Source organism: Burkholderia sp. R-40, from assembly GCF_049942845.1.
In the GTDB taxonomy this organism is placed as follows: domain Bacteria; phylum Pseudomonadota; class Gammaproteobacteria; order Burkholderiales; family Burkholderiaceae; genus Burkholderia; species Burkholderia ambifaria.
In genome coordinates this window covers 3,307,391-3,418,811 of sequence record NZ_CP187967.1, presented here as the reverse complement: position 1 = coordinate 3,418,811, position 111,421 = coordinate 3,307,391, and the positions used below count along the sequence as shown (strand labels likewise).

General features: G+C 68.4%; 108 protein-coding genes and 2 pseudogenes (2 of these 110 cut by a window edge). 53 read left to right on the top strand and 57 right to left on the bottom strand.

The window, feature by feature from the left end:
• The 4 genes from xerC to ACP26O_RS15800 all read right to left on the bottom strand — a co-directional run.
• Positions 1–399, bottom strand: the beginning of a protein-coding gene (gene xerC / locus ACP26O_RS15815; protein WP_012364947.1) for a tyrosine recombinase XerC. It extends 522 nt beyond the left edge of the window; the window shows 399 of its 921 coding nt (coding positions 1–399); its start codon is at positions 397–399; the stop codon falls past the left edge of the window.
• Positions 400–412: 13 nt separating this feature from the next.
• On the bottom strand, positions 413–1,138 hold the full coding sequence (locus ACP26O_RS15810) for a DUF484 family protein (protein ID WP_175665916.1): 726 nt from the start codon (positions 1,136–1,138) through the stop codon (positions 413–415).
• A gap of 37 nt (positions 1,139–1,175) precedes the next feature.
• Complete coding sequence (dapF, locus tag ACP26O_RS15805) at positions 1,176–2,045, bottom strand: diaminopimelate epimerase (RefSeq protein WP_175665917.1); 870 nt, start codon at positions 2,043–2,045, stop codon at positions 1,176–1,178.
• Between the two features lie 232 nt (positions 2,046–2,277).
• Positions 2,278–3,162, bottom strand: coding sequence for a lipid A biosynthesis lauroyl acyltransferase (locus tag ACP26O_RS15800; RefSeq protein ID WP_012364944.1), 885 nt, complete (start codon positions 3,160–3,162; stop codon positions 2,278–2,280).
• Between the two features lie 265 nt (positions 3,163–3,427).
• On the opposite strand from ACP26O_RS15800, the gene metK reads away from it, so the two are divergent.
• On the top strand, positions 3,428–4,615 hold the full coding sequence (gene metK, locus ACP26O_RS15795; protein WP_006753004.1) for a methionine adenosyltransferase: 1,188 nt from the start codon (positions 3,428–3,430) through the stop codon (positions 4,613–4,615).
• 111 nt (positions 4,616–4,726) lie between these two features.
• On the opposite strand, the gene ACP26O_RS15790 is transcribed toward metK, so the two are convergent.
• Positions 4,727–5,068, bottom strand: a complete 342-nt coding sequence (locus tag ACP26O_RS15790; RefSeq protein ID WP_006753005.1) for a hypothetical protein — start codon at positions 5,066–5,068, stop codon at positions 4,727–4,729.
• Positions 5,069–5,421: 353 nt separating this feature from the next.
• Here ACP26O_RS15790 and ACP26O_RS15785 point away from each other — a divergent pair, with 353 nt between their 5' ends.
• Positions 5,422–6,195: a phytanoyl-CoA dioxygenase family protein gene (locus ACP26O_RS15785; RefSeq protein ID WP_175665918.1), complete on the top strand. Its 774-nt coding sequence runs from the start codon at positions 5,422–5,424 to the stop codon at positions 6,193–6,195.
• 202 nt (positions 6,196–6,397) lie between these two features.
• Here ACP26O_RS15785 and ACP26O_RS15780 read toward each other — a convergent pair whose 3' ends face one another.
• A complete protein-coding gene (locus ACP26O_RS15780; RefSeq protein ID WP_006753007.1) occupies positions 6,398–6,604 on the bottom strand; it encodes a DUF3185 family protein in 207 nt (68 codons plus the stop codon).
• 184 nt (positions 6,605–6,788) lie between these two features.
• Between ACP26O_RS15780 and mgrA the strand changes: the two genes are divergently transcribed.
• A complete protein-coding gene (mgrA, locus tag ACP26O_RS15775) occupies positions 6,789–7,832 on the top strand; it encodes an L-glyceraldehyde 3-phosphate reductase (RefSeq protein WP_011658188.1) in 1,044 nt (347 codons plus the stop codon).
• A gap of 117 nt (positions 7,833–7,949) precedes the next feature.
• Here mgrA and ACP26O_RS15770 read toward each other — a convergent pair whose 3' ends face one another.
• Complete coding sequence (locus tag ACP26O_RS15770; protein ID WP_011658187.1) at positions 7,950–8,135, bottom strand: hypothetical protein; 186 nt, start codon at positions 8,133–8,135, stop codon at positions 7,950–7,952.
• 298 nt (positions 8,136–8,433) lie between these two features.
• A complete protein-coding gene (locus tag ACP26O_RS15765; protein ID WP_175665919.1) occupies positions 8,434–9,315 on the bottom strand; it encodes a DMT family transporter in 882 nt (293 codons plus the stop codon).
• A gap of 893 nt (positions 9,316–10,208) precedes the next feature.
• Here ACP26O_RS15765 and ACP26O_RS15760 point away from each other — a divergent pair.
• Both ACP26O_RS15760 and ACP26O_RS15755 read left to right on the top strand, forming a co-directional pair.
• Positions 10,209–10,421: a hypothetical protein gene (locus tag ACP26O_RS15760; RefSeq protein ID WP_006753011.1), complete on the top strand. Its 213-nt coding sequence runs from the start codon at positions 10,209–10,211 to the stop codon at positions 10,419–10,421.
• 58 nt (positions 10,422–10,479) lie between these two features.
• Complete coding sequence (locus ACP26O_RS15755) at positions 10,480–11,502, top strand: serine/threonine protein kinase (RefSeq protein WP_175665920.1); 1,023 nt, start codon at positions 10,480–10,482, stop codon at positions 11,500–11,502.
• Between the two features lie 73 nt (positions 11,503–11,575).
• Here ACP26O_RS15755 and ACP26O_RS15750 read toward each other — a convergent pair whose 3' ends face one another.
• A complete protein-coding gene (locus ACP26O_RS15750) occupies positions 11,576–13,018 on the bottom strand; it encodes a coniferyl aldehyde dehydrogenase (RefSeq protein WP_175665921.1) in 1,443 nt (480 codons plus the stop codon).
• Between the two features lie 720 nt (positions 13,019–13,738).
• On the opposite strand from ACP26O_RS15750, the gene ACP26O_RS15745 reads away from it, so the two are divergent.
• Positions 13,739–15,379 (top strand): GMC family oxidoreductase, encoded by a 1,641-nt coding sequence (locus ACP26O_RS15745; RefSeq protein WP_175665922.1) that lies wholly within the window; start codon positions 13,739–13,741, stop codon positions 15,377–15,379.
• Positions 15,380–15,412: 33 nt separating this feature from the next.
• On the opposite strand, the gene ACP26O_RS15740 is transcribed toward ACP26O_RS15745, so the two are convergent.
• From ACP26O_RS15740 to fliF, 6 genes are read right to left on the bottom strand one after another with little or no spacing between them, the layout of a single operon-like run.
• Positions 15,413–16,780 carry a flagellar hook-length control protein FliK gene (locus tag ACP26O_RS15740; protein WP_175665923.1) on the bottom strand — a complete coding sequence of 456 codons (1,368 nt, stop codon included), beginning with the start codon at positions 16,778–16,780 and terminating at the stop codon, positions 15,413–15,415.
• A gap of 31 nt (positions 16,781–16,811) precedes the next feature.
• Positions 16,812–17,270 (bottom strand): flagellar export protein FliJ, encoded by a 459-nt coding sequence (gene fliJ, locus ACP26O_RS15735; protein ID WP_175665924.1) that lies wholly within the window; start codon positions 17,268–17,270, stop codon positions 16,812–16,814.
• A gap of 5 nt (positions 17,271–17,275) precedes the next feature.
• On the bottom strand, positions 17,276–18,817 hold the full coding sequence (gene fliI, locus ACP26O_RS15730; protein WP_175662008.1) for a flagellar protein export ATPase FliI: 1,542 nt from the start codon (positions 18,815–18,817) through the stop codon (positions 17,276–17,278).
• Entirely contained in the window at positions 18,811–19,494 is a 684-nt protein-coding gene (gene fliH, locus ACP26O_RS15725) for a flagellar assembly protein FliH (protein WP_006761727.1), read from the bottom strand. The genes fliI and fliH overlap by 7 nt, the downstream gene beginning before the upstream one ends.
• The gene (gene fliG / locus ACP26O_RS15720; protein ID WP_006753019.1) at positions 19,487–20,482 is read right to left on the bottom strand and encodes a flagellar motor switch protein FliG; all 996 of its coding nucleotides are present in this window, start codon (positions 20,480–20,482) and stop codon (positions 19,487–19,489) included. The genes fliH and fliG overlap by 8 nt, the downstream gene beginning before the upstream one ends.
• Entirely contained in the window at positions 20,472–22,235 is a 1,764-nt protein-coding gene (gene fliF / locus ACP26O_RS15715) for a flagellar basal-body MS-ring/collar protein FliF (protein ID WP_175665925.1), read from the bottom strand. Before fliF ends, fliG begins: the two co-directional genes overlap by 11 nt.
• Positions 22,236–22,484: 249 nt before the next feature.
• Here fliF and fliE point away from each other — a divergent pair, with 249 nt between their 5' ends.
• The 6 genes from fliE (at position 22,485) to ACP26O_RS15685 (ending at position 26,507) form a co-directional block, all read left to right on the top strand.
• Positions 22,485–22,829: a flagellar hook-basal body complex protein FliE gene (fliE, locus tag ACP26O_RS15710; protein ID WP_175665926.1), complete on the top strand. Its 345-nt coding sequence runs from the start codon at positions 22,485–22,487 to the stop codon at positions 22,827–22,829.
• 148 nt (positions 22,830–22,977) lie between these two features.
• Positions 22,978–23,412 (top strand): flagellar export chaperone FliS, encoded by a 435-nt coding sequence (gene fliS, locus ACP26O_RS15705; protein ID WP_105831985.1) that lies wholly within the window; start codon positions 22,978–22,980, stop codon positions 23,410–23,412.
• Positions 23,409–23,741: a flagellar protein FliT gene (locus ACP26O_RS15700; protein ID WP_105831984.1), complete on the top strand. Its 333-nt coding sequence runs from the start codon at positions 23,409–23,411 to the stop codon at positions 23,739–23,741. The genes fliS and ACP26O_RS15700 overlap by 4 nt, the downstream gene beginning before the upstream one ends.
• Before the next feature lie 75 nt (positions 23,742–23,816).
• Entirely contained in the window at positions 23,817–25,190 is a 1,374-nt protein-coding gene (locus ACP26O_RS15695; protein ID WP_175665927.1) for a flagellar hook-length control protein FliK, read from the top strand.
• Positions 25,187–25,507, top strand: a complete 321-nt coding sequence (locus tag ACP26O_RS15690; protein WP_175665928.1) for an EscU/YscU/HrcU family type III secretion system export apparatus switch protein — start codon at positions 25,187–25,189, stop codon at positions 25,505–25,507. Before ACP26O_RS15695 ends, ACP26O_RS15690 begins: the two co-directional genes overlap by 4 nt.
• A 265-nt stretch (positions 25,508–25,772) precedes the next feature.
• On the top strand, positions 25,773–26,507 hold the full coding sequence (locus ACP26O_RS15685) for a PepSY-associated TM helix domain-containing protein (RefSeq protein ID WP_175665929.1): 735 nt from the start codon (positions 25,773–25,775) through the stop codon (positions 26,505–26,507).
• A gap of 104 nt (positions 26,508–26,611) precedes the next feature.
• On the opposite strand, the gene ACP26O_RS15680 is transcribed toward ACP26O_RS15685, so the two are convergent.
• From ACP26O_RS15680 to ACP26O_RS15645, 8 genes are all read right to left on the bottom strand, one after another.
• Entirely contained in the window at positions 26,612–27,637 is a 1,026-nt protein-coding gene (locus tag ACP26O_RS15680; RefSeq protein ID WP_011658171.1) for an XdhC family protein, read from the bottom strand.
• 288 nt (positions 27,638–27,925) lie between these two features.
• Positions 27,926–29,326 (bottom strand): amino acid permease, encoded by a 1,401-nt coding sequence (locus ACP26O_RS15675; protein WP_011658170.1) that lies wholly within the window; start codon positions 29,324–29,326, stop codon positions 27,926–27,928.
• 220 nt (positions 29,327–29,546) lie between these two features.
• A complete protein-coding gene (gene rqpR / locus ACP26O_RS15670; protein WP_006751915.1) occupies positions 29,547–30,203 on the bottom strand; it encodes a response regulator transcription factor RqpR in 657 nt (218 codons plus the stop codon).
• 7 nt (positions 30,204–30,210) lie between these two features.
• Positions 30,211–31,026, bottom strand: coding sequence for a quorum system sensor histidine kinase RqpS (rqpS, locus tag ACP26O_RS15665; protein WP_175665930.1), 816 nt, complete (start codon positions 31,024–31,026; stop codon positions 30,211–30,213).
• 416 nt (positions 31,027–31,442) lie between these two features.
• Positions 31,443–32,213: a ferredoxin--NADP reductase gene (locus ACP26O_RS15660; protein ID WP_006757819.1), complete on the bottom strand. Its 771-nt coding sequence runs from the start codon at positions 32,211–32,213 to the stop codon at positions 31,443–31,445.
• A gap of 227 nt (positions 32,214–32,440) precedes the next feature.
• Positions 32,441–33,088, bottom strand: a complete 648-nt coding sequence (locus ACP26O_RS15655; protein WP_175665931.1) for a LysE family translocator — start codon at positions 33,086–33,088, stop codon at positions 32,441–32,443.
• A gap of 107 nt (positions 33,089–33,195) precedes the next feature.
• The gene (locus ACP26O_RS15650; protein ID WP_126228691.1) at positions 33,196–34,011 is read right to left on the bottom strand and encodes an endonuclease/exonuclease/phosphatase family protein; all 816 of its coding nucleotides are present in this window, start codon (positions 34,009–34,011) and stop codon (positions 33,196–33,198) included.
• Between the two features lie 5 nt (positions 34,012–34,016).
• Entirely contained in the window at positions 34,017–34,505 is a 489-nt protein-coding gene (locus tag ACP26O_RS15645) for a hypothetical protein (protein ID WP_105831978.1), read from the bottom strand.
• Positions 34,506–34,922: 417 nt separating this feature from the next.
• Here ACP26O_RS15645 and ACP26O_RS15640 point away from each other — a divergent pair, with 417 nt between their 5' ends.
• The 10 genes and pseudogenes from ACP26O_RS15640 to ACP26O_RS15595 all read left to right on the top strand — a co-directional run bounded on the left by ACP26O_RS15640 (position 34,923) and on the right by ACP26O_RS15595 (position 46,549).
• Positions 34,923–35,903 (top strand): AAA family ATPase, encoded by a 981-nt coding sequence (locus tag ACP26O_RS15640; protein WP_175665932.1) that lies wholly within the window; start codon positions 34,923–34,925, stop codon positions 35,901–35,903.
• 126 nt (positions 35,904–36,029) lie between these two features.
• A pseudogene (locus ACP26O_RS15635) lies at positions 36,030–37,138 on the top strand (NAD(P)/FAD-dependent oxidoreductase).
• A 456-nt stretch (positions 37,139–37,594) separates the two neighbouring features.
• Entirely contained in the window at positions 37,595–37,906 is a 312-nt protein-coding gene (locus ACP26O_RS15630) for a high-potential iron-sulfur protein (RefSeq protein ID WP_006751923.1), read from the top strand.
• 191 nt (positions 37,907–38,097) lie between these two features.
• Positions 38,098–39,405, top strand: a complete 1,308-nt coding sequence (locus ACP26O_RS15625; protein WP_105831975.1) for an MFS transporter — start codon at positions 38,098–38,100, stop codon at positions 39,403–39,405.
• Positions 39,406–39,718: 313 nt separating this feature from the next.
• A complete protein-coding gene (locus tag ACP26O_RS15620) occupies positions 39,719–41,347 on the top strand; it encodes an ABC transporter substrate-binding protein (protein ID WP_175657080.1) in 1,629 nt (542 codons plus the stop codon).
• A 117-nt stretch (positions 41,348–41,464) separates the two neighbouring features.
• Positions 41,465–42,475, top strand: coding sequence for an ABC transporter permease subunit (locus ACP26O_RS15615; RefSeq protein ID WP_011658160.1), 1,011 nt, complete (start codon positions 41,465–41,467; stop codon positions 42,473–42,475).
• Between the two features lie 4 nt (positions 42,476–42,479).
• Positions 42,480–43,397, top strand: a complete 918-nt coding sequence (locus ACP26O_RS15610; RefSeq protein WP_105831972.1) for an ABC transporter permease subunit — start codon at positions 42,480–42,482, stop codon at positions 43,395–43,397.
• 2 nt (positions 43,398–43,399) lie between these two features.
• The gene (locus ACP26O_RS15605; protein ID WP_105831971.1) at positions 43,400–44,398 is read left to right on the top strand and encodes an ABC transporter ATP-binding protein; all 999 of its coding nucleotides are present in this window, start codon (positions 43,400–43,402) and stop codon (positions 44,396–44,398) included.
• Entirely contained in the window at positions 44,395–45,411 is a 1,017-nt protein-coding gene (locus ACP26O_RS15600; protein WP_011658157.1) for a peptide ABC transporter ATP-binding protein, read from the top strand. The genes ACP26O_RS15605 and ACP26O_RS15600 overlap by 4 nt, the downstream gene beginning before the upstream one ends.
• Positions 45,404–46,549 (top strand): TraB/GumN family protein, encoded by a 1,146-nt coding sequence (locus ACP26O_RS15595; protein ID WP_011658156.1) that lies wholly within the window; start codon positions 45,404–45,406, stop codon positions 46,547–46,549. Before ACP26O_RS15600 ends, ACP26O_RS15595 begins: the two co-directional genes overlap by 8 nt.
• 557 nt (positions 46,550–47,106) lie before the next feature.
• Here the strand turns inward: ACP26O_RS15595 and pxpA are convergent.
• Genes pxpA through pxpB form a run of 3 tightly spaced genes read right to left on the bottom strand, consistent with a single transcriptional unit; the run spans position 47,107 to position 49,650 of the window.
• A complete protein-coding gene (gene pxpA / locus ACP26O_RS15590; RefSeq protein WP_175665933.1) occupies positions 47,107–47,871 on the bottom strand; it encodes a 5-oxoprolinase subunit PxpA in 765 nt (254 codons plus the stop codon).
• Between the two features lie 55 nt (positions 47,872–47,926).
• Positions 47,927–48,997: a biotin-dependent carboxyltransferase family protein gene (locus ACP26O_RS15585; RefSeq protein WP_175665934.1), complete on the bottom strand. Its 1,071-nt coding sequence runs from the start codon at positions 48,995–48,997 to the stop codon at positions 47,927–47,929.
• Positions 48,994–49,650: a 5-oxoprolinase subunit PxpB gene (gene pxpB / locus ACP26O_RS15580; protein ID WP_175665935.1), complete on the bottom strand. Its 657-nt coding sequence runs from the start codon at positions 49,648–49,650 to the stop codon at positions 48,994–48,996. The genes ACP26O_RS15585 and pxpB overlap by 4 nt, the downstream gene beginning before the upstream one ends.
• Positions 49,651–49,798: 148 nt before the next feature.
• On the opposite strand from pxpB, the gene ACP26O_RS15575 reads away from it, so the two are divergent.
• A complete protein-coding gene (locus ACP26O_RS15575) occupies positions 49,799–50,311 on the top strand; it encodes a winged helix DNA-binding protein (RefSeq protein ID WP_006751934.1) in 513 nt (170 codons plus the stop codon).
• Between the two features lie 68 nt (positions 50,312–50,379).
• Here ACP26O_RS15575 and ACP26O_RS15570 read toward each other — a convergent pair whose 3' ends face one another.
• Positions 50,380–50,988 carry a 5-formyltetrahydrofolate cyclo-ligase gene (locus tag ACP26O_RS15570; protein ID WP_105831967.1) on the bottom strand — a complete coding sequence of 203 codons (609 nt, stop codon included), beginning with the start codon at positions 50,986–50,988 and terminating at the stop codon, positions 50,380–50,382.
• Positions 50,989–50,996: 8 nt separating this feature from the next.
• On the opposite strand from ACP26O_RS15570, the gene ACP26O_RS15565 reads away from it, so the two are divergent.
• The 4 genes from ACP26O_RS15565 (at position 50,997) to ACP26O_RS15550 (ending at position 56,119) form a co-directional block, all read left to right on the top strand.
• A complete protein-coding gene (locus ACP26O_RS15565) occupies positions 50,997–52,949 on the top strand; it encodes a lytic transglycosylase domain-containing protein (RefSeq protein ID WP_175665936.1) in 1,953 nt (650 codons plus the stop codon).
• 269 nt (positions 52,950–53,218) lie between these two features.
• Positions 53,219–54,178: a complex I NDUFA9 subunit family protein gene (locus ACP26O_RS15560; protein ID WP_175665937.1), complete on the top strand. Its 960-nt coding sequence runs from the start codon at positions 53,219–53,221 to the stop codon at positions 54,176–54,178.
• Between the two features lie 55 nt (positions 54,179–54,233).
• Positions 54,234–54,881, top strand: coding sequence for a glutathione S-transferase family protein (locus ACP26O_RS15555; protein WP_012364913.1), 648 nt, complete (start codon positions 54,234–54,236; stop codon positions 54,879–54,881).
• Positions 54,878–56,119, top strand: a complete 1,242-nt coding sequence (locus ACP26O_RS15550) for a multifunctional CCA addition/repair protein (protein ID WP_175665938.1) — start codon at positions 54,878–54,880, stop codon at positions 56,117–56,119. The genes ACP26O_RS15555 and ACP26O_RS15550 overlap by 4 nt, the downstream gene beginning before the upstream one ends.
• A 45-nt stretch (positions 56,120–56,164) precedes the next feature.
• On the opposite strand, the gene ACP26O_RS15545 is transcribed toward ACP26O_RS15550, so the two are convergent.
• Positions 56,165–57,004, bottom strand: a complete 840-nt coding sequence (locus ACP26O_RS15545; protein WP_175665939.1) for a helix-turn-helix domain-containing protein — start codon at positions 57,002–57,004, stop codon at positions 56,165–56,167.
• Positions 57,005–57,473: 469 nt separating this feature from the next.
• Between ACP26O_RS15545 and ACP26O_RS15540 the strand changes: the two genes are divergently transcribed.
• Entirely contained in the window at positions 57,474–59,324 is a 1,851-nt protein-coding gene (locus ACP26O_RS15540) for a M24 family metallopeptidase (protein WP_175665940.1), read from the top strand.
• Positions 59,325–59,485: 161 nt separating this feature from the next.
• On the opposite strand, the gene ACP26O_RS15535 is transcribed toward ACP26O_RS15540, so the two are convergent.
• The 3 genes from ACP26O_RS15535 to flgA all read right to left on the bottom strand — a co-directional run bounded on the left by ACP26O_RS15535 (position 59,486) and on the right by flgA (position 61,716).
• Entirely contained in the window at positions 59,486–59,926 is a 441-nt protein-coding gene (locus tag ACP26O_RS15535) for a flagella synthesis protein FlgN (RefSeq protein ID WP_006755733.1), read from the bottom strand.
• Positions 59,927–60,011: 85 nt separating this feature from the next.
• Entirely contained in the window at positions 60,012–60,341 is a 330-nt protein-coding gene (flgM, locus tag ACP26O_RS15530) for a flagellar biosynthesis anti-sigma factor FlgM (protein WP_126228679.1), read from the bottom strand.
• Between the two features lie 118 nt (positions 60,342–60,459).
• The gene (gene flgA, locus ACP26O_RS15525; RefSeq protein ID WP_175665941.1) at positions 60,460–61,716 is read right to left on the bottom strand and encodes a flagellar basal body P-ring formation chaperone FlgA; all 1,257 of its coding nucleotides are present in this window, start codon (positions 61,714–61,716) and stop codon (positions 60,460–60,462) included.
• 205 nt (positions 61,717–61,921) lie between these two features.
• Between flgA and flgB the strand changes: the two genes are divergently transcribed.
• The 13 genes from flgB to ACP26O_RS15460 all read left to right on the top strand — a co-directional run bounded on the left by flgB (position 61,922) and on the right by ACP26O_RS15460 (position 75,465).
• A complete protein-coding gene (flgB, locus tag ACP26O_RS15520; protein WP_006755136.1) occupies positions 61,922–62,410 on the top strand; it encodes a flagellar basal body rod protein FlgB in 489 nt (162 codons plus the stop codon).
• A 36-nt stretch (positions 62,411–62,446) separates the two neighbouring features.
• On the top strand, positions 62,447–62,872 hold the full coding sequence (gene flgC / locus ACP26O_RS15515; RefSeq protein WP_006755137.1) for a flagellar basal body rod protein FlgC: 426 nt from the start codon (positions 62,447–62,449) through the stop codon (positions 62,870–62,872).
• Between the two features lie 65 nt (positions 62,873–62,937).
• Positions 62,938–63,684, top strand: coding sequence for a flagellar hook assembly protein FlgD (locus ACP26O_RS15510; RefSeq protein WP_011658142.1), 747 nt, complete (start codon positions 62,938–62,940; stop codon positions 63,682–63,684).
• A gap of 28 nt (positions 63,685–63,712) precedes the next feature.
• Complete coding sequence (gene flgE / locus ACP26O_RS15505; protein ID WP_175665942.1) at positions 63,713–64,954, top strand: flagellar hook protein FlgE; 1,242 nt, start codon at positions 63,713–63,715, stop codon at positions 64,952–64,954.
• Between the two features lie 20 nt (positions 64,955–64,974).
• On the top strand, positions 64,975–65,733 hold the full coding sequence (gene flgF / locus ACP26O_RS15500) for a flagellar basal-body rod protein FlgF (RefSeq protein ID WP_126228676.1): 759 nt from the start codon (positions 64,975–64,977) through the stop codon (positions 65,731–65,733).
• Between the two features lie 35 nt (positions 65,734–65,768).
• The gene (flgG, locus tag ACP26O_RS15495) at positions 65,769–66,557 is read left to right on the top strand and encodes a flagellar basal-body rod protein FlgG (RefSeq protein ID WP_006755141.1); all 789 of its coding nucleotides are present in this window, start codon (positions 65,769–65,771) and stop codon (positions 66,555–66,557) included.
• A 21-nt stretch (positions 66,558–66,578) separates the two neighbouring features.
• Complete coding sequence (gene flgH / locus ACP26O_RS15490; protein WP_126228675.1) at positions 66,579–67,268, top strand: flagellar basal body L-ring protein FlgH; 690 nt, start codon at positions 66,579–66,581, stop codon at positions 67,266–67,268.
• A gap of 5 nt (positions 67,269–67,273) precedes the next feature.
• Positions 67,274–68,452 (top strand): flagellar basal body P-ring protein FlgI, encoded by a 1,179-nt coding sequence (locus ACP26O_RS15485; protein WP_244099052.1) that lies wholly within the window; start codon positions 67,274–67,276, stop codon positions 68,450–68,452.
• Positions 68,453–69,445: a flagellar assembly peptidoglycan hydrolase FlgJ gene (flgJ, locus tag ACP26O_RS15480; RefSeq protein ID WP_175662031.1), complete on the top strand. Its 993-nt coding sequence runs from the start codon at positions 68,453–68,455 to the stop codon at positions 69,443–69,445.
• A gap of 209 nt (positions 69,446–69,654) precedes the next feature.
• The gene (locus tag ACP26O_RS15475) at positions 69,655–70,410 is read left to right on the top strand and encodes a flagellar brake protein (protein WP_105831955.1); all 756 of its coding nucleotides are present in this window, start codon (positions 69,655–69,657) and stop codon (positions 70,408–70,410) included.
• Positions 70,411–70,602: 192 nt separating this feature from the next.
• Positions 70,603–72,600: a flagellar hook-associated protein FlgK gene (flgK, locus tag ACP26O_RS15470; protein ID WP_165752159.1), complete on the top strand. Its 1,998-nt coding sequence runs from the start codon at positions 70,603–70,605 to the stop codon at positions 72,598–72,600.
• A 22-nt stretch (positions 72,601–72,622) separates the two neighbouring features.
• A complete protein-coding gene (gene flgL / locus ACP26O_RS15465; RefSeq protein ID WP_011658135.1) occupies positions 72,623–73,864 on the top strand; it encodes a flagellar hook-associated protein FlgL in 1,242 nt (413 codons plus the stop codon).
• A gap of 296 nt (positions 73,865–74,160) precedes the next feature.
• Positions 74,161–75,465, top strand: a complete 1,305-nt coding sequence (locus ACP26O_RS15460; protein ID WP_175665943.1) for a solute carrier family 23 protein — start codon at positions 74,161–74,163, stop codon at positions 75,463–75,465.
• A gap of 45 nt (positions 75,466–75,510) precedes the next feature.
• Here the strand turns inward: ACP26O_RS15460 and ACP26O_RS15455 are convergent, their stop codons facing one another.
• A complete protein-coding gene (locus tag ACP26O_RS15455; protein ID WP_012364896.1) occupies positions 75,511–76,395 on the bottom strand; it encodes a transcriptional regulator GcvA in 885 nt (294 codons plus the stop codon).
• A gap of 95 nt (positions 76,396–76,490) precedes the next feature.
• Between ACP26O_RS15455 and ACP26O_RS15450 the strand changes: the two genes are divergently transcribed.
• Entirely contained in the window at positions 76,491–77,105 is a 615-nt protein-coding gene (locus ACP26O_RS15450) for a chromate transporter (protein WP_175665944.1), read from the top strand.
• Positions 77,102–77,629: a chromate transporter gene (locus tag ACP26O_RS15445; protein ID WP_006760173.1), complete on the top strand. Its 528-nt coding sequence runs from the start codon at positions 77,102–77,104 to the stop codon at positions 77,627–77,629. The genes ACP26O_RS15450 and ACP26O_RS15445 overlap by 4 nt, the downstream gene beginning before the upstream one ends.
• Before the next feature lie 48 nt (positions 77,630–77,677).
• Here ACP26O_RS15445 and ACP26O_RS15440 read toward each other — a convergent pair whose 3' ends face one another.
• Positions 77,678–78,019 (bottom strand): hypothetical protein, encoded by a 342-nt coding sequence (locus ACP26O_RS15440; protein WP_175665945.1) that lies wholly within the window; start codon positions 78,017–78,019, stop codon positions 77,678–77,680.
• A gap of 279 nt (positions 78,020–78,298) precedes the next feature.
• Between ACP26O_RS15440 and ACP26O_RS15435 the strand changes: the two are divergent.
• The 4 genes and pseudogenes from ACP26O_RS15435 to gor form a co-directional block, all read left to right on the top strand.
• Positions 78,299–79,009 (top strand): annotated as a pseudogene (locus ACP26O_RS15435) (YoaK family protein); the annotation flags it as partial.
• Between the two features lie 438 nt (positions 79,010–79,447).
• The gene (locus ACP26O_RS15430) at positions 79,448–80,569 is read left to right on the top strand and encodes a porin (protein WP_041491407.1); all 1,122 of its coding nucleotides are present in this window, start codon (positions 79,448–79,450) and stop codon (positions 80,567–80,569) included.
• Between the two features lie 377 nt (positions 80,570–80,946).
• Positions 80,947–81,171, top strand: coding sequence for a hypothetical protein (locus tag ACP26O_RS15425; protein WP_011658130.1), 225 nt, complete (start codon positions 80,947–80,949; stop codon positions 81,169–81,171).
• A 249-nt stretch (positions 81,172–81,420) separates the two neighbouring features.
• On the top strand, positions 81,421–82,776 hold the full coding sequence (gene gor, locus ACP26O_RS15420) for a glutathione-disulfide reductase (protein WP_175665946.1): 1,356 nt from the start codon (positions 81,421–81,423) through the stop codon (positions 82,774–82,776).
• 266 nt (positions 82,777–83,042) lie between these two features.
• On the opposite strand, the gene ACP26O_RS15415 is transcribed toward gor, so the two are convergent.
• The 11 genes from ACP26O_RS15415 to ACP26O_RS15365 form a co-directional block, all read right to left on the bottom strand.
• A complete protein-coding gene (locus ACP26O_RS15415; protein ID WP_175665947.1) occupies positions 83,043–84,344 on the bottom strand; it encodes an NAD(P)/FAD-dependent oxidoreductase in 1,302 nt (433 codons plus the stop codon).
• Positions 84,345–84,369: 25 nt separating this feature from the next.
• On the bottom strand, positions 84,370–85,674 hold the full coding sequence (locus tag ACP26O_RS15410; RefSeq protein WP_175665948.1) for an NAD(P)/FAD-dependent oxidoreductase: 1,305 nt from the start codon (positions 85,672–85,674) through the stop codon (positions 84,370–84,372).
• A 112-nt stretch (positions 85,675–85,786) separates the two neighbouring features.
• Positions 85,787–87,361, bottom strand: coding sequence for a DUF3138 family protein (locus ACP26O_RS15405; protein WP_175665949.1), 1,575 nt, complete (start codon positions 87,359–87,361; stop codon positions 85,787–85,789).
• A 101-nt stretch (positions 87,362–87,462) separates the two neighbouring features.
• Complete coding sequence (locus ACP26O_RS15400) at positions 87,463–88,302, bottom strand: ABC transporter permease subunit (RefSeq protein WP_105786537.1); 840 nt, start codon at positions 88,300–88,302, stop codon at positions 87,463–87,465.
• Entirely contained in the window at positions 88,299–89,291 is a 993-nt protein-coding gene (locus ACP26O_RS15395) for an ABC transporter permease subunit (RefSeq protein ID WP_175665957.1), read from the bottom strand. Before ACP26O_RS15395 ends, ACP26O_RS15400 begins: the two co-directional genes overlap by 4 nt.
• 10 nt (positions 89,292–89,301) lie before the next feature.
• On the bottom strand, positions 89,302–90,456 hold the full coding sequence (locus tag ACP26O_RS15390) for an ABC transporter ATP-binding protein (RefSeq protein WP_011658123.1): 1,155 nt from the start codon (positions 90,454–90,456) through the stop codon (positions 89,302–89,304).
• 190 nt (positions 90,457–90,646) lie between these two features.
• Positions 90,647–91,762 carry a polyamine ABC transporter substrate-binding protein gene (locus tag ACP26O_RS15385; RefSeq protein WP_426356253.1) on the bottom strand — a complete coding sequence of 372 codons (1,116 nt, stop codon included), beginning with the start codon at positions 91,760–91,762 and terminating at the stop codon, positions 90,647–90,649.
• A gap of 62 nt (positions 91,763–91,824) precedes the next feature.
• Positions 91,825–93,258: an aspartate aminotransferase family protein gene (locus tag ACP26O_RS15380; protein WP_175701396.1), complete on the bottom strand. Its 1,434-nt coding sequence runs from the start codon at positions 93,256–93,258 to the stop codon at positions 91,825–91,827.
• 37 nt (positions 93,259–93,295) lie between these two features.
• Complete coding sequence (locus ACP26O_RS15375) at positions 93,296–94,633, bottom strand: glutamine synthetase family protein (RefSeq protein WP_012364877.1); 1,338 nt, start codon at positions 94,631–94,633, stop codon at positions 93,296–93,298.
• A 29-nt stretch (positions 94,634–94,662) separates the two neighbouring features.
• Positions 94,663–95,448 (bottom strand): gamma-glutamyl-gamma-aminobutyrate hydrolase family protein, encoded by a 786-nt coding sequence (locus tag ACP26O_RS15370; protein WP_175665696.1) that lies wholly within the window; start codon positions 95,446–95,448, stop codon positions 94,663–94,665.
• Positions 95,449–95,732: 284 nt separating this feature from the next.
• A complete protein-coding gene (locus ACP26O_RS15365) occupies positions 95,733–95,915 on the bottom strand; it encodes a hypothetical protein (protein WP_006402789.1) in 183 nt (60 codons plus the stop codon).
• Between the two features lie 458 nt (positions 95,916–96,373).
• Here ACP26O_RS15365 and ACP26O_RS15360 point away from each other — a divergent pair, with 458 nt between their 5' ends.
• Together ACP26O_RS15360 and ACP26O_RS15355 are read left to right on the top strand one after the other, a co-directional pair.
• Positions 96,374–96,925, top strand: coding sequence for a cupin domain-containing protein (locus ACP26O_RS15360; RefSeq protein ID WP_126228658.1), 552 nt, complete (start codon positions 96,374–96,376; stop codon positions 96,923–96,925).
• An 85-nt stretch (positions 96,926–97,010) separates the two neighbouring features.
• The gene (locus ACP26O_RS15355) at positions 97,011–98,501 is read left to right on the top strand and encodes an aldehyde dehydrogenase (protein WP_175665695.1); all 1,491 of its coding nucleotides are present in this window, start codon (positions 97,011–97,013) and stop codon (positions 98,499–98,501) included.
• Between the two features lie 60 nt (positions 98,502–98,561).
• On the opposite strand, the gene ACP26O_RS15350 is transcribed toward ACP26O_RS15355, so the two are convergent.
• Complete coding sequence (locus ACP26O_RS15350; RefSeq protein ID WP_105834735.1) at positions 98,562–98,762, bottom strand: heavy-metal-associated domain-containing protein; 201 nt, start codon at positions 98,760–98,762, stop codon at positions 98,562–98,564.
• A gap of 330 nt (positions 98,763–99,092) precedes the next feature.
• Between ACP26O_RS15350 and ACP26O_RS15345 the strand changes: the two genes are divergently transcribed.
• Both ACP26O_RS15345 and ACP26O_RS15340 read left to right on the top strand, forming a co-directional pair.
• Positions 99,093–99,425, top strand: coding sequence for a cupredoxin domain-containing protein (locus ACP26O_RS15345; RefSeq protein WP_006488047.1), 333 nt, complete (start codon positions 99,093–99,095; stop codon positions 99,423–99,425).
• A gap of 12 nt (positions 99,426–99,437) precedes the next feature.
• The gene (locus ACP26O_RS15340) at positions 99,438–100,274 is read left to right on the top strand and encodes an FTR1 family iron permease (protein ID WP_105834736.1); all 837 of its coding nucleotides are present in this window, start codon (positions 99,438–99,440) and stop codon (positions 100,272–100,274) included.
• 91 nt (positions 100,275–100,365) lie between these two features.
• Here the strand turns inward: ACP26O_RS15340 and ACP26O_RS15335 are convergent, their stop codons facing one another.
• From ACP26O_RS15335 to ACP26O_RS15295, 9 genes are all read right to left on the bottom strand, one after another.
• Entirely contained in the window at positions 100,366–100,584 is a 219-nt protein-coding gene (locus tag ACP26O_RS15335) for a hypothetical protein (protein WP_006754617.1), read from the bottom strand.
• A complete protein-coding gene (locus ACP26O_RS15330) occupies positions 100,584–101,069 on the bottom strand; it encodes a hypothetical protein (RefSeq protein WP_175665694.1) in 486 nt (161 codons plus the stop codon). Before ACP26O_RS15330 ends, ACP26O_RS15335 begins: the two co-directional genes overlap by 1 nt.
• 83 nt (positions 101,070–101,152) lie before the next feature.
• Positions 101,153–101,473 carry a helix-turn-helix domain-containing protein gene (locus ACP26O_RS15325; RefSeq protein ID WP_006760978.1) on the bottom strand — a complete coding sequence of 107 codons (321 nt, stop codon included), beginning with the start codon at positions 101,471–101,473 and terminating at the stop codon, positions 101,153–101,155.
• Positions 101,466–101,831, bottom strand: a complete 366-nt coding sequence (locus ACP26O_RS15320) for a type II toxin-antitoxin system RelE/ParE family toxin (RefSeq protein WP_011658114.1) — start codon at positions 101,829–101,831, stop codon at positions 101,466–101,468. The genes ACP26O_RS15325 and ACP26O_RS15320 overlap by 8 nt, the downstream gene beginning before the upstream one ends.
• Before the next feature lie 151 nt (positions 101,832–101,982).
• Positions 101,983–103,800, bottom strand: a complete 1,818-nt coding sequence (glmS, locus tag ACP26O_RS15315; RefSeq protein ID WP_426356252.1) for a glutamine--fructose-6-phosphate transaminase (isomerizing) — start codon at positions 103,798–103,800, stop codon at positions 101,983–101,985.
• A 50-nt stretch (positions 103,801–103,850) separates the two neighbouring features.
• Entirely contained in the window at positions 103,851–105,212 is a 1,362-nt protein-coding gene (gene glmU / locus ACP26O_RS15310; RefSeq protein ID WP_175665692.1) for a bifunctional UDP-N-acetylglucosamine diphosphorylase/glucosamine-1-phosphate N-acetyltransferase GlmU, read from the bottom strand.
• A 134-nt stretch (positions 105,213–105,346) separates the two neighbouring features.
• Complete coding sequence (ttcA, locus tag ACP26O_RS15305; RefSeq protein WP_175665691.1) at positions 105,347–106,351, bottom strand: tRNA 2-thiocytidine(32) synthetase TtcA; 1,005 nt, start codon at positions 106,349–106,351, stop codon at positions 105,347–105,349.
• A complete protein-coding gene (locus tag ACP26O_RS15300; RefSeq protein WP_011658110.1) occupies positions 106,348–106,752 on the bottom strand; it encodes a dihydroneopterin aldolase in 405 nt (134 codons plus the stop codon). The genes ttcA and ACP26O_RS15300 overlap by 4 nt, the downstream gene beginning before the upstream one ends.
• A gap of 78 nt (positions 106,753–106,830) precedes the next feature.
• A complete protein-coding gene (locus ACP26O_RS15295) occupies positions 106,831–107,574 on the bottom strand; it encodes an SDR family oxidoreductase (protein ID WP_175665690.1) in 744 nt (247 codons plus the stop codon).
• A 13-nt stretch (positions 107,575–107,587) separates the two neighbouring features.
• On the opposite strand from ACP26O_RS15295, the gene ACP26O_RS15290 reads away from it, so the two are divergent.
• Entirely contained in the window at positions 107,588–108,778 is a 1,191-nt protein-coding gene (locus ACP26O_RS15290) for a class I SAM-dependent methyltransferase (RefSeq protein WP_175665689.1), read from the top strand.
• Between the two features lie 12 nt (positions 108,779–108,790).
• On the top strand, positions 108,791–108,985 hold the full coding sequence (locus tag ACP26O_RS15285; RefSeq protein ID WP_006754113.1) for a DUF2905 domain-containing protein: 195 nt from the start codon (positions 108,791–108,793) through the stop codon (positions 108,983–108,985).
• A 63-nt stretch (positions 108,986–109,048) separates the two neighbouring features.
• On the opposite strand, the gene ACP26O_RS15280 is transcribed toward ACP26O_RS15285, so the two are convergent.
• From ACP26O_RS15280 to ACP26O_RS15270, 3 genes are all read right to left on the bottom strand, one after another.
• Positions 109,049–109,270, bottom strand: coding sequence for a hypothetical protein (locus tag ACP26O_RS15280; RefSeq protein WP_011658106.1), 222 nt, complete (start codon positions 109,268–109,270; stop codon positions 109,049–109,051).
• Positions 109,271–109,377: 107 nt separating this feature from the next.
• Entirely contained in the window at positions 109,378–110,286 is a 909-nt protein-coding gene (locus tag ACP26O_RS15275) for a carbohydrate kinase family protein (protein ID WP_126228649.1), read from the bottom strand.
• On the bottom strand, positions 110,283–111,421 hold the 3' portion of the coding sequence (locus ACP26O_RS15270) for an AGE family epimerase/isomerase (protein WP_126228648.1). Its footprint extends 142 nt past the window's final position; the window shows 1,139 of its 1,281 coding nt (coding positions 143–1,281); its start codon lies off the right edge, out of view; the stop codon is at positions 110,283–110,285. The genes ACP26O_RS15275 and ACP26O_RS15270 overlap by 4 nt, the downstream gene beginning before the upstream one ends.

Below are 111,421 nucleotides of genomic sequence, written 5' to 3'. Positions count from 1 at the left end.
CGCGTGATCGCGGATGCCTTCGGTCGTGCCGGCGAGCGGCGCGTCCATCAGCGCCGAGGCGTCGTCGACCGACAGCGCTTTCGGCAAGGTTTTCGGGCGCTTCGGCGCACGCACCGCGGCGACCGGGTTCGCGGGCATCTCGATGTGCTGCGCGAGCCAGCGGTAGAACGCGCGCCAGGCGGACAGCCGGTGCGAGATCGAGCGCGCCGACAGTCCGCCCGCATGCGCGCGCGCGACCGCGCCGCGCATGTCGACGGCCGTCAGCGTGTCGAGCGGGCGACCGGCGGCGAGTTTCTTCAGTTCGTCGAGTTCGTGCGTGTACGCACGCAGCGTGTGTTCCGACAGCTGCCTGACGTGCTTCAGGTTCGACAGGTAGGCGGCGATCGGATCGTCGGTCATCGCAGGCGCGACATCAGTGCGGCAGCAGGCGCGTGAGCGCGGCGCTCGCAAGCGTCGCGATCTGCGCGAGGAAGTCGGTCGCCATCCCGTCGTGGAAGCGGCGCGGATCGGGCGAGCCGAGCACGAGCAGGCCGAACGCGGGCGCATCGGTGCCGGCGAGCGGCGCGCGCAGCGCGAGCAGCGCGATCGACGTGGCCGCGCCGTCGCCGGCCGGCGCGGCTTCGGCGCCTTCCGCCGCGTTCGCGGCCGGTGCCGCGAGCGCGGGCGCGAGCCACTGGGCAGCCTCGAAACCGGTGTTCGCGCCGCAGTACGGCGTCGACAGCCCGTTCGTGAACAGGCGCACTTCCTCGCCGACCTGGCGCGCGAAATCGGCCTGCGCGTAGGTGTCGGCGACGTCCCACACGCGCAGCGCGGTTTGCGGCACGTCGAACACGTCGGCGATGCCGTCGGCGATCGTGCGCGGCAGCGCGTACGGGTCGCGTTCCGCGATCACGCGCGCGGTCCAGCGGCTGAACTTCGCGGACAGGCTGTCGTTCTCGTGGCCGTAGCGCACGAGCTCGGCGAGCCGGCGCTCGAGATGCTTGTTCTTGTCGCGCAACATCTCCATCTGCCGCTCCTGCAGCGAGATCGCAGCCTTGCCGTGCGGGTTCGCGAGGCGGATCGTCGCGAGCAGTTCGGCGTGCTGCGCGAAGAATTCGGGATTGGCGAGCAGGTAGTCGGCGACTTCGCGATCGTTCATGTGGCTGGAGCGTTCAGTTATCAAGGACGTTGCAGGGTCAGGCGGTGAGGTCGATCTCGCCTTCGAACACGGTCGCGGCGGGCCCGGCCATCATCAGTGCGGCAGCTTCGTCGCGCGCGCCGTCCCAGCCGATCGTCAGCGTGCCGCCGTGCGTATGGACGGTCACGGGCGAATCGAGCAGGCCGCGCCGGATGCCGGCCGCGACCGCCGCGCACGCGCCCGTGCCGCACGCGAGCGTCTCGCCCGCGCCACGTTCGTACACGCGCAGCTTCACTTCGTGGCGCGACACGATCTGCATGAAGCCGGCGTTCACGCGCTGCGGGAAGCGTGCATGGCGCTCGATCAGCGGGCCTTCTTCCAGCACCGGATACGCTTCGACGTCGTCGACGACCTGCACCGCATGCGGATTGCCCATCGACACCGCCGAAATCCAGCGCGTCGCGCCGCCGACGTCCAGCGGCCACAGGGTGTCGCGGCCTTCTGCGCGGCCGTCGAGGCCAGACTCATCAAACGGCACCTGCGCCGGCGCGAACACGGGCGCGCCCATGTCGACGACGACTTCGCCGTTGTCCTGCAGCGTCAGCGTGATCAGGCCCTTCATGACCTGCACGCGCACGCTGCGCTTGTCGGTCAGGCCGCGGTCGCTGACGAACTTCACGAAGCAGCGTGCGCCGTTGCCGCAGTGTTCGACTTCGCCGCCGTCGCAATTGAAGATCCGGTACTTGAAATCCGCGCCGTCGACAGTCGGCTTTTCGACGAGCAGCAACTGGTCGGCGCCGATGCCGAAGTGCCGGTTGGCGAGCGCGCGCACCTGCGCTTCGGTGAGCGGCGGCAACGCACGCGAATAGCCGTCGAGCACGACGAAGTCGTTGCCCGCGCCGTGCATCTTGGTGAACGAGAGTTTCACTGGGTCCGGAATTCCATGACGAACAAGGCGGCCAGCACGACGCGAACGGCCGGCTGCGGTGCCGGGCGGCGTCGTTCGTCGTGCTGATCTCAGCCGCAAATGATACATGCAGCGGACAGGGGCGTCCTGCACGGCCATGCCGGCATCCCGCCGGAAATGGCGCTGCGTCGCGAAGCGGGGCTTGGCGAGGCCGGCGAGCGCATGACGGCACGCTCGCGGTCGCCCTGCGGGGTCAGTACAGGCTCGGCTCGCCGGGCGGGCGCGTCTTGAAGCGCTTGTGCACCCAGTAGTACTGCTCCGGCATCAGCGGGATCTGTTCCTCGAGGAATTCGTTCATCCGCCGCGCGTCGAGATCGTCGTCGCCGGTCGGGTAGTGATCCCACGGCTTGAACACCTTCAGCCGGTAGCCCTTGTAGTTCGGCAGCACCTCGCCGATGAACGGCACGACCTGCGCGCGGCCCGTCTTCGCGAGCCGGCCGACGGCCGTCAGCGTGCAGGCGGGCACGCCGAAGAAGGGCACGAACGTCGAGTTGCGCAGCCCGTAGTCCATGTCGGCGCCGAGCATCACGGGCTTGCGGTCGCGCAGCCAGCGCAGCACGATGCGCGCGCTGTCCGCGCGGCCCGCCAGTTCCGCGCCGAAGCGGCTGCGGCCGGCTTTGGCCGCGGCGTCGATTTCGGGATTCTTCATCGGCGTGTAGAGCGAGCCGCACGGACGGTCGAGCGCGAGATTGAGCGCCATCGAGCCGGCCTCGATGCCGACGAAATGGAGACCGAGCAGGAGCGTGGGCGGCATGTCCGGATCGCTCAGGTCGATCTCGCTGTCGATCGTGAACAACTTGCGGTAGGCCTCTTCCGACGCGAACCACTGATAGCTGCGCTCGACGTAGCTGCGGATCGCATGGCGGAAATGCTGGCCGGCCACTTCCTCGCGCCGTTCGTCGCTCCAGTCGGGGAAGCAGAGTTTCAGATTGGTATGTACGATGCGCTTTCGCCGGCTGGGAATCTGGTACAGCAGCCAGCCGAGGCCATCGCCGAAGCGCGCGGTCACACCGTACGGCAGCAGGGCGAGCAGCTTCAGAAAGCCGATGGCGAGATGCGTGCCGAGGCGGCCTAGCATGCGGAATCTCCGTGGGGCCGGCTGGCCGGCATGTTGCGAACAGGGGGGTAGGACAGCGGGCGATACAGCACGGGCGGCGCTCTGTGACAATTCACGAAAGTCGCTATAATACGGGCTTCGCCGAGTTAACTGACAACTTGCGGGGCGAAGCCGGCTGGCGCGAAGCGCGCTGCCCGGTCCTGGTAATCCGCTAAAGCGTCGCCGCTTCAGGCCCAACGAAGCTGGCTACGTGAAACCAACCGTAACCACACAGGAGCCTGAAAAAGTGGCAAACGATTATCTCTTCACGTCCGAATCCGTCTCTGAAGGCCATCCGGACAAAGTCGCGGACCAGATCTCGGACGCGATTCTCGACGCCATCCTCGAGCAGGACAAATATTCCCGCGTTGCGGCCGAAACGCTGTGCAACACGGGTCTCGTCGTCCTGGCCGGTGAAATCACCACGACGGCCAACATCGATTACATCCAGATCGCGCGCGACACGATCAAGCGCATCGGCTACGACAACACCGACTACGGCATCGACTACAAGGGTTGCGCGGTGCTCGTCGCGTACGACAAGCAGTCGCCCGACATCGCGCAAGGCGTCGATCGCGCGCATGACGACAACCTCGATCAAGGCGCGGGCGACCAGGGCCTGATGTTCGGTTACGCATGCGACGAAACGCCGGAACTGATGCCGCTGCCGATCTACCTGTCGCACCGCCTCGTCGAGCGCCAGGCCAGCCTGCGCCGCGACGGCCGCCTGCCGTGGCTGCGTCCGGACGCGAAGTCGCAGGTGACGGTTCGCTACGTCGACGGCCGCCCGGATTCGATCGACACCGTCGTGCTGTCGACGCAGCACGCACCGGACATCGAACTGCCGGCGCTGCGCGAAGCCGTGATCGAGGAAATCATCAAGCCGACGCTGCCGGCCGACCTGATCAAGGGCGACATCAAGTTCCTGGTGAACCCGACCGGCCGGTTCGTGATCGGCGGCCCGCAGGGCGACTGCGGCCTGACGGGCCGCAAGATCATCGTCGACACGTACGGCGGTGCCGCACCGCACGGCGGCGGCGCGTTCTCGGGCAAGGATCCGTCGAAGGTCGACCGCTCGGCAGCGTATGCCGGCCGCTACGTCGCGAAGAACATCGTCGCGGCAGGCCTCGCGTCGCGCGCGCTGATCCAGGTGTCGTACGCGATCGGCGTCGCCGAGCCGACCTCGGTGATGGTCAACACGTTCGGCACGGGCCGCGTGTCGGATGCGGTGATCACGAAGCTCGTGCGCGAGCATTTCGACCTGCGTCCGAAGGGCATCATCAAGATGCTCGACCTGCTGCGCCCGATCTACGAGAAGACGGCAGCTTACGGCCACTTCGGCCGCGAAGAGCCGGAATTCTCGTGGGAAGCAACCGACAAGGCACTCGTGCTGGCCGAAGCGGCCGGCGTGGAGCCGACGGCACGCGTCGCGTAAGCGGCGTCGCGCCTGAAACGAAAAACCCCGGCATGCCGGGGTTTTTTTATGCGTGTCGAGCGCCGGCGAAATGACGGCGATCGGTGGCGGGTACGGCCCGCCGGCGCGGTGTCAGCGTGCGCTGAACCCGAACCACCCATTGCTGGCCGCGAGGCGGCGCGGGCGGTTGATGCGGCGCTGCGGGCCGAGCGTGCGGCGCAGCGCGAGCGCGCGCAGCGACGACGGTTTCTGCAGCAGCGAACGCAGGCCGGCGCGGCGTGCGAACGCCTGCGCGCTCATCATCGAGAAGAATGCGTGGAACCACGCACGGATGCCGTCCAGCCGGCTGTGCGCGTGCGTGTGCCTGGCGAGTGCCTGCGTGCGGGCGCGGTGATGGCGCAGCGAGCGGGCGGGAGCGGACGGCACGACGCGCTTCGCAGCGCGGTTGAAACGGGAAGTCAGACGGAATGGCATGTGAACGATGCTTCGCTTGTATGGATGGCGCCCTTGAAGAGCGCACTGGTATGAACGGCCTCGGATGACGCAACGGATCTTACCGAAAGTCGTTGCGCGCCGCGCCCGCCAGAATTGACAGGCCGCGACAGGCTACAAGGGTTTCGTGACGTGCAAAAGTCGCGATAAACCCTTGTGCCGCAAGCGAGTCGCCGCATACCGCCTGTCGCTGAGGCTCCCGCCGCGCCGTACAGTTCCCTTGATCGCGATCAAATCCGCGATTGGCATGCCCCTGCGCACGACAATGGCGCTGTTCGCGGTATCCGGCGCCGATTTACAATCGTCAAATTCACACAATAAACGTCTGGCATCCCATGTCGTCTTCATTGCAGTCGGAATCGATCCGCGCGCAAGTCGCGGAATTGCGCGAACGTGGTTTCGTCGTCGCGCGCGGCCTCGTCGGCGAAGCGCAGTGCGCGGCGCTCAAGCGCATCGCGCAGCGCCAGTTGCAGGAAGCGGCGGAGCCGATCGAGTTCGAGGCGGATTTGCGCTACCCGGGCGCGCCCGAGTCGAAGCATGCGCCGGGCGGGCATACGGTGCGGCGGCTGCTGGACGCCTATGGGCGCGATCCGGCGTTCGCCGAGCGCGCGATCGCGCCCGAAATCGGCGCGTGGATGCGCGAGTACTTCGGCGAGCAGCCGGTGCTGTCGCGCACGCATCACAACTGCATGATGACGAAGCACCCCGCGTACGGGAGCCTGACGGGCTGGCATCGCGACTTCCGCTACTGGTCGTTCGAACGCGCGGACATGGTGTCGGTGTGGCTCGCCCTCGGGCCGGAAACGAACGAAAACGGCGCGCTCTGGCTGGTGCCCGGGTCGCACACGGCCGAATTCGGGCCGGAAGCGTTCGACGACGCGAAGTTCTTCCGCAGCGACCTGCCGGAGAACCGCAAGATGATCGATGCGGCCACCTGCCCGCCGCTCCAGACGGGCGACGTCGTGTTCTTCCACTGCAACACGCTGCATTCGGCGGGGCAGAACCGCTCCGACCAGGTGAAGTTCTCGCTCGTCTACACATATCACGGGGTGAGCAACCGGCCGGTGCCGGGCACGCGTTCGGCGACGAAGCCGGAAGTGCAGTTCTAGCAGCGGTTCGGACGGCGACGCAGCCGTGCCGGTCGCCCGAAGCCGGTCGCCCGCAGCCGGTCGCCCGCAGCCGGTCGCCCGCTGCGGCGCTGGGCCGCGCGGGCGGATGAAGAAACGGGCGGCCTGGGCCGCCCGTTGCGTTTTGAACCGCTCGCTCGCGCGCCGCGCACCGCGAGTCGTCGCGAGCCGCGCGGCTGCGCGATCAGCGCTTGTTGCCCGGCATCGCGAGGCCGATCAGGCCGATCAGCGAGGCGACGGCGCCGCCCGCGATCAGCAGGATCGTCTTCGTGGCGGGCGAGCCGGTGAAGAAGCGCGACATGTTGTCGTTGATCGAATGGAACGACTGGCCGCCGAAATACAGCAGCACGACGCCGCCGACGAGCAGTGCAACCGAGATGACCCGGGACATACCAACCTCGCTGTAACGGTGATTCGAGACGCCGCAGTGTAGGCGACGCGCGCGGTCGCGTCCATTGCCGTGCAGGCTCGCGCCGCGTTCGCTACCATAGCCGTCGTTGTTTCCTTCGCCGCCGGCGCGCGATGCTCGCGTGCGGCGCGCGTCCCTTCCCCCGACGTCCTGACGGAACCGACCCATGGCCTATGAAGCAGCTTCCGAACGTTATGCCGACATGCAATACCGCACCTGCGGCAAATCCGGGCTCAAACTGCCCGCGCTGTCGCTCGGTCTGTGGCACAACTTCGGCGACTCGACGCCGATCGACACGCAGCGCGACATCCTGCGCACCGCGTTCGATCTCGGCATCAATCACTTCGACCTGGCGAACAACTACGGGCCGCCGTACGGCAGCGCCGAAACCAATTTCGGCCGGCTGCTGAAGGAAGATTTCCGGCCGTACCGCGACGAGCTGCTGATCTCGACGAAGGCCGGCTGGGACATGTGGCCGGGGCCGTACGGCAGCGGCGGCGGGTCGCGCAAGTACGTGCTCGCGAGCCTCGACCAGAGCCTGCAGCGGATGGGCCTCGACTACGTCGACATCTTCTATTCGCATCGCTTCGACGCGCACACGCCGCTCGAGGAAACGGCCGGCGCGCTCGCGTCGGCCGTGCGGCAGGGCAAGGCGCTGTATATCGGCATCTCGTCGTACTCGGCCGCGAAGACGCGCGAGATGGCCGAACTGCTCGCGCAATACCAGGTGCCGCTGCTGATCCACCAGCCTTCGTACAACATGCTGAACCGCTGGATCGAGCAGGATCTGCTCGGGACGCTCGACGAGATCGGCACGGGCAGCATCGCGTTCACGCCGCTCGCGCAGGGGTTGCTGACGTCGAAATACCTGAACGGCGTGCCGGCCGATGCGCGGGTGAACAAGCCGGGCGGCGGTTCGCTGAAACAGGATCACCTGAGCGCGGACAACCTCGAGCACGTGCGCAAGCTCAACGGCATCGCGCAGCGGCGCGGGCAAAGCCTCGCGCAGATGGCGCTCGCGTGGGTGTTGCGCAATGGTCGCGTGACGTCGGCGCTGATCGGCGCGAGCCGCGCGGAGCAGGTGCGTGAAAACGTCGGCGCGCTGAAGAACCTCGAGTTCTCGGCCGACGAACTCGCGGAGATCGATCGTCATGCGACCGAAGGCGGCATCAATCTGTGGGAAAAGCCGTCAACCGATCAGGCGATCTGACCGGTAGCGAGGACAGTCGATACGGAATGCGAACGATCGCATCCCGTATCGCGGCGCACGCAAGCAAGCCGTCACGTCGCTGCGGTGCAGCGATGTGACCGGCGCGCGAACGCGTCGCTACAGCAGTGCGGGAAGGCCTTCGACGAGCAACACCGCAACGCCGACGCCAAGCATCACGCCGAGCACGCGCAGCAGGTTGTGGCGGAATTGGGTCGCGCAGGGCACCGCGCCGAGAAATAGCGCGCCGGCCAGCGCCATCGGAATCAACAGGATGAAGTCGCCGATCGTGAAATAGGTCGTCATGCGTGTCTCCATAGTCGGCCGGCGCAGGCGCACGCGCCTGTACCCGCCCCATGCCGGGCATTTCTAATATGTGCCGGACCGATTGCGAGTGGGGCCGGCAGTTCGAGTATAGGCAACCGCGCAGCGTTTTTCGCTATCCGAACCATTAAAAGTATGCGGAAACCCCGGGAATTCTGCATTTCCCCGTGGAATCAGACGAATGCCTTGCGCATGGCTTTCCGGCTCCTTTCCGTTTGCGCCCAAACGTCGTACGTGTTCGATGCGGGCCGCCGCACTCGCGGGTGCGGCGGCCGTCCGCTTACGCGCGCTCGGGTTGCGCGCGAGCGGCCGGTGTGCGGAATACGAGCACGAGCCCCGCGACGATCGCCGCCAGGCCGGCGAGCGCGAGCGGCGCCGGCCGGTTGCCGAGCCAGACCGCATCCATCAGCGTGGTGACGACGGGCACGAGATAGAACAGGCTCGTCACGTTGACGAGATCGCCGCGCTGCATCAAGCGGTAGAACAGCAACTGCGCGATCACCGAGATCACGATGCCGAGCCACAGCAGCGGCACGACGAACGCCCAGCTCGCATCGAGCGAGACGGGCCGGAACGGCAGGATCGCCACGCACAGCGCGAGGCCGATCGCGTTCTGCAGCGGCAGCACGTCGGCAGGCGCCGCACGCACGCGCTTTTGCAGCAGTGAGCCGACGGTCAGCGCGGCGAGCGCCGTGAGCGCGCAGGCGATGCCGATGATCGGCAGGCCGGCGCCGCCCACGCCGCGGCACACGACGAGCGCGAGGCCGACGAGCGACAGCGCGAGCCCCGCGACGCGCATCGGTTGCCAGCGTCGCTCGACCATCGCGAGCGTGACGATCGGCTGCACGCCGAGGATCGTCGCGAGCACGCCCGGTGCGATCCCCTGATCGAGCGCGAGCAGGTAGAAGATCGAATAGCCGCCCATCATCAGCAGGCCGGTCAGCGCGGCCATGCGCCGCTCGCCGCGCGGCGGCAGCCAGCGGCCGCGCATGACGGCCAGGACGAGCAGCACGAGTGACGCGAGCGCGAAACGTGCGGTGAGAAAGACGAACGCGGATGCATGACGCAGACCGAGTTCAGCGAAGATCGCGCCGCTGCTCCACAGCAGCACGAAGAGCGACGTCACGCCATGCGCGGCGAGCGCGCGTTTGAACGAAACCATGTGAATCCACCTGTCGAACGGATCGATACGTTCCATGTCGCGCGCGCGGCAACGCGCCGTGCGTGACGACGCACGAACGGCTGCAAACGGGCGAATGGAAAACGAAAAAGCGAAAGCCGGCTGGTCAGCCGACGCGTGCCGCCGGCGGGGGCGGCGCGGCGCCGACGAGCGGCGGTGCGACAGGAGGAGGAAGGACCGACGGATGCGCGCACGCCTGCGGCCGCGAGTCGAACTGCGGCCGGGATTGAGCGAGTGCGGACGTGAACGGATGCATCGTGTCGAAATGCGCTTGAACGCGAATGAGCTTCAACGGTACCGCAAGGCGGCCGTCCGGCGCAACTGTCTGCGCAAAGGTGCGGCTGCGTGCGCGAACGTCATGCCGACAGCGCGAGACTGACGCCGAACGTGCACGAGCATTCCAGCAGCAGCGGCTGCACGCGGTGGAGCAGCAGTAGAGCAGCGCGACGCTCGTGCGCCAGTCGCTGCGCGAGCCGCGTTCGAGATAGGGCGGGGAGGCGTCGCTCTGCGCGGCCGCGGGCGTGGTTCCGTCGGATGCGGTTACGCGAGATATCACGACGGCCGAGGCAAAGGCCAGACGATACGCGCGTCGCGCAATTCGAGCGCGTATCGGATGCCCGGCGCGATTCGGCGGACAGTCACATTCGACAGGGTATGATGGGGGTATCCGCCCGTGCAAGCGCACGCGCGACGCAGTGGTTGATTGGAGACATTCGACGAATTCGCGGCACTTCGCCCGCTTCTTCTTCTTTTCGCGCTTCGATAAACCGTGAACAATGGGATCATGCGCAACACCCCGCCGAGGGCGGCGCGGATCGTGCATTTGCCGGCTCGTCAGCGGGCCGGGTTTCAAGATTCAAGAGTGGGGAACCATCATGCATGTCGGGTCGATTGTCTGCACTACCCATATCGCGGTGCCCAAGGGCGCGCGCGGCATCGTCCAGCGCCTTCTGGGCGACATGGCCATGGTGACCTGGTACGCGGGCGTGCCGGGCGAGTCGAAAGAACTCAACACCGAGCCGTTCTTTCTCGAGGATCTGATCGACACCGGCGAATCCGTGCTGCCGGCCGGCGCCGCGATTCACTGAGCACGCGCGCCGCATCGGACGCTCGTGTTTCGGCGCGGCTGACGGCACAATGCGGGGCATGAAAGACGCCACTTCCGCCCCCGCTGCTCCCGCCGGCCCGCCGTTCGCCGGCCTCACGCCCGAGTGCGTGCTCGACGCGCTCGACAGCGTGCTGATGCCGGCCGGGCTGCGCACCGATGGCCGCATGCTCGCACTCAACAGCTACGAGAACCGCGTCTACCAGGTCGGCATCGAAGACGGCCCGCCCGTCGTCGCGAAGTTCTACCGCCCCGAGCGATGGTCGGACGACGCGATCCTCGAAGAACACGCATTCGTCGCCGAACTTGCCGCGCGCGAGATTCCGGTGGTGCCCGCGACCGCCTTCGACGGCCGCACGCTGCACGCGTTCGACGGCTTTCGCTTCTCGATCTTCGAGCGGCGCGGCGGCCGCGCACCCGATCTCGACCGCAGCGACACGCTCGAATGGCTCGGCCGCTTCATCGGCCGCATTCACGCGGTCGGCGCGACGCAGCCTTACGTCGCGCGTCCGGTGCTCGACATCCGCACGTTCGGCTACGAGCCGCGCGACTACCTGCTCGCGCACGATTTCATTCCCGACGATGTACGTCCTGCGTATGAGACAGTGGTCACGCTCGCGCTGGAAGGCGTCGAGGCCGCGTTCGAGCGTGCGGGCGAAATCCGCCTGCTGCGCACGCACGGCGATTGCCATCCGAGCAACGTGCTGTGGACCGACGCGGGGCCGCATTTCGTCGACTTCGACGACAGCCGGATGGCACCGGCGGTCCAGGACCTGTGGCTGCTGCTGCCGGGCGATCGGGAAGGCGCGTCGCGCGCGCTCGCGGATCTGCTCGCCGGTTATGAGGACTTCTGCGAATTCGAGCCGCGCGAGCTGCATCTGGTCGAAGCGCTGCGCACGCTGCGGTTGATCCACTACGCGGCCTGGCTTGCGCGCCGCTGGGGCGATCCGGCGTTTCCGGCCGCGTTCCCGTGGTTCAACACGCATCGCTACTGGGAAGCACGAGTACTCGAACTGCGCGAGCAGATCGGCGCGATGCAGGAAGGGCCGCTCTGGCCCGTGTGACGGCGCGCGCGGCAGCGTCGCCGCGCGGCATGTTCAAAGCGGGCCGCCACGCATCGCGCGCGGCCCGCATCGCTCAGAACTTCAGCATCATCCGGATCACCGCGGCGAAGCGCCTGCCGTAAGGCGGCGCGATCAGCCCGCGGGTATTCAGGCGCGCCTGCGTGAGCACGGGCTTCATCTTCGAGAACGTCACGAAGCCGTCGTAGCCGTGATACGCACCCATCCCGCTCGCGCCGACGCCGCCGAACGGCAAGCTGCCGCACGCGATGTGCAGCAGCGCGTCGTTGACCGTCACGCCGCCCGAGATCGTTTCGCGCATCACGCGATCGACCGTGCCGCCATCCTCGTCGAACAGATACAGCGCAAGCGGGCGCGGGCGCGCATTCACGTACGCGATCGCCTCGTCGAGCCGCTCGTACGGCACGAGCGGCAGCAAGGGCCCGAAGATTTCCTCCTGCATCAGCTGCGACGCGGCCGGCACGTGCGTGACCGCGCACGGCACGAAGCGGCGCGACGCGGGATCGGACTGCGCGTCCGACAGCGGATGCAGTTGCGCGCCGGCCGCCTGCGCGTCGGTTGCAAGCTGCTGCAGCCGCGCGTAATGGCGCGGCGACACGATCGTCGTGTAGTCGCCGTTGGTCGACAGGTCCGGATACAGCTTGGCGAAGCGCGCCCGCGCGCGCTCGATGAACGCGGCTTCCATCCCGCGCGGCAGCAGCACGTAGTCGGGCGCGATGCAGGTCTGGCCTGCGTTCAGCGTCTTGCCGCCGACGATCGCGTCGACCGCGGCATCGAAGCGCGCATTCGGGCCGATGATCGCCGGCGACTTGCCGCCGAGTTCGAGCGTGACGGGCGTGAGATTGTCGGCCGCGGCGCGCATCACGTGGCGGCCGACATGCGTCGAGCCGGTGAACAGCAGGTGATCGAACGGCAACGCGCTGAACGCGGCGCCGATCTCGGCGTCGCCGTTCACGACCGCGACGTGGTCGCGCGAGAAGGTCTTCGCGATCAGTTGCTCGAACAACGCCGACGTGCGCGGCGTCAGTTCGGACATCTTGATGATCGCGCGGTTGCCGGCCGCGAGCGCGCAGATCAGCGGCCCGGCCGCGAGCAGGATCGGATAGTTCCACGGCACGACGATGCCGACCACGCCGAGCGGTTGCGGCAGCACCTTCGCGCGCGCCGGCCGCAGCCACTTGTTCATCGGCTTGCTGATCGGCTTCATCCAGCGCTTGCCGTGCTTGAGCGCATCGTCGATCTCTTCCTTCGCCATCCAGATTTCCGACAGCAGCACTTCCTGTTTCGCGCGGTGGCCGAAGTCGGCGCTGATCGCGTCGGCGAGTGCATCCGCGTGATCGAGCAGCATGGTGCGCAGCGCGCGCAGGTGCTGCGCGCGGGTGTCCCACTCCGGATAGGGCGCGCGCAGATAGGCCGCGCGCTGGTCGCGCAGCAGCGCCGTCAGCGCATCGACCGACGGCAGCGCTTGCGGGGCCAGTTCGGGCAGGTCGTTCTTCATTTCGTCTCCTCCAGTGGGGCGTGGCACGTCGGCCAGCAGTCAGGCCGCACGTGAGCGCTCGGCGCGCGTGGCGGGGCGGATCAGGGTGGCGCGCGTCGCGCGGCGCGGGGCCGGATGCGATGCGCGGGTGAAAACAGGGTGCAGCGTGCGGCAAGCGTCGCATCCGCGCGACGGTGTTCGCGTCCGAAAACGGGGTGGCACGGTGCGCGCGTACGGCCCGATGCGATTTCCGGCTGCCGCGCGATCGCACGCTGCGGGCGCTTGCGCGCACACCGAAGCGGGGCCGCGCGAAGCGCGCGTCGACCCACGCACCGGCAGGTCGGATCGCTCATTCGACGAGCCATCCAAACGGTCGGCCATACGTTGCGTCGTTCGATTTCGACCGGCCGCGCGCACGGTGCCGGTCGCAACCATTCGGGCGTCCGTTTGAAATGAAATGCGGGCCGCGCGCGGTGCGTCCGGAACACCCGGTCGGCACGCGGCCTGCAGAACGTCGCGCTGCATCATCGTCTCCCTTTTTTCACGACGGCGCGGCTTCTGGCGGCCGCTGCCTCGCGTCGCATCGATCGATACATCTTAAATTTAGTTCACGCGGGCGTTTAGAGGAATCGCTCTTGAATCGGCGTGCCGCGCGCGCGACGGCCATTCCTACAATGCCCGAACATTACAAGCGGGAGCCGGCCGCGCCGGGCGCCGTTCATGACACGAAGGAGACGTGACATGCAATACGACTACATCATCGTGGGCGGCGGGTCGGGCGGCTCGAGCGTCGCCAGCCGCCTCGCCGATGCATGCCCCGACGCGACGATCGCGCTGATCGAGGCCGGCCCGCACACGGAGCGCAACCTGCTCGTCAACATGCCGGTGGGAATCGCGGCGCTCGTGCCGTTCAAGCTCGGCACGAACTACGGATACGAGACGGTGCCGCAGCCGGGCCTCGGCGGCCGTCGCGGCTACCAGCCGCGCGGGCGCGGGATGGGCGGCTCGAGCGCGATCAACGCGATGATCTACACGCGCGGCCACCCGGGCGACTACGACGAGTGGGCCCAGCTCGGCGCAACGGGCTGGGGCTGGCAGGACGTGTTGCCGTATTTCCGCCGCGCCGAAGGCAACGCGCGCGGCGCCGATGCATGGCACGGCGCGGACGGCCCGTTGACGGTGTCCGATCTGCGCTTTCGCAATCCGTTCTCCGAACGATTCATCCAGGCCGCGCACGCGGCCGGCTATCCGCTGAACAACGATTTCAACGGCGCGACGCAGGAAGGCGTCGGCTTCTATCAGGTCACGCATCGCGACGGCTCGCGCTGCAGCGTCGCGCGTGCGTACATCTATGGCCGCAACCGGCCGAACCTGCATGTGGTCCCCGATGCGACGGTGCTGCGCGTGGGCTTCGACGGCAAGCGCGCGGTCGGCGTCGTGGTGTCGCGCGACGGACGCGTCGAGACGCTCGGCGCGCGGGCGGAGGTGATTCTGTCGGCCGGCGCGTTCAATTCGCCGCAGCTGCTGATGTGCTCGGGGATCGGTCCGGCGGAGCAGCTGCGCCGGCACGGGATCGCGATCGTGCAGGACGCGCCGGACGTCGGCGCGAACCTGATCGACCATATCGACTTCATCATCAACACGCGCGTGAATTCGTCGGAACTGGTCGGCATCTGCCTGCGCGGCATCGCGAAGATGACGCCGGCGCTCGCGCGCTATTTCTCGAGCCGCACGGGGATGATGACGAGCAACGTCGCGGAGGCCGGCGGCTTCATCAAGAGCGATCCGTCGCTCGACCGACCGGACCTGCAGCTGCATTTCTGCACGGCGCTCGTCGACGACCATAACCGCAAGATGCACTGGGGCTTCGGCTATTCGCTGCACGTGTGCGCGCTGCGCCCGTTCAGCCGTGGCACGGTCGCCCTCGCGAGCGGCGATGCGCGCGACGCGCCGCTGATCGATCCGCGCTTCTTCAGCGATACGCGCGATCTCGACCTGCTCGTGCGCGGTGCGCAGGCGATGCGCCGGATCCTGTCGCAGGCGCCGCTCGCGTCGCAGGGCGGGCGCGAGCTGTACACGCGGGCGGACCAGAGCGAAGCCGAGCTGCGCGCGACGATCGTCGCGCACGCCGACACGATCTATCACCCGGTCGGCACCTGCCGGATGGGTTCGGATGTGCGCGCGGTCGTGGATCCGCAACTGCGCGTGCGGGGTGTCGACGGGCTGCGGGTGGTGGACGCGTCGGTGATGCCGACGCTGATCGGCGGGAACACGAATGCGCCGTCGGTGATGATCGGCGAACGCGCGGCGGACTTCATCGTCGCGACGCGCAAGGGCGCGGTGCCGCGCGGCGAGGCGGCCGCGGCGGTGCACGGCCGCTGAGCGGCGCGCACCGGCACGCGAGCGGCGCGATGCTCAGGCGAACGTATCGACGAGGCCCGCGCGGCTCACGGTCGCGCCGGCCGCTGCGGATTGCGCAGCGTCGACCGGTGCATCGACGGCTGACGATCCGGCGCGTGCGCGCGGCGACGGCCGGCCGCCGGCGAAGCTCTGTTGCGGGTTCTGCTGCTGCGACGCGAAGCCGCCGTCGCTGACGGTCGCGCTGCCCAGGCCGAGCCCGCCCGCTTCCATCGCTTCGCGCAGCTTCGGCAGCGCGGCTTCGACCGCGTCGCGCACCTGCGCGTGCTGCGAGACGAACAGCGCATGCGCGTGATTGTCCGCGACACGCAGCACGACCTGCAGCGGGCCGAGGTCCGGCGGGTTCAGCGTCAGCTCGGCGCTCTGCTGATGCGCATTCGACAGGAACACGACCTTCTGGCTCAGCGCGTCGGTCCAGTCGGCGGTGCCGACATGCGGGGCCAGCACGTGGGCGTTGGCCGCGGCGACCGAGCTGGCGGCCGGCGATGCCTGCAGGTTCGCCTGCGCGGCTGCCGCAGCCGTTGCGGCGGCGGCGACCGATGCGTCGGCGGCCGGGCTGGCCGCTTCCTCGGTGGCCGCAAGCGCATGCGCGGCCGGCTGGCCGGCGGCGCCCGCCTGCAGCGCCTGGGCGGTCGCTTGCGTGGGCGTCGGCTGCGGCGCGAGCGCGCCTTTCGCGTCGGCGAGCGTGCGGTCGAAGGTCGGGACTTTCGGCGTCAGCGGCGCGGCGGCCGCCGATGCGGACGTCGTCGATGCCGGCGCTGTCGCGGCCGCGGCTGCTGCCGTGCCCGTCGCGGGCATCGCGATCGCACCCGCGCCGCCCGTCAGTTTCGCCAGCGCAGCTTGCAGCGCTTCGCGGCCCGACGCCGGCAACGCCGGCTCGGCGGTCGCGTCCTCGCCGGCATGATTCGTCAGCGCGGCCGTGGCGTCGGGCTGGCCGGACACGGCCGTCGTTTGCGCGGCCGTGGCGGCGGTATCGGCAGCGGCGCCGGCCGGCGCCGCGTCGTTCACGCGCGCCTGCAGTTGCGCCTGAACGGCGGCGGCCGCGGCGAGCGCGGCGGCGTCGGCGTTGGGCGTCGCGTTCGCGTCGTCGGTCGACTTGTCGTCGACGCGGTCGGCGGGCTTCGCGCCGGCGGGCGACGTCGACGACGCCTGTTGCGTCGCGGTATCCGGCTTGCCGGCGTTCGCCGCGTCGTGCCGTGTGCCGACGCTTTGCTTCAGCGTCTGCGCGAACGGCACGGCGGCCGGGCTGGTTGCGGCATCGTTGCCGGCGGACGTCGCGGCGGCGGACGAACCCGCGCCGCGGACGGCCTTGATGGCGGTGTCGGCGGTGTCGAGCAGCGCGCCGAGCAGGGGCAGGGGAGGCATGGCGATTCTCTCGTTCGAAAGCGGTGAGCGGTTACGCCGAACGGGCCGCGTCGGCCCGCATGCGCAGAATCTTCGCGGCGTGTTCGTCGGCGTCGCGCTGTTCGCGCTTCGCGGCACGCTGCGTTTCCTGCGCGGCGCCGCGCGCCTGCAGGGTTTCGTATGAGCCGACGGTGCGTTTCTTCTGTTGCCAGTTCGGGCGCGCCTCGTCGATGCGCAGTTCGGCCGCGGCCAGCACGTTGCGCTGCTGCGCGATCGCCGCGTCGAGCGTATCGATGAACGCCTGGAAATTGCGCCAGTTGCCGGCCGGCATCCCGTGCTGCGCGGACTGCGAAAAGCGCGCGTGGTATTCGTCGCGATAGCGCAGCAGCGCGTCGAGCTGTTCGGCGGCCGCGGTGCGGTCGCGCTGCGCGGTGCCGAGCTGCTTCGTGGCCGTGTCGAGATCTTCCTGCGCGCGGTCGAGCAGCAGTTGAAGGGGAAAGCCGTGTGCCATCGGGATCAGCCTCCGTGTACGTCGAACAGTGCATCGAGCCCGGCGAGGCTCGACGCGAACGGCGCGCATTCGCGAAAGCCCTGCTGCAGGAACGATTCGATGCGCGGATAGAGCGCGATCGCGCGGTCGAGCTGCGCGTCGCGGCCCGGTGCATACGCGCCGACCGCGATCAGGTCGCGATTGCGCTGGTAGCGCGACAGCATCTGCTTGAACTGCCGCACGCGGTCGAGATGCGTTTCGTCGATCAGCGCGGTCATCGCGCGGCTGATCGACGCCTCGATGTCGATCGCCGGATAGTGGCCGGCCTCGGCGAGCGCGCGCGACAGCACGATATGGCCGTCGAGGATCGCGCGCGCCGAGTCGGCGATCGGGTCCTGCTGGTCGTCGCCTTCGGTCAGCACCGTGTAGAACGCGGTGATCGAGCCGCCGCCTTCGGGCCCGTTGCCGGTGCGCTCGACGAGCGCGGGCAGCTTCGCGAACACCGACGGCGGATAGCCCTTGGTCGCGGGCGGCTCGCCGATCGCGAGCGCGATCTCGCGCTGCGCCATCGCGTAGCGCGTCAGCGAATCCATCAGCAGCAGCACGTGCTTGCCCTGGTCGCGGAAATACTCGGCAAGCGACGTCGCGTAGGCGGCGCCCTGCATGCGCAGCAGCGGCGACACGTCGGCCGGCGCGGCGACGACGACCGAGCGCGCGAGCCCGTCCTCGCCGAGGATCTGTTCGATGAATTCCTTCACTTCGCGGCCGCGTTCGCCGATCAGCCCGATCACGATCACTTCCGCGCTGGTGTAGCGCGCCATCGTGCCGAGCAGCACCGACTTGCCGACGCCGGACCCCGCGAACAGGCCCATCCGCTGCCCGCGGCCGACGGTGAGCAGCGCGTTGATCGCGCGCACGCCGACGTCGAGCACACTGTGGATCGGCTCGCGATCGAGCGGGTTGATCGACGGCGCCGACAGCGCTGCGTCGACCTTCGACGCGAGCGGGCCGAGGCCGTCGAGCGGGCGGCCCGACGCGTCGACCACACGCCCGAGCATTTCCCAGCCGACCGGCAGTCGTTTGGCGCCCGCGAGCGGATCGGCGACGGGCGCGCTTTCGCGCGGCCACACGCGCGCGCCGGGCAGCACGCCGGCGACATCGGTGGTCGGCATCAGGAACAGGCGATCGCCGGAGAACCCGACGACTTCCGCTTCCGCGTGCGGCAGCGTGCTGCCGGGCGGCAGTTCGATCGTGCATTCGGCGCCGACCGACAGGCGCAGCCCGATCGCCTCGAGCACGAGGCCCGCGGCGCGGGTGAGGCGCCCGCACGGCCGCAGCGGCAGCGCGCGGTGGCTGCGCGTCGCGAGCCCGTTCAGGTGCGTGCGCCAGTGCGCGAGATGCGGATTGTGCGGTGCGCGCGGTGCGTCGTCCGCAGCGGGTGCCGCGTGCGGATCGGCGCCGTGGGCGGAGTCGTGCGCGCCGTCGGGGCCGAACGACGCGAGCGCGAGTTCGCGCTCGAGCGGCGTCATCCCGTCGTACAGGATCGATTCGGGCGTGGGCGTCACCATGCGCTCACCTTGCCGATCGCGGCGGCGACGCGCTGCCAGCGGGTGGGCAGCGTCGCGTCGACCTCGCCCGTCGCAGCGTGCGCGCGGCAGCCGCCGCGCTCGATCGACGTGTCGGTGCGCACGGTCCAGCCGAGCGTATCGAGATCGTCCTGCAGATAGGCTTCGACGACGGGCAGGTCGGCCGGATTCACCGCGAGATGCGGCGCGCCGGACAATGCCGGTTCGGCGGCGAGCACGTCGCGCACGGCCGCGACGAGCGCCGCGGGATCGTGCTTCACGTGCTGGCGCACGACCTGCTGCGCGATGTCGAGCGCGAGCTGCGCGAGATCGGACGCGAGATCGTGCTCGACGCTCGACACGGCTTCGCGGAACGAGGCGGCGAGCGCCGCGAGCTGCGCGGCCTGTTCGCGGGCTTCGGCCTGGCCGGCCTCGAAACCCTGCTCGCGGCCCTGGTCGAAACCGGCCTGGTAACCCAGCGCCTGGCCTTCGACGTGACCGGCCGCATGGCCTTCGGCATGCGCGGCGTCGCGCACGCGCTGCAGTTCCTCGGCGAGCGCGGCGGCGGCCGCGGCAGCGTCGTCGGGCGGCGGCGGGGGCGGCGGCGGATCGAACGACGCCATCTCCCACCGCTGGTACGCGGTGAGGGTGGCGGCCCGATCGCGCACGGAATCAGACATATGCGTCTTCCGCCTTGCCGCCGATCACGATCTGACCGCTCTCGGCGAGGTTGCGCACGATCTGCAGGATGCGGCGCTGCTGCGTCTCGACTTCCGACACGCGCACCGGGCCGCGTGCGTCGAGATCCTCCGCGAGCAGTTCGGCCGCGCGTTGCGACATGTTCGCGAGGAACTTCTGGCGCAGCGCGGGCGGCGCGCCCTTCAGCGCGATGATCAGCGTTTCCGACTCGACTTCCTTCAGCACCATCTGGATCGCGCGATCCTCGAGGTCGAGCAGGTTCTCGAACACGAACATCTGGTCGACGATCTTCTGCGCGAGGTCGGCGTCGTACTGGCGCACGCTTTCGAGCACGCCTTCCTCATGATTGCTCGTCATGAAGTTGAGGATCTCGGCCGCGGTGCGGATGCCGCCCATCGGGCTGCGCTTCAGGTTGTCGCTGCCGGACAGCAGGCCGGTGAGCACGTCGTCGAGCTCGCGCAGCGCAGCCGGCTGGATACCGTCGAGCGTCGCGATCCGCAGCAGCACGTCGTTGCGCAGCCGTTCGGTGAAGCACGACGCGATCTCGGACGCCTGGTCGCGGTCGAGATGCACGAGGATCGTCGCGATGATCTGCGGATGCTCGTTCTTGATCAGTTCGGCCACGGCGCCCGAGTCCATCCACTTCAGGCCCTCGATGCCGCTCGTGTCGCTGCCCTGCAGGATCCGGTCGATCAGCACGCCGGCCTTGTCCTCGCCGAGCGCCTTGGTCAGCACCGAGCGGATGTACTCGCTGGAATCGAGCGACAGCGCGGTGTGCTGCTCGGCTTCCTTCGCGAATTCCTGCAGCACGCCCTCGACCTGCTCGCGCGTGACGTTCTTCAGCGCGGCCATCGCGGCGCCGATCTTCTGCACCTCGCGCGGCGCGAGGAACTTGAATACTTCAGCGGCCTCTTCCTCGCCGATCGACATCAGCAGCAGCGCGCTCTTGGTCAGGCCTTCAGCGTTCATCGGACACCCAGTTCTTCACGACGGTGGCGACGATCTTCGGATCCTGGCGGGCGATCGTGCGCGCGTAGTCGAGGTTGCGTTCGTAGCGGTTCTTTTCGTTCTCGAAGCCGAGCAGCAGCGGATCGGGCTCGTCGGCCCTGTCCGGGGCGGGCAGGCCGTCGAGCGCGACCGGATCGTCCGGCGCCGCGAGCGCCGGTGCGACCGGCTCGGGCGGCGGGAACGCGCGGCGCATCGCCGGGCGCACGAACATGAAATAGAGCGCCGCCGCGGCTGCCGCGATGCCGAGCCACTTCGCGGCTTCCTTCGCCATCGCGATCATGTCCGGCTGGCGCCACCACGGCAGGTCGGCGTACGGATCGCCGACGCTCGAGAACGCGCTGTTCACGACGTTCACCGAGTCGCCGCGCTTCTCGTCGTAGCCCATCGCGTCCTTCACGAGCTGCTCGACCTGCGCGAGCTTCGCGGGCGGCAGCGGCTGCATCGTCACGTGGCCCTTCGCGTCGGCGACCGGCTGGTAGTTGACGACGACGGCGACCGACAGCCGCTTCACGTTGCCCATCGGCTGCTCGACGTGGCGGATCGTCTTGTCGAGCTCGTAGTTGGTGGTCTGGTCCTTGCGGTCGCTGACGGGCGTCGACTGCGCGCCGTTCTGGCCGTTGCCGGCGACGATCGGCGCGGAGGCCGGCTGCGGCGGCGTGTTCGACAGCGCGCCCGGCACGCCCGACGCGCCGCCCTGCGCGAGCTCGGTCGCGCTGCTGGTCTGCTGGCTGCGGATCGCGGCCTGCTGCGGCGTGCCGTTCGGGCCGTAGCTTTCCGAGGTCTGTTCGAGCTTCGAGAAATCGATGTCGGCGCTGACCTGCGAGCGCGCGTTGCCGGTGCCGAAGATCGGCGCGAGGATCGAATCGATGCGCTTCTGCGTATTGCGCTCGACCTGCTGCACGTACTTGAGCTGGCTCGCGTCGAGGCCGGAGGCCGACGCGGTCTGCGTCAGCAGGTTGCCGTCCTGGTCGACGATCGTCACGTTCTTCGCCGGCATGTCGGGCACGCCGGAGGACACCATCCGCGTGATCGCCTGCACCTGGCCCTCGTCGAGCACGCGGCCCGGGTAGAGGTCGACGAACACCGACGCGCTCGGCGCTTCCTTGTCGCGCACGAACACCGACAGCTTCGGGATCGCGAGATGCACGCGCGCGCCGCGCACCGCGTTGATCGATTCGATCGTGCGCTGCAGCTCGCCTTCGAGCGCGCGCTGGTAGTTCACCTGCTCGGCGAACTGGCTGATGCCGAATTTCTGGTTGTCCATCAGCTCGAAGCCGACCGAGCCGCCCTTGGGCAGGCCCAGCGCGGCGAGCTTCAGGCGCGTTTCATGCACCTGGTTCGACGGCACGAGGATCGCGCCGCCGGCGTCGGCGAACTTGTACGGAACGTTCGCCTGCTGGAGTGCGGCGATGATCGCGCCGCCGTCGCGGTCCGACAGGTTGCTGTACAGCACGCGATAGTCGGGCGCGCGGCTCCACAGCACGAGCGCGGTGATCGCGGCGATCGCGAACGCGACGGCGATCACGAACGGCAGCTTCGGGTTGCCCTTCATCCGCGAGATGCCGGGAATGCGTTCCGCGAAACCGCCGAACCCGAAGTCCGCGCCGGCGCCGCCTGCTCCCGGCAACGCGGCGGCCGCGGTGGCGCCTGGCACCGGGCTGGCGAGGCCCGTGCGGGCGTCGGGGTTGATCAGCGAGTTGGCCTGCGAATCCATGCGTGGAGTTTCTCCGGAGCGGGACGACTGAGCCGCTCGGACGAGCGGACGGACAATGACACGTTGCGATTATCGGGACCCGGGGGCGACTCCGATCGACCGAAAAGAGCGGGGTTTCCCCCGTACTTTCGCGGCTTTGGCGGGCGCCGCGCTGCTATCCTTTTTCGCGATCCGGCATGGTGCGCATGGTGCGGCGCCGGCGCGAACGCCCGGTGGGCCCGGGTCTCTTCTCTTATGTGTGGGGACAGCATGACTGCCAACGTCAGCGGAATCGGTTCGGTGTTGCAACAGATGCAGGCGATGGCCGCGCAGGCGGGCGGCGGCGTCGCGAGCCCGGCGGCGGCGCTCGCCGGCTCGGGCGCCGCGACGGCCGGCACGTTCGCGAGCGCGATGAAGGCGTCGCTCGACAAGATCAGCGGCGACCAGCAGCACGCGCTCGGCGAGGCGCAGGCGTTCGAGGTCGGCGCGGCGAACGTGTCGCTGAACGACGTGATGGTCGACATGCAGAAGGCCAACATCGGCTTCCAGTTCGGGCTCCAGGTCCGCAACAAGCTCGTGAGCGCGTACAACGACATCATGCAGATGTCGGTGTGACGAGCCGGTCACGCCGCGGCGGCCGGGCTGGCGGCCCGCGCGCCTAAAGCTTTTCAATTCCCTTCCGATAACTCCGGTACAAGGCCGCGTCGTGCAACGCAGGGCGGCGGCCTCCGCATAGCCAACGCATCACAAGGAGAAGAAGCGCATGTTTTCCCCAGGACACGCTGGAGCCAGTGCGTACGCGCGTGTCGGCGTCGAGACGGGGGTGATGGGCGCCTCCCCGCACCGGCTGATCGCGATGCTGTACCAGGGCGCGCGGCAGGCCATCGCGCTCGCGCGCATGCACCTGCAGCAGGGCAACGTGCCCGCACGCGGCGAAGCGATCGGCAAGGCGATCGGGATCGTCGAGAGCGGGCTGCAGGCGTCGCTGAACCGCGACGCGGGCGGCGAGATCGCCGGGCGCCTGGATGCGCTGTACGCCTATATCGTCCGGCGTTTGCTGGAAGCCAACATGCATGCGAGCGACGCGATGCTGGTCGAGGTCGACGGACTGCTCGCCACGCTCGAGGAAGCGTGGACGGGCATCGCCCCCGAAGTCGCGCGGATGACCGCGCAACAGGCGGCGGACGCGGCGCGATGAATCTCAAGGCCGAATACTTCGCCCGCTACGAGGCGCTCGCGGCCGTGTCGGGCCGCATGCTGAGCGCGGCACGCGGTGCCGACTGGAGCGCGCTGCCGGAGTTGCAGGACGAATTCCTGCGGCTCGTCGACGGGCTGAAGGAGGCCGATCCGGGCGTCGCGCTCGACGAATCCGACCTCGGCCGCAAGCTCGGGCTGATCCGCCGCATCCTCGCCGACGACGCCGCGATCCGCGATCTCGCGAGCCCGGAAGTCGCGCGGCTGTCCGCGCTATTCGAGGCGCGGCGCTCGACCAAGGTATTGACCGATCTCTACCGCGCGCGCGGCTAGTGCCTGTTTGCCGGGGCGGCGGTTGCCGCGTGCCCGGCTTCGCAACGATGTGGCTGAGGTGAGCAGGCTCCGATCATGACCGGTATCGACTCCGTTGCGGCCGCCGTGCTGGCGAGCCGCCTCGACAGCCTGCTGAGCGGCACCGTGTCGCCGTCGGCCGGCGGCGGGGCGGCCTCGCAGGTCGGCACGCCCGGCGCCGGCGCATCGTCCGCGGCGCCGGCGGGCGGCTCGCCCGTCGCGCCGCCGGCATCCGCCCAGACCGCGTTGTCCGACGTCGCGCTCGTGCTCGACGCGATCTCGCGCTCGGGCGGGGCTGCGACGCCCGTGATCGCCGGTCGCACGCCGCTGCTGGCCGATCCGTCCGTGCTGCTGAGCGCGGCGGCCGTGCCGCGGGGCGGGCAGCCGCACGGGCAGCCGGCCGCGGGTCCTGCCGCGCCTGTCGCTTCTTCTTCCGCTGCATTGCCCGCGTCCGACGTCGCGGCCGCGCGCGCCGCGTCGGACGCGCCGCCCGTCGCCGCGCTGCGCGCGGCGCTCGCGCAGGCCGTGAGCGAAAGCGGCCTCTTTTACGAATCCCATCTCGCACAGTGGCTGGCCGGCCAGCGCCCGCTCGCCGCGCTGATGCGCGAACCGCAGGCGCGCCTCACGGCCGAGCCGATGCAGCCGGCCCCGGATGCCGTGCAGCAAGACGCGCCCGATGTGCTCGACGAACTGCTCGCGCAGCGTCTGCCGCTGCCGGCGGCCACGCGAACCGCCGTGCAGCCGGGCGCAGCCGCGCCGGGCGGTGCGGCTGCGCACTCGCTCGCTTCCGCGCAGAACGCGCCGGCGGCCGCTCGGCCGGGCATGGCGTCGAGCGCGGCCACAACGACCGACCCGCTCGGCGACCATCCCGACGCGCGCTGGACGCCCGCGCGCGCCGAACTGGCCGCCGCGTCGGCCGATCCGCAGGCGCAGGCGTTGGCTGCTCCCGTGCATCCGACCGCCGTGCCGATCGTGCGGCAGCAGCTCGACGCGCTGGCGACCGACCAGTTCCGCTGGGCCGGCGAGGCGTGGCCCGGCGCGCGGCTCGACTGGACGATCGAGCCCGATGATTCCGGCGGCCACGCGTCGCGCGGCGGCGACGACGCGGGGGACGGCATCGCGTGGCGCACGCGGCTGACGCTGACGCTGCCGTCGCTCGGGACGGTCGACGCGGAACTGGTGTTGAACGGCGCGCAACTCGTCGCGCGGCTGCGCGCGAATTCGGCGGGCGCCGACCGGCTCACGCGCCACGAGGCCGCGCTGCGGCAGCGGTTCGAGGGTTCGGGACTGCGGCTCGGCGGATTGTCGATCCGCGCGGTCGGCGACGAACTGGACGGCTTCGACCCGCTCGTCGCGCACGCGGCTGCCGCCGCGTATGCGCGCAGCGCGCCGGGCGGCACGCCGGGTGCCGACGACGAGACGCCGCGATGAGCATGGCATCCCGCAAGCGCGCGGCGGCGCTCGTCTACGATCCGACAGGCGGCGATGCCGCGCCGCGCGTGGTCGCGAAGGGATACGGCCTGGTCGCCGAGATGATCGTCGCCCGGGCACGCGATGCGGGGCTGTACGTGCATACCGCGCCGGAGATGGTGTCGCTGCTGATGCAGGTCGACCTCGACGACCGGATTCCGCCGCAGCTTTACCAGGCCGTCGCGGATCTGCTCGCGTGGCTGTATGCGCTCGATCGCACCGAGCCCGAGCCGGGCGACGCCGCGCCGCGCTTTCCGCTGCCGCCGCTGCGCCGCTGAACAAACGGCCGCCCGGTTTCTTGCGAACGGCTGTCGCGGTCTTTCGCAATCATTTCGCCGGTATGTTCGCTCTATGCCCGGGGATTGGCGCGCAATCCACCTGCTTCATCGCTCATCACCTGAATTTGTCGGCCGCCCGCGGTGCGCGCTCCGATTGAGCCGCCGCGTCATTTGTGTAATGATATCCATTCTCATTTTCACGTTATCCGGGCGACGCGCGTTTTCCGTGCGTCGCCCGTTGCTTTGAACGAATGGACCTTCTCGCGTGAACGCGCCCGAAACGATCGCCCCGCCGCAGGCGGGCATGCCTCCCGCGCACGTCACCGTGCCGCATCCGGCCGCAAGTCCGCTGAGCGACGCCGAACTGGCGGCGCGCCGCCAGCGTTCGCGCCGCGCGACTTTCATCAAATGGCTGCGCAAGGTGCACGGCTGGGTCGGGCTATGGGGCGCGGTGCTCGGGCTGCTGTTCGGCGTGACGGGCGTGCTGCTCAACCACCGTGCGCCGCCGCTGAAGATCTCGACCGGCGAACCGCAGGTCGAGCAGATGCAGATCGCGTTGCCGGACCCGGCGCCGAAGTCGCCCGCGGCGATGACGAAGTGGCTGCAGCACGAACTGCACTTCGACGGCCGGCCGGGCCGTGTGCGCAAGGAACCCGCGCAGCCGGTCGCGTGGGGCGACAAGCGCGTGATGCAGCCCGAGCACTGGCAGATGGGCCTGTTCGGGCCGCACCAGAATCTGCAGGCCGAATACTGGGTCGGCAACGGCTACGTGTCGGTGAAGCGCACCGGCAACACGTTCCTGACGACGCTGAACAACCTGCATCGCGGCGTCGGCATGAATGTCGGCTGGGTGCTGCTGATGGACACGATCGCGGGTTCGCTGATCCTGTTGTCGCTGACGGGCGTGCTGCTGTGGACGGAGCTGAACAAGCGCCGCACGGTCGGCGTCGTGCTGGTGGTCGGCTCGGTCGCCGCGGCACTCGCCGCAGGCCTTGCCTGACGCAACCTGCCTGACGCAACGGTTGAAACGCGCCGGCCCGGTGCCGGCGCGTGGTGCGCGCATCCGGCGCGACGGCCCTGCGCCGCTGCCCGCGCCGGCCGCCCTCAGAGGCCGCAGGTCGCGCCGTTGTTGGCCGCGATCTCGCGGGCGGCCTTCGCCCCCTCGACCTGCAGGATCGTCGGCAGCGACACGTTGTTCTTCGCGGCCGTGACTTCAGCGAGGATCGAGATCGCGATTTCCGGCGGCGTGCGGCTGCCGATGTAGATGCCGGCCGGCCCGTGCAGCCGCGCCAGTTCCGCGTCGTTCAGGTCGAATTCGAGCAGCCGCTCGCGCCGCGCCGCATTGTTGCGCCGCGAGCCGAGCGCGCCCACGTAGAACGCGGGCGTCTTGAGCGCTTCCATCAACGCGAGATCGTCGAGCTTCGGATCGTGCGTGAGCGCGATCACGGCCGAACGCGCGTCGAGCTTCATGTCGAGCACGGTGTCGTCGGGCATCGTATGCACGACGCGGGTGCCCGGCACGTCCCACGCATCCGTGTACTCGTCGCGCGGATCGCAGACCGTCACCTGGTAGTCGAGCCCGACCGCGATCTGGCACAGATAGCGGGACAACTGCCCGGCACCGATCACGAGCATTCGATAGCGCGGCCCGTGGATCGTCACGAGCCGTTCGCCGTCGAACGCGAGCCCGTCGGTCGCCTGCGCGGGCGACAGCGACGCGCGGCCGGTCGCCAGCGTCATCGTGCGCGTGACGAGCCGGCCGGCCTCCACCTCGGCGCACAACGCGGCAATCCCGCTGTCGCGCGTGAGCGGCTCCAGCACGAGCTGGATCGTGCCGCCGCAGGGCAGCCCGAAGCGGTGCGCTTCCTCGGCCGTCACGCCGTACTTGACCGCTTCCGGGCGCGCATCGGCCGCGATGCCGCTCGCATGCACGCGGGCGATCAGGTCGTCCTCGATGCACCCGCCGGACACGGAGCCGACCACGAGCCCGTCCTCGCGCACCGCGAGCATCGCGCCTTCGGGGCGGGGCGACGAGCCCCACGTCTTCACGACCGTCACGAGCAGCACGCGGCGCCCTTCGTCGAGCCAGCGCGCGCTCGACTTCAACACGTCGAGATCCACACTTTCCATCGTCGTTCCCTCATTGATTGGGCGCATTATGACGCGCCCGCCGCAGCCTTGCTTGCGGTGCGCCGACGCGTGGCCGAACGGTGGCGGGGATCGGGAGGAACGGTTCGGGCGGCCGGCTCGGACGGCCAGCTCGGATGGCCAGCTCCGACGCCCAGTCCGGGCGACCGGCTCGGACCGCCCGCTCAGGCTGCCCGCACACGCCGCCCGCCGCCCCACAAACGCAAACGGCGCGCCCGCGAGGCGGGTGCGCCGTTGCAGCGGAGCGACGCGGCGCGTCGCAGCCGGAGGTCAGTCCGCGTGGCCGCGGGCGAGCTTCGAGTGGTGACGCGAATACAGGAAGTAGATCACGAGGCCGATCACGAGCCAGATGCCGAACGCGGCCCACGTGACGGGCTGCAGGTTCAGCATCAGGAACAGGCACGCGGCGACCGCGAGGATCGGCACCACCGGCACGCCCGGGCAGCGGAACGCGCGCGGCAGCTCCGGATGCGTGCGGCGCAACACCAGCACCGCGATCGACACCATCGAGAACGCGGCGAGCGTGCCGATGTTGATCAGCTCGGCGAGCACGTTCAGCGGCACGAGCGCGGCGATCAGCCCGAAGAACAGGCCGACGAGCCAGGTCGTCAGGAACGGCGTCGCGAAGCGCGGATGCACGCGCGACAGCATCGCCGGCAGCAGCCCGTCGCGCGACATCGCGAAGATGATCCGCGTCTGGCCGTAGCTCATCACGAGGATCACGGTCAGCATGCCGAGCACCGCGCCGAGATCGATGAAGCCCGCGACCCACTTCTCGCCGGCGATCTGCAGCGCATACGAGATCGGGTGCGACACGTTCGCGTACTGGGCCGCCGGCACGATGCCGGTCGCGACCGCCGCGACCGTCACGTACAGCACCGCGCACACGGCGAGCGACGCGATGATGCCGATCGGCAGGTCGCGCTTCGGATTCTTCACTTCCTCGGCCGCCGACGACACCGCGTCGAAGCCGATGAACGCGAAGAACATCACGGCCGCCGCGCCGAACACGCCGTTCCAGCCGTGCGGCATGAACGGCTTCCAGTTCGCGGGCGTCACGTGGAACAGGCCGACCGCGATCACGAGCAGCACCACCGACACCTTGATGAACACCATGATGTTGTTGATGCGGGTCGACTCGCGGATGCCGATCGACAGCAGCGTCGTGATCACCAGCATCACGAGGAACGCGGGCAGGTTGAACCACGTGACGACGTCGGGAATCGCGCCGGGCGCGGCGGTCAGCACGGTCGGCAGCGCGAGCCCGAAGCCCTGCAGCAGCGACTGCAGGTAGCCCGACCAGCCGACCGACACGGCCGACGCCGCGAGGCCGTATTCGAGCATCAGGTCCCAGCCGATGATCCATGCGACGAGCTCGCCGAGCGTCGCGTACGAGTACGTGTAGATCGAGCCCGCGACCGGAATCGTCGACGCGAATTCCGCGTACGACAGCGCCGCGAGGCCGCACGCGATCGCCGCGATCACGAACGACAGCATCAGCGCGGGGCCGGCCTGAACGGCGCCGGTGCCGGTCAGCACGAAGATCCCGGTGCCGATGATCGCGCCGATGCCGAGGAAGGTGAGGTCGATTGCGCCGAGCGCTTTCTTGAGCCCGGCGCCATGCGCGCCGGCGATCATGCGATCGACGTTTTTCTTGCGGAAGAGGGACATTGCGGATGAGTCTCCAGCGCGCGCGAACGCGGCGGCGCCGAGTGAGAGAAGGAAAACCCGCAATTTTAGCCGATTTGGCGCGCAAGCCCCGCTGCAGTGCAGCGGCGCGCGGCGGAATCGTCCGAGAAAACAAGCGCTTGCACGCAGCGTGCGGCGACCGGAGCTGGCCCGTGGCAGGCCGGCGCGGCGCGGGTCGCGCGATTCCGGTGAATGCGAGGGATCAGGCGCCCGACGCGGGCGCCATGTCGACGAGCCGGTTGCTCATCACGTAGAACGTCAGTTCCGCGTTGTTCGACAGCCGCATCTTCTCGAGCAGCCGCGACCGGTACACGCTGACCGTCTTCACCGACAGCGACAGCGTGTTCGCGATATCGGTGAGGCGCTTGCCCGACGCCAGCATGCAGAGCGTCTGGTATTCGCGATCGGACAGCTTCTCGTGCGGCAGCGGTTCGTTCTCGAACGACACGTATTCGGCGAGCGCCTCGGCCATCGCCGGGCTCACGTACTTGCGGCCGGCCGCGACCTGCTGGATCGCGCCGATCATCTGCGCGGCATTCACCGTCTTCGACAGATAGCCGGATGCGCCGGCCTTCAGCGCGCGCACCGCGTACTGGTCCTCGCGGTACATCGAGAACATCAGCACCGGCGTGCCCGGCAGCTTGCGCTTGATGCGCTTGAGCAACTCGATGCCGTTGGTGTCCGGCAGCGAGATGTCGAGCAGGATCACGTCGAAGGTCTGACGGTCGACGGCGGCCACCGCATCGCTGCCGGTCTCGGCTTCGGTCACTTCGCGCGCGACGCCGCGGTCGATCAGCAGGTGGCGGACCCCTTGCCGGACGATCGCGTGGTCGTCCACGAGCAGGATGTTCAGGCTCATCGCGACCTCACGAAAGCGACGCGCGGCGTGCGGCGGCCGGCACCGCGAACAGCGAGTTCCACGCGAAGCGCGCGGTGACGCGCGTGCCGCGGCCCGATTCCGGCGCGCGCGTGTCGAAGCTGCCGCCGAACGCCTCGCAGCGTGCGCGCATGCCGGCGAGGCCGTAGCCGACACGCCGGCGGCGCGAGAAACCGGTCCCATCATCGGTGACGATCAGGGACAGATGCGAGCCGTCCGTGTCGATCCGCACGTCGACGGACGCCGCGCGCGCATGCTTCGCGACGTTCGACAGCGCTTCCTGCGCGACGCGGAAGATCGCGAGCGCACTCGCGCCGGCCAGCTGCGTGAGCCGTGCGTCGGCCGCGCAGACGAAGCTCGTGCGCAGGCCGGTGCGGGCCGCGTGGCTGTCGACCCACGTCGACAGCGCGCCGACGAGCCCGCCGTCGAGCGCCGGCGTGTCGCGCTCGTCGATCAGGCGACGGTTCGCATCGGTTGCGGCGTCGAGTGCCTGCTGCGCCAGTTCGAGCGCGCGCAGGCAGCCTTCGGGCGCATCGGCCGGCAGCCATGTTTGAACGTTTGCGAGCGCGAATCGGGCGGCGGTGAGTTCGGCGCCGAGCCCGTCATGCAACTCGCCGGCCAGATGGCGGCGGGCGGCTTCGTCGGCTGCCATCAATTGGGTGGACAGCGTCGCGATCCGGCTGGCGGATGCGTCGCGCTTGGGGAGGGTTTCGGCCACGGGTGCGGCCGCGGCGCGGCTGTGCACGAGCGGCCGCGACGGGAACGGGGCGTGGGCGCCGGGGGGCGCGTTGAGCGACGTATCCATGACTCTCCCTGCTGTCAGAAAGCGATTCACACACCGGCTGGCTGCGTGGATTGGCTGCCGTTTCGATCGCGGCCGCCGCCAGAGAGTCGCCCCGGGCCGAGGTAACAAAAGTTACATCTTGTAACGTTTGGTTCCGACCCTTCAACGACCATCCGAACCGCAACCGCGCCGGCCGAATCATATCTCAAAAAATCTGGAAAAGTCATGCCGGGCGGACATTTAAGGGTAAATGTGAATAATCGGAGCGAACCTGTTGTAGGAAAAACACCGACACGAAAGCACCGGGCCCGCCCGTATCAAAATGTAACTATTTGAGATTAGATGGTCGCAGTTTGTTACGAATTCGCCAAGTGGGGACGAAAAAAAACCGGAGCTTTTGCTCCGGTTTCTTGATGCTGCACAAATTCGGGGATCGATCAGTCCACGAATGCGCGCTCGATCACGTAGTGACCCGGTGCGCTGTTCTTGCCTTCGACCAGGCCGGCCTGCTTCAGCAGGTCGGTCGTGTCCTTCAGCATCGCGGTGCTGCCGCACAGCATCACGCGGTCGTTTTCCGGCGAGAACGCCGGCACGCCGAGATCCGTGAACAGCTTGCCCGTCGCGATCAGGTCGGTGATCCGGCCCTCGTTGTCGAACGCTTCGCGCGTGACCGTCGGGTAGTACACGAGCTTTTCCTTGATGATGTCGCCGAGGTACTCGTGGCCGGGCAGGTCGTGCTTGATGTAGTCCATGTACGCCAGCTCGCCCTTCAGGCGGCAGGTGTGCGTCAGGATGACCTTGTCGAAGCGGTCGTAGATGTCCGGATCGCGGATGATCGACATGAACGGCGCGAGGCCCGTGCCGGTCGACAGCATCCACAGCGTCTTGCCGGGCAGCAGGTTGTCGGCGACGAGCGTGCCGGTCGGCTTCTTGCCGATCAGCACCGGGTCGCCCACCTTCAGGTGCTGCAGGCGCGACGTCAGCGGGCCGTTCTGGACCTTGATGCTGAAGAATTCGAGGTGCTCTTCGTAGTTCGGGCTGACGATCGAGTAGGCGCGCGCGAGCGGCTTGCCGTCGACTTCGAGGCCGACCATCGTGAATTCGCCGTTGTTGAAGCGCAGGCTCGGCTCACGGGTGCAGGTGAAGCTGAACAGCGTGTCGGTCCAGTGATGGACGGATTGGACGGTGGCGGTGTCGTATTTGCTCATGGCTTTGAAAACGGACGCGCGTAGCGAACGCGTGTAACGGGCCCAAAAACGGGCAAAAAAACCGAGTGCGTCGGCCCGATCGCGGATCGGCCGGCCGGCGCGTCGGACACGCGCCTTCTCGATGACAGACGTTTGAGGAACTGGTTATTTTACCCTGCTTGGGGCAGATGCGGGCTTGACCCGCCCGGCTGCGCGGATTTGGCGCAACGAATCATTTCAGCGAGCTTTCAACGATCGGCCGCGAGCTTCGCGCCGAGACCGACGAGCGCGACGCCGCACAGCGCGTCGAGCGGGCGCCGCACGCGCCGGTAGCCGCGCTGCGCGCGCGGGCTCGCGAACAGGAACGCGACGCACGAATACCAGCCGGCCGACAGCACGCCGATCGTCACCAGCACCGCGCCGTTGAACCATAGCGGCACGTGCGCGGGCAGCATCGCCGCGAACACGCTGGTCCAGAACGCGCACGATTTCGGGTTGGTCAGGCAGGTGAGCAGGCCGCTGCGATACGCGCGCAGATAGTCGCGCAGGTGCGGCGCGGCCAGCGGCACACTCGTGGCCGCGGTGTCGGCCGGCGCCGCGTCGCGGCGCACGCCCGAGCGCAGCAGCTTGATGCCGAAATACACGAGATAGACGGCGCCGCCGATCCGGATCGTCTCGTACAGCCATTCGACTTGGTGCAGCACGGCCGCGAGGCCGAGCATCGCGAGCGTCGCCCACGCGATCGACGCGGTGCCCACGCCCAGTGCCGACGCGGCGCCGAGGCTGCGCCGCCCCGCGAGCGACAACTGCGAAATCATGAAGAAGTTCGGGCCGGGCGTGATCGCCGCGACGAGATAGACGACGGCGATTTGCAGCAGGATCGGCAGGTAGTTCATGGCGGCGCGGCGGCGGGCGGGCAAAGCGCTACTGTAGCGCGCGCCGTGCAACCGCGCTTGCGGTGTCACGGCTTCAACGGAATCAGCGCTTCAAGGGCCTCAGTGCATCACCGCGGATCGAGCCGCAGCCGCGCGATATACGGCAGGTGGTCCGACAGCCACGCGGTTTCGCCGGACGGTGCCTGCCATTCGAGCGGCGTCAGCCCGCGCACGAACATCTTGTCGAGCGCGAGCGCCGGCGAGAACGCGGGGAACGTGCGGCCCGACTGGCCGAGCAGCGTCGCGACCTCGGACATTCCGATCTCGCCGAACAACGCGACCGAATCGTTGCGCCAGTCGTTGAAGTCGCCGGCGAGCACGAGCGGGTCGTCGCCCGCGTTGCGCACGATCCAGTGCGCGATCCAGTGCATCTGGCGCAGCCGCGCCGCGCGCGTGAGCGCGAGGTGCGCGCACAGCAGCGTGACGGGCCGCGAACCGGCGAGCGTCGCGCGCGCGACCAGCAGCCCGCGCCGCTCGAAGCGGTGCGCGGAAATGTCCCAGCGGCCGCCGAGGTCGAGCGGATGCGGCGACAGGATCGCGTTGCCGTGCCGCCACGACGGCTTGAACACGTTCGGCCCGAGCGCGATCTGCCAGTCGAGCGCCTGCGCGATCTCGGTGGCCTGGCAGTGCCACACGTCGTCGACCGCGTCGTCGATCGGTGCGCCGAAGCCGGTTGCCAGCATCGGGCGCGGCATGCGGCGCGCCATCGCTTCCTGCAGAAAATACACGTCGGCGTGCGTCGATTGCATCCAGTTGCGCATCGCGTTCCACGCGGTGAAGCCGAGCGGCGAGCGGCCCTTGTGCAGGTTCCAGCTGACCGCGGTGATTTCGTCGGGCGCGGCGTGCGGTTCGGCGAACGGCAGGGACAGGGCGTCGGCGGACATGGCGCTCAGTCCTTCGCGACGCGCGCACGCACGCGGTAGACGAGATGCGGATGCTGCTCGACGAGCGTCCAGTCGGTCCACGCGTCGCCGCCGACCGACAGCCCCGGATGGCTCGCGACGATCTGCCGCGGCGACGCGGGCACGCACGGATCGCTGCGCGTCGCGTTTTCGTCGTCGAGGGTTTCCTGCACGTCGAGCGCGAGCGACACCGTGTGCGCGGCGTCGTCGACGGCGAGCGGCGCGACCGTCACCGAGCGCGAGCGCTCGGTCGGCACGACGCGCGCGGCATTGCCGCAGCCGACGGGCACGGCGGACGGGTAGCGATGGGTGTCGGTGCGGGTTTGACCGACGGTGGTGCGCTGCTGGAACGTGTCGATCGTCTGACCGTCGCGCACCACCTGGATCTCCCATGCGACGGCGGCCGGTGCGGGGCTCTGCGCATGGGCCGCGAGCGCGACGCTCGCGAGCAGGACGGCCAGGCCGTGTTTCAGCATGAAACTTCTCCGGAAACGCGGGGTAGCGGGGAATGGACGCACATCTTACGCCCGATCGATTTGGACGGTCGTGTGACAGGACGCGTCGCCGCGGGTTCGCAGCACGATCCGGTCCTGATAGAAAGGTAGGTGCGCGTCACGCGTTTTCAAGCGAAAAGGTGCGCGAACTTGGCGACGCTCGTGGGCTCGATGACGAGGCGTTTTCGCTCGTGTCCGGATCGTAGCCAGACCGGCGCGATGGCCGGTGAATCATCGATGATACGCCGCGCGGCGCGACGCTGCAGTGCACGCGCGGTGTTAGCAGCAGTGTCGGACGGCTGCTTGCTTGCGCGCCGATGCGGGATCGCTACACTGAAATCGTAAGGGTCTGATGGTCGTGTCTGATGGTCGTGTGATGGCAGCAGGAGCGAGGTTGGTATGACGACGGCGATGGTGAAACAGGAACTGGCGGTGGCATCCTTCAGCACGGTGTACGACCTCGAGCAGGTCGAGACCGCGCTCAACGACTTGAACGAGAGCGCGAGCGACGCACTGCGCGCCACTTACGAGCGGATGCTCAAGACGGGCAATCTGCGCTTTTGCGTGAAGCCGAACCGGATGCCGTCGTTCGACGAACTCGGCGACGCGCTGCCCAATTTCACCGAGCCGCTCGACGACGTGCGCAAGCAGGTCGCGCTGTGCCTCGAGACCGACGACCGGCTCGAACTGATGCCGATCCTGTTGCTCGGGCCGCCCGGCATCGGCAAGACGCATTTCGCGAAGGCGCTCGCGAAGCTGCTCGGCACCGCGTACCACTACGTGCCGATGAGTTCGCTGACGGCCGGCTGGATCCTGTCGGGCGCGTCGTCGCAATGGAAGAACGCGAAGCCCGGCAAGGTATTCGAGGCGCTGGTCAACGGCAGCTACGCGAACCCCGTGATCGCGGTCGACGAGATCGACAAGGCCGGCAGCGACGCGCAATACGATCCGCTCGGCGCGCTGTATGCGTTGCTCGAGCACGACACGGCGCGCGCGTTCGTCGACGAATTCGCCGAAGTGCCGATCGATGCGGGCAACGTGATCTGGATCGCGACCGCGAACGAAGCGCAGGCGATTCCGGAGCCGCTGCTGAACCGGATGAACATATACGAGATCGCCCCGCCCGATGCGGCCGGCGCGCGACGGATCGCGCAGACGATCTACGACGAGATCCGCACGTCGCACGCGTGGGGGCAGCGCTTCCCCGACACGCTCGACGACGACGCGCTCGACGTGCTCGCCGCGACGCCGCCGCGCACGATGCGCCGTGCGCTGCTGCATGCGTTCGGCGCCGCGCGGCTCGACGGCCGCGACGTGATCGCCCCGTCCGACATCCGCGCCGACGAGGGGGCCGCGAAGCGCCGACCGATCGGGTTCTGAGGGCGGCGGCGTACGGTTCGCCGCGGCTCGCGCGTACATGTCGATACACATGGGGTTCGGCAGGCGGGCGAACCGGGACGTACAATTCCTATCTCTCCCCTCGACGCGTGAGCGACGCGAAACGCCATGGAGCAGACGGATTGTGTGGTGATCGGCGCAGGTGTGGTCGGTCTTGCGATTGCGCGTGAGCTGGCCGCGCGCGGGCGCGAAACGATCGTGCTCGAGGCGGCCGACGCGATCGGCACGGGCACGAGTTCGCGCAACAGCGAGGTGATTCACGCGGGGCTCTACTACCCGCGCGGCACGCTGAAGGCGATGTCGTGCGTGCGCGGGCGCGAACTGCTGTACGAATTCTGCGAAACGCATCATGTGCCGCACCGGCGCATCGGCAAGCTGATCGTCGCGACGAGCGTCGCGCAGGTGAAGCAGTTGAAGGCGCTCGCCGCGCGCGCGGCGGACACGGCGTGCTCGACCTGCTGCCGCTCACGCGCGCCGAGGCGCAGACGCTCGAGCCCGCGCTCGACTGCGTGGAAGCGGTGTTCTCGCCGTCCACCGGCATCGTCGACAGCCACCAGCTGATGCTCGCGCTGCTCGGCGACGCGCAGCGCAACGGTGCGACGTGCGTGCTGAAATCCCCGGTCGAGTCGATCGACGTGCTGCGCGGCGGCCGCTTCGTCGTGCGCACCGGTGGCGACGTGCCGACCGAAATCGAGGCGGCGTGCGTGATCAACAGCGCGGGCCTCGGCGCGCAGGCGCTCGCGCGCCGCACGCGCGGCCTCGACCCGCACTGGGTGCCGCCGCTCTATCTCGCGCGCGGCAACTACTTCAGCCTGTCCGGGCGCGCGCCGTTCTCGCACCTCGTATATCCGATGCCCGACCGGGGCGGGCTCGGCATCCACCTGACGCTCGACCTGGCCGGCCAGGCGCGCTTCGGCCCGGACGTCGAATGGGTCGATGCGCTGCGCTACGAAGTCGATCCGGCGCGCGCGCAGGCGTTCTACGCGTCGATCCGCGCATACTGGCCGGAACTGCCCGACGACGCGCTGCAGCCGGCTTACTCCGGGATCCGTCCGAAGCTCGCGGGGCCGGGCGAGCCGCCGGCCGATTTCATCGTGCAGGGCGGCGCGCAGCACGGCGTGCGCGGGCTCGTGAACCTGTTCGGCATCGAGTCGCCGGGGCTGACCGCGTCGCTCGCGCTCGCGCAGCGCGTCGGCGACATGACGTCAAACGCGTGACGCGCACGGGCGGCACACGACCCGCATTGATGCGGGGCGACCGTGCCGAGCCCCCCGTGTGAAATCTCTTATCTCCGGCATTTCGGCACGCACATTTGTCTGCATGGCGGGTATTCTGTCGGACGGCTGTACAGGGTCTGTCTACCGATGGAACGCACATGCGTTGCCCCGAGAAGGGCCGCTCGCGAGGCGCGCGACGCTGCGAATACTCGACGTATTCGCAAGGAGCGCAACGTGGCGAGCGGCCCTTCTCGGGGCAACCCCTAATTGATGTCGTGTCCACGGGAAGGCCCGAAATCGCCCGCATGGCGGCGTCGGTCGTCGCTTGTTTGGCTCGGCCAAACGGCGCTCCTCCCTTCTTGCCCTTCGAGCGATTTCGGGCCTTCGCATGTGCGTTCCATCGGTAGACAGACCCTGGAACGGCTTTCAAACCAATAACGTTGGAGCGAGTCCCCCATGAAAACAACCCGTCGGAGTTTCCTGATCACGAGCATTGGCGCCGTGTCCGCGCTGGCGCTGTCGCGCGAAGCGCTGGCCGACGCGCCGATGCTGTCGGAAACCGATCCGACCGCCGTGGCGCTCGGCTACAAGGCCGATGCCACGAAGGTCGACAAGACGAAGTATCCGAAATACGCAGCGGGCCAGGATTGCGCGGCCTGCATGCTGTACCAGGGCAAGAAGGGCTCGGCTTCGGGCCCGTGCGGCGCGTTCCCCGGCAAGCAGGTGTCGGCGAAGGGCTGGTGCAGCGCATTCTCGAAGATGGGTTGACGTGCACAGCGGCATCGTGCGGTGCCGCAATGTGGCGAAAACCGCGAAACGCCCGCCATCGGAAGATGGCGGGCGTTTTTTATGCTTGAAAACGGTTCCGTCGCTTTCTACACTCGCTGCACACCAGCGCGCCGCGGGCCCTCCGCGCGCCGCACCGCCCGACACGGCGAATTCACGAGGACGAGGCACGCATGGCGACGATTGCGAATTCAACGAAAACGGCGCGGCCCGAGCGTGCGCTGAACCGGCGCGCGGTCGTGGCGGCCGTGATCGGCAATGCGCTCGAGTGGTACGACTTCACGGTGTTCGGCTTCATGACGGTCGTGATCGCCGAGCTGTTCTTCCCGACTTCCAGTGAATACTCTTCGCTGCTGCTGACCACCGCGACGTTCGGCGTCGCATTCTTCATGCGCCCGATCGGCGGCATCGTGTTCGGGCTCTATGCGGACCGCGCGGGCCGCAAGGCCGCGCTGTCGCTCGTGATCCTGCTGATGACGGCCGGCATCTTCCTGCTCGCGATCGCACCGCCCTATGCGGCGATCGGCATCGGCGGCCCATTGCTGATCGTGCTCGGCCGCCTGCTGCAGGGTTTCTCGGCCGGCGGCGAATTCGGCAGCGCGACCGCGCTGCTGATCGAAGCCGCGCCATTCTCGAAACGCGGTTTCTACGGCAGTTGGCAGATGGCGAGCCAGGCGGCCGCGCTGCTGATCGGCGCACTGGTCGGCGCGGCGATCACGCGCGGGCTGTCGCACGACGCGCTGCGCAGCTGGGGCTGGCGCGTGCCGTTCATCCTCGGGCTCGTGATCGGTCCGATCGGCTTCTATATTCGCCGCCATCTCGCGGATTCCGAAGCATTCTTGCATGCACAGCAAAGCGCGCGCCGCGCGACGCTCGGCGAAGTGTTCACGCGCTATCCGCGCGAGGTGCTGTGCGGGCTCGGCTCGGTGATCGCGCTGACGGTCACGATCTACGTGCTGATCAGCTATCTGCCGACCTTCGCGGTGAAGCAGCTGAAGCTGCCGTATGCGGAATCGTTCTACGCGGTGATCGTCGGCAATCTGTTGCTGATGGTGCTGTCGCCGATCGCGGGCGCATGGTCGGACCGCATCGGCCGCAAGGGGCTGTCGCTGTGGTCGCTCGTGCTGACGCTCGCGCTGATGTACCCGCTGTTCGCGTGGCTCGACGCCGCGCCGAGCATCGGGCGGCTGATCGCGGTGCAGGCCGTGCTGTCGGTGACGCTCGCGGGCTACTACGGGCCGTTCGGCGCGATGATCGCCGAGCTGTTCCCGGCCAACGTGCGCTCGACCGGGCTGTCGATCGCGTACAACGTCGCGGTGATGCTGTTCGGCGGGTTCGGGCAGTTCATCGTCACGTGGCTGATCAAGACGACGGGCACGCCGCTCGCGCCCACTTACTACGTGATGGCGGGGCTCGCGCTGTCGATCGTCGCGGTCGCGTTCGTGCCCGCGCGCAACGCGGATCTCGACGCGCCGGACTGATCCCGCGTGCAGCGCGGGCACCGCATCGTTTCCACGGCTGCAACAATGCGCGGCATGGGCCGAAAGCGGCGTGGCGTGCCGCTATCGGCGCGTACAAATTGTTTAGTTGACGAAGGAAACACGCGCCGGATCGGCGAAATGGCCGTCCGCGCGTGCAGAGGCACTTTTCGCGCGTGCCAGACATCCGCAAAAACCCGCGGAAATGCGTCTAGAAGAGTTTTTTCTCCAGCTTGTTGCAGAATCGCTAGCTCAAGTAATATCCGCGTACCCGGCCCCTGGGGGACCGGTTCCGATCTGGAAACCTGGAGGAAACATGGAATACAACCGTCTGTTGCACACCCTGCGTGTTACCGCCATTGCAGGCGTGGCAGCGGCATCGCTCGGCGTCGCGGGCTCTGCATTCGCACAGATCCCGAACAAAACGCTCGTCTACTGCTCAGAAGGCAGCCCGGCGGGTTTTGATTCCGCGCAATTCACGACCGGCGTCGATTTCACGGCCGCCACGTTCACCGTCTACAACCGGCTCGTCGAATTCGAGCGCGGCGGCACGAAGGTCGAGCCGGGCCTCGCGGAGAAGTGGGACGTCTCGTCCGACGGCAAGGTGTACACGTTCCACCTGCGTCATGGCGTGAAGTTCCACACGACCGACTTCTTCAAGCCGACGCGCGAATTCAACGCGGACGACGTCGTGTTCTCGTTCGAGCGCATGCTCGATCCGAACCAGGCGTTCCGCAAGGCCTACCCGGTGTCGTTCCCGTACTTCACCGACATGGGCCTCGACAAGCTGATCACGAAGATCGAGAAGGTCGATCCGTACACCGTGAAGTTCACGCTGGCCGAACCGAACGCGCCGTTCATCCAGAACATGGCGATGGAATTCGCGTCGATCCTGTCGGCCGAATACGGCGAGCAGCTGATGAAGGCCGGCAAGGCCGCCGACATCAACCAGAAGCCGGTCGGCACGGGCCCGTTCATCTTCCGCAGCTACACGAAGGACGCGACGATCCGTTTCGACGGGAATCCTGACTATTGGAAGAAGGGTGCCGTGAAGCTGTCGAAGCTGATCTTCTCGATCACGCCCGACCCGGGCGTGCGCGTGCAGAAGATCAAGCGCAACGAATGCCAGGTGATGAGCTATCCGCGTCCGGCCGACATCGCGACGCTGAAGGCCGACTCGGGCATCGACATGCCGTCGCAGCCGGGCTTCAACCTCGGCTACCTCGCGTACAACGTCGAGCACAAGCCGGTCGACAAGCTCGAGGTGCGTCAGGCGCTCGACATGGCGATCAACAAGAAGGCGATCCTCGAATCCGTCTATCAGGGCGCGGGCCAGGCTGCCACCGCACCGGTGCCGCCGACCCAATGGTCGTACGACAAGAACCTGAAGATGCCCGCGTACGACACCGCGAAGGCGAAGGCGCTGCTCGCGAAGGCCGGCTTCCCGAACGGTTTCGACATCACGCTGTGGGCCATGCCGGTGCAGCGCGCGTACAACCCGAACGCCCGCCTGATGGCCGAGATGATCCAGGCCGACTGGGCGAAGATCGGCGTGAAGGCGAAGATCGTCACGTACGAGTGGGGTGAGTACATCAAGCGTGCGCACACGGGCGAGCAGGACACGATGCTGATCGGCTGGACGGGCGACAACGGCGACCCGGACAACTGGCTCGGCACGCTGCTCGGCTGCGAGGCGATCAAGGGCAACAACTTCTCGCACTGGTGCTACAAGCCGTTCGACGAGCTGGTCCAGAAGGGCCGCACGACGACGGGCCAGGACGCGCGCACGAAGATCTACACGCAGGCTCAGCAGATCTTCGCGCAGCAGCTGCCGTTCTCGCCGATCGCGAACTCGACGGTCTACCAGCCGGTACGCAAGAACGTGGTCGACATGCGCATCGAGCCGCTCGGCTATGCCCGCTTCGACGGTGTCGGCGTGAAGTAACACGACCCGTGTAAGCTGTCTGCATAGATCGAGAAGGCACTATTCATCCGGCGGCGGGAGGCCAAAAGCTTCCCGTCGCCGGTCGCACATTTCCCACAAGAAAATACGAGACGCATCATGTTCACTTTCGTGTTGCGCCGCGTGGGCATGGTGATCCCGACCTTCATCGGCATCACCATCCTGGCGTTTGCGCTGATTCACCTGATACCGGGCGACCCCATCGAAGTGATGATGGGCGAGCGCGGCGTCGATCCCGCGATGCATGCGGAGGCAATGAAACGGCTCGGCCTCGACCAGCCGCTGCCGCTGCAGTACATCCACTACATCGGCCGTGCGCTGCACGGCGACCTCGGCACGTCGATCATCACCAACACCAGCGTCGCGGGCGAATTCTTCGCACGCTTCCCGGCGACCGTCGAGCTGTCGCTGTGCGCGCTCGTGTTCGCGCTCGCGGTCGGCCTGCCGGCCGGCGTGATCGCCGCGCTGCGACGCGGCTCGGCCATCGATCACGGCGTGATGGGCACCGCGCTCACCGGCTACTCGATGCCGATCTTCTGGTGGGGGCTGATCCTCATCATGGTGTTTTCCTCGTATCTCGGCTGGACGCCCGTGTCGGGGCGCATCGCGGTCGAATACGACTTCCCGCATCCGACGGGCTTCATGCTGATCGACGCGTTGTTCGCGCCGGACGAAGGCGCGTTCAAGTCGGCGGTCAGCCACCTGATCCTGCCCGCGATCGTGCTCGGCACGATCCCGCTCGCGGTGATCGCGCGGATGACGCGCTCGTCGATGCTCGAAGTGCTGCGCGAGGACTACATCCGCACCGCCCGCGCGAAGGGGCTGTCGCCCGCGCGCGTGGTCGTCGTGCATGCGCTGCGCAACGCGCTGATCCCGGTCGTCACCGTGATCGGCCTGCAGATCGGCACGCTGCTCGCGGGCGCCGTGCTGACCGAGACGCTCTTTTCGTGGCCCGGTGTCGGCAAGTGGCTGATCGATGCGATCGGCCGTCGCGACTATCCGGTCGTCCAGGGCGGCATCCTGCTGATCGCGACGCTCGTGATCGTCGTGAACCTGGTCGTCGACCTGCTGTACGGCGTGCTGAATCCGCGCATCCGCCACACGAGGTAATTCCATGAGCAATCTGCAAAACACCCTGCCGAGCGAATCCGCGCCGGCCGGCGGCCGTGCGCTCGCGCTGCGCGAGTTCTGGGCCAACTTCTCGCGCAACCGCGGCGCCGTCGGCGCCGGCATCGTCGTGCTGGTGCTGATCCTGGTCGCGCTCCTCGCCCCGCTGATCGCGCCGCACAGCCCGGTCGAGCAATATCGCGACTACGTGAAGATTCCGCCCGCGTGGCTCGAAGGCGGCAACTGGCACTTCATCCTCGGCACCGACGAAGCGGGCCGCGACATTCTTTCGCGCCTGATGTTCGGCGCGCGGATGTCGTTCTGGATCGGCTTCGTGTCGGTCGTGCTCGCACTGATCCCCGGCATCGTGCTCGGGCTGGTCGCCGCGTTCTTCCAGAAGTGGGCCGACACGCCCGTGATGCGCATCATGGACGTGCTGCTCGCGCTGCCGTCGCTGCTGCTCGCGGTCGCGGTCGTCGCGATCATCGGCCCGGGCCTCACCAACACGATGTTCGCGATCGCGATCGTCGCGCTGCCGGCCTATGTGCGTCTCACGCGCGCGTCGGCGCTCGGCGAACTGCAGAAGGAGTACGTGACGGCGTCGCGCGTGGCCGGTGCCGGCACGGTGCGCCTGATGTTCTCGCAGGTGCTGCCGAACTGCACGGCGCCGCTGATCGTGCAGGCGACGCTCGGTTTCTCGTCGGCCATTCTCGACGCGGCCGCGCTCGGCTTCCTCGGCCTCGGCGTGCAACCGCCGACCGCCGAGTGGGGCGCGATGCTCGCGTCCGCGCGCGACTACATCGACAACGCATGGTGGATCGTGACGATGCCCGGCCTGTCGATCCTGATTTCGGTGCTCGCGATCAACCTGCTCGGCGACGGGCTGCGCGACGCGCTCGATCCCAAATTGAAGCGGATGGCATGACCATGAGCCAAGATCTACTGACTATCCGCAATCTCGCGGTGAACTTCAACGGCCTGCCCGCTGTCGACCGGATCAACCTGTCGGTTGCGCCGGGCGAGGTGGTGGGCGTCGTCGGCGAATCGGGCTCGGGCAAGAGCGTGACGATGATGGCGCTGATGGGCCTGATCGACGCGCCGGGCAAGGTGACGGCCGACGAGGTCACGTTCAACGGCGTGGACCTGCTGAAGGCGTCGCCGAAGGCGCGCCGCAAGATCGTCGGCAAGGACATCGCGATGGTGTTCCAGGACGCGCTGTCGAGCCTGAACCCGAGCTACACGGTCGGCTACCAGATCAAGGAGGTGCTGAAGCTGCACGAAGGACTGCGCGGCGACGCGCTGCACCGGCGCGCGCTCGAACTGCTCGACCAGGTCGGCATTCCCGATGCGAAGAACCGCATCACGGCGTTCCCGCACCAGATGTCGGGCGGGATGAACCAGCGCGTGATGATCGCGATGGCGGTGGCGTGCAACCCGAAGCTCCTGATCGCCGACGAGCCGACCACCGCGCTCGACGTGACGATCCAGGCGCAGATCATGGATCTGCTCGTGAAGCTGCAGAAGGAGCGCGGGATGGCGCTCGTGCTGATCTCGCACGACCTGGCCGTGGTGTCGGAGGTCGCGCAGCGCGTCGCGGTGATGTATGCAGGCGAGGTCATCGAGACCAATCGCGTGCCGGACATCTTCCGTGCGCCGCATCATCCGTACACCGAAGCGCTGCTCGCGGCGATTCCCGAGCACAATAAGGGGGCGCGTCGCCTTGCCGCATTGCCGGGCATGGTGCCGGGCCGCGATGATCGCCCGTCCGGCTGCCTGTTCGCGCCACGCTGCAAGTACGTCGTCGACGATTGCCGCAAGGCGCGTCCGGCGCTCGACACGCTGGTGCCGGCCAACGATGCGATGCGTGCGCGCTGCATCAAGCCGCTCAATATTTCCAACCTCGACCTGACGGGAGGCGCACGATGAATGCAGTCCACGAAACGCGTGCGCCGCACGACGACGAGGAAGCGGTGCTGATCGCGGACGGCCTCGCGAAGCACTACTCGGTGAAGCGCGGGATGTTCGGGCAGGGCACCGTGAAGGCGCTGAACGGCGTGTCGTTCACGCTCAAGCGCGGCAAGACGCTCGCGGTCGTCGGCGAGTCGGGCTGCGGGAAATCGACGCTCGCGCGCCAGCTCACGATGATCGAGACGCCCACCGCGGGCAGCCTGGTGATCGACGGCAAGAACGTGGCCGGCGCGAACCGCGAGACGGTCGCCGACCTGCGCCGGCGCGTGCAGATGGTGTTCCAGAATCCGTTCGCGTCGCTGAACCCGCGCAAGACCGTCGAGCAGACGCTCGGCGAGCCGCTCGAGATCAACGCGAACCTGACGGCCGCCGAACGCGCGGCGCGCATCGCGCAGATCATGCGCACGGTCGGCCTGCGGCCCGAGCACGCGAAGCGCTATCCGCACATGTTCTCGGGCGGCCAGCGCCAGCGCGTCGCGATCGCGCGCGCGATGATCCTCGATCCGCGCATCGTCGTCGCCGACGAGCCGGTGTCCGCGCTCGACGTGTCGATCCAGGCGCAGATCCTGAACCTGTTCATGGATCTGCAGGAGCAGTTCAAAACCAGCTACGTGTTCATCTCGCACAACCTGGCGGTGGTCGAGCACGTCGCGGACGACGTGATGGTGATGTACTTCGGCAGCGTCGCCGAGCTCGGCGACAAGGCGACGATCTACGCGCGGCCGCGGCATCCGTACACGCGCGCGCTGATGTCGGCGACGCCGGCGATCTTCGAGGAAGACCGCCGCGTGCAGATCAAGCTGCAGGGCGAGCTGCCGTCGCCGCTCAATCCGCCGTCGGGCTGCGCGTTTCACCAGCGCTGCCCGTACGCGATCGAGCGGTGCCGTGTCGAGGAACCGCAGTTGCGCGACGTCGACGGACGCCGCGTGGCCTGCCATCGCGCCGAGGAGGTGGGGGAGGCGAATGCCTGATGGTTTGGCGGCGCGCGCGTCAGACGTGCGCCGTTCGGGGACTGGCAGCGCGCGCGTGATGCGCGCGTGCCGCAACGCACGGCGCTGGAGCGTGCGCACGGTCACGGGCGCGGCGCTGGCCGGCGCGTGCGTGGCCGCCAGCGTGCTGGTCCCGGCCGACGCCGCACGTGCCGAAGGGCGCGCGCCGTCGAGTTCGCCGATCCATCCATCGCAGGTTCCGCCGCCCGGCCTGAGCCTGCCGGGCTTCCACGCGCCGTCCGTGTCGAACGGCACGGTCGCGCGCGGCACGGTGCGCGTGCAGCCCGCGCGCATGCCGTTCTATGTCGCCACCCGGGGCCGGGTCACGCTGTACGTGCTCGGCACGCTGCATACGGGCGACCCGTCCGACTATCCGAGCGCCCAGCCGTTCCGGCCGCGCATCCTCGGGGCGCTCGCCGCGTCGCCGACGCTCGCGCTCGAGCTGTCGCCGGACGATCTGCTCGAATCGCAGGACGACGTATCGAAGTACGGCGTGTGCCGCTATCCGTGCCTGCAACGCCTGCTGCCCGAGCCGCTGTGGCAGCGGCTCGCCGCGCGCCTGCGCGGCAATCCGGCCGCGCTCGTGGAGATCCGCCGGATGCGGCCGTGGCTCGCGGCGCTGGTCGTCGAGACCTACGACTCGCTGTCGGCTGGCCTCCAGACCGAATACGGCACCGAGGCGCAGCTGCAGAATGTGTTCCTGAAGAAGAAGGGCGGCCGCGTGATCGGGCTCGAGACGCTGGCCGAGCAGATGCGTGCGTTCACCGGGCTGACGCTCGCCGAGCAGCGCGAGATGCTCGCGCAGGACATGGTGCAGACGCCGGCGCAGAACGCGGCCGACATCAAGGCGCTGCACCGGCTGTGGCAAATTGGCGACGCCGATGCGATCGCCGCGTGGGCGGTCGCGAAGAGCGAACGGCTGGCCCGGTCGAAGGCGCTGTCGGCGTCGATCGACAACAAGATCCTGTACGAGCGCAACCGGCGCTTCGTTGCACGAATGACGGCAATCGCCGCGCCGGACCGGCCGGTATTCGTCGCGATCGGCGCGCTGCATCTGGGCGGCCCGCGCGGCGTGCTCGAATTGTTGCGCCGGCAAGGATACCGGGTCGACGCGAACTGATCGCGCCCGATGCCGCGCACCGATCCTCCCCTGTTTGATCGACGTCGCGCGCACGGTGTGAAGCGGCTGCGCGGCCGCGCGAGTCGATAAGGAAAACCCTCGAATCCTCAGGAAATAGCGTTTAAGACCATTGACATCCCGTTCTGCGAATCTCTATTCTTCATCCCACAAGTTGAAAAAATGAAAAGAATAGATAAGTTCTACGGGGTAGCAGAAAACAAAGCGCGGGGTTAGCGTAGCCGGCACGTGATGCGCGTGCCGGCCACGGAGTGTCTGCATGCACGGCGGGGCCAAACATCGTCGGTACAACAAATGCATGCGGCAGACTTGCGGATAAGCGACGTTCCGTCGTCCGACCGGGGGAAGCAGTATTCGGGCGGCGGCGGACGTTTTTTAATCCGGAGCAGGTTTCCGGTCACCGTCGACAGGCGGTTTCGGGGGGCGAATCGACAGACGGCGAAGTCCGCGGCGATCGTGCCAACAGAAAAGCGCCACCAGGGCGCTTTTTTCTTTTGTGCGACGGTTTTGGTCGGAGGGCAGCTGGGCTTGCGCGCTTTTCAAGCGTCTTCGTCGGCCTGCAGCGCGCCGGGCGCGACCACGTCGACACCCGCCGCTTCGAGCGCCGTGCGGATCCGCTTCGCGAACGCGAGCGCATGCGGGCCGTCGCCATGCAGGCAAACCGTCTGCGCATTGAGCGGCACCCATTCGCCGCTCACCGCGCGCACCTTCCGCTCGCGCACCATGGCGAGCGTGCGCGCGAGCACGGCATTCTCGTCGTCGATCAACGCGCCGGGCTGGCTGCGCGGCACGAGCGAGCCGTCCGCGCGATAGCCGCGATCGGCGAACACTTCCTCCACCGCGGCGAGCCCCGCGTGGCGCGCGGCCGCGACGAACACGCTGTTGGCGAGCCCGAACACGGCGAGCGATGGATCGAAGTCGTGGATCGCGGACACCACCGCGTCGGCGATCAGCGGGTCGCGCGCGGCCTGGTTGTACAGCGCGCCGTGCGGCTTCACGTGCGCGATGCGGCCGCCTTCGGCCTGCGCGATCGCCGATAGCGCGCCGAGCTGGTACAGCACGCCCGCATAGATGTCGCCGGCCGGCAGCTGCATTTCCTTGCGCCCGAAATTCTCCGGGTCGTGAAAACTCGGGTGTGCGCCGATCGACACGCCTTTCTGCACGGCCCAGCGCACGCAGTCGCGCATCGCATTGGCGCCGCCTGCATGCCAGCCGCACGCGATGTTCGCCGACGTGACGAGGTCGAGCAGCGCCTCGTCCGATCCGCATCCTTCGCCGAGATCGGCATTCAGATCGATTTCCATGATGTTCGTCGTCCACGGATGGCGTGGCGCGTCCTCCTTGTTGCTTACGACATTGTCACGCCGCGCGCGATTGCTCGCGGCGGCGCGTTTCCTCGCGCATCTCGATCGCGACGTCGATCTGCCGCAGATACGCACGTTCCGCGCTCAGCGCGGTGCGCGCGGCCTCGCGTGTCGTGCGCACGAAGCGGATCGGCAGGTTCAGGCGCGCCTGCGCGAGTTTCCAGAGATCCGCATGGATCACCGTGCCGATCTTCGGATAGCCGCCGGTGGTCTGCGCATCGTGCATCAGCACGATCGGCTGGCCGTTCGGCGGCACCTGGATCGTGCCGGGCAGCACGGCGTGCGACAGCAGCTCGACCGGCCGCTCGCGCACCAGCTCGGCGCCGGCGAGGCGGTAGCCCATTCGGTTGCTGTTCGCGGTGACGAGCCATTCCTCGTCCCAGAACGCCTGCTGCGAATCGGCCGCGAACGACGCGTAGTCGGGGCCCGGCAGCACGCGCACGGGCATCGCCCACGGCGCGTGCGCGGGACGGTGGTGGCGGCGCGGGGGTTCGTCGACGCGCACGAACGCGCACCACATGGGCGCCTTCACGCCGAATTCGGGCGCATCGGCCGCGAGGCAGCCGGCGCCGGCCGGCGGCACGCCGACCGGGAGCCGATCGCCGTCGCGCAGCGCGCGGCCGCCGAGGCCGCCGAAGCGCGACGCGAGATCGGTGCTGCGCGAGCCGAGCATCGGCAGCACGTCGACGCCGCCCGCGATGCACAGGTAGCCGCGCATCCCGCGCTTCGCGGCCGGCAGCACGAGCGTCTGCCCGGCCTCGACCGGCAGGCTCCACCATGAATACACGGGCTTGCCGTCGAGCGTCGCGCCGAATTCGGTGCCGGTGATCGCGATGCGCGTCGCGCGCGTGAAGCGGAACGCGGCCGGGCCGATCGTGATTTCGACGGCCGCCGCGTCGGGGCGATTGCCGACCAGCCGGTTGCCGACCTCGAGCGCGAGGCCGTCGAGCGCGCCGCCCTGCGCGACGCCGAGATGGCGCGTGCCGCGGCGGCCGAGATCCTGCACGGTCGACAGCGGGCCGGCGCGGACGACCTCGATCGTGCCCGGTGCGGTGTTCTGGCTCATGTCGCGTCGACTCCGGCAATGGTGAAGCGTACGCGGTCGCCGGGCAGCAGCAGCGTCGGCTGCGCCCGCGTGGGATCGAACAGCACGTGCGACGTGCGGCCGATCAGTTGCCAGCCGCCGGGCGACGTGGCCGGATAGATGCCCGTCTGCGCACCGCCGATGCCGACCGAGCCGGCCGGCACTTCCAGGCGCGGCGCCGCGCGGCGCGGCGTGTGCAGTGACGCATCGAGGCCGCCGAGATACGCGAAGCCCGGCTGGAAGCCGACGAAGAACACGACGTATTCGCCCCCCGCGTGGCGCGCGACGACTTCGTCGGCCGACAGCCCCGTATGCGCGGCGACGGCCGGCAGGTCGGGGCCGGCGGTGCCGCCGTATTCGACGGGAATCTCGACTTCGCGGCCCTCCGCGTGCTCGACGTCGGCGGTTTCCCACGCGTCGCGCAGCGCCGGCGTGAGCGACTCGGCCGTCGCGGCGAGCGCGTCGAACACGATCGTCAGATTGTTCATGCCCGGCACGACGTCGATCACGTCGGGCCACGCGCGCGCGACCTCGGCGACGGCCCAGACGCGGCGCTGGCAATCGAGCGTGGCGGGCGGCGGCACCTCGCAGACGAGGGCGGCATCGCCGAGCGGATAAATGCGGGGTTGCGTCATCTGACTGGCACGGTTCGGACGGCAATGTTAGCGCACATTGTCGATAAAATATCGACAACTTCCCAATAAGCGTTTTCGCCTAGCTCGTATGCCGGGCCTTCTGTCGTACACTCGGCACACCCTGTCATCCGGCTTGCGCCGCCTTTCCATGAAGCGTCCTGCGACCAAGATCGTGTCATCCGAACACCTCGTTTCCGAGTCGAGCGCCGAGCTGTCGGAACTCGAATACGGCCTGATCATGGCCGGCAACGCATTCAACCGATGGATGGTGCGCTGCATGTCGGCCGCGGGCGCGAAGGACATGACGGCGGTCGAGGTGTCGCTGCTGCATCACGTGAGCCATCGCGAACGCAAGAAAAAGCTCGCCGACATCTGCTTCGTGCTCAATATCGAGGATACGCACGTCGCGACCTACGCGCTGAAAAAACTGATCGCGCGCGGCTATGTGAAGAGCGAGAAGAGCGGCAAGGAAGTGTTCTTCTTCGCGACCGACGCGGGCCGCGAGCTGTGCCTGAAGTATCGCGAGGTGCGCGAGCATTGCCTGATCGAGACGCTGAAGGACAGCGGCCTCACCAACGCGCAGATCGGCGACGCGGCACAGCTGCTGCGCCACGCATCGGGCCTCTACGATACGGCCGCGCGGGCGGCGGCCTCGCTGTAAACGATTGCGAACGGGACGGTGAACGCGGTGACGCGCGGCATGCGGCTGGCGCGGTGTCGCGCGCCGCGTCATCCGGCGGCCGGGTAAAGCGCGGCGTCGGTGACGATCCAGCGCATCGCGAGATCGTGCGCTTCGGCCGGCAGCGCATCCACGCGGCACGCTTCATAGGCGATGCCGACCGTCACCGGCAGCGTGTCGCCCGGCCACACCGCGAGCGTGCGGTCGTAGTAGCCGCCGCCATAGCCGAGCCGGTAGCGCTCCAGATCGAATCCCACACACGGAATCAGCAACAGGTCGGGCACGACGACGACCCCCGACGCCGGCTCCGGAATCCGGTGATGCCCTTCGCGCATCGGCGTGTGCGCATCCCACGCATGGAACGCGAGCGGCGTGTGACGCTCGCCGATCACCGGCAGCGCCGCACGGCGGCCGGTGCCGGCCGCGGACCACGCGAGCACTGCGTCGCGCGCGTCGAATTCGCCCGGCAGCGGCCAGTAGAAGCCGACCGTGCGCGGCGCGAGGCGTTCGAGCAACGCGCGCAGCCGCGCGTCGAGCGCGGCGTTCGCGGCGGGCTGCGACGCGGCGTCGCGACGCGCGCCGGCCAGCGTTTTACGCAGTGCAACCTTCGGGTTCGGCACAGGGTTGCATGCTATGCTTTCGCTCAATTCGTGCTCCATTCAAAACGATGTCGAACAGCCTTTTCCGAGTATATCGCGCGGTCGCGCTCACGCTTTCCGCCGCCGCGCTCGTCGCGGGCACGGCCGCGTGCGCTGCACCGGGCGACGACACGCTCGCCGGGGATGACCAGATCTTCGTGCAGCTTCGCGAAGCCGCACGCCGCAACGACGCCGCGAAGGCCGCGCAGCTCGCGTCGATGATCCCGAACTATCCGGTCCCGTCCTACGTCGAGTATTTCCAGATCAAGCCGCAGCTGTTCGATTCGACGGGCCGCGCACGTGTCGACGCGCCCGACGCACCGGTGCAGTCGTTCCTCCAGCGCTACGACGGACAGGCGATCGCCGACCGCATGCGCAACGACTACCTGCTCGTGCTCGGCGCGCGCCACGACTGGCGCAACTTCGACGACCAGTACAAGCGCTTCGTGCTCGACGACGACACGCAGGTCAAGTGCTACGCGCTCGAATCGCGCGCGGCGCGCGGCGAGAACGTCGCCGAGGCGGCGCGCGCGCTGCTCGTCGAGCCGAAATACTACGGCGACGCCTGTGTCGACCTGATTACGGCGCTGACGGTCAACCAGCAGTTCACGAGCGACGACGTGTGGCAGCAGGCGCGCCTCGCGTACGAGCAGAACTACACGACGCTCGGCGGCAAGATCGTCGACGCGCTCGGCCCGCGCCCGGTCGACTTCGACCAGGCGACCAGCGCGCCGCCGCTGTACCTCGCGCGCGGCGTCGGCCCCGACGCGGCGTCGCACCAGCTCGCGCTGATCGCGCTCGGCCGCATGGCGCGCAACGATCCGGACGCGGCGGCGGGGATGCTGACGTCCGTCGCCGGCTCGCTCACTAAGCCGGAGCAGGCGATCGCGTGGGGCGCGATCGGCTACCAGGGCGCGATCAAGCGCTCGCCGCTCGCGTCGGTCTGGTATGCGAAATCCGCGAACGCGCAGCTGTCGAACCCCGGCTACGAATGGCGCACGCGCGCCGCGCTGCTCGCCGGCAACTGGCCGATGGTGCGCTGGTCGATCGAGCAGATGCCGCCGTCGCTGCGCGAGGATCCGGCCTGGATCTACTGGCATGCGCGCGCGCTCAAGCAGAGCGGCGACACGCTGCAGGCGAACCAGGAATTCGAGCAGGTCGCGGGGCAGTACAACTTCTACGGGCAGCTCGCCGGCGAAGAGCTCGGCCAGCGCACGAGCGTTCCGCCGCGCACGAAGGTGAGCGACGCCGAGATCGGCTCGATGAGCAAGATCCCGGGCTTCGCGCTCGCGCAGCGCTTCTATGCGCTGAACCTGCGCCTCGAAGGCAACCGCGAATGGAACTGGCCGCTGCGCGGGATGACCGACCGCCAACTGCTCGCGGCCGCCGAATACGGCAAGCGCGTCGACCTGCTCGACCGCACGGTCAACACGGCCGACCGCACGAAGGCCGAGCACGATTTCACGCTGCGCTACCCGTCGCCGTACCGCGACATCGTCGAGCGCTACGCGCAGTCGTCGGGCCTCGACATCGAATGGGCGTACGGGCTGATCCGCCAGGAATCGCGCTTCATCACGAACGCGCGTTCTTCCGTCGGCGCGGGCGGGCTGATGCAGCTGATGCCGGCCACCGCGCAGCTCGTCGCGAAGAAGCTCGGGATGGGCACGATCACGCGTGCGCAGATGCACGACATCAATACCAACATCCAGCTCGGCACCTGGTATCTGGCGGACATCTACAACAACTTCGACAGCTCGCCGGTGCTGGCGACCGCCGGCTACAACGCGGGCCCGGGCCGGCCGCGCCAGTGGCGCCAGGTGCTGACGCAGCCGGTCGAAGGCGCGATCTTCGCGGAGACGATTCCGTTCAACGAGACGCGCGACTACGTGAAGAACGTGCTGTCGAACACCGTCTACTACGCGGCGCTCTTCGAGGGCAAACCGCAGTCGTTGAAGAAACGCCTGGGCATGATCTCGCCCTGATCCGCAATCTTCATACTGCCGCGCGACACGCGGCAGTATGCTCGAGGGGCTGTCCACGCTCATGACGGGCCAGCCCCGTCTATGATTCTCCTGGTCAGGGGCGCGAGCGTGGCCGGCCGCATTGCGGCGTCGCACGTCGCTCGTCAGGCTCGGCCGGACGGCGCGCCCCGCTTCTTGCACGCGACCGAAGGATGTCCCGCTGGGGACAGCCGGCAAGGCTCGTTCGCAAGCCCGTCATCAGCGTGAACCGCCCGTTGGAGGACTCGACCATGGATCGCCAGACCGTCGCGCTGCTGGGCGGCACCGGCTTCATCGGCAGCCGGCTCGTCAATGCGCTGATCGACGCCGGCAAGCATGTGAGGATCGGCACGCGGCGGCGCGACCACGCGCGCCACCTGCAGATGCTGCCGGTCGAGATCGTCGAACTCGACGCGCTCGACACGCGCACGCTGGCCCGGTTCGTCGCCGGCGCGCACGCAGCCATCAACCTCGTCGGCATGCTGCACGACGGCCGCGGCACGCCATACGGGCCCGGCTTCGAGCGCGCGCACGTCGCGCTGCCGGCCGCGCTGGCTGCCGCATGCGTCGAAGTCGGCGTGCAGCGCGTGCTGCACATGAGCGCGCTCGGCGCCGATTCGCACGGCGCGAGCATGTACCAGCGCTCGAAAGGCGACGGCGAGGCCGCGCTGCACGCGGTCGCGGCGACCGATTCGCTCGCGCTGACGATCTTCCGCCCGTCGGTCGTGTTCGGCCCCGGCGACACATTCCTCAACACATTCGCGAACCTGCAGCGCACGCTGCCGGTGCTGCCGCTCGCGATGCCCGACGCGCGTTTCCAGCCGGTGTTCGTCGGCGACGTCGTGAGCGCGTTCGTGAACACGCTCGATCTCACGGCCGCGCACGGCAAAACCTACGAGCTCGGCGGTCCGACCGTCTATACGCTCGAGCAGCTGGTGCGCTATTGCGGCACGCTGGTCGGCCGGCAGGCACGCATCCTGCGGCTGCCCGACGCGCTTGCGCAGCTGCAGGCGCGCGTGTTCGAATGCCTGCCCGGCGAGCCGATGATCACGCGCGACAATCTCGCGTCGATGTCGGTGCCCAACGTGCTGTCAGGGCCGCTCGCGCCGGAACTCGGGCTGTCGCCCGCGAGTCTCGAGAGCATCGCGCCCGCGTATCTCGGTGACGGCGCGCAGCGCTCCCGTTTCGACTGGTTCCGCTCGCGCCGCTAGGCGTCGCGGGCAGCCGCTTTCCGTCATTCATTTTCGCGCCTTTCGGAACACCGCCATGAAACTCGTCATTGGAGACAAGAATTACTCGTCGTGGTCGATGCGGCCGTGGCTGCTGCTCGCGCATTTCGGGATCCCGTTCGACGAGATCGCGATCGAGCTGCGCCGCGACGACACGGCCGCGCGCATCCGCGAGTATTCGCCGACCGGCAAGGTGCCGTGCCTGATCGACGATCACGGCACCGCGATCTGGGATTCGCTCGCGATCGCCGAGACGCTCGCCGAGCGCTATCCGCAGTTCCCGATGTGGCCGGCCGATCCGCTGGAGCGCGTGCACGCGCGCTGCATCTCGGCCGAGATGCACTCGGGCTTCGCCGCGCTGCGCACGCAGATGGGAATGAACGTGCGCGCGTCGATGCCGGGGCGCGGCGCGACGCCCGATGCGCTGGCCGACGTCGCGCGTATCGACGCGCTGTGGAGCGCGTGCATCGAGGCATCGGGCGGGCCGTTCCTGTTCGGTGAATTCGGGATCGCCGATGCGATGTATGCGCCGGTCGTGATGCGCTTCAACACGTATGCGCCGGCGCTGTCGCCGGAAGCGGCCGGGTATGCCGCGCGCGTGACCGCGCTGCCGGCGGTGCAGCGCTGGATCGACGCCGCGCGCCGCGAAACCAACGTGATTGCCGAATACGAACCGAACCCATGAACATCTACGCAGTAGGCGGAGCGATCCGCGACGAACTGCTCGGCGTGCCGGTGCAGGACCGCGACTACGTGGTGGTGGGCGCGACGCCCGAGCAGATGGTCGCCCAGGGCTTCCGGCCGGTCGGCAAGGATTTCCCGGTGTTCCTGCATCCGGACACGCAGGAGGAATACGCGCTCGCGCGCACCGAGCGCAAGACGGCGGCCGGCTATCACGGCTTCCAGTTCTACTTCGCGCCGGATGTGACGCTCGACGAGGATCTCGCGCGGCGCGACCTGACGATCAACGCGATGGCGCGCGAAGTGAGCCCGGAGGGCGCGCTGGTCGGGCCGGTGATCGATCCATTCGACGGACAGGCCGACCTGCGTGCACGCATGTTCCGGCACGTGGGTGACGCGTTCGTCGAGGATCCGGTACGGATCCTGCGGATCGCGCGTTTTGCCGCGCGCTTCGCGGATTTCACGGTCGCGGACGACACCCTCGCGCTGATGCGCCGCATGGTCGACGCCGGCGAAGCGGACGCGCTGGTGGCCGAACGCGTGTGGCAGGAAATCGCGCGCGGGCTGATGGAGGCGAAACCGTCGCGGATGTTCGCGGTGCTGCGCGAGTGCGGCGCGCTCGCGCGCGTCCTGCCCGAGGTCGATGCGCTGTGGGGCGTGCCGCAGCGCGCCGACTACCACCCGGAAGTCGACACGGGCGTGCACGTGATGATGGTCGTCGACTACGCGGCGAAGCAGGGCTACTCGCTGCCGGTGCGCTTCGCGGCGCTCACGCACGATCTCGGCAAGGCGACGACGCCCGCCGACGTGCTGCCGCGCCACGTCGGCCACGAAGGCCGCAGCGTCGATCTCATCAAGCCGTTGTGCGAGCGGCTGCGCGTGCCGAATGAATGCCGCGATCTGGCGCTGGTGGTCGCGCGCGAGCACGGCAACCTGCATCGCGTGATGGAAATGGGCGCGGCCGCGCTGGTGCGGTTCTTCGAGCGCAGCGATGCGCTGCGCAAGCCGGCGCGCTTCGCGGAGATGCTGCAGGCGTGCGAATCGGATGCCCGCGGCCGGCTCGGGCTCGACACGCAGCCGTATCCGCAGGCCGAGCGGCTGCGCGTGGCGCTGGTGGCGGCGCGCAGCGTCGACGCGGGCGCGATCGCGCGCGGTGTCGGCGACGATGTGATGCAGATCAAGGACGCCGTGCATCGCGCACGGGTCGAGGCCGTCAAGCAGGCGCTGGCGATCGGCGAATAGCGCGGGAGAATCGGGCGGCGCGGTGCGTCGCCCGGCTGCCCGCCGTCATTGCTTCGTGCGGGTGGCGGCGCGGCGGGCCGGAGTGGTGGCGGCCGGGCGTTTGCCCGTGGTCGCGCGCGGCTTGCCGGCAGCGGGCTTGGCCGCCGGCTTGGCCGCCACGCGGGCCGGCAGGGCGGCGGCAGGCGCGGCCGCGTTCGCGTTCGCGGCGTGTTCTTGTTCGCTTTTCCGCGTCGCTTCGCGGCGGCTCACGCGCGGCTCGCCCGGCGTCGGGCCGGCATCGCGCGCGGGCGGCCTGATTTCCATTGTCGCGGATCCGAACTCGGCGCAACTGTCGTCGAAGAGCGGCAGCGTGCCGACCGCGATCAGTTCAGCCGGCCCGTCCCCGACATTCGCGACACGATGGCGCTTGCGCGCGTCGAAGTGCAGCGAGTCGCCCGGCGACAGCGGGTAATCCTTCTTGCCGATCGTGTAGCAGACGCGGCCGGTCAGCACGTACACGAACTCGTCGCCACCGTGCGCGACCCATTCCGAACGGTAGCCCTCCATCATCCGGACCTTGAGCGCGTGGATTTGACTGCCGTCGAAGGTGGTCGACAGCCGTTCGTACCATTGCGACGTGGCGTCGACCGCGTACGGTTCGCGGCGGCCCGCGCGCGAGTCGGGCTGCGCCTGGCGCGGCTGCTCGATCAGCGTGCCGAGCGGCACGTTCAGCGCCGTCGCGACGTTGACGAGCGACGACAGCGAGATCCCGGTGAGATTGCGCTCGACCTGCGACAGGAATCCGATCGACAGGTTCGCCTCGGTCGCGACTTCCAGCAGCGTCTTCTTCGCTTCCCGGCGCAGGCGCCGGATGCGCTGGCCGATACGCATGAGGTCTGAATCCATGAATCTCTTTCGTGACAACGAGTCGGGAGGCGAGCGGAAGGGCGGTGCAGCCGCCGGGACGTTGCGTTCCGCGAAGCGCACGACGCACGGCCGTCGGGACGGCGATGCCGGCGCATTGTACCGCGCGGTGGCGCCCGCACGACGCCACGCCGCGCCTGGTCGGGCCGCCGTCGCGCCGTGCCGGGCCACCCTCGCGCCGTGCCGGTAATTTTAGCCCTACGAAAATTTTGGCTTGACCTCAATTTGAGCGTGCTCTAGATTCTGTCGACGCATCAAACAAAGTTAAGTGGGACAAAAATTTTTCTCGAGACCGGCCGCCGGAAACGGCGCTGCGCCGCCGCGGCTCGGCTGCCCGCGGGGCCGTGCGTCGTCCGCCCACGGGCGGCGCACGGGCGGCGCACCGCGTCACGCGTGCGCGAGGCCGCGTGACACCGCCGACTGCCGACAACAATCAAATAGCGGGTATCCGATGATCGATCGACTGAAATACAGCTTCTCCGGCCTTCCCTCGTATGACGCGTGCGTCGCCGACACGCAGCGCGGCCTGTCGCGCGTGCTCGACGCGCTGCGGCTCGACGCCGTGGTCGTCACGTCGCAGGACGAATACATCACCGAATATCTGCCGCGCAGCAACAACCCGCGCTACGCGCTGTCGGGCTTCGACGGCTCGGCCGGCTGCGGGATCTTCCTGAGCGCGGCGACCGCGCAGGCGCTCGGCGTGCCGCCGTTCGTGCTGTTCGTCGACGGCCGCTATCACCTGCAGGCCGAACAGCAGTGCGACCCGGCGCACGTGCGGATCGAGAAGCTCGGGATGAACGTGACGATCTGGCAGGCGCTGGGCGACTGGCTCGTCGCGCACGCGAGCCGGCTTGCGCGGGTCGGCTACGACGCGCTGCGGATCAGTGTCGCGCAGCGCGACCGGCTGATCGAGCAGACGCAGCCCGCGTCGCTCGACTGGACGAGTCTCGTCGAGCGCGAGATCGATCGCGCGATCGCGTTGCCGGGCTGGGTGGTCGAGCGGCCGATCTTCGAGCTGCCGGACACGATGACCGGCGCGAGCGTCGCGCAAAACCTCGACGCGCTGAACCGCCGGCTCGCCGCGCACACCGGCGCGGCGCCCGGCAAGACGGCGTTCTTCACGTGTGCGTCGGACGATCTCGCGTATCTGCTGAACAGCCGCGGCTATCACATCCCGAATGTGTCGTCGCATCTGGGCTTCCTGTTCGCGGTCGGCGCGCAGGTCGTGCTGTTCCTGCCGGAAGGCTGCGACCGGTGCCCGGTCGAGCTGACGTCGTATCCGGCGCTGCACGTGATCCGGCGCGACTTCGCCGAACTCGAGCGCTTCCTCGCGTCATGCGCGGTCGACCACGTGTGCTACGGCTTCGAATCGGTCAACTGCGCGCTGGTCGAATCGGTGCGTCGCGTGTGGCCGCATGCGCGCCACGCCGATTTCAACCCGGTCGAGGCGATGCGGGCGAGCAAGACGCCGGCGGTGCTCGACCGCTTCCTCGACGCGTTCGCGCGCAGTTCGGCGGCGATCGCCGAAACGATGCGCTGGGCGAAGGCCGGCGAGCCGGGGCGGCGCCATACGGAATACGATCTGGCCCGCACGATCAACGACGCGTACGGCGCGCGTTCGGCGGTCGCGCTGACGTTCCCGTCGATCGCGGCGAACGGCGCGAACAGCGCGTTCGCGCACTACACGACGGCGAGCGCCGAGGTCGAGCTGACGGAGGGTGAACTCGTGCTGCTCGACAGCGGCGCGTATTACGACGCCGGTTTCGCGACGGACTGCACGCGGGTCGTGCTGCGCCGCACGCGGCCGGAAACGGTCGCGCAGCCGTGGCAGCGCGAGATCTATACGGTCGCGCTGAAGGCCTGCATCAAGGGGCTCGTCACACGCTTCCCGAAGACGGCCACGGGCGGCGATGTCGATGCGGCGGTACGGCAGGTGTGCCGCGACCACGGCTACGATTTCGGCCACGGCACCGGGCATGGCGTCGGGATCCACGTCCACGAGGGCGGCGTGCGATTCGCGCCGGGCGCGAAGTACGGGCTGGTGCCGAATGCGGTGATTTCGGTCGAGCCGGGCATCTACGTGCCGGGCAAGGGCGGCGTGCGGATCGAGAACATCGTGATCGTGCGCGCGGACGACGACGCATCGGACACCGTCTCGTTCGAGAACATCGTCACCGTCGGCTACGACTGGGACCTGATCGATATCGAGCTGCTGGACGACGACGAGCGCGCGTACCTGCGCGACTACGAACGGCTTTGCGTGGAACGCGGCACGCAGGTCACTGCGTGTCCGTTGCTGTAAGGCGGGGAGGGGGCGCGCTGCCGGCGCGTCGGAGCGCCGGCATGATCGGTACGTCGGAGCGTCGGTGTGATCGGTACGTCGGAGCGCCGGCATGATCGGTACGTCGGAGCGTCGACCTGATCAGTACATCAGAGTGTCGGCGTGACAGGTACGTCGATGCTTCAGCGCATCAGCGCCGACACGCGCCCGTCGGGCCCGTACACGCCGGCCGGCGCGGGGGCCGAGCGCAGCACCGCTAGCGCGCGCTCGTTGTAGTCCATCCGGATCCGGATCAGCATCCCGTTGGTCGCATTGGCCTGGCGCGCGCGTTCGGCGGCCTGCAGCAGCAGCTGCCAGCGGCCGGCGAGGCGTGCATCGCGCTCGGCGGCCTGGTCCATGCCTTTCTTGCCGGCCGGAAAGCCGAGCGCGGACAGCTGCGTGTCGCGCGTGCGCTCGAGCTGCGCGAGCCGGTCGATCAGCACGCTCTTCTTCTCGACGATGCCGGGCAGCATGTCGAGCGGCTCCGGCGTCGTGAGCGCCTTTTCCTCGTAGGCGAGCAGGGACGCGAACGCTTCGACCGTCGCGTGTTCGTCGTTGACCGTGGCCAGCAGCTCTTCTCTCATCGCGTCATGCTCGTCGCGCCGGCACGCGGTGGCGCATGCCGGCAAACCAGGGGACCGGTCAGGGCGTGACGGGCCCCTGGCCGGCTCAGTTGCCCTGCGAGCGCTGCTGTTGCAGCAGGTCGCGGGCGGTATTCAATACGCCGTCGGCGATCTTGTTCACGTCGATCGTCAGCGTGCCGTCGTTCAGCGCGTCCTTGATCGACTGGACGAGGGCCGTGTCGATGTCGGCGCTGCCGGAGGCCGACAGCGAACGCAGCTGGCCCGACAGACCCGACAGGTTCACGGTCGTGTCGCCGCCGGTCGATCCTGCGTCGGCCGCCTGCGCGGACGACGAAGCCGCGCCGGATTGCGCGCGGGTCGCGCCGTTGCCGGTCGACGCGAGGGGGCTCGGTTTCGGAGTGGAATCGATCTTCACGATGGGTTTCCTGTACGGTATGACCCAGATAACGGCCGGGTCGGCCCGAACTTTAGCATCGTGAGCCCGACAGGCTCCGAATAAACAATTCTTTGCAATCTTGCGGCGGGATCCGCCCCTACAGCGGAATTTCCACGGTGCCGGCGTCCTTGACGATCGCCGTGACGATCTGCCCCGCGGCCATCCTGACCCGTATCGACTGGCCCGGCGCCGCGTTTGCTAGCGCGCTGCCCTCGGCCGAGATCGTGAAGCCGGGGCCGGCGGCGACGACCCGCACCGTCTGGCCGGCCGACACCGACGCGGCGCTCTTCAGCATGTCCTGGCGCAGCGGCAGCCCGGCCGAGATCCGGGCCAGCGCGGTCGCGCCGACCGCCTGCGCGGGATCGGTGATCACCGCGAGCGGCAGCACCGTCAGGTCGCCGTCGCGCGCGACGAGGTCGGCCGCGGTGAGCGGCTCGCCGGGCGCGATCTGCCGCGCGGCGACGTAATAGGTAGCCTGCACGGCAACCTTCGCCTGCAGGTAGACGGTCCACGGCCGTTCGCCCGCGCAGCGCACGCCGACCGTCGTGCGGCCCCACAGGCGCGCGCCGGTCGGCAGGAACGGCTCGAGCGTCGTGCACGCGGCGAGCCCGCGCGGAAACGCGGTCGCGACGGTCGCGGTGGTCTTGCCCGGCAGGCCGGCGATCTGCTGCTGGAGGAACGCGAGGGCGGTGCGCCGGATCGCGTCCGGGTCCTGCTGGCCGGGCGGCGTCGCCGGCTGGGGCGCGGCGGAAGCCTGGGCCGCGGTGGTGGCAGCCGTCGGCGCGCGCGGGGCCGGTGCGGCCGGAAGCGGGCGGGTTGCCGCGACGCGCGGGGCGATCGCCGCTCGCGCGGGATTCGACGCGGGTTCGGCCGTACCGGCGACGACGGTCGCGACGGCGCCCGGGTCGGCCGCGCGCGGCGCGCCGTAACCGGAGTTCATGCGTGCGGCCGCGTAGACGGGGCGCGGTGCGGGCGCCGGCACGGCAGCTTGCGGAGGAACGCTCGTCACGACTATCGAGCCGGTCGGCTGCGCCGCGTAGGCAGCCGCGGCAGTGCCGGCCGCGCCGCCCGCCATCGCCGTGCCCGCTCCCGGCGCCATGCCTGCGCCCGGCGCCGTTCCCGCTCCCGGCACCGTTCCCGACGCCATCCCCGAATTCCCGCCGAACCGCCCGCCGCTCGCCGCATTCGCATGCGCGAGCGCCGTCTCGGCCGTCTCGCCGCGTCCGGGGATCACGATCATCCCGTCGTCCGCGTGTGCCGCCGGCACCGCGAGCCACAGCGCCGCGGCGAGCGCGAAGGCACGCGGCACGCGCGTCCGGCGTCCGTCGTTCCCGCGAAGTGCGCTGCCTGTCATCGCCGTGTCCTCGAAACCGTTGATCCGATTCGCATTCTAGGGAGCGGGGCCGTCGCGCAAACGATGAATAGAGGGGGCCTTTGCCGCGTTATTCGCCCGATTGCCGGTTGCGCGTGACGCCTACCATCGCTGTCATGGAAAAAAGCCCCTTGGGTCGCCATCCGGCGCAACGGGCGTGCAGCGCTTCATACGGAGAGACGCACACATGCTGGACAAACTCGATGCCGAATTCGCGTTCGGGCGCCAGGCGCTCGACGTGCGCGCCTATCGGCAGGAACTGCTGTCGTCGAACATCGCGAACGCCGACACGCCGGGCTACCAGGCCCGCGACGTCGATTTCGCGTCGACCCTCGCGCGCTCGCTGAAGCAGACCCACGGCGGCCTCGCGCCGAGCAACGCCGCGCAGCTGCCGATGGCGCAGCCGGCCGGCGTGGCGAGCGGAATGACGATGGTGTCGACGGCACCGGGCCACATGGCCGGCGCCGCGAAGCTGATTCCGACGGGCGGCCCGGCCGACGACTACGGTCGTTCGCAGTACCGGATGCCGCTGCAGCCGTCGCTCGACGGCAACACGGTCGATCTCGACGTCGAGCGCGTGCAGTTCGCGAACAACGCGCTGCACTACGAAACCGGGATGACCGTGATGACCCAGCAGATCAAGGCGATGATCGCCGCGATCTCGACGAACTCGTAAGCGCGCGCCGCTTCCGTACCCGAACAAGGAGCCCTCATGCCCTCGTTGATGAACATCTTCGGCGTCGCCGGTTCGGCGCTGTCCGCGCAATCGCAGCGCCTGAACGTCACCGCGTCGAACCTCGCGAACGCCGACAGCGCGACCGGCCCCGACGGCAAGCCGTACAAGGCCAAGCAGGTCGTGTTCGCGACCGATCCGATGGGCGGCGCGCGCACCGCGTCCGGCCAGGGCGTGGGCGGCGTGCGCGTGACGAAGGTGATGGACGATCCGTCGCCGATGAAGTCGACCTACGACCCGGCGAACCCGTCCGCCGACGCGAACGGCTACGTGCAGATGCCGAACGTCGATCCGGTGCAGGAGATGGTGAACATGATCTCGGCGTCGCGCTCGTACCAGGCCAACGTCGAGACGCTGAACACCGCGAAGACGCTGATGCTCAAGACGCTGACGATCGGCTCGTAAGCCGCGCAGAGATACCGACACATCGAGACCACAGACCCGACAGTTCCGACACAAGGCCATTCAGGATGACATCCACCAGCACGACGATCGGCGGCAACGGCACCAACGTGTCGAACCTGCCGACCGACACGATGAACACCAGCAACGTGTCGACGACCGGCACGTCGGCGAGCGACCTGCAGGCGACGTTCCTGAAGCTGCTCGTCACGCAGTTGCAGAACCAGGATCCGACGAGCCCCGTCGACAGTTCGCAGATGACGTCGCAGCTCGCGCAGATCAACACGGTGAGCGGCATCGCGCAGCTGAACACGTCGCTCACGTCGCTGTCGAGCCAGCTCGCGGCCGGCCAGCAGACGCAGGCCGCGCTCCTGATCGGCACGAACGTGCTCGCGCCGGGCAACGGCGTCGCGGTGAAGGGCGGCGCGGCGTCGCCGTTCGGCGTGTCGCTCGCGAACGACGTGTCGAACCTGACGATCACCGTGAAGAACAGCTCGGGCGCCGTCGTCAACACGATCAACGCGGGCAAGCAGTCGGCCGGCACGGTGCCGTTCAACTGGACGCCGACCGATGCAGCGGGCAACGCGCTGCCGGACGGCAAGTACACCGTGAGCGCGCAGTACACGGGCAGCGACGGCAAGACGTATGCGCCGACCGTGCTCGCGGCCGCGCAGGTACAGAGCGTGATCAAGCAGGCGGACGGCACGGCGGGGCTCGTGCTGTCGAACGGCACGACCGTGGGGCTCACCCAGGTCGCGTCGATCTTCCCGAACACCGCATCGTCGTCGACGTCCGACGCCACCACCACCAACTGATCCAGCTTTCTCGAAAACGGAGACCGAAATGGGTTATCAACAGGGTCTGAGCGGCCTCGCCGGCGCATCGAACGCGCTCGACGTGATCGGCAACAACATCGCCAACGCGAACACGGTCGGCTTCAAGTCGAGCACCGCGCAGTTCTCCGACATGTACGCGAACTCGATCGCGACGTCGGTCAACACGCAGATCGGGATCGGGACGGCGCTCTCGTCGGTGCAGCAGCAGTTCGGCCAGGGCACGATCAACACGACGAACTCGTCGCTCGACGTCGCGATCAACGGCAACGGCTTCTTCCAGATGTCGAACAACGGCGTGACGACGTACTCGCGCGACGGCACGTTCCAGCGCGACAAGAACGGCTACATCGTCAACGCGCAGGGCCTGAACCTGATGGGCTACCTGGCCGACAAGAACGGCGTGGTGAACACCGCGCAGACCGTGCCGCTGCAGGCGCCGACGACCAACATCTCGCCGACCGCCACGACCAAGATCACCGGCCAGTTCAACCTGAACTCGCAGGACAAGGTGCCGACCAAGACGCCGTTCGACGCGACCGACACCTCGACGTACAACTATTCGACGTCGGTGCAGGTGTACGACTCGCTCGGCGGCTCGCAGGCGGTCAACATGTACTTCGTGAAGTCGGCGGCGGGCACGTGGGAAGCGTACGCGGGCGTGCAGGGCGGCGCCACGACCGACCTCGGCACGGTCACGTTCGATTCGTCGGGCGCGATCAAGAGCACGACGACGGGCACGCCGGCCGTGCCGACCACGTCGGTCGGCCAGTTCCAGTTCACCGTGCCGACCACCGACGGCTCGACCACGCCGCAGCCGCTCACGCTCGACCTGACCGGCACCACGCAATTCGGCGGCAAGGACGGCGTGAACAACCTCGCGCAGAACGGCTACGCGAGCGGCACGCTGACGACCTTCTCGATCGGCGCGGACGGCAAGCTGACCGGCAACTACTCGAACGGCCAGACGGCGGTGCTCGGGCAGATCGCCATCGCGAACTTCAACAACCCGAACGGCCTCGTCAACCTCGGCGGCAACCAGTACGCGGAAACGGCCGCGTCGGGCGTGCCGCAGATCTCGGCGCCGGGCAGCACCAACCACGGCACGCTGCAGGGCAGCGCGCTCGAGAACTCGAACGTCGACCTGACGTCGCAGCTCGTCAACCTGATCACCGCGCAGCGCAACTACCAGGCAAACGCGCAGACGATCAAGACGCAGCAGACCGTCGACCAGACGCTCATCAACCTGTAACGCGCGGATAACCGGCAGCCATGGACCGACTGATCTACACGGCGATGACGGGCGCGTCGCAGTCGCTCGACCAGCAGGCGATCGTCGCGAACAACCTCGCGAACGCGTCGACGACGGGTTTTCGCGCGCAGCTCGCGACCTACCGCGCGGTGCCGATGAATTTCGGCGACGGCAGCACGAGCGATCCGACGACGACGCGCACCTACGTGCTCGCGTCGACGCCCGGCGCGGACTACGCGCCGGGTCCGATCACGCGCACCGGCAACCCGCTCGACGTCGCCGTGCAGGGCGCCGGCTGGCTGGCGGTGCAGACGGCCGACGGCAGCGAGGCGTACACGCGCGCCGGCAACCTGCACGTCGATGAAAACGGCCAGCTCGTCAACGCGAGCAACCTGCCGGTGATCGGCAACGGCGGCCCGATTTCGGTGCCGCCGAACGCGGAAGTGACGATCGGCAAGGACGGCACGGTGTCCGCGCTGATGCCGGGCGACCCGCCGACGGCGGTCGCGATCGTCGACCAGATGAAGCTCGTGAACCCCGATCCGGCCACGCTTTCGCGCGGCAACGACGGGCTGTTCCGCACCGCCGACGGCAATCCGGCCGACAGCGACCCGAGCGTGGTCGTCACGCCGAATTCGCTCGAAGGCAGCAACGTGAATCCGGTGACCGCGATGGTCGCGATGATCGACAACGCACGGGCGTTCCAGCTGCAGTCGAAGCTGATCCAGACGGCCGACCAGAACGAGCAGTCGGCGAACCAGCTGCTCAACTTCAGCTGAGCGGCACGGCCCTCGCTACCAGGAGAAGATTCAACATGAACCGTTCGCTCTACATTGCCGCCACCGGCATGAATGCGCAGCAGGCGCAGATGGACGTGATCTCGAACAACCTCGCGAACACCAGCACGAACGGCTTCAAGGCGTCGCGCGCGGTGTTCGAGGATCTGCTGTACCAGACCATCCGCCAGCCGGGCGCGAACTCGACGCAGCAGACCGAGCTGCCGTCGGGCCTGCAGCTCGGCACCGGCGTGCAGCAGGTCGCGACCGAGCGCCTGTACACGCAGGGCGGCCTCACGCAGACCGGCAACTCGAAGGACGTCGCGATCAACGGCGCGGGCTTCTTCCAGGTGCTGATGCCGGACGGCACGAACGCGTACACGCGCGACGGCTCGTTCCAGACCAACGCGCAGGGCCAGCTCGTCACGTCGAGCGGCTACCAGATCCTGCCGGCGATCACCGTGCCGCAGAACGCGCAGTCGCTGACGATCGGCAAGGACGGCGTCGTGTCGGTCACGCAGCCGGGCTCGAGCAACGCGGTGCAGATCGGCTCGCTGCAGATCGCCACCTTCATCAACCCGGCCGGCCTCGAGGCGAAGGGCGAGAACCTGTTCGCCGAAACCACGTCGTCGGGCGCGCCGAACGTGGCGCAACCGGGCCTGAACGGCGCGGGCGTGCTCAACCAGGGCTACGTCGAGGCGTCGAACGTGAACGTCGTGCAGGAGCTCGTCAACATGATTCAGACGCAGCGTGCGTACGAGATCAACAGCAAGGCCGTGACGACGTCCGACCAGATGCTGCAGACCGTCACGCAGATGAAGAGCTAACCGGAAAGTCCAGTCGTCGCCATGAAGCAGGTTCGCCTCCTCCCGTCAGCCCCCGTGCGCGCCGTGTGCGTGCTCGCGGTGGCCGCGCTCGCCGGCTGCGCGCAGATTCCGCGCGATCCGATCATCCAGCAGCCGATGACGGCGCAGCCGCCGATGCCGATGTCGATGCAGGCGCCCGGCTCGATCTACAACCCGGGCTACGCGGGCCGGCCGCTGTTCGAAGACCAGCGGCCGCGCAACATCGGCGACATCCTGACGATCATGATCGCGGAGAACATCAACGCGACCAAGTCGTCGGGGGCGAACACCAACCGGCAGGGCAACACCGACTTCAGCGTGCCGACGGCCGGCTTCCTCGGCGGGCTGTTCGCGAAGGCGAACATGTCGGCGGCCGGCGCCAACAAGTTCGCGGCGACGGGCGGCGCGAGTGCGGCGAACACGTTCAACGGCACGATCACCGTGACCGTCACCAACGTGCTGCCGAACGGCAACCTCGTCGTCAGCGGCGAGAAGCAGATGCTGATCAACCAGGGCAACGAGTTCGTGCGCTTCTCGGGGGTCGTCAACCCGAACACGATCTCGGGCGCGAACTCGGTCTACTCGACGCAGGTCGCCGACGCGAAGATCGAATACTCGTCGAAGGGCTATATCAACGAAGCCGAGACGATGGGCTGGCTGCAGCGCTTCTTCCTCAACATCGCACCGTGGTGATGACGATGCCGCAGCCTCTTTTCCATCGACTGTCATTCCGCGCGCAGGCCGTCGCGCGGATCGCCGCCACGCTCGTGCTGGCGGCCTGCGCGTTCGGCGCGGCCGGCGCGCACGCGGAACGCCTGAAGGATCTCGCGCAGATCCAGGGCGTGCGCGACAACCCGCTGATCGGCTATGGCCTCGTCGTCGGTCTCGACGGCACGGGCGACCAGACGATGCAGACGCCGTTCACGACGCAGACGCTCGCGAACATGCTCGCGAACCTCGGCATCTCGATCAACAACGGGTCGGCCAACGGCGGCCCGTCGTCGTTGAGCAACATGCAGCTGAAGAACGTCGCGGCCGTGATGGTGACCGCCACGCTGCCGCCGTTCGCGCGGCCGGGCGAGGCGCTCGACGTGACCGTGTCGTCGCTCGGCAACGCGAAGAGCCTGCGCGGCGGCACGCTGCTGCTCACGCCGCTCAAAGGCGCGGACGGGCAGGTGTACGCGCTCGCGCAGGGCAACATGGCGGTCGGCGGCGCGGGCGCGAGCGCGAACGGCAGCCGCGTCCAGGTGAACCAGCTCGCGGCCGGCCGGATCGTCGGCGGTGCGATCGTCGAGCGCGCGGTGCCGAACGCGATCGCGCAGATGAACGGCGTGCTGCAGCTGCAACTGAACGACATGGACTACGGCACCGCGCAGCGGATCGTGTCCGCGGTCAATTCGAGCTTCGGCCCGGGCACCGCGACGGCGCTCGACGGCCGCACGATCCAGCTCGCCGCGCCGGCGGATTCCGCGCAGCAGGTCGCGTTCATGGCGCGCCTGCAGAACCTCGACGTGAGCCCGGACAAGGCCGCCGCGAAGGTCATCCTGAACGCGCGCACCGGCTCGATCGTGATGAACCAGATGGTGACGCTGCAAAGCTGCGCGGTCGCGCACGGCAACCTGTCGGTGGTCGTCAACACGCAGCCGGTGGTGTCGCAGCCGGGGCCGTTCTCGAACGGGCAGACGGTGGTCGCGCAGCAGTCGCAGATCCAGCTGAAGCAGGACAACGGGGCGCTCAAGATGGTGACGGCCGGCGCGAACCTCGCCGACGTCGTGAAGGCGCTGAACTCGCTCGGCGCGACGCCGGCGGACCTGATGTCGATCCTGCAGGCGATGAAGGCGGCCGGCGCGTTGCGCGCCGACCTGGAGGTGATCTAAATGGCAGCCAACCTTCCCGACGCGAACGATCTCACCCAGCGCTTTGCCCTCGACGTGCAGGGCTTCGACGCGCTGCGCGCGCAGGCGAGGCAGTCGCCGCAGGCCGGCGCGAAGGCGGTCGCGGGCCAGTTCGACGCGATGTTCACGCAGATGATGCTCAAGAGCATGCGCGACGCGACGCCCGACGGCGGGCTGCTCGATTCGCACACGTCGAAGATGTACACGTCGATGCTCGACCAGCAGCTCGCGCAGCAGATGTCGAAGCGCGGGATCGGCGTCGCCGACGCGCTGATGAAGCAGCTGATGCGCAACGCGGGGCAGGGCAGCGGCACGGCGGCCGACGCCGGCGCGGCCGGGCTCGGCGCGGCGGGCCTGGGCGCGGCCGGCGCCGGCACGTCGGGCAACGAAGGCAGCCTCGCCGCGATGAATGCGATGGCGCGGGCGTATGCGAACGCGGCGAACAACGGTGGACTCGCCGGCGCGCGCGGCTACTCGGCCGGCAGCGCGCTCACGCCGCCGTTGAAGGGCGCGAGCGGCGTGCAGGACGCCGACGCGTTCGTCGACCGGCTCGCCGCGCCGGCGCAGGCGGCGAGCGCGAGCACCGGCATTCCGGCGCGCTTCATCGTCGGCCAGGCCGCGCTCGAATCGGGCTGGGGCAAGCGCGAGATCCGCGCGAGCGACGGCTCGACGAGCTACAACGTGTTCGGCATCAAGGCGAACAAGGGCTGGACGGGCCGCACGGTGTCGGCGCTGACGACCGAGTACGTGAACGGCACGCCGCGGCGCGTCGTCGCGAAGTTCCGCGCGTACGATTCGTACGAGCATGCGATGACCGACTATGCGAACCTGCTGAAGAACAACCCGCGCTACGCGGGCGTGCTGAGCGCGAGCCGCAGCGTCGAGGGTTTCGCGCACGGGATGCAGAAGGCCGGCTACGCGACCGACCCGAATTACGCGAAGAAGCTGATCTCGATCATGCAGCAGATCGGCTGACGGCAGCCCCCGTTCCGCCCCTCTCGGACCGCGCCCGGCACCCCGCCGCGCGCGGTTTTCAACGTTTGCGCGAAAAATATCGGCAATTCGATCTAAACTTTCGGGGAGCACTGCCGCTAAGTGTGTGAGACCTGCTACCGGGCCCTGTTCTGGCCCGGTTTTACTGCGCACCGTTCGTCCGGGCGCCCTGACAAGAAAACCGGCTAGCCATGAATATCGAAACGTCGACCGATCCGAGCCTGGATGCGGGCCATTCCGGGCCTGACTACGCCCGCCGCAATCCGCTGGAGATCGGCGTGCAGTTGCGCAATCTCGTGAATCGCGGCGACTTCCTGACCGTCCAGTACCCGGGCGGCCAGCTCGTCACGCGCCTGCTCGAGGTCGACGTCGGCGCGCGCACGTTCACGTTCGACTGGGGCGCGCTGTCCGAGCAGAATGCCAGCATCCTCGCCGCGTCGCACTGCACGTTCTCGGCCGCGCCGGAGGGCGTGCGCGTCGAATTCACCACGAACACGCCGCGCGAGACGCGCTACGAGGGGCTGCCCGCGTTCGTCGCCGATTTCCCCGACGTGCTGATGTGCATCCAGCGCCGCGAGTACTTCCGCGTCGATGCGCCGATCGTCGATCCGTTCCTGTGCCGCGGCACGCTGCCGGACGGCGAGAGCTTCGTGTTCGAGGTGCATAACCTGTCGCTCGGCGGCGTCGGCTTGCGCACGGCCGACGAGCGCGTCGAGGCGCTCGAGGTCGGCACGCTGCTGCCGGACGTCGAGCTCGAGCTGACCGGCCACGGCAAGCTGTCGCTCGAGCTGCGCCTCGTGTCGCAGCGTTCGACGCAGATGCCGAACGGTTCACGGCGCTACCAGCTCGGCTTTCGCTTCATGTCGCTGCCGGGCAGCGCGGAGAACACGCTGCAGCGCCTGATCACGCAGCTCGAGATGAAGCGCCGCTCGCTCGCGCGGGCCTGACGCACCCCCTCGCGGCCCCGCTCGGGGCCGCCTTCGCAGCGGCGCCGGCAGCGCGCGCCGCGGCCCTCGACCGGCGACGCGCGAGTGCGCGCCGCGCGTGCATTTTTTCCTCAATTTTTCCGATCCGCGGCCGTTATACCGGGAGTCACGCAACCCGGCGGCCGCAGCGCGGCCGGCTCATCAGGATCGCGCATGTCCAACACACTCATGAACCTCGGCGTCAGCGGCCTCAATGCCGCGCTCTGGGGCCTCACGACGACCGGTCAGAACATCAGCAACGCCGCGACGCCCGGCTATTCGGTCGAGCGCCCCGTCTATGCCGAGGCAAGCGGCCAGTACACGTCGAGCGGCTACATGCCGCAGGGCGTGAACACCGTCACCGTGCAGCGGCAGTACAGCCAGTACCTGAGCGACCAGCTGAACAGCGCGCAGTCGCAGGGCGGCGCGCTGTCGACGTGGTATTCGCTCGTCGCGCAGCTGAACAACTACGTCGGTAGCCCGACGGCCGGCATCTCGACCGCGATCACCGGCTATTTCACCGGGCTGCAGAACGTCGCGAACAATGCGTCCGATCCGTCGGTGCGGCAGACCGCCATCAGCAACGCGCAGGTGCTCGCCGATCAACTCAAGGCGGCCGGCCAGCAGTACGACGCGCTGCGCCAGAGCGTGAACACGCAGCTCACCAGCACCGTGTCGCAGATCAACACGTACACGTCGCAGATCGCGCAACTGAACCAGCAGATCGCGGCGGCGAGTAGCCAGGGTCAGCCGCCCAACCAGCTGATGGACCAGCGCGACCTCGCGGTGTCGAACCTGTCGAGCCTCGCCGGCGTGCAGGTCGTGCGCAACGACAGCGGCTACAGCGTGTTCCTCGCGGGCGGCCAGCCGCTCGTCGTCGCCGACAAGAGCTACCAGCTCGCGACGGTCACGTCGCCGTCCGATCCGAGCGAGCTGACCGTCGTGTCGCAAGGCATCGCCGGCGCGAACCCGCCGGGCCCGAACCAGGCGCTGCCGGATACGTCGCTGTCGGGCGGCACGCTCGGCGGCCTGCTCGCGTTCCGCAGCCAGACGCTCGACCCCGCGCAGGCGCAGCTCGGCGCGCTCGCGACCAGCTTCGCCGCGCAGGTCAACGGGCAGAACGCGCTCGGCATCGACCTGTCGGGCAAGCCGGGCGGCAACCTGTTCACGGTCGCGAACCCGGCCGTCTATTCGAACCAGGGCAATACCGGCACCGCGTCGCTGTCCGTCTCGTTCGCCAACGCAGCGCAGCCGACGACGAGCGACTACACGCTGTCGTACGACGGCACCAACTACACGCTGACCGATCGCGCGAGCGGATCGGTGGTCGGCCAGTCGACGTCGATGCCAGCTTCGATCGGCGGGCTGGCCTTTTCGTTCGCGTCCGGCTCGATGAATGCCGGCGACCAGTTCACCGTGCTGCCGACGCGCGGCGCGCTGAACGGCTTCGGCCTCGCGACGACGAGCGGTTCGGCGATCGCGGCCGCGTCGCCGGTGGTCGCGGCGGCGTCGAGCACCAACCTCGGCACGGGCAAGATCGCGCAGGGCGCGGTGAGCGCCGGCTACCAGGTCCCGACCACGCCGACCAAGCTCACCTACGACGCGGCGTCGAAGTCGCTGTCGGGCTTCCAGGCCGGCACCACGGTGACGATCGCGGGCACGCCGCCCACCTCGGTGACGATCACGAGCCCGACCGACAGCGTGCCGTACGACGCGACGGCCGGCGCGAAGCTGACGATCACGAGCACCACGCAGCCGGCGCCGGCGGGCGTGATGAACGGCGTGACCGTCACGCTGTCCGGGGCGCCGTCGGACGGCGACTCCTTCACGATCGGGCCGTACGCGGGCGGCACGAGCGACGGCTCCAACGCGCTCGCGCTGTCGCAGCTCGTCACCGCGAAGTCGCTCGGCGGCGGCACGACGACGCTGACCGGCGCGTATGCGAAGTACGTGAACGCCATCGGCAACACGGCGAGCCAGCTGAAGTCGTCGAGCGCCGCGCAGACCTCGCTGGTCGGCCAGATCACGACCGCGCAGCAGTCGGTGTCGGGCGTGAACCAGAACGAGGAAGCGGCGAACCTGATGCAGTACCAGCAGCTTTACCAGGCGAACGCGAAGGTGATCCAGACGGCGGCGACGCTGTTCCAGACCGTGCTCGGCCTGTTCAACTGACCGGATTCGAGGAATAGAAGCGATGCGAATTTCCAGCGCCCAGTTCTTTCAGCTGAACGTTTCCCAGATGAACGATCAGCAGGCGCAGCTCGCGCAGCTGTACCAGCAGATCGCGAGCGGCGTGAGCCTGCAGACGCCGGCCGACAACCCGGTCGGCGCGGCGCAGGCCGTGCAGCTGTCGATGACGTCGGCGACGCTGTCGCAATACGCGACCAACCAGACCGCGGCGCTCGCGTCGCTGCAGGCCGAGGATCAGGCGCTGCAGAGCGTGAGCGGCGTGCTGACCGGCGTGCAGACGCTCGTCGTGCGTGCCGGCGACGGCTCGCTGGCCGACAGCGACCGCTCGGCGCTCGCGACGCAGCTGCAAGGCTATCGCGACCAACTGATGACGCTCGCGAACTCGAACGACGGGGCCGGCAACTACCTGTTCGCCGGCCTGAACAATTCGTCGGCGCCGTTTACCAGCAGCCCGAACGGCAGCGTCAGCTACGTCGGCGACTCGGGCACGCGCCAGGTGCAGATCGGCGATTCGAGCAGCGTGGCGCAGGGCGACACCGGTTCGGCGGTGTTCATGTCGGTGCCGTCGCTCGGCAGCGCACCGGTGCCGTCGGCCGGCGCCGCCAACACGGGCACCGGCACGATCACCGCGGTGACGGTCACGACCCCGTCGGCCGCGACCAACGGCCATCAGTTCTCGATCGCGTTCGGCGGCACGCCCGCCGCGCCGACCTACACGGTGACCGACAACTCGGCCAAGCCGCCGACCACCACGCCCGCGCAGGCGTACACGGCGGGCGCGTCGATCGCGCTCGGCGGCGGGATGACGGTGGCGGTGTCGGGCACGCCGGCCGCCGGCGACACGTTCGCCGTGACGCCGGGCCCGCAGGCGAGCGGCGGCGCGGACATATTCTCGACGCTCGACTCGATGATCTCGGCGCTGAAGACGCCCGTGACCGGCAACCCGGTTGCCGCCGCGGCGCTGTCGAACGCGCTGATGACGGGCTCGATCAAGGTCGGCAACACGATGCGCAACGTGACGACGATCCAGGCGTCGGTCGGCGGGCGCGAGCAGGAGGTCAAGGCGATGCAGGCCGTCAACCAGACCGCGTCGCTGCAGACCACCAGCAACCTGACCGACCTGACCAGCACCAACATGACGACGACGATCAGCCAGTATCTGCAGGTGCAGAACGCGCTGACCGGCGCGCAGAAGGCGTACGTGCAGCTGCAGAACCTGTCGCTGTTCCAGTACATCAATCCGTGATGTCCGCGGCGCCCGCTGCGATGTGAGCGCCCGCTTACGTCGCGCGGTGCGCCGGGCGGTCGCTGCTGGCCACGGCTCACGGCTCACGGCTTACGGCCCACGGCCCACGGCCCACGGCCCACGGCTGCGGCCGGCCGGCGCGTGCGATCGCGCCGGGCCCATTGGCCGCTTCTCCCGGCGCGGCCGTCGCACCGGCGGTTCGCGCTTGCCAGCCCCATTTCCGCTCCGTAAACTCGCGCCAGATTCCAGACCGGCGCACCGTCCGCAGCCGGCGTTCGACAGGAGCCCTTTTCCCCATGTCCGATTCCTACTTCCCGCGCTGGCGGGTGCAATCGCCCGGCGCGGCGCGCGTGGTCGGCCCCGACGAACGCCTCGCGTGGCCGCAGATGGTCGCGATGGGCGTGCAGCACGTCGTCGCGATGTTCGGCTCGACCGTGCTCGCGCCGCTGCTGATGGGCTTCGACCCGAACCTGTGCATCTTCATGTCGGGCATCGGCACGCTGCTGTTCTTCGTGCTGGTCGGCGGCCGCGTGCCGAGCTACCTCGGCTCGAGCTTCGCGTTCATCGGCCTCGTGATCGCGGTGACCGGCTACGGCGGCAGCGGCCCGAACCCGAACATCGCGGTCGCGCTCGGCGGGATCGTCGCGTGCGGCGTCGTGTACGTCGCGCTCGGCGCGCTGGTGCAGGCGATCGGCACGCGCTGGATCGAGACGCTGATGCCACCCGTCGTCACAGGCGCGGTGGTCGCGGTGATCGGGCTGAACCTCGCGCCGATCGCGGTCAAGGGCGTGTCGGCCTCGACGTTCGACTCGGTGATGGCGCTCGTCACGGTGCTGTGCGTGGGCGGCGTCGCGGTGTTCGCGCGCGGGATGATGCAGCGCCTGCTGATCCTCGTCGGGCTCATGATCGCGTACGCGCTCTACGCGATCGCGACCAACGCGATGGGCCTCGGCAAGCCGATCGATTTCTCGATCGTCGCGCATGCCGCGTGGTTCGGCGTGCCGGCTTTCCGGGCGCCCGTCTTCGATCCGCACGCGATGCTGATGCTCGCGCCGGTCGCGGTGATCCTCGTCGCCGAGAACCTCGGGCACATCAAGGCCGTCAGCGCGATGACGGGGCACAACCTCGACCGCTACGTCGGCCGCGCGTTCATCGGCGACGGGCTCGCGACGATCGTGTCGGGCAGCGTCGGCGGCACGGGCGTGACCACCTACGCGGAGAACATCGGCGTGATGGCCGTCACGCGAATCTATTCGACGCTGGTGTTCGCGGTCGCCGCGCTGATCGCGATCGGACTGGGCTTCTCGCCGAAGTTCGGCGCGGTGATCCAGACGATTCCGGGCCCGGTGCTCGGCGGCGTGTCGATCGTCGTGTTCGGGCTGATCGCGGTGACGGGCGCGCGGATCTGGGTCGTCAACAAGGTCGACTTCTCCGACAACCGCAACCTGATCGTCGCGGCCGTCACGCTGGTGCTCGGCGCCGGCGACTTCTCGCTGAAGATCGGCGGCTTCGGGCTCGGCGGGATCGGCACCGCGACGTTCGGCGCGATCATCCTGTACGCGATCCTGCGCAAGGAAAAGGAACCGGGGCCGGTGGTTTGATCTGATTTGGGTGCGGGCGGTGCAATGCCGCCCGGCGGTGCGTCCTCACGCGCCGGTGTTCGACTGCGCCTGCAGCCACGCACAGAACTGCGCGACGAGCGGATCCTCCGCCGGCGCGCGCGGCGCGATCCACCAATAGCTGCGCGTCGCGATGCGCGGCCCGTCGAGCGGCATCACCAGGCGCCCGCTCGCGAGTTCGTCGTCGATCAGCGGCAGTGGGCCGAGCGCGACGCCCAGCCCGTCGACGGCCGCCTGCAGCGCCAGGTAGAAGTGGTCGAACGACTGCCGCTTGCGACCCTTCGGCGTCACGCCGGCCGCCGCGAACCAGTCGCGCCAGCCTTCCGGCCGCGTATCCGAATGCAGCAGCACGTGCCGGGCGAGATCGTCCGCGCGGGTGATCGGCGCGCGCTTGAGCAGCGCGGGGCTGCAGACGGGAATCACGCTTTCGTCGAGGAAGTGGCCGCTCGTGCAGTTCGGCCAGTGGCCGGGGCCGCGGCGGATCGCGACGTCGAAGCCGTCGAGCGCGTCGAGCGGCGCGTTCGACGTGGACAGCTTCAGCTCGACGTTCGGCACGTCGCGCTGGAACCGCGACAGGCGCGGCAGCAGCCATTTCATCGCGAAGGTCGGCAGCGCATTGATGCGCAGCACGCGCGCGGCACCGGTGTTGCGCAACTGCTCGGTGGCGAGCGCGATGCTGTCGAACGCGGCGCGCACGGTGTCCAGATAGCGGCGGCCTTCATCGGTGAGCCTCACGCGCTTGCCGTAGCGATGGAACACCGGCTTGCCGAGCCACGCCTCGAAGCCGGCGATCTGCCGGCTGATGGCACCGTGAGTCACATGTAGCTCGTCGCCCGCGGCGCTGAAGCTTTCGTGTCGGGCCGCGGCTTCAAAGGCCCGAAGCGCGGAAAAGGGCGGGAGATCGCGTGCCATGCTTGTGATTCTAGATCACAAGGGCGCGTCGATAAAATCGTTTTGCCGGCATTCCGAACGGCGGTAATCTCGGGGCACGTTTGATGAGGAGCCCCATGCAATCCGTTTCCCCGCCGCCCGCGGCGCCCGCGCGCCGCATCGGCCTCGCCGAGTTGTTCACCGGCTTCCTCTCGCTCGGCCTGATGTCGTTCGGCGGCGCGCTGCCGTTCGCGCGGCGCACGATCGTCGACGAGCGCAAATGGCTGTCCGCCGACGAATTCACCGATCTGCTCGGCCTGTGCCAGTTCCTGCCGGGCGGCAACGTGATCAACCTGTCGGTCGCCGTCGGCATGCGCTTTCGCGGCGTCGCGGGCGCGTTCGCCGGCATTCTCGGGCTGATCGCGGGCCCGACGCTCGTGGTCGTCGCGCTCGGCGTGCTGTATGCGAAGACGCAGGGCGATCCGCGCGTGCAGCATCTATTCGGCGGGCTCGCCGCCGCGGCCGCGGGCCTGCTCGTCGCGATGGCCGTGAAGGTCGCGAAACCGTTGCTGCGCGCGCCGCGCACGGCGGCAGGCATCGCGGCGCTCGCATTCGTCGCGATCGCGGTGCTGCGCGTTCCGCTGCTGACCACGATGCTGGTGCTGACGCCCGTCAGCATCTGGCTCGCGTCGCGGCGCCGCGATACACCGGCATCGCAACGCAGCGCCGCCCGCGACGGAGGCCGCTCATGAACGACACGCTGATCGCGATCGCGACGATCTTCAGCCAGCTGTCGCTGCTCGCATTTGGCGGCGGCAACACGATCCTGCCGGAGATGCAGCGGCAGGTGGTCGACGTCCATCACTGGATGAGCGCGCACGAGTTCACCGCGCTGTTCGCGCTCGCGCAGGCCGCACCCGGGCCGAACATGATGATCGTGTCGCTGGTCGGCTGGCACGTGGCCGGCTGGGCCGGGCTGCTGGTCGCGTCGATCGCGAAGTTCGGGCCGTCCTCGATCGTCACGGTGCTCGCGCTGCATGCGTGGGAGCGCTTTCGCGACCGGCCGTGGCGCCGCTACGTGCAGCAGGGGCTGATGCCGGTCACGGCCGGGCTCGTCGCGGCCAGCGCGGTGCTGATCTCGGAAGCGTCGAACCGCACCGCGATCCAGTGGGGCATCACCGCCGCATGCGCGGTGCTCGCGTGGCGCACGCGCATTCATCCGCTGTGGCTGCTCGCGGCCGGCGCGCTGATCGGGCTCACCGGCATCGGTCAGTGAGCGGGAGCCGATCGGCGGTGGCCGAGCGATGCCGGGCGTGACCGCACGCTACGGCGATGCCGGCCGGTCGCCGTTCACGAGGCCAAGCAGCCGGCCGCGCTCGCCGCCGACGTCCTCCGTCGCGGCCGGCCAGTCCATCACGTAACCAGCGTCGAGCGCGTCGCGCATGATCGCGTCGTAGTCGGCCTTGCCGAGCCTGCCGCGGCCGCGCATCGCATCGGCCACCTCGCGCTTCAGCTTCGGCGTGAACGACGGATAGGCCGCCACCAGCGCCGCATACTGGCGCGCATCGACTTCGCCCGATTCGCGGTTGAACGCCCAGACGGCCACCAGCACGATCGCGAAGAACGGGATCACGGTGTAGCGCAGGAAGAACTTCGCGGGTGTCATGGCGTGCGGTGGCGTGTCGAGAGGGCAGCGGGTCGGAGTGAAGCGGGGCGCGGGAGGCGGCAAGGTAGCCGACGAACGCGGCCGGTATACTCGGCCGGTTTTCCGGCACCGACAACCGCGATGGCGGTATGCGCAGCCTGCGCGCGCCCGACGCCGACCCATTATATTGGCGCGGCCGCACGGAAGCCGCGACGTCCGGCGCCCGTCGCCGGAACCGATGAATCAGGCGCCGCCCGCCTCGCCTCGTGCGGCCGGACGGCGCGCCCCACGGGAGGATCGATGGATCTCGACGGCGCCAGCCGCAACCTCACCGTCGCCGCACTGCTCACGCTGTCCGGCGGCTACCTCGACGCATACACGTACGTCGGTCACGGCCACGTGTTCGCGAACACGATGACCGGCAACGTCGCGCTGCTCGGCATCAACGTCTCGGCCGGCGAATGGGCGGAGGCGCTGCATCACGTGCCGCCGCTCGGCGGCTTCGTGGTCGCGGTGTTCGTCGCGCACCTGTTCGGCCTCGCCGCGCAGCGCGGCTGGATGCGCCACACCGCGTTCGTGAGCCTGATCGTCGAGATCGCGTTTCTCGGCCTCGCCGCGAGCGGGCTCGTGGGCGCGTCGAGCGCGTGGCTGATTCCCGGCATCTCGTTCGTCGCGACGCTGCAGACGCTGTCGTTCACCCATCTCGAGGAACTGTCGTACACGTCGGTGATGACGACCGGCAACCTGCGGCGCGCCGCGCAGAAGCTATTCGTCGGGCTGATTCCGCGCTACGACGTGCTCGCGCTGCACGACTCGGCGCTGCTCGCGACGATCAGCTTCTGTTTCCTGGCCGGCGCGGTGATCGGCGGCCTCGTGACGCGGCTCGTGCCGGACGTCGCGCTGTGGGGCGCGGTGCTGCTGCTCGTCGGCGCGTTCGCGGAGATCGTGCGGCGGGCGCGGCGGCGCGCGGGCGGTGGGGAGAGCGGCGCTGGCGGCAACGGCAGCAACGGTGGCAACATCAGCAACGTTAGCGCCGGCAGCAACGTCAGCAACGGCAGCAACGGCGGCAACGGCGGCAACGGCAGCAACGGCAGCAACGGCAGCAACGGCAGCAACGGCAGCAACGGCAGCAACGGCAGCAACGGCAGCAACGGCAGCAACAGCAGCAACAGCAACAGCAACAGCAACAGCAACAGCAACAGCAACAGCAACAGCAACAGCAACAGCAGCAATCCCGACGGCGCCACGCCACACGACGCAAACCCCGCGCGGTAAACGTTGCGCCCGGGCGACAAAATCGCGCGCTGCCACGCTTTTCAATTTCTTTCAGCGCGCGCACTCGTCTTATGATTCAGCCCACATCGCGCACGCCATGAGCGTTCCGCGATCGCCACCCGGCCGCGCACGCGGCCGGCCATGAATGGAGACACCTACAAAAAGGGCAAGCTCATGAAGCAGACCACCCGACTCGCAGCTATCGCAGGGGGCGCGGCGCTGGCCTTCGCCAGCCAGTACGCAGCAGCACAAAGCTCGGTCACGCTGTGGGGCGTCGCCGACGCCAGCATCCGTTACCTGACCAACGCAAACGCGAAGAACGATGGCCTGCTGTCGATGGCCAACGGCGCGATCACGAACAGCCGCTTCGGCATCTACGGCACGGAAGACCTCGGCGGCGGCCTGAAGGCCGTGTTCAACCTCGAAAGCGGCGTCAACCTGCAGAACGGCGGATTCGCCGACAGCGGCCGCCTGTTCAACCGCGCAGCGTACGTCGGCCTGCAGAGCCCGTACGGCACGGTGACCCTCGGCCGTCAGAAGACCCCGCTGTTCGACCTGCTCGCGGACACCTACGATCCGCTGACGGTCGGCAACTACCTCGAAAACGCGTGGCTGCCGGTCGCGCTGGGTGGCGGCCTGTATGCGGACAACCAGATCAAGTACACGGGCAAGTTCGCGGGCCTGACCGCGAAGGCGATGTACTCGACGGGCACGAACTACGAATCGACCGGCGCCGGCGGTTTCTCCGGCCAGATCCCGGGCTCGCTCGGCAAGGGCAATGCATGGGGCGTGTCGCTGTCGTACGTGGCGGGCCCGCTGAGCATCGCGGCCGGCGCGCAGCAGAACAGCGACAACTCCGCGCGCAAGCAGACGATCTACCACGCGAACGTCGTATACGCGTTCAGCAAGGCGAAGATCTATGCGGGCTACCTGCGCTCGAAGGACGACACCGGTTTCGTCGACAGCCTGCTCGCGCAGCAGTCGATCCCGGTCGCGAAGGGCACGGGCCGGATCGACGATGGTCCGTTCGCGGGCGTGAGCTGGCAGGTCAGCACGCCGCTGACGCTGACGGGCGCGTTCTACTACGACCACATGCGCAACGCGATGACCACGAACGGCACGCTCGCGAGCGGCAACCGCTACGCGATCGTCGGCATCGCCGAATATGCGCTGAGCAAGCGCACGGAAGTGTACGGCACGGTGGACTTCAACAAGACGAACGGCGCGGCGAACGTCGAGCTGCCGGGTCGCAGCAACCAGACCGGCATCGCGATCGGCCTGCGCAATATCTTCTGACGAAAATCGGAAAAACGCACGCGCCGGCCTCGGCTCGGCGCGCATCGAAGAGGCTCCCGCGGGAGCCTTTTTTTTTCGTCACACGAACTTGCCGCGCGCGCACGATCATTCAGCGATCGCTCCATCGGAAACGACTCGTCCGTAAGGGTTCCGTCGGGAATCCGGAACATACTTTGACAGTGCGCGCGAAGCGTTTCCGCTACGCTGCGTGCAGGGTCGGCCGTGCGCCGCGATGCGCGCGCGGGCGTCGTTCTGCCGCGCGTTTTCGCGTGCGGCCGACCTGGTGCGTAACTTGTGTATCCGGCGATGACAAACACGGTCTGCCGGTTTTTTTCGTGGGACGATGCGCTCACGCTTTTTCTTGAAAGGGGATGACGATGGGTATCCTGAACACCGTCGGTGAAATCGCCGGCGCCGTGGCGGCCGTCGAGGCAGTCGAGAAGCTCGACCCGGATGCGGGCCTGCTGACCAAGGCGGCAGCGGCCATCGCCGGCTTCAAGGGCGCCGAGGCGATCGAAGGCATGCTCGAGAAGAAGGAAGAGCAGCCCCAGCAGGCAGACGATACGCAGGCGACGGACGGCAGCGACACGTCGCAGGCCTGAGCATGGCGGCGGGGCCGCCGCGGGTGCGCCGTTCGCGCGCCCGGGCGGACCGGCGCCGCGCGGCCGGCAGGTCGGGCATGTGGTCGATCGGTGACGCATGGCACACCCGGCAGCTGGTTTGACCGGCGAGAGGCGACGTCTCTCGCCGTTTTTTATGGGGCGCGCGCCACGGCGCCACGTCCCGCACGAATGCCGGAATCTTGCTATCGTGCCGTCATCCGAACTGCTGAACAACGATGAGGGCTTGCGATGGAATTCGACTACGACCTGTTCGTCATCGGGGCCGGCTCCGGCGGCGTGAGGCTCGCCCGGGTGTCGGCGTCATACGGCGCGCGCGTCGGGATAGCGGAAGAGGAGCAGATCGGCGGCACCTGCGTGCTGCGCGGCTGCATCCCGAAGAAGCTGCTCGTCTACGCATCGCATTATCCGCACGAGCTCGAGGACGCGAAGGGCTTCGGCTGGACCTTCGGCGCCGGCACGCTCGACTGGCCCGCGCTGATCGCCGCGAAGGATCGCGAGATCAATCGGCTCAGCGACATCTACATCAACCTGCTGCGACAGTCCGGCGTCGAGATGCACGCGGGGCGCGCGACGCTCGTCGACGCGCATACCGTCGCGATAGGCGATCGCACGATCCGCGCGCGCCACATCGCGATCGCGACCGGCTCGCGCCCGTCGCTGCCGCCGCGGCCCGGCATCGAGCATGCGATCACGTCGCGCGAGGCGCTGTCGCTCGCAAAGCTGCCCGAGCGCATCGCGGTGGTCGGCGGCGGCTATATCGCGGTCGAGTTCGCGGGCATCTTCAACGGCTTCGGCAGCCATGTCGACCTGTTCTATCGCGGCGAGAAGATTCTGCGCGGCTTCGACGACGACGTGCGTCACTTCCTGACCGACGAGATGACCAAGCAGGGCGTCGCGATCCACGCGCGCGCGGTGGTCGAATCGATCGTGCGCGCGGACGACGGCACGCTCGGCGTGCGGGTCGGCGATGCGCAGCACGGGCCGTACGACGCGGTGCTCTATGCGACCGGCCGCGTGCCGAACGTCGAGGGGCTCGGGCTCGAGCGCGCGGGCGTGCTGCTCGACGCGCGCGGCGCGATCGCGGTCGATGCATATTCGGCGACGTCGGTCGAATCGATCCATGCGATCGGCGACGTGACGTCGCGGCCGCAGCTCACGCCGGTCGCGACGCGCGACGGCGCGCTGCTCGCGGCGACGCTGTTCGGCGGGCGCCGCGCGGCGACCGATCATGAATGGGTGCCGTCCGCGGTGTTCAGTCAGCCCGAGGTCGCGACGGTTGGCCTTACCGAGGCGCACGCGCGCGGCGTGTACGGCGAGCTCGACATCTACCGCACGTCGTTCAAGGCGCTGCGCCACACGTTGTCGGGCCGCGACGAGCGCACGCTGATGAAGCTCGTGGTCGCGCGCGACAGCCAGCGCGTGGTCGGCGCGCACATGGTCGGGCGCGACGCGGGCGAGATCATCCAGGGCATCGCGATCGCGATTCGCGCGGGCGCGACGAAGGCGCAGTTCGACGACACGATCGGCATTCACCCGACCGCGGCCGAGGAGTTCGTGACGCTGCGGCAGAAGGTGGCCGATTAGCGGTAACCGGCGCGTGTTGTCGGTGCCGGCTTCGCGTGCGCGTCGCGTATCACGCGCTGCTGTACGGTCCGCATTCGCCGAAGTACGGGACCGACTGAGCGCAAGTCGGCGCGCAGCGCACGGGCATCGTATTCGCCCGTCGCGCCGCCGTCATGCCGACGTGATGCGATTCGATCGAACGGCCGCGCTTATTGCGCGGCCGTTTTCGTTTTGCCTCGGCGTGCGGCGGCGTTCAACGCTTGCACCGCATCCCCGCGGCACGACGCTCAATGCACGCCAAGCGCATCAAGCAGCCGATACCAGCTCATCGCGAGCACCAGCGCCGGCGTGCGCAGCGTCGCGCCGCCGGGGAAGTCGCGATGCCGGATCCTGCCGAACAAATCGAAGCGGCTCGCCTGGCCGTCGATCGCCTCGGCGATCAGCTTGCCCGCGAGCGCGGTCGTGTTCACGCCATGCCCCGAGAAGCCCTGCGCGAAATACATCGTCGGCGCGATACGCCCGAAGTGCGGCGCGCGGTTCATCGTGATGTCGACGAAGCCGCCCCATGCGTAGTCGACCTTCACGTCCGCGAGCTGCGGGAACGTCTTCAGCATGTCCGCGCGCATCGCGTCGGCGAGATTGCGCGGCGGCCGCGTCGAATAGCTGACCTTGCCGCCCCACACGAGCCGCGTGTCGGGCGCCGGCCGGAAATAGTCGAGCACGAAGCGGCTGTCGCAGATCGCCGCGCGCGCGGGCATCAGCGCGGCGGCGCGCGCGTCGCCGAGCGGCTCGGTCGCGATCACGTAGGTGCCGACCGGCATGATCTTTCTCGACAGCGCGGGCGCGAGCGTGCCGACGTAGGTGTTGCAGGCGAGCACGACGAAGCGCGCGCGCACGTGCCCCTGATCCGTTTCGACGACATGACCGCCCGCGACGTCGCGCACGCGCGTCACGCAGCTGTCCTCGTGGATCCGCACGCCGGCGTCGGTCGCCGCGCGCGCGAGCCCGAGCGTGTAGTTGAGCGGATGCAGGTGGCCGCTGTCGGGGTCGTACAGCCCGCCGCGATAGCGCGCCGACTGTACGTAGTCGCCGAGTTCGTCCGCTTCGACGAAATGGAAGCGGTCGTAGCCGAAGCGCTTCGCGGCGTCGTCGCGCCATCGCTTCAGCGCATCGGCGTCGCGCGCGGTGTTCGCGGCGGTCAGGTAGCCGGGCACGAGCGCGCAGTCGATGTCGTGCCGCGCGATGCGCGACTTCACGAGCGACAGCGTTTCGAGCCCCATGTCCCAGATCCGCTTCACGTCGCCTTCCGGCATGAAGTTGGCGAACGTGTCGATGCCGCACGCGAAGCCGCCGATCAGCTGGCCGCCGTTGCGTCCGCTCGCCGCCCATCCGACCCGCGACGCCTCGAGCACGATCACCGAATGGCCGCGCTCGGCGAGGTTGAGCGCGGCGGACAAACCGGTGAGGCCCGCGCCGATCACGCACACGTCGGCGTCGGTCGCGCCGGCGAGCGGCGCATGGCGGGTCGTATCGTTGGCGCTCGCCGCGTAGTACGACGCGACGTGCGGCTGATTGGCGAATGTCTGCATAATCAGGAGAACGGAGAAAGGAGGCTCAGAACAGCTCGCGCACGCGGTGGTACAGCATCCCGAGTTCGAGCGCGGGCTGCCGCCATGCGTCGCCGCCGGGAAAGCGCCGGTGGCGCAGCTGGGCGAACAGGTCGAACGCGCGCGTGTCGCCCGCGATCGCGCCGGCGATCGCGCGCCCGGCGATGCCGGTCAGCGCGACGCCGTGTCCGCTGAAGCCCTGTACGTAGAAGAAGTTCGGATCGAGCGCGCCGAAGTCCGGCGCGCGGTTGCGCGTGACGTCGACGAAGCCGCCCCACGCGTGATCGACGCGCACGTCGGCGAGCTGCGGGAACACGCCGACCATGCGCCGCCGGATCGTTTCGGCGAGCGTGGCTGGCGATGCGCCCGCGGAGTTCGCGCGGCCGCCGAACAGCATCCGGTGGTCGGCCGACAGCCGGAAGTAGTCGAGGAAGAAGTTGTTGTCGCACACGGCTTCGCGCTGCGCGATCAGCGCGTCGGCACGCGCGCGGCCGAGCGGTTCGGTCGCGATGATGGTCGACGCGATCGGCGCGATGCGCGCGGCGGTCGCGGCCGGCAGGATGCCGCCGGGGCCCGCGTTGCAGCACGACACGACGAAGCGGCAGCGCACCTCGCCCGACGGCGTGCGCACGACCGGCCGCGCGCCGCGCACGACCTCGAGCGCGGGCGTATGCGCATGGAGCGCGACGCCTTCGCGGCGTGCGGCATCGGCGAGGCCGAGGCAATACTTGAGCGGATGCAGGTGACCCGACAGCGGATCGTAGACGCCGGCCAGATAGCGGGACGACGCGATGCGCGCGCGGATCTCGCCGGTGTCAAGCCACGACAGCGACGGATGGCCCCAGCGCGAGGTCGCGGCGTCCATCCAGGCGCGCAGGTCGGCGATGCGGCGCGGCTTCGTCGCGACCGTCAGGTAGCCGCGCGTGAAGTCGCAGTCGATTCCGTACCGCGCGATCCGCTCGGCGATCAGCGCGACGCCGTCGAGCGACAGCGACCATGCGGCGCGTGCCCCGGCGGCGCCGAGCTGCCGCTCGATCACCTCGTCTTTCGCGAAACCCGTGATCGCCTGGCCGCCGTTGCGACCCGACGCGCCCCAGCCGGGCCGGTGCGCGTCGAGCACGGCGACCGACTGCCCGCGCGCGCGGCAATCGAGCGCCGTCGACAGGCCCGCGAAGCCCGCGCCGATCACGCACACGTCGACGTCGATTGCGTCCTCCAGCGCGGGATCGTCGACCACCGGCCGCGTGACGGTTGCTTCGTAGTACGAGTCGCGCGCGAGCGCATCGGCGCGGCGGGTGAAAGACTGCGTCATCAAACCGACTCCCTCGAAGACGGCCGGCGCCGGTGCGCGACGCACCGCGATCCGGCCGGGTGAAACGACACGGGACGCCATGCGTGCGGCACGGCGCTCCGCGCGGCCAGCGTCAGAACGAATAGATGAACTGCGTCGCGAGCAGGTCGTTGGACTTGCCGTACGAACCGTCGTTGCGCAGGAACACCTTGTTGTTCGCCCAGTCGTGCCGGTATTCGACCTTCACGGTGATCTGCTGGGTCGGATAGAACAGCAGGTCGAGCGCGACGTCCTGGCGGATGGCGCCCTTGCAGTCGAAGCCCAGGCCGCCGTTCGCCTTCGACGTCGCGAGGCAGTCCGCATCGACGCCGAAGCCGTTGGACGGATCCATCCCGTTGCCGTTCAGCGCGATGCCGCCGCCGCCACCGCCGTTCTTGCGGTTCACGAGCGCATCGTAGCGCAGCGTCACGCCCATGCGGCCGACCACCGGTGCGTTGAACTTGCGGTGCGCGAGCAGCGACAGGCCGTACCACTGCGCGAGCCCGCCGTTGTACGCCGCATGCTGCTGCTGGCCGTAGTCGAGCTCGGCGTTGTACTGGATGTCGGCCAGCGTGTAGGTCGCGTCGACTTCGCCGAAGAAGAACGTGCCGTACGCGCTCGGCGCGGCGCCGCCCGGGCCGTAGTGGACGTTGCCGTCCGCATCGATCGCGCTCGCCAGCGTTTGGCGACCGATGTTGAACGAGCCGCCGATGTCGAGTGCGCTCGACCACGTGTAGTCGGCGCGCGCGGTGAAGGTCGGCACCTTGTTGCTGGTCGTGATCGGGTCGCCAAGCGCATTGGTGCCCGTCTGCGTGACCGAGCCGTAGGTGCGGTACTGCTCGTTGCCGACGAAGAACTTCCACGCCCAGCTGCCCTTCGTGTAGTTCGCGCCCGCACCGACGTAGCTGCCCGGATCGGAGAAGTCGTACAGCAGGTTGTGCGTGAGCGTGAGCATCTGGTTCGACTGCTGCACCTCGTAGCCGCCGAAGCTCGGGATTAGGCCGGCGACGAGCGTGGTCGACGCGGTGATCGGCACGTTGATGACCGCGGTGTTCAGCAGGTTGTCGGTGATCGAGCCGCGCGAGTTCTGCAGCAGCGTGATGCCATTGCCGCGGTTCGGCATCAGCGTGATCTCGGCCGACGGCGCCATCGGGCCGACGCCGAAGGTCTTCTTGATGTCGAGGTACAGGTCGCCGAACGTGCTGTTGAAGTAGTTGTACGCGTTCTCGTGGTTCGCGAACAGGAACGACGACGTACCGGCCGCGCGGTTGTAGATGTAGGTCGGGTCGATATAGCCCGTCACCGACAGGCCCGCGAGCGGCCCGGTGCTGGCCGCGTCCGTCAGCGAGTCGACCTTCAGCTGCTGGTTGGCGATCTGCTGCTTCATTTCGCTGACTTCGTCGTTGGTCAGCGCGGCCTGCGCACGGCCATAGTCCGGCGAGGCCGGGTCGGCGGCCACGATTACCGGCCTCGCCGCGGCCGTTGCACCCGCCTGCGCGACGGGTGCGCCGCCCGGCTTCCCGGCGAGCTGCGCCTGCATGGCCTTCATCTGCTTCTGCAACGCGGCCACCTGCGCCTGCAATGCCTTGATTTCGGCGGAGGTCGAGTCGGCCAGCGCGATGCCCGGCAACGCGCCGGCCACCAGCAGGCAGATCAGTTTCTTCTTCATTGCGGATTCTCCTTGTCGTGTGCCTGTCAATCTGCGTTTCGGTGCGCGCCGCAAACGCGCGGCGCGCAGGTCTTGTTATCGATGGATGGGGAGGCGGGGCGTCAGGCCGCCGCGAACGCCGCCTTCAGGTCGGCCACCCGACGCCGTTCGCGCGCGATCATCATCTGGTTCACGACGATCACGCCGATCGTCACCGCGGTGATGAACAGCGTCGCCAGCGCGTTCATCTCGGGATTCAGGCCGAGCCGCACGCGCGAGAACACCACCAGCGGCAGCGTCGTCGAGCCCGGCCCCGACAGGAACGCCGACAGCACCAGATCGTCGATCGACAGCGTGAACGACAGCAGCCAGCCCGACAGCAGCGCCTGCGAGATCAGCGGCAGCGTCACCACGAAGAACACCTTCAGCGGCGTCGCGCCCAGATCCAGCGCCGCTTCTTCGAGCGACTTGTTCATCTCCTTCACGCGCGACTGCACGATGATCGCCACGTACGACACGCACAGCATCACGTGACCGATCCAGATCGTCACCATCCCGCGGCCCTTCGGCCAGCCGAACATCTGCTCCAGCGCAACGAACAGCAACAGCAGCGAGATCCCCTGGATCACCTCCGGAATCACCAGCGGCGCGTTGATCATCCCCGTGTACAGCGTGAAGCCCTTGAAACGGCCGAAGCGCGCGAGCACGAAGCCCGCCCACGTGCCGATCACGACCGACGCGGTGGCCGTCAGCAGGCCGATCTTCAGCGACAGCCACGCGGCGGTGAGCAGCTCGTCGTCTTCCAGAAGCGCCGCGTACCACTTCAGCGAGAAGCCCGACCACACCGTCACCAGCTTCGATTCGTTGAACGAGTACACGACCAGGCTGATGATCGGGATGTACAGAAACAGGAAGCCGAAGGCGAGAACGCCCGTCGACAGCGGTTTGTTCGGCTTGATCATTTCGCGTCCTCCAGTTCCTTGACCTGGTAGTACTGGAACAGCGCCATCGGCACCAGCAACAGCAGCACCATCGCGACCGTCACCGCGGACGCCATCGGCCAGTCCATGTTGTTGAAGAACTCATCCCACATCACGCGGCCGATCATCAGCGTGTCGGCGCCGCCGAGGAGTTCCGGAATCACGTATTCGCCCACCGCCGGAATGAACACCAGCAGGCTGCCGGCGATGATCCCGTTCTTCGACAGCGGCAGCGTGATGCGCGTGAACGCGACCCACGGCTTCGCACCGAGATCGTACGCGGCCTCGAGCAGCGTGAGGTCCATCTTCACGAGGTGCGCATAGAGCGGCATGATCATGAACGGCAGGTACGAATAGACCATCCCGATGTAGACACCGGCGTCGCTGTGATAAAGGCGCAGCGGCGTGTGGATGATGCCCAGCGCGATCAGCGTGTGATTCAGCAGGCCGTCGTCCTTCAGGATGCCGATCCATGCGTACACGCGGATCAGGAACGACGTCCAGAACGGCAGCATCACGGCCATCATCAGCACGTTGCGGCGGTTCGGTTCGGCGCGCGCGATGTAGTACGCCATCGGATAACCGATCAGCAGGCACAGCACCGTCGACACGGCGGCCATCTTCAGCGAGCTGAGGTAGGTCGCGATGTACAGGTCGTCCTGCAGCAGGAACGCGTAGTGCGACAGCTGCAGCGCGAAGTGCACGACACCGTCCTTGAACGCGACGAGGGATGTGTACGGCGGGATCCCCATCACCTGGTCGGCGAAGCTGATCTTGAACACCAGCACGAACGGCAGCGCGAAGAAGATCGTGAGCCACAGGAACGGCACGCCGATCGCGACGTTGCGGCCCGACGGCAGGAAGCGCGACAGCGCGGTGAAGCGGCTGCGGCGCGCGCGGCCGGCGCCGGCGCTGCTGCTTGCCGCACCGGTCGACACCGGCGCGGACGGAGTGGAAGCGGAAGTTCTGATCATGTCGTCCTCACTGCGTCAGCACGACGCCGCTGGCCGGCGACCACGACACGAACACGTCGTCGTTCCACGACGGCGCACCGTCGTGCAGCAGGTGCGAGCTCGACAGGTTCGATACGACCGTCTTGCCGCTCGGCAGCCGCACGTGATACAGCGAGTAGCTGCCCATGTACGCGATGTCGGTCACGACGCCGCGCGCCCAGTTGTGATGCGAGCCGGGCTTGTCGCGCGACACATGCACGCGCTCGGGCCGCACCGAGATGCCGACGGGCATCCCCAGCGGGCCGGTCACGCCGTGGCTCACATACATGCGCGCCTCGAGATCGTCGCTTTCGACGAAGATGTGATCGGGCTCGTCCTCGACCACGCGCCCTTCGAACAGGTTGGTCGAGCCGATGAACTCGGCCGAGAAGCGGCTGTTCGGGTATTCGTACACTTCGCCGGGCGTGCCGATCTGCACGATCTTGCCTTCGCTCATCACCGCGAGGCGGCTCGCCATCGTCATTGCCTCTTCCTGATCGTGCGTGACCATCACGCAGGTCACGTCGACCTTCTCGATGATGTTCACGAGTTCGAGCTGGGTCTTCTGGCGGATCTTCTTGTCGAGCGCGGACATCGGCTCATCGAGCAGCAGCAGCTTCGGGCGCTTGACGAGCGAGCGGGCCAGCGCGACGCGCTGCTGCTGGCCACCGGACAGCTGATGCGGCTTGCGCTTCGCGTACTTGCTCATCTGCACGAGCGCGAGCGCGTCCGCCACGCGTTCCTTGATCTCGTTCTTCGGCGTGCCTTCCTGCTTCAGCCCGAACGCGACGTTCGACTCGACCGACATGTGCGGGAACAGCGCGTACGACTGGAACATCATGTTCACCGGGCGGCGGTACGGCGGCAGCGACGCGAGGTCCTCACCGTCGACGAGGATCTTGCCCGAGGTGGCCGTCTCCAGCCCGGCGAGCATGCGCAACAGCGTCGACTTGCCGCAGCCCGAGCTGCCGAGCAGCGCGAACAGCTCGTTCTTCGCGATCGTCAGGTTCACGTTGTCGACGGCGGTGCTGTCGCCGAACTTCTTCACGACGTTTTCGATGCGCACGAACGCATCGTTCTTCGAACGGGCCGCGGCGGCGGGTTGGGTCTGGCGTACGGCAGCGGAAGAGGGTATCGATTGCATGGGAGTCACCATTCGTTCTTCACGGATTGCTGGCGCGAGCGTCCCCGCGCGAGGCGCGCAACGCGACTCGCGGACAACGGCTCATGCCGGATGGAACAGGGCGCGCGGTGCGCGCGGGCAGACGGAGCGTTCGCGGATCCCGGGCGGGCAGGCGTTCAGCCGATGCCTGCGCCGCCGTGACGGGTCGCGGTCAGTGGCCCGTCTTCAGCTGCGCCCAGAGACGGTTCTCGAGGCGCAGGATGTCGGACGGCATCGGCTTCATCAGCACCATCTTCTTGAGCACGTCTTCCGGCGGATAGACGGTCGGGTCCTGCGCGACGGCCGGCGTGACGAACTGATGGGCGGCCTTGTTCGCGGTCGGGTAGAACATCTCGTTCGTGATCGCCGCGTTGACCTTCGGGTCGGACACGTAGTTGATCCACTTCATCGCGGCCTCGTGGTGCGGTGCATCCTTCGGGATCACCATCACGTCGAACCACAGCAGGCCGCCTTCCTTCGGGTTCGCGAACTTGATGTCGTACGCGCGCTTCGCCTCCGCCGAGCGGCGGTGCGCGATGCCGATGTCGCCCGACCAGCCGAGCACGACGCACACGTCGTTGTTCGCGAGGTCGTTCGCATAGCCGGCCGAGCTGAACTGCGTCACGTACGGGCGGATCTTCTTCAGCACGTCGTAGGCCGCCTGGTAGTCGCCGGGGTTGGTGCTGTTCGGGTTCTTGCCCATGTATTGCAGCGTGGCCGCGAACACGTCGACGGCCTGGTCGAGGAACGACACGCCGCAGCTCTTCAGCTTCTCCATGTTGGCCGGGTCGAACACCAGCGCCCAGCTGTCGACCGGCGCCTTGTCGCCGAGCGCCTTCTTCACCGCCTGCGCGTTGTAGCCGATGCCGTCCGTGCCGTAGGCCCAGGGCACGCCATACTGATTGCCCGGATCGGCCTTCGCGATCATCTTCATCAGCACCGGATCGAGGTTCGCGAGATTCGGCAGCTTCGACTTGTCGAGCTTCTGGTACACGCCGGCCTGGATCTGCTTGGCCATATAGTTCGACGTCGGCACGACGATGTCGTAGCCCGAGCTGCCCGCCAGCAGCTTCGCCTGCAGCGTGTCGTCGCTGTCGTAGTTGTCGTACTTGACGTGGATGCCCGTCTGTTTCTGGAAGTTCGGGACCGTGTCGGGGGCGATGTAGTCGGACCAGTTGTAGATGTTCAGCTCATCGGCATGCGCCGACGGGCTGGCGACCGACGTGAACGCGGCCGCGGCGGCAAGGGCGGCAACGGAACAGGCTTGGCGAAGAAAGCTGGAACGCATGGTGGAATTCCCCTGGATGATGGTGGCGTACGGCGCCCGCCGCACGCCCGTAGGCAAGGTCGTTACGAAAGGCCCAGTTGCTGGGCGGTCGCATCGACGGCCTTCTTCGCCTTCGATACGAGTTCATCGATTTCCTGACGCGAGATCACGAGCGGCGGCGACAGCAGCATCCGGTCGCCGGTCGCGCGCATGATCAGGTTGCCGTTGAAGCAGAAGTCGCGGCAGATCGTGCCGACGTCGCCGCCGTTCGCGAAGCGCCGACGTTCGGCCGGCGCTTCGGCGAGCTGCAGGCTCGCGACGAGGCCGTGGCCGTGCACCTCGCCGACGATCGGGTGACGCGCGAAGGTTTCGCGCATCAGCGCCTGGAAGTAGGGGCCGGTGTCGTTCTTCACGCGCTCGACGATCCCTTCGTCGCGCAGCAGCTTCAGGTTCGCGACCGCGACGGCCGCCGCCACCGGATGCCCCGAGTACGTGAGGCCGTGATTGAATTCGCCGTTGTCGATGATCGGGCGCGCGACGCGCTCGTGAATGCCTACCGCACCCATCGGCACGTAACCCGACGTCAGGCCCTTGGCCATCGTGATCAGGTCCGGCTCGAAGCCGAAGTGCTGGTGCGCGAACCATTCGCCGGTGCGTCCGAAGCCGCCGATCACTTCGTCGGCGACGAGCAGGATGTCGTACTTGCGGCAGATCCGCTGGATTTCCGGCCAGTACGTCGACGGCGGGAAGATCACGCCGCCCGCGCCCTGGAACGGCTCGCCGATGAACGCGGCGACGTTCTCCGCGCCGAGCTCGAGGATCTTCGCCTCGAGCTGCTGCGCGCGTGCGAGGCCGAACGCTTCGGGCGTCTCGCCGGCTTGCGCCTCGCCGAAGAAATACGGCTGGTCGATGTGCACGATGTGCTCGACCTTCGACGGCATCTGCTCGTGCATGTAGCCCATCCCGCCGAGCGTGCCGCCCGCGATCGTCGAGCCGTGGTAACCGTTCTTGCGCGAGATCACGAACTTCTTCTGCGGCTTGCCCTGCACGCGCCAGTACTGGTGCACGACGCGCAGCACGGTGTCGTTGCCTTCCGAGCCGCTGTTGCAATAGAAGAAGTGGTTGAAGCCCGCGGGCGTGACTTCGGCGAGCAGCGCCGACAGCTCGATCACCGGCGGGTGCGTGGTCTTGAAGAACGTGTTGTAGAACGGCAGTTCCTGCAGCTGGCGGTACGCGGCGTCGGCGAGTTCCTTGCGGCCGTAGCCGACGTTCACGCACCAGAGGCCGGCCATCCCGTCGATCACCTTGTTGCCGTCGGAGTCCCACAGGTAGACGCCGTCGGCCTTCACGATCACGCGGCTGCCCGCGCGATTGAGCGCGCCCATGTCCGAGAACGGGTGAATGTGATGCGCGGCGTCGAGCGCGCGGTATTCGGCGGTCGAGCGGGCCTGCGTCGTGCGCGGTGCGACAGCCGGTGCGGCCGGCTGGATCCACGCTGATTCGTTGCGGTACGTCATGTTTCCTCCGTATTCGTTGGTACGTTCGTGCGCGCGCTTACACGTGCAGCAGCAGATGACGGCGTTCCCACGAGCTGATCACGCGGAAGAACGCTTCGTATTCGGTCTCCTTCAGCGCGAAATACGCCTTCAGGAACTTGTGGCCGAGAATCTCGCCGAGCGGCTCGCACGCGGCCATCAGCGTGAGCCCTTCCTCGAGGTTGCGCGGCAGCTGGTACGGCAGGTCGTAACCGTCGCTGACGAGCGGCTCGGTCGGCTCGAGGCGCTGCGTCATGCCGAGATAGCCGGCCGCGAGCGTCGCCGCGAGCGCGAGGTACGGGTTGCAGTCGACGCCCGGGATCCGGTTCTCGATGCGGCGTGCGGCCGGGCCCGAATGCGGGATGCGAAAGCCGACCGTGCGGTTGTCGTAGCCCCACTGCACGTTGATCGGCGCGGCCATGAAGCGCGACAGCCGGCGATACGAGTTGATGTACGGCGCGAAGATCGGCATCAGGGCCGGCGTGTACTTCTGCAGCCCGGCGAGGTAGTTGTAGAAGAGCGACGTCGCACCGCCCGTCTCCGGCGACGTGAACAGGTTGCGGCCCGTTTCCTCGTCGACGATGCTCTGGTGCACGTGCATCGCGGAGCCCGGCTCGCCTTCCATCGGCTTGGCCATGAACGTCGCGTACATGTTGTGGCGCAACGCCGCCTCGCGCACCGTGCGCTTGAACAGGAACACCTGGTCGGCCAGCGACAGCGCGTCGCCGTGCATGAAGTTGATCTCCATCTGCGCGGCGCCGACTTCGTGGATCAGCGTGTCGATGTCGAGCCCCTGCGTTTCGCAGTACTCGTAGATATCCTCGAACAGCGGATCGAACTCGTTGACGGCCTCGATCGAATACGACTGGCGGCCCGTTTCGGGGCGGCCCGTGCGGCCGACCGGCGGGCGCAGCGGCAGGTCCGGGTCCTTGTTCATGTCGACGAGGTAGAACTCGAGTTCGGGCGCGACCACCGGCTTCCAGCCCTTCGCCTTGTACAGCGCGAGCACGCGGCGCAGCACGTAGCGCGGCGAGATCTCGACCGGCGAGCCGTCGAAATGCACGCAATCGTGGATCACCTGCGCGGTCGGGTCGACGGCCCACGGGATCAGGCGGATCGTCGACGTGTCGGGCACGCACACCATGTCGGGGTCGGTCACGCCGGTCAGCGACCCATCTTCCGGATATTCGCCGGTGACGGTCTGCACCATCACGGCCTGCGGCAGGCGCATCGATTCGCCGGACGTGAACTTGTTGCGCGGCGTGATCTTGCCGCGTGCGATGCCGGCCATGTCGGGGATGATCGCCTCGACTTCGGTGATCCGGTGCTGTCTCAGAAAGTCTTCCATGTCTTGCATGTCCGTTCTCGTTGTGTGGGTCGGCGCGCTCAGGCGAGCGCGGCAGCGGCCGTGGTATGCGTGCGGGCGGCGCGGCGGGCGCGGCAGGCGTCGCCGAACGCGCGAAAGATCGCGCTCGACAGCGGGTCCTGCGCATGCCGCCATTCCGGATGCCATTGCACGGCGAGTGCGAAAGCCGGTGCATCGACGACGCTCACGGCCTCGATCAGGCCGTCCGGTGCGACGGCTTCGACGGCGAGGCCGGAACCGAGCTGCGCGATGCCCTGCTTGTGCAGCGAGTTCACGTGCACTTCGTCGCGTCCGTCGGCGAGCGCATGCAGCTTGCCGCCGGGTGTCAGGTGCACGATGTGCGCGGGGCCGTATTGCGATTCCATCGGCGCGGTGTCGTCCTCGCGGTGATCCGCGAGGCCCGGCACGTCGTGCACGCGCTGATGCAGCGTGCCGCCGCAGACGACGTTCAGCTCCTGGAAGCCGCGACATACGGCGAGCACCGGCACGCCCGCCACGATCGCCGCGCGCAGCAGCGGCAGCGTCGTCGCATCGCGTGCAGGGTCGTGCTTCGTGCCGGGTGTGCTCGGCTCGCCGCCGTACAGATGCGGCTCGACGTTCGAATAGCTGCCGGTAAACAGCAGGCCGTCGACCGTGTCGAGCACGTCGTCGACCGACTGCCGATCGCCGAGCGCGGGCAGCACCATCGCGAACGCGTGCGCGCCGTCGACGATCGCCGCGACGTACTTGTCGCCGACCGTGTGCGACGCGTGTGCGCCGAGCTGCGTGAAGTCGGCGGTGATGCCGACGAGGGGTTTCCTTTCCATGACGTCAATCAGTTGTCCATAAGGCTTGCACGTGCGTTGCGCGAAGACGCAAAAACGCGGGCACGACAAAGCCCTGCAGCCTGGCGCAGAGCGCGAAGGCCGCTGATGAATGGGCACGACGGGGTCGCGTGGCGGCCCGCGCTGTGCGCGACGGTCAGGCCGTCGTTCGTTTCGTTGCGATGCGTGACGCGGCAATCGATGCGCGAACGCGTTCCGTCACCGCGCGAAAGAGGCGGCAGACGAACAGGCAGCTGAAACGAACGACGAGAAAAGGGGGAGAGGCGCTATGGCAGCAGCGACGCGACTTCGTCGGTATCGACGGCCACGAATGCACGTGCGGATACGGCGTTGTGACGCCGAACGGAACGACGGGACAGGATGGTGTAGATCGACAGGTGCAGCAGGCGAGGACTATGCCAGCCGCAACTGCCATCGGAAGCGGGAGCAGCGCTGCGCAAACTTCGCACATCGCCTCGATCCCACCTCACCAGAGGGCCACGGACTCTCACGATTACACTCGACTGGTTTGTTGAAAGTATTGAACACCTGATCGTTTCGGCGCGCGGGGCGTTTAAAATAATCGAGGTGTCGGGCCTGCGTCATTTGCATCGGTCGGCATCGTTTTTTACGTTGCGATAACGTGTTTCGGTGCCGACGAATGGTCAATGATGTTGACCTGAGAGCCAGCATATACGAGTCAAAAACGGCGTCAAATGTTTTTTGACGGTCCCGTGTCAGGGCTTTCCCGGGGCACTCCGAACAAAATATTCGTAAATGGAATGCGGTGTCGGGTGTTCATTATTTCGAACGCCTTTCAGGGTTTTCCCCGCTGATGCGCGGCATAAAGTGATTAGAATATTCAACGGCTGCCCCACGCGTCGCTTCACCTTTTCACCGCACTACTATCGTGTCCGAAACCGAATCGATGTCCACCGAAGTCGCCGAGCGCCTGCGTTTCGTGCGCAACAAGCATGGCCTGTCGCAGCGCGAACTCGCGAAGCGGGCCGGCGTGACCAACGGCACGATCTCGCTGATCGAACAAGGCCGCGTGAGCCCGTCGGTCGGCTCGCTGAAGAAGCTGCTCGAATGCATCCCGATGAGTCTCGCGGAGTTCTTCACGTTCGAGCTGGTCGAGTCGCGCTCGGTCGTGTCGCGCCGTGACGAGATGCCGAACCTCGGCAACGAAACGCTCGCGTTTCACCTCGTCGGCGCCGGCGTGAAGGATCGCAACATGTGCATCATGCGCGAGATCTACCAGCCGCTTGCCGATACGGGGCCCGAGATGCTCGTGCACGCGGGGCACGAGGGCGGCGTGGTCGTGTCGGGCCGGCTGGAGCTCACCGTCGACAGCGCGACCTGGCTGCTCGATCCCGGGGACGGCTACTACTTCGAAAGCCGTTTGCCGCACCGTTTTCGCAATCCCAGCGCGGAACAGCTCTGCGAGGTCGTGTCGGCCAATTCGCCGGCCACCTTCTGACCGCGCATCACCGCATTCGCCGTCGGCAGTGTTGCCATTGCGCGGCGCGCTGCTGCGCGAATGCCACGACAATTGAGGCATCCTGATGAACAAGTTGACTTTGGCTGACTGGCAGGACAAGGCGGCGTCGCTCGAGATCGAAGGGCGCGCATTCATCGACGGCGCGTCGCGCGACGCGCACGGCGGCAAGACGTTCGACTGCGTGAGCCCGATCGACGGCCGCGTGCTCGCGAAGGTGGCCGACTGCGGCGAAGCCGACGTGAACGCCGCGGTGGCGGCCGCGCGCCGCGCGTTCGACGCCGGCGTGTGGGCCGGGCTGAACCCGCGCGCGCGCAAGGCCGTGCTGCTGCGCTGGGCCGCGCTGATGCGCGAGCATCTCGACGAACTGTCGCTGCTCGAGACGCTCGACGCGGGCAAGCCGATCGGCGATACGACGACGGTCGACGTGCCGGGCGCCGCGTATTGCGTCGAGTGGTTCGCCGAAGCGATCGACAAGGTCGGCGGCGAAGTCGCGCCGGCCGACCATCATCTCGTCGGTCTCGTCACGCGCGAGCCGGTCGGCGTGGTGGCGGCCGTCGTGCCGTGGAACTTCCCGATCCTGATGGCCGCATGGAAGTTCGGCCCGGCGCTCGCGGCCGGCAACAGCGTCGTGCTGAAACCGTCGGAGAAGTCGCCGCTCACCGCGATCCGCGTCGCGCAGCTCGCGTTCGAAGCCGGCATCCCGGCCGGCGTGTTCAACGTCGTGCCGGGCGCGGGCGAACCGGGCAAGCTGCTCGCGCTGCATCGCGACGTCGACTGCATCGCGTTCACCGGCTCCACCGCGGTCGGCAAGCTGATCATGCAGTACGCCGCGCAGTCGAACCTCAAGCGTGCGTGGCTCGAACTCGGCGGCAAGTCGCCGAACATCGTGCTGCCCGATTGTCCGGATCTCGACCGCGCCGCGCAGGCCGCGGCCGGCGCGATCTTCTACAACATGGGCGAGATGTGCACGGCCGGCTCGCGCCTGCTCGTGCATCGCGACATCAAGGATGCGTTCATCGAGAAGCTGGTCGCGGCCGCGCGTGCGTACGTGCCGGGCAACCCGCTCGATCCGGCGGTATCGATGGGCGCGATCGTCGACGGCGTCCAGCTCGAGCGCGTGCTCGGCTACATCGACGCAGGGCGCAAGGAAGGCACGCTCGTCACGGGCGGCGCACGCGTGAACGAGGCATCGGGCGGCTTCTACGTGGAGCCGACGGTGTTCGAGGTGAAGCCCGATGCGAGGATCGCGCGTGAGGAGATCTTCGGTCCCGTGCTGTCGGTGATCGTGTTCGACGACGTCGACGAGGCAGTCAGGATCGCGAACGATACCGAGTACGGGCTCGCGGCGGCCGTGTGGACGTCGGATCTGACGACCGCGCACGACGTGTCGCGCCGGCTGCGCGCGGGCACGGTGTGGGTGAACTGCTATGACGAGGGTGGCGACATGAACTTTCCGTTCGGCGGCTACAAGCAGTCGGGCAATGGCCGCGACAAGTCGCTGCACGCGCTCGAGAAGTACACCGAACTGAAGTCGACGTTGATCCGGCTGCGCTGACGCGGCCGGTGTGCGGGCGCGGTGCCGACCGGCACTGCGCCCGCGTGCGATGCACCCGCGTCAGGCCGAGCGCAGGGCCGGGTGGAAGCCCGCGGCCTCGATGATCGACTGCACGCGCGCGGCGCCTTGCGCCGATTCGACCTTCACGAGCTTCGCGGCCACGTCGATGTCAAGCTTCGCGGCCGGGTCCGCCGCCGTCACGGCGCGCGTGATCGCATTGGCGCAGCCGCCGCAGGTCATGTCCTGGACTTCGAATTCCATCGTGTTCTCCTGAGTTGACGATTGACGAGTACATTCAGCTTGAAGCTTGCCATGGTGGGAAGGTCAAGCGCGTTCATGACGTGCGGTCACGCAACAGCTATTTGTAAACATGAAGTCTGACGAATGGGCGGCTTACCTGCGCGCGTCATCCCGAACTTCTCCCGATTGACGACTGCGCATTGTTGGCGAACTCCGGCGAAGCCTTGCGCGGCAAGGCGCATGCGGAATCGACGCCGCACGATCTCCATGATCCGAGTAAGGGTACTCCGAGTTGAAAATGCGAATCGATCTTAGTATCGATTCCCCTCGATATTTCTTTTCATTACCACCATGACTCGTTTCGCCATCGGCTTCGCACTGGCCCTCCTGGGCGCATCGGCAACGTCCGCCTTCGCGGCCGACGACGTCGTCAACCTGACGCTCAAGGACCACAAGTTCTCGCCCGACGGCGTGACGATCCCGGCCGGCAAGAAGGTGAAGTTCGTCGTCAAGAACCTCGACGCGACGCCCGCGGAATTTGAAAGCGACGATTTCAAGGCCGAGAAGGTCGTGCCGGCCGGCAAGTCGGTCGAGATTCTCGTCGGGCCGCTGAAGGCCGGCACCTACGAGTTCCACGACGAGTATCACGAAGCGCAGTCGAAGACGCACCTGACCGTCAAGTAAGCGGATATCACCATGCTGTCGACCGCCCTGATCGTCTTTCGTGAAGTGCTCGAGGCCGCGCTGGTGGTCTCGATCGTGATGGCCGCCACGAAGGGCGTGCCGCAGCGCGGCTGGTGGGTCGGCGGCGGGCTCGTCGGCGGCGTGATCGGCGCGGGCCTGATCGCCGCGTTCGCCGACGTGATTTCGCAATGGGCGTCCGGCATGGGGCAGGAAGTCTTCAACGCGGGCGTGATGTTCGTCGCGACGCTGATGCTGGCGTGGCACTGCATCTGGATGAGCAGCCACGGCCGCGAGATGGCGCTGCACATGGGCGAAGTCGGGCGGGCCGTCGCCGCCGGCAGCCGGCCGCTGACGGGGCTGGCGATCGTGGTCGGCGTCGCGGTGTTGCGCGAAGGCTCCGAGGCCGTGCTGTTCCTGTACGGCATCGCGGCGGGCGACCCGGGACAGACGCCGCAGATGATCGTCGGCGGGCTGCTCGGCGTGCTCGGCGGAGCCGGGCTCGGCTATGCGATGTACGCGGGGCTGCTGCAGATTCCGCTGAAGCGCCTGTTCTCCGTCACCAACGCGCTGATCGTGCTGCTCGCGGCGGGGATGGCGAGCCAGTGCGCGGGCTTCCTGCTCGCGGCGGGCCTCGTGCCGTCGTGGGGCGATACGGTGTGGGACACGTCGTGGCTGCTCAAGGAATCGAGCATCGTCGGCAAGGCGCTGCATACGCTGGTCGGTTATACCGCGCGTCCGGCGGGGATCCAGATCGTCGCGTACGTCGTCACGCTGGTCGCGATCGTCGTGCTCACGCGGCTCGTCGGCCGCCCGCGTACGGCCATGAGGCCGCCGCGTCCGGTCGCCTGAGCCGGCGGCAGGTCTGAATGCAACAAGGGGCGTCGTGGACGCCCCTTGTTCTTTGCGTTGACGGTTCGCGCGCAGTTCGCGCGTGGCCCGTTCAGCGATGCCCGTCGATCCACGCGCGGGCCCATTCGAGCCCCGCTTCGCGCGCTTCGTCCTCGGTATCGAACACGCCGAGCACGCCCGACGCTTCGACGAGCCGATTGTTCTGCGTGATCGTGCCGCTCGCCGCGAAGCGTTCGGGCTGCAGGATCTCGTCCTGCTGCAGGATGGCGTGGCCCCAGATCTGGTAGCCGTGATAGCTCTGCGCTTCCATTATCGCGTCACCTTCGCGGAGCGGGCGTTCGTGCCGACGCGCAGCACGTTGCCGTCCGGCGTGTATTGCCGCGGGATGTGGGAGAAATTGAGCGCGTGCGGCGTGTCGGGCGCCGCCGGCTGCATCACCGTGAGCCGGCCGGGCGCGGGCTGCGCGACCGGGCGCGGCGCGACCGGCGCCTCGACCGTCGCGGCGGGCGGACGATGCGGGGCGGCCTTCACGGCTTGCGCGACGCGGCGATTGTGCGGCTTGACCGCGGCCTTCGGCTGCACGCTCGCATGTTTTTCGACGGCCTTGCCGCCGGCGTGCGCGTCGGCACCGCTGCGCGCGGCCGGCATACGGGCATCCGGCATGCGGGCATCCGATGTGCGTGCTGCCGGATGCCGCGCCTCGGGCGGGTTCCAGACTTCGACGTAGTGCTCGGCCGCCCAGCCCGTCGACGCGAAAGTCAGCGCCAGCAATCCGCATCCAAACAGTCTTACCATGGTCTCTCCGTCATCTTGCTTGCGGCTCGCGTCGCGGTATCCGGTGCGGGATCGGCCGCCCGTGCGCATTCGGGGAAGGCGGTTCAGGAGAACACCTCGAGCCCGTGCTTCTCGACGATCTGCAGCATACGCGCGGCGATGCCGCTCGGACGCTTGTCGCCCTGTTCCCACTGGCGGATCGTCGATGTGGTCGTGTTCAGATAGAGCGCGAACACGCTCTGGCTGACGTTGACCGACTTGCGGATACGGGCGATCGCCTCCGGATCGAACTGCGGTGCAGCTTCGATGCAGAGCGCGTCGTATTCGCGCATCGTCTTCTTGTCGATCAATTGCGCGCGATAAAGGCCCGACGCGGCGCTGTGGACCGCCTCCGTCGCGTCGCTCTTGAATCGACTCTTAGCCATTGCAAATCTCCACCCACTCGTTCAGTGCGACCAGTGTCGCGATGTCGACGTCGGTGTGTCGACCGACATCCGCGGCGAGCTTCCTGAAGGCGCGCAGCTCGCGTGCATCGATGTTGTCGCGGTCACGTTTCGCGAACAGGAACACGAACACCCACGTATGCCCGACCTTGCCCAGCACGATGCCTCGCTGGCGATTGTCGTCCAGGCGCTTCTTCCAGACGTTGCCGCCGAGGTCGATGCCCTGGCCCCGCGCCAGCTCCCGAACCGCCCGGCAGAGGTCGCGATCGGCGATTCCCGCTTTTCCTGCTGCCTTGTGAAACCACTTCGTCTTGAACACGCGTCGTACGGAAGCAGACATGTCGAGCCAGTCGAGTTAGCACAGGATTATATACCACTACGTGGTACATATTTCGACCTGGCCGAACGGCCTGCTTCGTGCGTTGCTTCGTCTCTGCTTCCTGCCGATACGCGTCCGGACGGCCGGCGACGGCCCGTCCGGGGAACCTGCGTTACTCCACCGTCACCGACTTCGCGAGGTTGCGCGGCTTGTCCACATCGGTGCCGCGCGCGCACGCGGTGTGATACGCGAGCAGCTGCAGCGGCACGACGTGCAGGATCGGCGACAACTGCCCGTAGTGTTCCGGCATCCGGATCACGTGCAGGCCGTCGTCGTTGACGATCTGCGTGTCGGCATCCGCGAACACGTACAGCTCGCCGCCGCGTGCCCGCACTTCCTGCATGTTCGACTTCAGCTTCTCGAGCAGCGTGTCGTTCGGCGCGACCGTGACGACCGGCATCGCTTGCGTGACGAGCGCGAGCGGCCCGTGCTTCAGCTCGCCGGCCGGATAGGCCTCCGCGTGGATGTACGAGATTTCCTTCAGCTTCAGCGCGCCTTCGAGCGCGATCGGGTAGTGCAGCCCGCGGCCGAGGAACAGCGCGTTTTCCTTGCGTGCGAATTCCTCCGACCACGCGATGATCTGCGGCTCGAGCGCGAGCACGCTGTTCAGCGCGGCCGGCAGGTGGCGCAACTGCTTCAGGAATTCCGCTTCCTGCGCGGCGTCGACGTGCCCGCGCAGCTTGCCGAGCGTCGCGGCCAGCACGAACAGCGCGACGAGCTGGGTCGTGAACGCCTTCGTCGACGCGACGCCGATCTCGGTGCCCGCGTGCGTCAGGAACTGCATCTCGGTGAGGCGCACCATCGCGCTCGTCGCGACGTTGCACACCGCGAGCGTATGCGTGTGGCCGAGCGACTGCGCGTGCTTGAGCGCGGCGAGCGTGTCGGCCGTCTCGCCCGATTGCGAGATCACCAGCACGAGCTGGCGCGGGTTCGGCACCGACTCGCGGTAGCGGTATTCGCTCGCGATCTCGACCTGGGTCGGGATCTTCGCGATCGATTCGAGCCAGTACTTCGCGGTGAGGCCCGAGTAGTAGCTCGTGCCGCATGCGAGGATCAGCAGGCTGTCGATGTCAGCGAACGCGGCGGGGGCCGCGTCGCCGAACAGCGTCGCGTCGAACGCGTCGGTTTGCGGCACCGTGTCGCCGATCGCGCGCGGCTGCTCGAAGATTTCCTTCTGCATGAAGTGGCGATACGGGCCGAGCTCGACCGCGCCGCCGTACGCGCTGACGACGCGGATCTCGCGCTGCGCGAGCGCGCCGTGGCGGTCGACGATCTTCACGCCGTCGAGCGACAGTTCGCACACGTCGCCTTCCTCGAGGAACGTGAAGCGGTCGGTGCTGCCGGCCAGCGCCAGCGCATCGGACGCGAGGAAGTTCTCGCCGTCGCCGTGACCGACGACGAGCGGCGAACCCTGGCGCGCACCGACGACCGTGTGCGGCTCGTCCTTGTGGGTGACCGCGATCGCATACGCGCCGTGCAGCTGCTGCACGGCTTCGCGCACGGCGTCGAACAGGTTGCCGCGATACAGGCTGTGCACGAGGTGCGCGATCACTTCGGTGTCGGTCTGCGACACGAATTCGTAGCCCTTCGCACGCAGTGTTTCGCGCAGCGTCTCGAAGTTCTCGATGATGCCGTTGTGCACCAGCGCGAGCGCGTTCGACGAGAAGATCGGGTGCGCGTTGTGCGTGACGGGCGCGCCGTGCGTGGCCCAGCGCGTGTGCGCGACGCCGGTCGTGCCTTCGAGGTGCGATTCGTGGACCTGCGCGTCGAGATCGGCGACGCGCGCGACGCTGCGCGCGCGCTTCGGTGCGCCCGGCTCGAGCACGGCGACACCGCACGAATCGTAGCCACGGTATTCGAGGCGCCGCAATCCTTCGATCAGCACCGGAACGATATTACGCTGCGCAACTGCGCCGACAATGCCGCACATGAAACTTACCCTCTATGTGGAAACGGGCGCCGTGGAGCGCCCGCGTGATGTCAACTTTTCTTCTTGACCGGGCGGACGTAGCCGCTCTTCGCGGTCTGCGTCTTCTCGTTCAATGCGAGGACGCCCTCGGCGACGTCCTTCCAGATCGTCGTGCCGGCCGCGATCGTCACGCCGCGGCCGACGCGCACCGGCGCGACCAGTTGCGTGTCCGAGCCGACGAACACGTCGTCCTCGATCACGGTGCGGAACTTGTTCGCACCGTCGTAGTTGCAGGTGATCGTGCCCGCGCCGATGTTCACGCGTGCGCCGATGTCGGCGTCGCCGATGTACGTCAGGTGGTTCGCCTTCGAGCCGTGGCCGATCACCGCGTTCTTCACCTCGACGAAGTTGCCGACGTGCGCTTCGTCCGCGAGCTGCGCGCCCGGGCGCAGCCGCGCGTACGGGCCGATTACCGTGTTCGCGCCGAGCTCGGCGCCGTCGATGTGCGTGAAAGCGTCGATGCGCGTGCCGGCGCCGACCGACGCGTTGCGGATCACGCAGTTCGGGCCGATCGTCACGTTGTCGGCGAGCGTCACGTTGCCTTCGAACACGCAGTTCACGTCGATCGACACGTCGCGGCCGCAGCGCAGCGTGCCGCGCACGTCGACGCGCGCCGGATCGGCGAGCGTGACGCCGTCGACGAGCAGCGCATCGGCGACGTTGCGCTGATGGATGCGCTCGAGCTCCGCGAGCTGCGCCTTGCTGTTCACGCCGAGCGTTTCCCATTCGTCGTCGGGCTGCGACGTGACGACGTCGAAGCCGGCCTCGATCGCGAGTTCGACGACGTCGGTCAGGTAGTACTCGCCCTGCGCGTTCTCATTCTTCAGCGCGCCGAGCCACATCGCCAGCTGGCCCGTGGGCGTGATGATGATGCCGGTGTTGATCTCGGCGATCTTCAGCTGTTCGGGCGACGCATCCTTCTGCTCGACGATGCGCGTGACGAAGCCGGCCGCGTCGCGCACGATGCGGCCGTAGCCGGTGGGATCGTCGAGCGTGACGGTCAGAATCCCGTAGCTGCCGTCGCGCGCGGCGTCGACCAGACGCCGCAGCGTCGACGCGCGGGTGAGCGGCACGTCGCCGTACAGCACCAGCGTCGGTTGCGCGGGATCGAGCAGCGGCAGCGCCTGGCGCACCGCATGGCCGGTGCCGAGCTGCTCGGCCTGCACCGCGAACTGGACGTCGGGCGCGGCGACGGCGGCCTGGACCTGCTCGGCGCCATGCCCGACGACGACGACGAGCCGCGACGGCTGCAGCGTGCGCGCGGTGGCGATGACGTGGGAGAGGAGCGGCCTGCCGGCCAGGGGATGAAGCACTTTCGGCAGCGCGGAACGCATGCGCTTGCCGGTGCCTGCCGCCAAAATCACGATATTCATGGCGCCAGCTGTCAGAGGAGTTCGAAGCCGACCATTTTAGCATGCGGCCCCTGGCGTTCCGGGCCTGTCGCGGCGGGGCGACAGCGCCGGAACACGGCCGTGGGCCGTGGTTCCGGCGGGTGTTCGGGCCCTGCTTACAGGTCGTCGAACTGGACGATCGAGATCGGTCGGGCGCCGTCGCGCGTGGCGGTGTCGTCGCCGGACGCGCACGGCTCCTCGTCGAACGCGATGTCGCCCTGCGGGTCGGCCTGGCCGGTCGCGCGCAGCGACCCGAACGGGAACTGGGTCGTATCCATCAGGTGCGACGGCACGACGTTCGCGAGCGCGCTGAACATGTTGTCGACGCGGCCCGGGAAGCGCTTGTCCCAGTCGCGGATCAGCGCTTTCATCTCCGCGCGCTTCAGGTTCGGCTGGCTGCCGCACAGGTTGCACGGGATGATCGGGAATTCGCGCAGCTCCGCGAATTTCTCGAGATCGGTCTCCTTCACGTACGCGAGCGGGCGGATCACGACGTTCCTGCCGTCGTCCGACTGCAGCTTCGGCGGCATCCCCTTCAGCTTGCCGCCGTAGAACATGTTGAGCAGCAGGGTTTGCAGGATGTCGTCCCGGTGGTGGCCGAGCGCGATCTTGGTCGCGCCGAGCTCGCCGGCCACGCGGTACAGGATCCCGCGGCGCAGCCGCGAGCACAGCGAGCAGGTCGTCTTGCCCTCGGGCACGAGCCGCTTGACGATGCTGTAGGTGTCCTGGTTCTCGATGTGGAACGGCACGCCGATCTGCGTCAGGTATTCGGGCAGCACGTGCTCGGGGAAGCCCGGCTGCTTCTGGTCGAGGTTGACCGCGACGATGTCGAAGTCGATCGGCGCGCGCTCGCGCAGGCGCAGCAGCACGTCGAGCATCGCGTAGCTGTCCTTGCCGCCCGACAGGCACACCATCACCTTGTCGCCCTGCTCGATCATGTTGTAGTCGCCGATCGCCTGGCCGACCTGGCGCACGATCCGCTTGAACAGCTTGTTGTTCTCGTACGCTTCCTTTTGCTCGCGGCGCGTCAGCGCGCGGCGGCCGGTGTCGGCGATGTCGGCGACGGTGGCTTCGATGGCGGCGCCATCGGCCGCCGTGTCATGCATGTGGGGGGCGTTCATGCGCGCTCCTCGTCCTTGATGCGAAAGACTTCGACGCCGACGGCGTCGCAGTCCGGATAGGCGTCCGGTTTCTCGGTACGGACACGTACCGCGCGCACGATGTCGTGCGCCAACAGGTTCGCGGCGATCGCGTCGCACAGCGTTTCCTGCAGGTGGATGTGGCCGCGCGCGAGACACTGCGCGACGCTCTGTTTCATCAGGTCGTAGTCGACGACTTCATGCAGCCGGTCGTCGACGGGGGTGGACAGCGCGAGCGGCACGAACAGGTCGATGTTGATGACGACGCGCTGCTCGCCGCGCTTCTCGTGTTCGAAGGCCCCGATCTTCATGTGCACCTCGTAGTCGCGCAGGTAGAGCCTGCGGCAGTCCGCGAGGCGGGGGTGCAGGAGAGCGGAAAACATGGTCGTCCCAGTCAAATTGGCGTGCGCGCACGCAAAGCGGCGCGGACGGCGGCGATCAGGCCGCGCGGTCCGCGCAATTCATTCATTCGGGCCGGCGGCGGGCGGCACCAGGTGCTCGCCGCCGTCGACGGTCAGCGTCGCGCCCGTGACGCCGGGCGCGGTCGCGAGATAGCAGGCCGCCGCCGCGATGTCGTCCGCGTGCGGCGCGTGGCCACGCACGAGCGCCGCGACACGCACCTTCGGCGCGAGGGCCAGCGCCAGCGCGGCGGTCGCGCGGTTCAGCGCGGCCTGCATCAGCGCGTGCGACAGCCGGGCCGGCGCCGGGTGAAACAGCGCCTGGTCCAGCACGTGGATCACGCACGCGCGCAGCGTTTCATCGTCGCGCGCGGCGTCGGGCGTCGCATCGGCGAGCGCGCGGGCCAGCGCGAGCGGCGCCGTCACGTTGCGGGCAAGCGCGCCGGCGAGCGAGGCGGCGTCCACCGTCTGCGCGTCGTCGGTGCCGGCGCACGCGCTCACGAACACCACACACGTGGGCCGGCCGAGCGCCGTGCCGCAGGCGGCCACCAGCGCGCCCGCGTCGGCTTCCAGGGCCAGATCGGCGTCGAGCACGGCCGCGCGGCGGCCGCGGGCGGCGACTTCGGCGACGAGCGCGTCGCCCACCGCGCGCGGCGCGCCGGCGCTGCGTTGCAGCGCGACGTCCCAGCCGCGCTGCGCGAAGGCGGTCGCGAGCGCACGACCGAGCGACGCGGCGTCGGCCGCGCTGTCCAGCGCGCCTGCGACGAGCGCGATGCGCGGGGTCGACGTATCGGCTGAAACGGTCATTTACAATGCCGGGATGAACCCGAAAGCTCACGAATCCGCTAGTTTACCTGCTCCCGGCCCTGACGCGCTCGCGCAGTCCGAAACGCTCGCCGCGCAATTGCGCGACGAGATCGCGGCGGCCGGCGGCTGGCTGCCGTTCGATCGCTTCATGGAGCGCGCGCTGTACGCGCCCGGCCTCGGCTATTACAGCGGCGGCGCGCGCAAGTTCGGACGCCGCGCCGACGACGGCAGCGACTTCGTGACGGCCCCCGAGCTGTCGCCGCTGTTCGCGCAGACGCTCGCGAACCCGGTCGCGGACGCGCTCGCGGCGAGCGGCACGCGTCGCGTGATGGAGTTCGGCGCCGGCACGGGCAAGCTCGCGGCCGGGCTGCTCGCGGCACTCGATGCGCTCGACGTCGAACTCGACGAATACCTGATCGTCGATCTGTCGGGCGAGCTGCGCGAACGGCAGCGCGATACGATCGCGGCCGCCGCGCCGGCGCTCGCCGGCAAGGTGCGCTGGCTCGACGCGCTGCCCGAGCGCTTCGACGGCGTCGTGGTCGGCAACGAGGTGCTCGATGCGATGCCGGTGCGGCTGTTCGCGAAGTCGGGCGGCGCATGGCTCGAGCGCGGCGTCGCGCTGGATGCGCAGCACGCGTTCGTGTTCGACGACCGGCCCGTCGGCGCTGCCGGCCTGCCCGCGGTGCTGGCGACGCTCGACGTCGACGACGGCTATGTGACCGAGACGCACGAAGCGGCGCTCGCGTTCACGCGCACCGTGTGCACGATGCTCGCGCGCGGCGCGGTGCTGTTGGTCGACTACGGCTTTCCGGCGCACGAGTACTACCATCCGCAGCGCGACCGCGGCACGCTCATGTGCCACTACCGCCACCACGCGCACGACGACGCGTTCCTGTACCCGGGGCTGCAGGACATCACCGCGCACGTCGAATTCACCGGCATCTATAACGCCGGCGTTGCCACCGGCGCCGACCTGCTCGGCTACACGTCGCAGGCGCGCTTCCTGTTGAACGCGGGCATCACCGACGCACTGGCCGCGATCGATCCGTCCGACATCCACCAGTTCCTGCCGGCCGCGAACGCGGTGCAGAAGCTGATTTCGGAAGCCGAGATGGGCGAGCTGTTCAAGGTGATCGCCTTCTCGCGCGGGATCGACGGCACGCTCGACGCATTCGCGCGCGGCGACCGCTCGCACGCGCTCTGACGGGAGCCCGGGATGCTGCGCTGGCTGATGGCGTCGTTCTTCGCGGTGATGATCCTGACGCGTTGCTGGCCGTGGCTCGGCAAGCTCGGCATCGGGCGGATGCCGGGCGACGTCACGCTGACGCTCGGCGGGCGGCGCTACCCGTTCCCGTTCATGTCGACGCTGGTGGTGACGATGCTGGTGTCGATGGTCGCGCGGCTGCTCTGAGCCGCGCCGCATGCGGCGGCGCGTCGCGGTCCGGCCGCGGCGCGCGCGTGATGGTCCTGCGCATTACAGTTCAATCTCGCCGAGGATCCGGTGCGCGAGCGCCTTCGCTTCGTCGAACGCCTCTTCCTCGCTCGGGCTCGTCGTGTGGACGTCGTAGCGCATGTTCTCCGTCTCGTCGCCGTCGTCCCGCGCGAGGATCACGTAGCCCTGGTATTGCCCGTTGGCGGTGTGCTGCGTATGCGCCTTGGCCGTGTAGATGCCTTTGGTGAACGTGTTCGTGTCCATCGTGCCTCTCCCGCAATAGGACACTTCATCGTAGCACTGCGGCGCAGCATGTACAGCGCCGCTAATCGGCGACCGATCAGCGCGCCGCCCCGTGCCACCCCATGCCGTCACCGTTCGAGCAGCGCGACGACCTCGTCGAGCGTCGGCGCGTGCGCGCCCGTATGGCGGCACGCGGCCGCGCCCGCCGCGAGCGCGAACGCGAGATGCTCGCGCCACGGCCGTTGCGGCGCGGCCATCAGGCTGAACAGCAGGCCGCCGATCGACGCGTCGCCCGCGCCGACGGTGTCGACCACCTCGACGCGCGGCGGGCTGGCCTCCAGCACGTCGCCATCCGCGTAAAGGGTCGCCGCCTGCGCGCCGCGCGTGACGAGCACGGCCGCGCGCGGGTTCAGCGCGCGCACCGCGTCGACCGCGTCGGGGCCGTCGCCGCCGAACAGGTGGCGCAGGTCTTCGTCGGACACCTTGATCAGGTCGGCCAGGCCAGCCATCTTCTCCAGCGTCGGCCGGTACGCGGCCGTCATCAGGTTCCGGTAGTTCGGATCGAAGCTGATCTTCACGCCGCGCGCGTGCAGGTCGGCCGCGAGCGCGACGAGCGTGCTGGCGAGCGGTTCGCGCACCAGGCTGATACAGCCGAAGTGCGCCCATTGCACGTGTTCGGTCCAGCCGGCCGGCAGTCGCGCCGGGTCGAATGCGAGATCCGCGCTGGCATCGCCGATGAAGAAGTACGCGGGTGGCCGCGTCTCGTGGACGATCGCCAGCAGCGGCGCGCGCGGCACACGCTGCAGGAAGCGCAGGTCGAGCCCGGCCGCGTCGCTGGTGCGCCACAGCACGTCGGAGAAGCAGTCCTCGCCGATCGCGCCCGCGAGCGCGCTCGGCACGCCGAGCCGCGCGACCGCGCGTGCGACGTTCCAGCCGGCGCCGCCCGGCACCGAGGTCCACTGGGCGTCGCCCGCGCGCACCATGTCGGTCAGGATGTCGCCCGCCGACACGAATGCCGGAAACGTGCCGCCGCTCATTGCGTCGGCTCGCTGCGCGCCGCGCGCGCGAGGGTCGCGAGCACGTCGTAGCACGCGCCCATCGTGTGATAGTCGGTCTTGCCGGCCGGGCTCTTCTCGTCGCTGTACTTGCGGTTGTCGCAGGTGAGGATCCGGTACCACGCGCCGTAGCGGTGATCGACGAAATGCGCCCAGCTGTAGCGCCAGATTTCGTCGTACCAGTCCCAGAAGCGCTCGCTGCCGGTGCGCGCGCCGAGCATCGCGGCCGCCGCGAAGGTTTCCGCCTGCACCCAGAAATACTTGTTGTGGTCGCAGATCGTGAAGTCGGGGCCGAAGCCGTAGCAGAGGCCGCCGTGATCGGCGTCCCACGCGTGCGTGAGCGCCGCGTCGAACAGCTCGGCCGCGCGCGGCACGAGCCAGTCGAGCGGGCGGTGCCGCTCCAGGATCAGCAGCAGCTTCGCCCATTCGGTCTGGTGCCCGGGCTGGAAGCCCCACGGACGGAAGATGTTCGAGCTGTCTTCCTTGTTGTAGTCCCAGTCGACCGACCAGTCCGCATGGTAGTGCTCCCACACGAGGCCGCCCGACAGCGCGGCCTGGCGCTGCGTGATATGGGTCGCGAGCTTCTCCGCGCGGTCGAGGTAGGTGACGTGGCCGGTCGCCTCGTAGGCCGCGAGCAGCGCCTCCGTCATGTGCATGTTCGCGTTCTGGCCGCGGTACGACGACACGTTCCAGTTCGGCGTCGCGTCGTCCGCATAGAGGCCCGCGGCCGCATCCCAGAAGCGGTGCTCGGCGAGCTCGAAGGTCGACGCGATCAGCGCGCGCGCTTCGTCGATGCCGGCCATCGTCGCGTGCGCGGCGGCCAGCAGCACGAACGCGAGCCCGTAGCAGTGGCGCGTGGCGTCGAGCGTCTCGCGCTTCGCGCCGTCGCGCCAGTCGAGTTCCCAGTCGTAGCCTTGCAGTTCGTCGTCCCAGTGCGCGTCGCGCAGGAACCGCAGCCCGTGGCGCGCGTACTCGAGATGGCGCGGATCGCCGAAATGCCGGTACGCCATCGCGTAGTTGAAGACGAACCGGCAGCTGCTGACCAGATGCCGCGACGTGCGGTTGTAGACGCTGCCGTCGTCGCGGAAGTAGTGGTAGAAGCCGCCCGTCGGGTCGA

What these genes read in the sequence shown, in the direction of transcription:
- pxpA (WP_175665933.1), bottom strand. Translation starts at nt 47,871, where the DNA reads ATGGAAATCGATCTGAATGCCGATCTCGGCGAAGGATGCGGATCGGAC.
- ACP26O_RS15810 (WP_175665916.1), bottom strand. Translation starts at nt 1,138, where the DNA reads ATGAACGATCGCGAAGTCGCCGACTACCTGCTCGCCAATCCCGAATTC.
- flgL (WP_011658135.1), top strand. Translation starts at nt 72,623, where the DNA reads ATGCGAATTTCCAGCGCCCAGTTCTTTCAGCTGAACGTTTCCCAGATG.
- ACP26O_RS15785 (WP_175665918.1), top strand. Translation starts at nt 5,422, where the DNA reads ATGTCGTCTTCATTGCAGTCGGAATCGATCCGCGCGCAAGTCGCGGAA.
- ACP26O_RS15640 (WP_175665932.1), top strand. Translation starts at nt 34,923, where the DNA reads ATGACGACGGCGATGGTGAAACAGGAACTGGCGGTGGCATCCTTCAGC.
- flgA (WP_175665941.1), bottom strand. Translation starts at nt 61,716, where the DNA reads ATGACAGGCAGCGCACTTCGCGGGAACGACGGACGCCGGACGCGCGTG.
- ACP26O_RS15695 (WP_175665927.1), top strand. Translation starts at nt 23,817, where the DNA reads ATGACCGGTATCGACTCCGTTGCGGCCGCCGTGCTGGCGAGCCGCCTC.
- ACP26O_RS15345 (WP_006488047.1), top strand. Translation starts at nt 99,093, where the DNA reads ATGACTCGTTTCGCCATCGGCTTCGCACTGGCCCTCCTGGGCGCATCG.
- pxpB (WP_175665935.1), bottom strand. Translation starts at nt 49,650, where the DNA reads ATGACGCAACCCCGCATTTATCCGCTCGGCGATGCCGCCCTCGTCTGC.
- ACP26O_RS15680 (WP_011658171.1), bottom strand. Translation starts at nt 27,637, where the DNA reads ATGGAAAGTGTGGATCTCGACGTGTTGAAGTCGAGCGCGCGCTGGCTC.
- ACP26O_RS15460 (WP_175665943.1), top strand. Translation starts at nt 74,161, where the DNA reads ATGTCCGATTCCTACTTCCCGCGCTGGCGGGTGCAATCGCCCGGCGCG.
- ACP26O_RS15425 (WP_011658130.1), top strand. Translation starts at nt 80,947, where the DNA reads ATGGGTATCCTGAACACCGTCGGTGAAATCGCCGGCGCCGTGGCGGCC.
- ACP26O_RS15690 (WP_175665928.1), top strand. Translation starts at nt 25,187, where the DNA reads ATGAGCATGGCATCCCGCAAGCGCGCGGCGGCGCTCGTCTACGATCCG.
- ACP26O_RS15765 (WP_175665919.1), bottom strand. Translation starts at nt 9,315, where the DNA reads ATGGTTTCGTTCAAACGCGCGCTCGCCGCGCATGGCGTGACGTCGCTC.
- fliH (WP_006761727.1), bottom strand. Translation starts at nt 19,494, where the DNA reads ATGTCTGATTCCGTGCGCGATCGGGCCGCCACCCTCACCGCGTACCAG.
- ACP26O_RS15380 (WP_175701396.1), bottom strand. Translation starts at nt 93,258, where the DNA reads ATGACGTACCGCAACGAATCAGCGTGGATCCAGCCGGCCGCACCGGCT.
- ACP26O_RS15390 (WP_011658123.1), bottom strand. Translation starts at nt 90,456, where the DNA reads ATGCAATCGATACCCTCTTCCGCTGCCGTACGCCAGACCCAACCCGCC.
- ACP26O_RS15510 (WP_011658142.1), top strand. Translation starts at nt 62,938, where the DNA reads ATGACATCCACCAGCACGACGATCGGCGGCAACGGCACCAACGTGTCG.
- ACP26O_RS15630 (WP_006751923.1), top strand. Translation starts at nt 37,595, where the DNA reads ATGAAAACAACCCGTCGGAGTTTCCTGATCACGAGCATTGGCGCCGTG.
- ACP26O_RS15760 (WP_006753011.1), top strand. Translation starts at nt 10,209, where the DNA reads ATGCATGTCGGGTCGATTGTCTGCACTACCCATATCGCGGTGCCCAAG.
- ACP26O_RS15750 (WP_175665921.1), bottom strand. Translation starts at nt 13,018, where the DNA reads ATGAAGAACGACCTGCCCGAACTGGCCCCGCAAGCGCTGCCGTCGGTC.
- ACP26O_RS15450 (WP_175665944.1), top strand. Translation starts at nt 76,491, where the DNA reads ATGCAATCCGTTTCCCCGCCGCCCGCGGCGCCCGCGCGCCGCATCGGC.
- ACP26O_RS15570 (WP_105831967.1), bottom strand. Translation starts at nt 50,988, where the DNA reads ATGGAGCACGAATTGAGCGAAAGCATAGCATGCAACCCTGTGCCGAAC.
- fliE (WP_175665926.1), top strand. Translation starts at nt 22,485, where the DNA reads ATGACTGCCAACGTCAGCGGAATCGGTTCGGTGTTGCAACAGATGCAG.
- ACP26O_RS15675 (WP_011658170.1), bottom strand. Translation starts at nt 29,326, where the DNA reads ATGTCCCTCTTCCGCAAGAAAAACGTCGATCGCATGATCGCCGGCGCG.
- ACP26O_RS15595 (WP_011658156.1), top strand. Translation starts at nt 45,404, where the DNA reads ATGCCTGATGGTTTGGCGGCGCGCGCGTCAGACGTGCGCCGTTCGGGG.
- ACP26O_RS15400 (WP_105786537.1), bottom strand. Translation starts at nt 88,302, where the DNA reads ATGATCAAGCCGAACAAACCGCTGTCGACGGGCGTTCTCGCCTTCGGC.
- rqpR (WP_006751915.1), bottom strand. Translation starts at nt 30,203, where the DNA reads ATGAGCCTGAACATCCTGCTCGTGGACGACCACGCGATCGTCCGGCAA.
- flgE (WP_175665942.1), top strand. Translation starts at nt 63,713, where the DNA reads ATGGGTTATCAACAGGGTCTGAGCGGCCTCGCCGGCGCATCGAACGCG.
- ACP26O_RS15755 (WP_175665920.1), top strand. Translation starts at nt 10,480, where the DNA reads ATGAAAGACGCCACTTCCGCCCCCGCTGCTCCCGCCGGCCCGCCGTTC.
- glmU (WP_175665692.1), bottom strand. Translation starts at nt 105,212, where the DNA reads ATGAATATCGTGATTTTGGCGGCAGGCACCGGCAAGCGCATGCGTTCC.
- fliG (WP_006753019.1), bottom strand. Translation starts at nt 20,482, where the DNA reads ATGAACGCTGAAGGCCTGACCAAGAGCGCGCTGCTGCTGATGTCGATC.
- glmS (WP_426356252.1), bottom strand. Translation starts at nt 103,800, where the DNA reads ATGTGCGGCATTGTCGGCGCAGTTGCGCAGCGTAATATCGTTCCGGTG.
- ACP26O_RS15605 (WP_105831971.1), top strand. Translation starts at nt 43,400, where the DNA reads ATGAGCCAAGATCTACTGACTATCCGCAATCTCGCGGTGAACTTCAAC.
- ACP26O_RS15650 (WP_126228691.1), bottom strand. Translation starts at nt 34,011, where the DNA reads ATGTCCGCCGACGCCCTGTCCCTGCCGTTCGCCGAACCGCACGCCGCG.
- ACP26O_RS15455 (WP_012364896.1), bottom strand. Translation starts at nt 76,395, where the DNA reads ATGGCACGCGATCTCCCGCCCTTTTCCGCGCTTCGGGCCTTTGAAGCC.
- ACP26O_RS15600 (WP_011658157.1), top strand. Translation starts at nt 44,395, where the DNA reads ATGAATGCAGTCCACGAAACGCGTGCGCCGCACGACGACGAGGAAGCG.
- ACP26O_RS15615 (WP_011658160.1), top strand. Translation starts at nt 41,465, where the DNA reads ATGTTCACTTTCGTGTTGCGCCGCGTGGGCATGGTGATCCCGACCTTC.
- ACP26O_RS15280 (WP_011658106.1), bottom strand. Translation starts at nt 109,270, where the DNA reads ATGGACACGAACACGTTCACCAAAGGCATCTACACGGCCAAGGCGCAT.
- ACP26O_RS15790 (WP_006753005.1), bottom strand. Translation starts at nt 5,068, where the DNA reads ATGCCATTCCGTCTGACTTCCCGTTTCAACCGCGCTGCGAAGCGCGTC.
- ACP26O_RS15385 (WP_426356253.1), bottom strand. Translation starts at nt 91,762, where the DNA reads ATGCGTTCCAGCTTTCTTCGCCAAGCCTGTTCCGTTGCCGCCCTTGCC.
- ACP26O_RS15655 (WP_175665931.1), bottom strand. Translation starts at nt 33,088, where the DNA reads ATGAACTACCTGCCGATCCTGCTGCAAATCGCCGTCGTCTATCTCGTC.
- ACP26O_RS15535 (WP_006755733.1), bottom strand. Translation starts at nt 59,926, where the DNA reads ATGAGAGAAGAGCTGCTGGCCACGGTCAACGACGAACACGCGACGGTC.
- ttcA (WP_175665691.1), bottom strand. Translation starts at nt 106,351, where the DNA reads ATGAACGCCCCCCACATGCATGACACGGCGGCCGATGGCGCCGCCATC.
- ACP26O_RS15800 (WP_012364944.1), bottom strand. Translation starts at nt 3,162, where the DNA reads ATGCTAGGCCGCCTCGGCACGCATCTCGCCATCGGCTTTCTGAAGCTG.
- ACP26O_RS15330 (WP_175665694.1), bottom strand. Translation starts at nt 101,069, where the DNA reads ATGGTAAGACTGTTTGGATGCGGATTGCTGGCGCTGACTTTCGCGTCG.
- ACP26O_RS15370 (WP_175665696.1), bottom strand. Translation starts at nt 95,448, where the DNA reads ATGGAAAGGAAACCCCTCGTCGGCATCACCGCCGACTTCACGCAGCTC.
- ACP26O_RS15560 (WP_175665937.1), top strand. Translation starts at nt 53,219, where the DNA reads ATGGATCGCCAGACCGTCGCGCTGCTGGGCGGCACCGGCTTCATCGGC.
- fliI (WP_175662008.1), bottom strand. Translation starts at nt 18,817, where the DNA reads ATGGTGACGCCCACGCCCGAATCGATCCTGTACGACGGGATGACGCCG.
- ACP26O_RS15545 (WP_175665939.1), bottom strand. Translation starts at nt 57,004, where the DNA reads ATGGATTCAGACCTCATGCGTATCGGCCAGCGCATCCGGCGCCTGCGC.
- ACP26O_RS15575 (WP_006751934.1), top strand. Translation starts at nt 49,799, where the DNA reads ATGAAGCGTCCTGCGACCAAGATCGTGTCATCCGAACACCTCGTTTCC.
- ACP26O_RS15780 (WP_006753007.1), bottom strand. Translation starts at nt 6,604, where the DNA reads ATGTCCCGGGTCATCTCGGTTGCACTGCTCGTCGGCGGCGTCGTGCTG.
- flgF (WP_126228676.1), top strand. Translation starts at nt 64,975, where the DNA reads ATGGACCGACTGATCTACACGGCGATGACGGGCGCGTCGCAGTCGCTC.
- ACP26O_RS15340 (WP_105834736.1), top strand. Translation starts at nt 99,438, where the DNA reads ATGCTGTCGACCGCCCTGATCGTCTTTCGTGAAGTGCTCGAGGCCGCG.
- ACP26O_RS15415 (WP_175665947.1), bottom strand. Translation starts at nt 84,344, where the DNA reads ATGCAGACATTCGCCAATCAGCCGCACGTCGCGTCGTACTACGCGGCG.
- ACP26O_RS15745 (WP_175665922.1), top strand. Translation starts at nt 13,739, where the DNA reads ATGCAATACGACTACATCATCGTGGGCGGCGGGTCGGGCGGCTCGAGC.
- ACP26O_RS15625 (WP_105831975.1), top strand. Translation starts at nt 38,098, where the DNA reads ATGGCGACGATTGCGAATTCAACGAAAACGGCGCGGCCCGAGCGTGCG.
- ACP26O_RS15295 (WP_175665690.1), bottom strand. Translation starts at nt 107,574, where the DNA reads ATGACCGTTTCAGCCGATACGTCGACCCCGCGCATCGCGCTCGTCGCA.
- ACP26O_RS15770 (WP_011658187.1), bottom strand. Translation starts at nt 8,135, where the DNA reads ATGACGACCTATTTCACGATCGGCGACTTCATCCTGTTGATTCCGATG.
- flgH (WP_126228675.1), top strand. Translation starts at nt 66,579, where the DNA reads ATGAAGCAGGTTCGCCTCCTCCCGTCAGCCCCCGTGCGCGCCGTGTGC.
- flgK (WP_165752159.1), top strand. Translation starts at nt 70,603, where the DNA reads ATGTCCAACACACTCATGAACCTCGGCGTCAGCGGCCTCAATGCCGCG.
- ACP26O_RS15555 (WP_012364913.1), top strand. Translation starts at nt 54,234, where the DNA reads ATGAAACTCGTCATTGGAGACAAGAATTACTCGTCGTGGTCGATGCGG.
- flgJ (WP_175662031.1), top strand. Translation starts at nt 68,453, where the DNA reads ATGGCAGCCAACCTTCCCGACGCGAACGATCTCACCCAGCGCTTTGCC.
- ACP26O_RS15430 (WP_041491407.1), top strand. Translation starts at nt 79,448, where the DNA reads ATGAAGCAGACCACCCGACTCGCAGCTATCGCAGGGGGCGCGGCGCTG.
- rqpS (WP_175665930.1), bottom strand. Translation starts at nt 31,026, where the DNA reads ATGGATACGTCGCTCAACGCGCCCCCCGGCGCCCACGCCCCGTTCCCG.
- ACP26O_RS15290 (WP_175665689.1), top strand. Translation starts at nt 107,588, where the DNA reads ATGAACCCGAAAGCTCACGAATCCGCTAGTTTACCTGCTCCCGGCCCT.
- ACP26O_RS15740 (WP_175665923.1), bottom strand. Translation starts at nt 16,780, where the DNA reads ATGCCTCCCCTGCCCCTGCTCGGCGCGCTGCTCGACACCGCCGACACC.
- ACP26O_RS15320 (WP_011658114.1), bottom strand. Translation starts at nt 101,831, where the DNA reads ATGTCTGCTTCCGTACGACGCGTGTTCAAGACGAAGTGGTTTCACAAG.
- flgC (WP_006755137.1), top strand. Translation starts at nt 62,447, where the DNA reads ATGCCCTCGTTGATGAACATCTTCGGCGTCGCCGGTTCGGCGCTGTCC.
- ACP26O_RS15275 (WP_126228649.1), bottom strand. Translation starts at nt 110,286, where the DNA reads ATGAGCGGCGGCACGTTTCCGGCATTCGTGTCGGCGGGCGACATCCTG.
- ACP26O_RS15405 (WP_175665949.1), bottom strand. Translation starts at nt 87,361, where the DNA reads ATGAAGAAGAAACTGATCTGCCTGCTGGTGGCCGGCGCGTTGCCGGGC.
- fliJ (WP_175665924.1), bottom strand. Translation starts at nt 17,270, where the DNA reads ATGGCACACGGCTTTCCCCTTCAACTGCTGCTCGACCGCGCGCAGGAA.
- ACP26O_RS15610 (WP_105831972.1), top strand. Translation starts at nt 42,480, where the DNA reads ATGAGCAATCTGCAAAACACCCTGCCGAGCGAATCCGCGCCGGCCGGC.
- ACP26O_RS15485 (WP_244099052.1), top strand. Translation starts at nt 67,274, where the DNA reads ATGCCGCAGCCTCTTTTCCATCGACTGTCATTCCGCGCGCAGGCCGTC.
- ACP26O_RS15300 (WP_011658110.1), bottom strand. Translation starts at nt 106,752, where the DNA reads ATGTTTTCCGCTCTCCTGCACCCCCGCCTCGCGGACTGCCGCAGGCTC.
- ACP26O_RS15410 (WP_175665948.1), bottom strand. Translation starts at nt 85,674, where the DNA reads ATGACGCAGTCTTTCACCCGCCGCGCCGATGCGCTCGCGCGCGACTCG.
- fliS (WP_105831985.1), top strand. Translation starts at nt 22,978, where the DNA reads ATGTTTTCCCCAGGACACGCTGGAGCCAGTGCGTACGCGCGTGTCGGC.
- ACP26O_RS15540 (WP_175665940.1), top strand. Translation starts at nt 57,474, where the DNA reads ATGATCGATCGACTGAAATACAGCTTCTCCGGCCTTCCCTCGTATGAC.
- ACP26O_RS15585 (WP_175665934.1), bottom strand. Translation starts at nt 48,997, where the DNA reads ATGAGCCAGAACACCGCACCGGGCACGATCGAGGTCGTCCGCGCCGGC.
- ACP26O_RS15375 (WP_012364877.1), bottom strand. Translation starts at nt 94,633, where the DNA reads ATGCAAGACATGGAAGACTTTCTGAGACAGCACCGGATCACCGAAGTC.
- ACP26O_RS15445 (WP_006760173.1), top strand. Translation starts at nt 77,102, where the DNA reads ATGAACGACACGCTGATCGCGATCGCGACGATCTTCAGCCAGCTGTCG.
- ACP26O_RS15475 (WP_105831955.1), top strand. Translation starts at nt 69,655, where the DNA reads ATGAATATCGAAACGTCGACCGATCCGAGCCTGGATGCGGGCCATTCC.
- ACP26O_RS15335 (WP_006754617.1), bottom strand. Translation starts at nt 100,584, where the DNA reads ATGGAAGCGCAGAGCTATCACGGCTACCAGATCTGGGGCCACGCCATC.
- ACP26O_RS15700 (WP_105831984.1), top strand. Translation starts at nt 23,409, where the DNA reads ATGAATCTCAAGGCCGAATACTTCGCCCGCTACGAGGCGCTCGCGGCC.
- gor (WP_175665946.1), top strand. Translation starts at nt 81,421, where the DNA reads ATGGAATTCGACTACGACCTGTTCGTCATCGGGGCCGGCTCCGGCGGC.
- ACP26O_RS15620 (WP_175657080.1), top strand. Translation starts at nt 39,719, where the DNA reads ATGGAATACAACCGTCTGTTGCACACCCTGCGTGTTACCGCCATTGCA.
- ACP26O_RS15355 (WP_175665695.1), top strand. Translation starts at nt 97,011, where the DNA reads ATGAACAAGTTGACTTTGGCTGACTGGCAGGACAAGGCGGCGTCGCTC.
- fliF (WP_175665925.1), bottom strand. Translation starts at nt 22,235, where the DNA reads ATGGATTCGCAGGCCAACTCGCTGATCAACCCCGACGCCCGCACGGGC.
- ACP26O_RS15325 (WP_006760978.1), bottom strand. Translation starts at nt 101,473, where the DNA reads ATGGCTAAGAGTCGATTCAAGAGCGACGCGACGGAGGCGGTCCACAGC.
- ACP26O_RS15645 (WP_105831978.1), bottom strand. Translation starts at nt 34,505, where the DNA reads ATGCTGAAACACGGCCTGGCCGTCCTGCTCGCGAGCGTCGCGCTCGCG.
- ACP26O_RS15550 (WP_175665938.1), top strand. Translation starts at nt 54,878, where the DNA reads ATGAACATCTACGCAGTAGGCGGAGCGATCCGCGACGAACTGCTCGGC.
- ACP26O_RS15285 (WP_006754113.1), top strand. Translation starts at nt 108,791, where the DNA reads ATGCTGCGCTGGCTGATGGCGTCGTTCTTCGCGGTGATGATCCTGACG.
- ACP26O_RS15565 (WP_175665936.1), top strand. Translation starts at nt 50,997, where the DNA reads ATGTCGAACAGCCTTTTCCGAGTATATCGCGCGGTCGCGCTCACGCTT.
- ACP26O_RS15660 (WP_006757819.1), bottom strand. Translation starts at nt 32,213, where the DNA reads ATGAGCAAATACGACACCGCCACCGTCCAATCCGTCCATCACTGGACC.
- ACP26O_RS15350 (WP_105834735.1), bottom strand. Translation starts at nt 98,762, where the DNA reads ATGGAATTCGAAGTCCAGGACATGACCTGCGGCGGCTGCGCCAATGCG.
- flgG (WP_006755141.1), top strand. Translation starts at nt 65,769, where the DNA reads ATGAACCGTTCGCTCTACATTGCCGCCACCGGCATGAATGCGCAGCAG.
- ACP26O_RS15440 (WP_175665945.1), bottom strand. Translation starts at nt 78,019, where the DNA reads ATGACACCCGCGAAGTTCTTCCTGCGCTACACCGTGATCCCGTTCTTC.
- ACP26O_RS15360 (WP_126228658.1), top strand. Translation starts at nt 96,374, where the DNA reads ATGTCCACCGAAGTCGCCGAGCGCCTGCGTTTCGTGCGCAACAAGCAT.
- flgB (WP_006755136.1), top strand. Translation starts at nt 61,922, where the DNA reads ATGCTGGACAAACTCGATGCCGAATTCGCGTTCGGGCGCCAGGCGCTC.
- mgrA (WP_011658188.1), top strand. Translation starts at nt 6,789, where the DNA reads ATGGCCTATGAAGCAGCTTCCGAACGTTATGCCGACATGCAATACCGC.